Source organism: Kistimonas ophiarachnellae, from assembly GCF_057552235.1.
Genome location: NZ_BAAJPA010000004.1, coordinates 57,672 through 173,014 on the forward strand (window position 1 = coordinate 57,672; position 115,343 = coordinate 173,014).

The window sequence follows — 115,343 nt, forward strand, 5'->3', positions numbered from 1 at the left end:
AAGACCAGTTTCAGTATCGGACTAAATAAAGCGACAATTGACGCAATTAATAATACACGACGGTTTAGTCTAAATTCGTCATTAAACGTCAATAGGCATACAAGCCAGAAGACGCAGGGAAGTGCATTTCTTCCCAGGGCCACAAGCCAGTCAACGAAAAAGCCTGCATCCAGTTGCAGGGTTAAAGGCTGAAGAAGATAAGCGATCAGGCACAGTTGCAGCAGTGCAAAACAGTGGGTGACGGGTTCACGCCTGCCAGACGCTGTCACCAGAATCAGGTTCAGCAGGGTCAGTGACAAACAAAAGAAGAGGCTGGCTTGTTGTATAGGTAACATGTCACTAAGTCCGTTTCAGCATCGTTATTGTTGTAATGCATTGCGGCGTCTTTCTTGCATTATGCATGACTGTTCATGGGGATGTAAGGCCAATGATGTGTTGTAACACTATGCTGAAAAGTAGGCGATACAGTGACTTCAGGGGTGAACAATGGCGTCGTGTTTACTTTTCCGTCTTAAGCCGGGAGAGGATTTGTATCATGGTATGGAGCAGTTTATTGCGCGGAACAACATCCGTGCAGCAGCGATCATGACGTGTGTCGGTAGCCTGTCCAGGGCTATGATTCGTTTTGCCGATCAGCAGGATGTCACACCGCTGGAAGGATCTTTTGAAATTGTGTCCCTGGTTGGCGTGCTGACAGATGATGGCAGTCATATTCATGCCAGCCTTGCAGACCAGAAAGGGCGTGTCGTTGGGGGGCACCTGAAACCCGGCGCCATCGTCCATACAACGGCCGAAGTAGCACTGATGCCAATCACGGATGTCAGGGTGACAAGAGAGCACTGTCCGTTATCCGGTTATCGTGAACTTGTCGTTCATGCCAACCCTGACAGAACTATTCAGTAATCAGTATTGTTAATGCTGAGGTTTTGACCCGAATACAGCTTCAGGGATAACAAACACTTTCTGGGAGGAGGCTGTCATGAGAGAAAGGCAGGCACTGATCTTCGGTGTTAACGGCGGCCTTGGTCGTGCCCTCGCTGATACCCTTGCGAGTGACTATGTGGTGACCGGTGTTGTCAGGGATGCGCTTGCGTTTGAGAGTGATACTGTTCAGACACTGATTGAATCTGATTACAGTGAAGAGTCATTGGGTTTTGTCGCTAACACGATGAAAACCCAGGGTCACTCCTATGACCTGATAATCAATGCAATCGGCATTTTGCATGACGATAACCACCTGCAACCGGAAAAGCGCCTGCAGGATATTTCGGCAGATTCTCTTACGCGTTACTTTGCAATCAATACCATCATTCCGGGATTACTGCTGAAATATTTTTCCGGTCTTATGCCCAAAAACACCCCCACCGTATTTGCATCGCTCAGTGCCAAAGTGGGTAGCATTGGTGATAACCGACTGGGTGGCTGGTATGGCTACCGGGCCTCAAAAGCAGCACTGAATATGCTGGTCAAAACGGCAGCGATCGAAATTGGCAGAACGCACAAACAAGCCGCTGTCGTAGCGATACACCCGGGAACGACTGTCTCGAACCTCTCACGCCCCTTCACGTCGAATACCCCAGACGACAAACTGTACACACCTGAACTGTCCGCACAGCGCATTGTCAGCGTTTTGACGGGGCTGACGGCGGACGATACGGGTCAATTCCTTGACTGGTCAGGCGATGTTCTACCCTGGTAAAGGTTTCAACGTTTGAATAGCAGGTAGATAGCAGCCTCTTGTCATGTCCTCCGATTAAAATAGGGCAGTGATGCCTTCAACGGCTGCTCGTGAATATTCATTGTCGGAAAAGTGTCCTTCGCGCGAAGTGACCAGTTGCTGGGCTGCGCCATGTGCAAGCATGCTTCTGAATGGTGTAGCCGCTTTAGCCAATCTATCAGCCAGTGTTTTGGAAGGACCATTAAGCGCTGCTACATTTTCGGCTTGTACAATCCTTTCTACATTGGCAGGGGTAAGCGGCAGGTTGAGTAGTTTCGGATTGCCTTTATGCTTGTCGTAAACATTCAAAATATTTTCTGAGCACCCCGTTGTAGAACTGAAAACCTGGGTTGCAAGGTTGACGAGTGCACTGGTTTGAATTGGCATGAATGTACCCTCCTTGTACAAGTGATGAATCACAATGTTATGGCATTGAGTGGGATGAAAAAATGGGACATAAGTCGTGACCGGGGGCGGTTTATGTCTCCCATTCATGCTTAACATTCGACCAAAGTCTTATCCTGGTAGCTGGGAGGAGGCCAGTAGCACTTGTGTATAGGGGTGCTGCGGGCTGGTCATGATCTGTTCCGTTTTCCCCTGCTCCACAATCAAACCGTCTTTCATAACTGCTACCCGATGCGCCAGTTGGGGGATGATGGATAGATCGTGGGTGATAAACAGGTAGGAGACCCCCAGGTTATTTTGGAGCGTCTGCAGCAGTTCAAGGACTTCTGCACGAATAGACACATCCAGCGCGCTGGTGGGTTCATCGCAGATGATCAGGTCGGGCTCAACCGCGAGAGCACGGGCGATGGCAATGCGCTGGCGCTGACCGCCGGAGAATTCGTGGGGATAGCGCAGCCGATGCTCCGGTTCCAGCTGAACCTGCTCCAGCAGGGCTTCGATACGGGCCTGACGTTGCGGTTTGTCCAGCCCAGGCAGCAGGGACATCATGCCTTCCTCGATAATGGCGCCAACCGTCATCCTGGGATTCATTGATGCATAGGGACTCTGGAAGATCACCTGAATCCGTTTCCTGAGGGGCAGCATGGCCCGGCGCGAGAGATTGGTGATGTCCTGGCCGTCAAAATGGATAACGCCGGCCGTCACACGATCCATGTTCAGAATGGCCCGTCCGGTGGTGCTCTTGCCGCTACCGGATTCTCCCACGAGCGCCAGGGTCTCGCCGCGACGAATATCCAGACTGATGCCGTCAACAGCCCGGGTGTGGTCGTGCACCCGCTGCAGGATGCCTTTGCGGATCGGGAAATGGACTTTCAGATCCTGAACCGTGAGCAGTGGTGTTTCATGCTCTTCAGAGCGGTAGGCAGACATATCCGGCAGGCTGTCAATCAGTCGACGGCTATAGGCTTCCTTGGGATGATTGAAGAAGTCTTCACAGGCTGCTTCTTCGATGATTTTTCCCTGATACATGACCCCGACACGATCCGCCGTGGTTCTCACGACCCCCATATCATGGGTAATCAGCAGAACGGCCAGACGACGTTTCAGGGTGAGTTCAGCCACCAGGGCCAGGATTTGCTTCTGGATGGTGACATCGAGTGCTGTCGTGGGCTCATCGGCCAGCAGGATGTCCGGTTCACAGGCGAGCGCCATGGCAATCATTACGCGCTGTTGCTGGCCGCCCGAGAGCTGGTGGGGATACCAGTCAACCCGCCGTTCCGGGTCAGGAATCCCGGTTTCCGTCAAAAGTTCGACAACGCGATTCCGGATGTTTTGTTCATTATCCCTGGCATGAAGGCGCAGCGTTTCAGCAATCTGATCACCGACGCGTTGAACCGGATTGAGAGCGCTCATGGGATCCTGAAAGATCATGGCGATCCGGGCACCGCGCACGGAGGTCATGGCTTGTTCGGTGAGTGCAAACAGGTTGTCGCCTTCCAGTAAAACCTCGCCGGCGGTGATGGTCAGGGCATCCGGCAGCAGGCGCATGATGGCTGTGGCAGTCACCGATTTGCCACTGCCCGATTCACCCACCAGGGCATAAATTTCACCCGCATTAAGATCAAAACTGACATCGTCCAGAATGCCGGTTTGGCCATTTCCCGTGAGCCGTACACTCAGGTTGCGGACGGAAAGTCGGGGTGTCTGCGGGGTATTTTGATTATCCACAGGTTGTTCTGAATCCCTTGCCAGAGCGGGTTGCTTGTGGTTATCCACAGATTGTCCTGTGTTGCCGGTCATGCACTGCCCTCCAGCCGGGCCTTTGGATTAAAGGCGTCATTCACCAGGTCGGAGAACAGGTTGGTGGCCAGTACCAGCGTGAACATAAACAGCAGTGCGGCAATCAGGTTCCACCAAACGACCGGGTCCCGGGAGAGTTCGGTGCGGGCCATATTGATCATGTTGCCCCAGCTGGCCATGGCCGGATCAATGCCAACACCGATGTAAGACAGCACCGCTTCAGCCAGAACCAATCCGCTGAAATCGAGCACAAAAGTAATCAGGATGATCGGCATAACATTGGGCAAAATATGACGCATCAGAATACGCCAGTGACTGACCCCGAAGGCGTGCGCAGCCTGGACATATTCCAGCTGACTGATTTTCAGGGTTTCGGCACGCAGCATCCGGCAGAGGCCAGCCCAGCTGGTAACGCCAAGAATGAAACAGAGGCCGAGGAACTTGGCGTCTGCTTTCTCAAGTCCCACTTCAAAGAAGTCGGGGTTATTGTCAATGAAGACCTGGAAGAGCAACACGGAAGCGGCGATCAGGAGAATGCCGGGAATCGAGCTCAGCGTGGTGTAGAGATACTGTATGGCATCGTCCACCCAGCCCTTGAAGTACCCGGCTGAGATGCCAAACACAATGGCAATCGGCATCATGATCACGGTGGCCAGAGTCCCGATCAGGATACCGGTGCGGATGCTTTTCAGGGTTTTATAGAGGGTGTCATTGCCAGCCTGGTCAGTGCCCAATACATGGTAAAGGTTGCCGATGTCGATGAGCCAGGTGAGCAGGCATATCGTGATTGTTAGAGTTATATAGGCGCTTTTCCATGGCAGTTCGCTACCATTTATGGATTTCTTTTGCTGTCTCCATGCCAGATGCAAGCCGATAAGCAGCGCGCTGATAATCAGGCCTTTACCCAGGGCAATCACGCTGTTAATGGCGATATCGTTGATCTGGTCATCCGGTGAATCCAGGTGGTTGCCTGCGTGTTTGAGGCTTGGGTAATCCCTGACTGTTCCGCCATCGTCGGTGTGCCGGTTCTCCTTGACGAAGGATTTCAGGGCGAACGGCGCGGAATATGTCCTTTCATCGTTTTCCCCCATTTCTCCGAGCAGCAGGTCAAGCACACTGTAAACCTGGTTGCTGTAGAACACCTGCTGGTTGCCCTGTCCTTCCGTTGGTGGAAGCGCCTTACGGAAATGCAGGGAGTCCAGAAGGGCAACGCTGACATAGCCCATGATGATGACAAAGGTCACCATGCCGAGCCGTGTGGCAAACACTTCCCGCCAGCGTGCGCAGGTCTCCGGATTACGGCGGATGGAAAAGACAAAGCCGACCAGCGCCGCCACCATCAGGTAGACCAGGGTATCGCTCCAGAGTAGTACCGGTTTCATGGCGTCATCCTTGTCAGTTCAGGCGAACCCTGGGGTCGGCCCAGGTGTACGAGATGTCGGTCAGGATCAGGCCAATGATGTAAAGCACGGATCCGACAAAGACCATGGCGCGGACAATGGCGAAGTCCTGGGCCTGGATGGCGGTCAGCATGTAACTGCCGAGCCCGGGAATACCGAAAAAGGATTCCATGATCAGGCTGCCCATGAAGAGCAGCGGTATCACCACCACCACGCCGGTCAGGATGGGCAGCAGCGCGTTGGGCAGAATGTGGCGGAACAGTACCCTGATCTCGCTGGCGCCTTTGGCCCTGGCTGTTTTCACGTAATCCTGCCCTGAGGCTTCGATGAACAGGGTGCGGTACCATCGGGCGCCGGTGCCGAGCCCTGCCAGCACGCCGATAATCACCGGCAACACGAGGAAACGCCAGGCATCCACCCCAGGGTTGAAACCGGAAACAGGCACCAGTCGCCAGAGTCCGGCAAACAGGTACTGACCGGCAATGATGTAGAAGAGATAGGAGATCGACATCAGTGCTACAAAGACCATTACTGCAAAGCGATCGAGCACTGTGCCGCGGAACATCAGCACCAGCAACGCGATACAGATATTCACCCAGATGCCCACGATAAACGTTGGAACCGCCAGTGCAAGACTTGGCCACATACGATCGAGTACATCGGTACTGATATCACGCCCTTGGTCGGACTGACCAAAATCAAAAATAAAGAGTTTTAGTGATTTTTCAAAGAAGATCGTATCCGTTAGGGTTGATAATCCACTATTTTCACTGTTGATAAACAATGGTTTGTCATACCCTTTCTCGGCTACCCAGCGGTCAACGGCGTCCTGTGTGACATATTTTTCACCCAGATGGGCACGGGCCATATCCTGTGGCGTGTTGACGATGAAGAACAGCGCAAAGGTCAACAGGTTAACGCCGATCAAGATCGGGAGGGCATAAAGCACACGGCGGATCAGATAGGCAAACATGGTTCATTCACTCCGGGGGCTGCGTCCGGGCAACCGTGGGTACAGGTGACTCATTCCTGGCGACCTCCGATAACCGTGCTGCGCTGGCGGTTGCGGTAAGCGCGAATCGCGGGAATCAGCAGCGCAATAACAATGCCCAGTGTCACAACGAGCGGCGTCAGTACCGGGCGGTTCCAGGCCAGTTGTTTTTCTGCGCGCAGTGCGGGTTCAACCCGCACATATTTCAGGGTGCCCAGGCTGATGCCATGACGCTTGGTGTTATGTACCCAGGCATTGCTGAGGTAGTAATCCTTGATATGGAAACCCATGATCCAGGGATTGTCTCTGCGCATGATGTCGACCATTTTGCCGATAATGGCGGCGCGTTCGGGGCCGTTATCAATGGTTTTCATGCGATCGAAAAGACGGTCATATTCCGGGTTGTGGTAATTGGCGGTGTTGATCCCGTCGCATTTGCACTTCTGCGCGCCCTGGCGACTGTCGAGCATGAACAGGAAATTTTCCGGGTCCGGGTAGTCTGCCAGCCAGCCCCAGCGGAAGATCTGGGTGTTTCCCTGGCGCATCTTTTCCTTAAATCGGGTGTAATCGGTGGGGCGGAATTCAAGCTGGATACCGAGCTTATCCAGCTGCTTGCGCATCCAGTCGGCGCCGGGGCCGGAATCACTCCCGGCGGTATCCAGGTAAAGTACCAGCGGTTTGCCGGTTACCGCATCGCGGCCGCCGGGATAGCCGGCTTCAGTCAACAGCTGTTTTGCCTGTTTGATGGATTTCCGAACCGGGCGGTTGCCTGCCTCATCCCAGTCAAAGATCCAGGGGTTGATACCTTCCCTGCCTTCTTTGGCACCAAAAAGTCCCGGCGGAATGGGGCTCTGTGCCTGCTGGCCCAGCCCGTTGTAGAAAATATCGATGAACTCCTGGTCATCCCAGGCGATGGCAATGGCGCGGCGCAGCTTTCGTTGTTTTTCACTGTAACCACCGACAACCGGATCCAGCATATTGAAACCGGTGTAGTAGAGCGATGGGCGAATCTCTTCATCGACCCTGACGCCATGGGCTAACAGCTCATCAGAGAGCGACATGCCATCTGGTCCGGTGTTAAAGGCCTGGTCAAAGGTTGCAGAATTGATATTGCTGCTTTCGTCGCCGGAGCGGTCGTAATAACCCTGCAGGAATTTCTTCCACTGGGGGATGGAGGCTTTTTCATTGACGAAAATGGCCTGGTCAATCATGGGCAGTGATTGGCCGGCATCTGCCAGCAGACCTTTTTCCTGGTCCCCGGGGGCGCCTTCATCGGGATAAAGTTCTTCCCGGAAATTAGGGTTGCGCACCAGGGCAATCTTACGGTTGGGATCATTCTCCGCCATCATGAAAGGTCCGGTACCAATGGGATGCCAGTCCAGAGTCAGGTTGCGTTCCCTGAATCCCGGGTTGTGGTAGAAACGATCCGCTTCCCAGGGGATGGGCGAGAAGAATCGGGTCGCCAGCCAGTAGCGAAATTGTGGATACTTGCCGTTAATGGTGATGGCAAAGGTGTGATTATCAATTTTTTCCAGACCATTCATGCCGTATTGGCGAAGATCGAACCATAATGGCGTATTTTCTGCTTTTCTCGCTTCGGTGATGGTCTGCGTGAATGCCTTCAGGCCAACGATGTAATCCGCCATAAAACCGATCAAAGGCGATTTATTCGAAGGATCCCCCATCCGCTTGATGGCGTAGATGTAGTCATCGGCAACGAGTTCACGAGTGCCGGTTTCGGCAAAGTCATCCAGTGCACCATATTCCGACGCTTCGCTGGCGTACTCAAAGAAATACAGCGGATGACCGCCTGCGCGCGCCAGTGCCGGATGGGGCTGATAATGGATACCCGGCTTGATCTTGACCGTGAAGACACTGTAGGCAGGCGATTCGGCATCACTGCCAAGCGGTTGACGCTTGTCGTCCAGGTACGTCACTGTCGGCATGTTTGCGGCAGTGGCAGTGATCAGTTCATAAGGCCGTTTCAGGAAATGGTATTGCAGGGGCGGTTCGTATATCTGCTCCAGAAAGAGCCCTTCTTCGGCGCTGTAAGCCCGTACCGGGTCCAGATGGCGCGGCTGGTTGGAATAGCTGGCGTAATAGGTGACTTTGTCTTCAGACTCCGGTGCGTGGGGATCGTTCCAGGTATCAGAGCAGCCGCCCAGAAGGACAAGGGGCAGCACAAACAGACCCATCAGAGGCGACAACCGGGACCAAAAACGGTGGCGGTGTCTGTCAGCTGTCTCGTTATCGTGCATGAGGCAGGCTTTTTCCATCATTTACGGGCTCATTATTGTTTTGGTCAGGGTACCTGTTTAGGTGGTTTTGTGCGAGATCTGGCGTAAAACGGATGCTGTCAGAAACCCAGAAATCCCGCGAAAAGTCTATTTTGGCGTATTTTGGGGCGCCTGTCCGTCAATAAAAAGTCAGTTCCGGATTTTGGGAAAATCGCCCGACAAATTCAGTCACGAACTGTATAAGCTGTCGATGAATTTATCGAATGTGTGAAACATGTGAGTAAGGAGGATGTGGATAGATTTGCTGTGGTTAAGTTGGCATGTGAATAAATTTCCTGTGAATATCTGGCTTGTGAATAAAAAAACTGTTGATAAAAAATATAATTTTCAGCGCTGTGAATAAAAAAATAATCCGTCAATTTATTCCGGATTCAGCCATAAATTTCAGAGCAATTTAAAAATTAAATTTACATGTGAATAATTTGGAAAAAGCAATTTAAAAATAAATTCACATGTGAATAGTTTGGGAAAAGCAATTTAAGAATTAAATTCACATGTGAATAATTTTGGAAAAAAGTTATACATGTTTTTTTTGAATAAAAAAAATAACAAGAAGGCTATGAGTCACAATCTGGCATACGGTATAGCAGCGTCAGATTACTGATAGTTGTTTTGCCAGGCTAAAGACAGGGTCTGTGAAAGTAACAGTACTTTGTCGCAAATTTTTAAATAACTCTATGAATTTATTGGTAAAAAATCTTTTCGTGTGTCTGGATGGCTATTCTGAAAGGTATGAATACTGCCAGAACTGCGCTCGAAACAAAGCTTGTTTCCGAGTCAGGGACGAAACCGTGGGGTTTTGTCCTTGCAGTATTCATATTGCTCCTGATTTCAGCTCCCGCCCATGCCATTGAATTCTCTGCCGTTAAATTACTCTCCGGATTTAATGAGCCATTACGCGCCGAAATAGAAGTATCCGGCCTGGCTGATCCTGACAGTCCTTTTATTGTGGATGTTGCTACACCACTGGATCACCAGCGATACAACATTCCCCACCAGTTCTTTAATGCTGATATCAGAACCACCTGGCACCGTAAACCGGATGGCCGTGTCATTATCCGGTTAAGCAGTACACAACCGGTCACCCAGGAAAACCTGCGCTTCCTGATGCTGGTCATGCCGACCGAAACCGCCATGCTCAAGGAAGTGGATATCTGGATGCCGGATGCCGGAAAACCCGATCATCAGCAGATGGTCGCCAGTCAGATTGATTTCAGGAAATCCATCAAAGCGCAGTATGGCAAAAGTGTCGAGCTGCCTGCGTTATCGGATGATACGTTGGGCCTGCTGTTCAGGAAAAAGATCAAAACCGCTGGCAAACTTGATCAGACAGTGAAACTGGTCAGACATAATGAGCAGCGTCGGCAAGAAAATCGGGTACTGGCTTTTGCTTCCGTCACCGATGAGATCAGCTATGATCCACACTTCTCAGCGAAGGCAATTGCGGCGGTTATGCAAAGTGTCGAGCCTGTGCATAAGGCGACGGTTCAGGATCAGGCACAACCGGAGTTGGCTGCAGTAACACCTGTTAAGGAAAATCAGGAGAAGAACCGGGAAGAAACGCTCGATATCCCGATTGCTACTGGATCCGGCACGGAACCGGATGACCGTATGGCGATTTTGACAACTGTGGAAAAAGCCACAGCCGGCCAGACGGTGGCAACAGGGGGGCAGGAAGCCCCTTCAAGCTGGATGACATATACCGTAACGGCAACCGACTCGCTGGATCGGCTGGCAGCAGGACTGGCCAGGCGTCACGGTAATTATCCACAAACGTGGCGAGACCGGATTATCAAGGCCAACCCCCAGTTCAACATGGCGCAGGATTTTCCTGTGCCGGGTACGGATATCAGAATTCCCTTCATGACCCGGCACGTTACGTTGAGCACTATGGATATTTATATCCACACCGGTCAGGCCATTGCTATCCACAAAGGTCGTGCACCGCCTGATGATTGGGATGATGACAGTCGCCTGTGAATAATTCGTAGCTACCTTCAGGCTGTGAAACAGATGGCGTGTTTGTTGACAGGCAAAGGGTGTGGGTAAGTTTAATGAAGGTTTTCTACGATCAGGTTTCTCACAACCAAACGCTAAAGCGCATACTGCCTTGATGTCAGTTTTATAACCTCTGCCGTCAGCGGCTCCGTCCGCTACACGCTGTTGTTATGTGCTTAGTGTTTGGGGAGGGACTGGCGAATGAGAAGCTCTAGCTGGTCAAAACGATTTTCCAGATTGTCAAAGCGTTTGTCTTGCTGGTCAAAGCGTTCACGGGTTTCCTGTTGGTTTCGGTCAACTTTTTGGTCAAGCGACTCTACTTTTTGGTCAAGCGAATCTACTTTTTGGTCAAGCGAATCTACTTTTTGGTTAAGCGACTTAATTTGCTGCTCATGCCTTGCGCTATGTAGAAACAACTTTTTTATGCCGTCCTGGGTGTTTTTAACGCTGATTTCTATACGACCAAGCCGTTCGTTTGTTTCATATTCCAGCGTGGTCACACGTTGTTCGAGACTCATGGCTACCTCCGCACTAAGGGAGCAGATAGACTAGCAGATGAAACTGGATGCAGCACATAACAGAAGATTACTCGTAGTACTGTAGCTGCATATTCGTCCAGTACTTATCAGGATAAGAATTGTTTACACCCTCTGAATCATTAAACCGCGGGCTTTGGATCAGGCTATCATTGATCTCATCAATCGTACCATCCTCATTCTTTATGTAAGTCCAATAGTGGCCACCGTGGGCGTAGCAACTGGTCGCCCCGAGTACACGCCAGTCGCTTGAAACATGTGCTGTTACTTTAGCTACACGATTGGGTTGAACAAAATCCTTACGAATCAATTGATATTCTGGAGGTAGAAAATCATTGATAGATTGGCGAAATGGTAAAGGGTCATGATGGCCAAAAAGGGTTTTCTGCCTGATGTCACGCCAATACTTTTGTTTCGCTAGCATTTTTGTTAGCTGATCATGCCTGCTATTTTTTTCATCGATTTCTTTTTGTCTCTTTGTGTTTGCCTTAATTTGAGCTTCAAGTGTTTTAACACGTTGTTTATCTGACGTTATTTCGTCGGCTTTCGTTTTTAAAATGTTGTCGTAATCATCGTTGCTATAACGGTCTTTATTGCGTTTAAATGTTTCTACAAAACGTTTTTTTTCAGCAAGCGACTGATTACAGTCGGCCAATGCCTGTTTTAGCGGCTCAATATCGAGAGTCCTTTCTTTCTTGCCAGGGTCTTCCAGGGGTCTCAGGATAAAGTAGTCAGCAACCCCCGAGTGGAGAGTAGCAACTGTTGCTGAAATATGTCCGCACTGAGCGCCACGATTTCGGAACCCGGTCCTTCCCCAGTAAAAGGGCTTATGGGTTTCTTCGGGCGGAATAAGCCTTACCAGGTAATATCTTGCCTGCCTTAATTCCATTAGATATTTATGGCATGTTTGGTATTTCGTCAGAAATTTGTCGGAGCGGCATTTCTTCATTTCTTCCTTACACCATGAATCGCATAAGGCAAGATCCTGTTTAAACATCGTTCTTGTATCGGCGATAATCTGGTCAGATGTTGGAAGAGCAAGTCTTGTTTCACCTCCCCCCGTTGTCCATTTGGGTATGGGCATGAGATCTATTTCAGCCGTATGATCTTGAATCAACCGTTCAAGCGCTTGCTTGCAGCCTTCTAAGTCAGAGGGAGCCGCAGGCAAAGGAGCAATGCCGGAAGGTGCGGCGGCACTGGCGCCCGGCGGAACAGGTTGTGATGTTCCTGATGGTTTGCTTGCCACGCCTGCAGGTTGTGCTGGTGTCTGGGGTGATGGCGCTGTTGTTGTCGGGGCGGTTACGGCAGCTGTAGTAGCGGTAGTTCTGGCGCCTCTTCGTGAGGGTGTTATTGTTGCTGTCGGCTTGGTTATAGCCGTGCTGCGCTGGGGCATTCGAACACGCGTAGGCATGGCAGATGGGGCTAAATTACTGGCGTAATGTTGTGTGGGCCGGTAAGGCTGTACGCAAAAACAGCAGAACAAGACCCTGAGGCAATTCACGAAGCGTTGCCAACAGCTAAGCTGTGGAGGGTGTCTGGATGCTGGAGCTGTACTACTGGCCATACGCCTTAAAGACCTGATTACTGAAGAATGTTTATTGTTTTCCTGAATACATCGGACAAATGTAATAAAAGTCCGTCATTAATGTACTTGGACAGTGTGACAACATAATAGTTCTTGGCTAAGCCAGATAGGTTACTTAGCTAATAAACTAAAAATGTCGATCATTCCGTGTGATGCCAATAAATTTCATAAGCAATATACGGCTGAGTTTGCTGGCAATCTATAAAGGGGAGACGATGAACGTCCCCCTGCAAGACTGGCTGTGAGATCCGCGAAATTAAACTTGCAGTCAGCTCAGGTATCCATGCGTTTCTTTTTCGGTGGACGCTGTGGATAGTTGGGGCTGATATATTCCGGTTCAGTAATGCCGAGTCGACCATTAATCACAACCGTTACCCGGAATAACAGGTTGCACAGCATGTTGCCATAGCGATGCAGCACATCAGGCACTTCACGTCCTTCCGCATCAATCTTCACCAGGCAGCGAACCACCTTTTTGCACAGGCTCCGGCATGAGTGAATCAGCTGCACGGAACGGGGTCCGCGGGGCAGGACGAAGCTCTGGATCCGGCCGCCAATCTCCTCTTCGAACCGGTCAAACCAGGCATCCAGCCGCTGGATGTCTTCCTCGTGGATGCTGCCCTTGCCCCGGATGGAACCGTTAAGGTGGAACATCTTGGGCTGCAGTTCAGTGAGAAATTCAAGGATATCGGTAAAACGATTTTCAGAGTCAGACTCAAGTTCCGTGATGGCGCAGCCTACCAGGGTGCAGAGTTCATCGGTAAGGATCTCGTAGTCACACAGGGCGGATTCTTCATAAATGAAGGGATAGCAGAGTTCCCGAATATTGCCGGAGTACTTCAGGGTCATGGTGGAATCCTTACATATAGATGCAGGCTGTTTTTCAGCCAGAGCCGTGGATGCTGCATCTTACATCATCCACGGCTAATCACACGTCGTCATTCGGGAGTGATTTAAGCCTGATTCTGGCTAAATACATTCAAGCCAATCAGCAAACTGACGTCCTTGTCAGATGGCGGGCTTCCTGCAGGAATGACGGTTTCTTGACGTTACAGTTCAGGTGTCCAGGTCATGGAAACGAAGACGCCGCGCGGTTCGCCTTCATATCCCAGAGCAGACTGGTATTCCTTGTCCATCAGGTTGACCAGTTTCAGTTCGCCTTTGACGGCAGAGGTAAACTGGTAGGCGGTACGCAGATCAACGGTGGCAAAGCCGCTCAGGCGATCTTCATTTTCCGGATCATCGTAGCTCTTGCCCTGACCGCGCAAGGTACCACCCACTGAGAACCGGCCGAATGAGCGATCAGCATCCAGATTGAATAGCTGACGGGCACGACGTTGGAGAACTTTGTCTTTCGTCTTCTCGTCATCGGAAAGGTTCTTGGGATCAAGGTAGCTTGCAGATGCGGTGATGTCCCAGGCTGCCACTACGGTAGAGAAGCTGGCTTCAATACCACGGATACGGGCTTTCTCAATGTTGTTCACTTTGCTCACAGTGCCATCCCAAAGCAGCATGTCATCCATGTCATTCTGGAATACAGCGACACTCCACTGGCTCACTTCGCCCAGTTTTCCGCGAAGTTCAACTTCCGCATTCTTGGACTTCTCTGGTTTGAGGTCAGGACTCTCGCTGCCAGGATAGTAAAGATCCATCATGGTCGGTGCGCGGAAAGCGGTACCGTAGGAGGTGATCAAACGGTAATCGTCACTCAGGTTGACGCCCCAGCTAATATTGCCGGTAGTTTTGTATCCGAACGCCTCGTTTTTATCGCGGCGCAAGCCAATCTGCAGGTCACTGTTGTCAAATGATGACTGGTTTTGAACAAAGACAGCCTTGTTATAACGGGAGTCAACGGAGTAGTTGGTAGGCTTTCTTTCAATCCGGTCGTTGGTGTAGTCGATACCTGCAGTCAGCAGCTGGTTGTCAGCCCAGGCAATGTCATTCAGCCAGCTTGCGGTATTACGCATGGACTTGATGGAACCATTTTTCTTGTGAGTGCCATTAAGCATCCGCTGGAAATTTTCACCCAGCTCGTCGCTGTAACCGGTGTTGAAACGGGTCGTCCAGACGTCATTAACAGGCAGGCTGACGAAGGCATTGATTGTAGAAAGACGGAACTCGTCATAAGGGCGCGTATAGAAGCTGCTGTCGTATTCGTTTTTACCTTCTGAATGAAGAAGGTTTACACCGGCTTCGGCATCATTGCTGAAAGTATGAGAAATGCTGGCGGAGAATGATTTGTTCCGGTAAGCATCATCATCGTCAGAATAGTTGGTCTTGCTGGAGGTATTGTCGTAACCCTCAGTTTCAAAGAACTTTCCGCCAATGTTGAATCGGGTGTCATTTACCTTGCCACCATAATTGATGCCGTATTCGTTGGTGCCACGGCTACCGGCTCCTGCCTTAAGGGTGAGCTGGGGATCGCTATGTCCTTTACGGGTGAAGATCTGGATAACACCGCCGACCGCATCAGCGCCATAAAGGCTGGAACGTGGGCCACGAACCACTTCAATGCGCTCAATCATATCAGGGTCAAGTACCTGCAGAGATGCGCTGCCACTGGTAGCGGAATCAATGCGATGGCCATCCAGAAGTACCAGTGTCTGGGCGGTCTTGGTGCCACGCAGATAAATGCTGACGGTACTGCCCGCGCCACCACTGGTGGCAACCTGCATGCCCGGTACACGCTTCAGCAGCTCCGGCACGCTGGATGCCTGGCTCTGCTCAATGTCCTTACGGCTGATCACAGTAACAGGCGCCAGGGTTTCATCAATGGTCTGCGCCGTACGTGAGGCGGTAACCACCACATTATCCATTTCATACACATCGTCAGCGTGCACATTGGCAGCCATGATGGCAAGCGGCAACAGCGCCAGAGCAGAAGGCTTGGTCATTCTCTTATACCTTGTGAAGTCGGATTGTGTTCGTGTCAAAACGGTTTTATGTCGCCGATTATTCAATGTTTCCGGCGATCAGTTGCTTTGGGTTCTGGTAACTGTCCCGTACCGCCTGCAATTGCTCGCAGAGCATTTCGGCGCCGTCGAGCATGCGGGGGGTGGGCAGCGAGATCAGCTTGTCGGGCACGGTCACCAGGTGGTGGTTACGCACGGCGTCGAGCATGGTCAGCTTCTTCCAGCGTTGCTCAATACCATTGGTTCGGCCCACGCGATCGGTGCTGACGATTACCTGCGGATTACGCGCAAGCACCGCCTCAACACCAACTTTCGGCACATTGAGCGTCTGTTCAGCGAAGATGTTGACACCGCCGCACAGGGCGATGGCCTGACCGGCCAGGTGGTTTCCCGCCACCGTGAACAGGGGCGAATGCCAGATCTCGAAGAAAACACTGACCGGCGCCCGACCGGCATAGCGGTCACGCAGCGACGTGTATCGGGTCATAAACGCATCCGCGTTGTGGTCGGCGACCGTTTCCGTTCCGGCCAGTCGGCCCAGGGTACGGATCGATGCTGCCACATCGGGAATGGTTTCCTGGCCAAGGTGGAACACCTTCACGCCAAGGGACTCAATCTTCCCGATTAGCTGGGGCGAGGTGACATTGGCCCAGGCCACCACCAGGTCCGGCTGAAGCGCCAGCAGGGCTTCCACGCTGATGTTGGGAAAACCACCGATGGTTTTGATCTCGCGGGTAGCGGCCGGGTAGGTGCTGTAACTGTCGACACCGGCAATATGATTGCCAGCACCGGCGGCAAACAGCATTTCGGTGATATTGGGCGCAAGGCTGACAATACGGCGGGCCGGCTTGTCCAGGCAGACGGACTGACCGGTGGCGTCTTGCTCACAGACAGCCGCACCCCAGGCTGGGATGGCCAGTAGCATCAGAATGGACAGCAGGATTCGCTTCATGTCGCCAACTCCCGGTGTCACCGTTGGGTGCACCACAGCTTCTATAAGGCGGGAGTCGTTTGTTCAGGCGTGGGGCAGCTGCGACCTGTGGTCGCCTTACTGTCCCGCCTGCAAGGCAGGAAATCAGAGAATGATTTCAACAACCAGGTAAACCCGCCCGGTATGACACAGACATGAACAGATGTTCGGCCTGGTCCGTTGGTTTTGCAGGGCAGGTTTCCTGGCTCCAGGGTCGTTGCCTTCACTCGCCTTCCCGGATCGCTCCAGTGGCACAATATGAGTGGCGGCTCGCCTGTTACAGTTGCGGGTACAGCCGGGGTATTTCACCCCGTTCCCTCCGATGCGTTGAGTCTGCCGGAGCATGCTCACGCACCGGGCCGGATGTGGCGCATTGTCTGCGTCGTTTCACGGCACCATTGCAAAGTGGGGGCATCATAAGATAAATCGGGGGAAGAATCATGACTTATGTCATAAATGACCATTCTGTAAAGGAGACTATACAGCCTTGTTGTTGATACTGATCATGTCGTTAACAGATTACAGGATATTATCTGATTATCATGAGTCTATTGGTAGGCTGCATGGCTTTTCTCTGTAGATGGCGAATGGGCGTAGATTTATGAGGTGAGGAAATGTATTTAAGTTTTACCAGCAAAGCTGTTAGTACGTCATTAGTTATCAAATGTAAAACGCCTGGTTGGTTAAATGGAAAAATATTGGATGCTGGTTGTTTTGAGTCTGTTGGCGAAAGAGGAATAGCGGTTGAAAAAGGTAAGGCTTTTCTTGTTGACACATGTAACGGACAATATTGTATTCAGGAAATTGATGAAAAATACCGTTTCATACATTCTCGACAAACAACCATCTTAGATGGTATTGAGCCTTTTATTCGCGATCTTAAGAATAAAAAGAACACTGTAGTGTTAGATAATGTGGTCGCAAATCAGTCATTAATTGCCACTTATTACGATTTTGATTCAGGTGCATTCTGTCTGAATAAAAGAACACTTATCAATAAACAGTTTCGTGAAGATAATTTGATGCCAGAAGTATTGGCTCGTGACAACTGGAAGTTTGTAGGGAGTGTCGATGTTGCGATGGTTGAGTGTGGCTGTTGTGGCATAAGAACCATGGAAGTGGATAATTTATCAGAAACCGTACATAACGAAGGTTGCATGGAATATGAAAAGCGCTCAGAGACGAATGCAAAACTTTTTTATGATTATCCAAGACTTTCTGAGAATAATCAGCTGATTAATACAGTCGTTTATAAATTAAGAACGCCTAAACACTATATGGGTGGTGAATCGACTGGGTACTGTCAACATGCAGTTGTTGTGATGGAGCAGGCGGAATTTGAAAAAAAAGTCATGTTACCTGAACAGCTGAATTGCGTTCGTGAGGAAATCATTGAACAGTGTGATATAGAGTGTCAGAAGTTAATGGATCGACTGGTGAAGGATGGCTTTACATATCTCAAAGCGCTAGAGGTAAAGAACAGTCTCGATTTCTACTTAAGATGTTGTCTAGTGGATATGAACGTCAGGGACGCCTGTTTTCGGTTTGAAAAGGCCATATTGTCGAAGCAAATCGAAGAAGCTGGTGAAGCTTCATTGCAGTTATCTCTAGGCGCTGAAATAGAAGAGATTAATACGTGTAAGCAATGTACCTTGTTGGGTGAGGATGAACAATGCCTTTTGCAGAGTATGATTGGAGAATTAGAACTGGTGAGTGCTTCGCTAGCTGAGTTATCAGAGGAATATGTTGAGGTTATGTCTGCCCATGAGTCTATCCATCAGTCTGAGACTTTGAAAAGAAGTTTGGCGGTAGTGGTTCCTGCATTTTTGCATACACCTCTTATATCGACTGCGTCATCAGTGTTAGCTGAAAAAATTAAGCAGTTCAAATGGACTATAAGGAAAAGCTTGTTGGGCTGTTTTTTGGATAAAGGAGGGGTTTTAGGACTCTATATCGATGAAAATGATGACGATAACAACCAGGATGATATATCAGCATTAAGAAGAATGATTTCTAAAAAACGAATGGCGCTTTGCGAATCAACGCGTGAAATATCAGCATCAGTAAGTGGTTCTATCGCTGCTTTCTATCACTTTGTTACCATGGATGATTCTTAAATGGCATCAGGCAGTTGAAGTAGATTGAATACGGTGTTCGGAGATAAATTGTCTTTATGAACAGTTATATGGAGGGTTCATAGTTACATTTTATAAACGCAATATTTTTAGAGCTTTTTAACGGAGGTGTCAGTGATGTTATCAGGTTATGTTTCAATACAAAACAAATTGAGTGGTGGATATCGATGTGATCGTGCTGCCCAATTAAAAACTGAATATGATGATGAATCTTGTCTGTTTCAGATGTTGCCGCAAGATACTGACACTTATTCCATTATGAACACAATGAATGAGAAGTATTTTCAAAAAAGTATCGGCCGTATGACGCCATGGATAAACAGTGATCAGGTGTTATGGAAAATAAGGCCGGTAAATGGTGTGTCTGGCTATTACACCATTCAAAACAAGGAAGACAACGGGTATATGACCGTTGATCCTGCAAGACTCCATGAGGGTGAGCCGGGCGAAAGGGAATGTTGGTATATTAAATGTCGTGACGAGATTAGTCCTGTATTGAAAGATGCGCGTTATGGTTTTTTACGCAACAAGGCAAATGGCCAGTATCGTTGCAGTAATGCATGCTCATTGAAGTTATCAGCAGAGCAACCGAATTGTATGATTAAACTGGTGCCTTTCAGGGATGGTACCTATGGTATTCAAACACAGGGCAATGCTGAATATTTCCAAAGCCCGATCATGCGTATGACAAGGTCAGTTAAATGCGATATGCATAAGTGGCACTTCGTTGAAGTCGATGGGAGTAATAATGAGTATTATATTCGAAATGCACAGACTCATGGCTATATGACTCAAAAAGCATCACAACTCCATTCAGGTTTACCCGGTCAGGATGAAGTATGGGTTTTTGAACCCTACGAACCGGAAACAGCCAACTGGATGGGGCGCAATCGCCATCTGTTAGAAGATAAGGCATTATCCAGGATTTGTATTCCTGCGTCTCATGATAGTGGAACGTATATGCAGAGCTACTCGTCACACTTTGGTTTAATGAATGTTACCAAAGCGCAGTATTACGACATTCAATTACAGTTGATGGAGGGAATTCGGCAGGTTGATTTGCGGCCAGTAAAGTGGGCATCTGATTTGTTCTCGGCTCATATCGGCAATATTTCAGAAGCATCGCGTATTGGTACGACGCTACGAATGGGGTACCAAGGGGCAGCAGGTGTGCCAATGGCCAACAGCTTTCAACAAATCAAAGCTTTTTTTGAACATCCGGATCATCAACAAGAGTTAGTCATTTTAAGATTTTCAGATACAATGGATTGGAATCGCCGAGACGAAAAAGATAACGAACTTTCTATCACTAGCCGAACACTCCTGTTGGATACTTTGAAGGAAATGCTTGGAGATCGTTTAATTAAGGGAGATTTTTCTAATCTAACGGCTGTGCCCATTGCGGAGCTATTATCTAAAGGTAATATTATTGCAACGTTTAAGCGAGTATTCCTTAAAGACTTGTCGGTCTCAGGACGAGATGGTTTTTGGCTTCAGGAGGAAGCATTTCCAGCGAAAGGAGGCTGGTCAAAAGTAAGTGACGTAGACAGCATGAACAGGATTCAAGCGGACAAACTTCGAAAATATAGTCATGAAAACAAGGATTTCTTTATGGGACTATCCATGCAATTGTCACTAATTGACGTGCAGAGCTGTATTAGAGGGGCTAGTATTTTAAACCTTGCCAATACATCTAATCCCAGGTTGAAAGAAACCATTCAGCAATGGATTGATGAAGGTATTATCAATCAGAAACACTACCCTAATACCTTACAGACGGATGCATGTATAAATGATGTTACGCAAGCTGTGGAAATGTCTATTCGAGTGACTGAAGTGATCAACGGTATTGGGATAGAACAACCTATTGGATAGGACCGAAACAATGCATTTTAAGATGCCCTGAGTTCTTATGTGTTTACCGGTTAGTATTTGATTCTACAATGCTGTTGCTCAAAACTCTGTTAAGTCACATAAATAATCTAAAGCGGATGTAAATATAGCGTTTTAACTTACGCTGATTTCATTTTTGCTAAGCGTTTTAAGCGCCTTTTTAAGGATTGAACGCGGTATTCAGTAATCCAGTGGCAAGCCGTATAGGGTGCAGTATCTTTAGTGGGATATTGACGCTCGTTCTCTGATGTAACCTCGGGTATAGATCCAAAAGGGATCCCCATGCTTTTGTAGAATCCCTTCAGTGAAGTCTCAATTCGTGAACAGGCTCTCAGGCATTTTTTGACAGTAGTTGTTGTAGTTGTAGTCGGTTCAGTGAGTTTTTTTTCTAGAAAATGTTGTATGGTTTTAAGTGACTCGGTGGCAATATGGGCATCTTCAAGAATGGATTTGACCGAATCTGCGTCATAACTAAACTTATAATTCTCCTCCGTTCTTTCATATATTTTGGATGTTTTTTTTTCGAGTTTTTTGCAGGCGGATAGGGCTAATCCTTCCCTTTTTGACATGTTGCGCCATTTTAAGTTTTTGTCGTCAGTTGTTAAACTGACTGAGTCAAGCCATGCAATGAAAAAATGTCTCTGAGTAGGTGTTAAATTGGGTAATACGGTTTGAAGGTTTTCGTTTACATCATCTGCTAAGATGCTGAGACAATTATGGCAGTCATGCTTGGTTTGTTTTAATAAGTCAATAGACTTTTTTCTATCGCTATTCATGAAGTTGTAATAAGTATTATATATTGATGTTAGTTTTATATTGTTTACGGTTGTAGATGTCATGAATTTTATTGGTTCATAGGTGGTTTTTCTTTTTGTTGTCGTTGTTTTTGGTATGTATTGCCATAATTCTCTCCATTCAATACCTGGCAACATTTCAAATAATATGTCCAGGAACGATGAGACCGAATCCATTGATCGTGAGCTTCTTTGAGATGTTGATGGTTCAACCGATTGTTGATGACATATTTTTTTGGCAAGCTCGATAAAAGAAGGACAGATTTCTTCGACTTCTCCTGTCAGAAATAAATACTTCTTTTCTGGGTTTTTCATTGTTTCAGCTAATGTTTGGAGAGTCTGAAAAGTCGTACTGTCGAGCGTTGTTGTTAGTGATGCTAAAACGGTATCTATGTCTGAGGGAGAGGGGCGCGCTTTTTTGAGTGGGGGCTCTGAAGATTCCGTGATTTTTTGTTCAGCTATTGGTTTGCGTTTTCCAGACCGGTCATGATCGACCTTGCCAGCGATTTTGGTTTCCGTTTCAACTGGCTGCTCATGCCCGCTAGGTACTGGCGTTGTTCTTGAAGGGGAGGACGGTACAGTAGAAGCAGGTACGTGATGACTTTCCATGATATTCCTTCTCATTGACGATTTTGATGCAATACATCGCTATGGATGTTGATATTCAAAAAAGGCTCTTGGAAAGTCAGACACTAATACTTCACATTCTGAGGTAACAATGTTGACAGTTTTACTGATTAAAAGGCATGCAAGAGTGCAACCTGTAAAATCGCTATTTGATACATATCAATGATTCTATCCTTGGTTTAATGATCGTAGACAAGCGCCAAGATCCACATTTTGCCGTGAGCAAAACCATTGACCTAGCTCAATCGCCAAGCCGGGGTCGCTGCTGATGCACATCAACAATCCGGTTGACGCATTTGAGTACTCTTCGCAGCGTTAAATTTCCTTTACCCCAGGCAAAGGCTCACAAATGCTTCTCAAGACCAAGCTGTTTGGAAAGGTTTATGCCTTTTCCAGCATCAAGGAAGTGCTCGCCAAGGCCAACGAGAAACGCTCTGGCGACATTCTGGCAGGCTTAGCTGCCGAATCCATTACCGAGATGGTAGCGGCCAAGGACGTACTGTCCCGCATGCTGCTGTCCGATCTGCGCAACAACCCGGTTGTGCCTTACGAGTGTGACGAAGTCACTCGTATCATTCAGGATGACGTTAACGAACGCATCTATGACGAGATCAAGAACTGGACTGTGGCCGAACTGCGCGAGTGGTTGCTACAGTACACCACCCGTAGTGACGACATCCGTCGTGTCAGCCGCGGTCTGACCTCCGAGATGATCGCTGCGGTCGCCAAGCTGATGACCAACGCGGACCTGATCTACGTGGCCAGCAAGATTGAAGTTCTGGCGACCTGTAACACTACGATCGGACGTCAGGGCACCCTGGCTGCACGTCTGCAGCCTAACCACACGACTGACGACGTTGAAGGTATCCGTATCTCCACGTTGGAAGGTCTGTCCTACGGTATCGGTGACGCGGTTATCGGTCTGAACCCGGTAGACGACAGTACAGACAGCATCTACCGCTGCCTGCACCAGTTCGAGGAAATCAAGCAGCGCTTTGAAATCCCGACCCAGAACTGCGTACTGGCACACGTTCTGTCCCAGATGGAAGCGGTTGAGCGCGGCGCACCGGCCGACATGATCTTCCAATCCATCGCGGGTTCCCAGAAGGGTAACGAAGCGTTCGGTTTCAACGCCGGTCACCTGGCGGAAGCCCGTGACATGATGCTCAAGCAGGGCACCTGTACTGGTCCGAACGTGCTGTATTTCGAAACTGGCCAGGGTTCCGAGCTGTCTTCTGATGCGCACCACGGTGCTGACCAGGTGACCATGGAAGCTCGTTGCTACGGTTTTGCCCGTCACTATAAGCCGTTCCTGGTGAACACTGTTGTTGGTTTCATCGGTCCTGAGTACCTGTACGACGGTAAGCAGGTAATCCGTGCGGGTCTGGAAGATCACTTCATGGGCAAGCTGCACGGCCTGCCGATGGGTGTTGACGTGTGTTACACCAACCACATGAAGACCGACCAGAACGACAACGAAGCGCTGATGACCCTGCTGACCGCAGCGGGCTGTACCTACTTCATGGGTATCCCGGCGGGCGACGACATCATGCTGATGTACCAGACCAGCGGTTATCACGACGTGGCCACCATGCGCGACATCTTCAACAAGCGTCCGATTCCGGAATTTGAAGCCTGGTGTGAACGCATGGGCATCATGGAAGACGGCCGTCTGACCGAGCGTGCCGGCGACGCTTCTATTTTCCTGAAGTAACGGGTGGCTATCGATGATCTCTGAAAACGAATTGAAAGACCTGATCGGCAAGGTCCTCAAGGAAATCAACATTGACGACGGTCAGAAGTCTGAAGTCGTACAACAGGTATCCTTGGCCAGCCAGGTGGATGATGTCGCCGACAGCGAACTGAAAGACATCACTGCCATTGAAATGTCCGACTTCTTCGACATCGAGAATGCCGAGAACGAAGCGGAATACATGAAGCTGAAGGCTAAGACTCCGGCTCGCCTGGGTATCGGTCGTGCGGGTCCCCGTTACAAGACCGAAACCATGCTGCGCTTCCGTGCTGACCACGCTGTCGCCATCGACTCCGTGTTCAACGAAGTACCGGAAGAGTTTGTGGCCGAAATGGGTCTGGTTGCCGTGCAGTCCTGCTGTGAAGACAAGGACATGTACGTTACCCGTCCTGACCTGGGCCGCAAGCTGAACGAAGAAGGTGTTGCAAAGGTTAACGCCGAATGCCGTAAGGGCGTCGACGTACAGATCGTCATCGCTGACGGCCTGTCCTCCACCGCGATCACCGCCAACCTGAAGAACATCCTGCCCGCACTGAAGCAGGGTCTGGAAGGTTACGGCATGAGCGTTGGCAACCCCGTATTCGTGAAGTTTGGTCGTGTCGGTGCCATGGACCACATCACCGAGATCGTCGGCAGCAAGGTGACTGTCGAGCTGGTCGGTGAGCGTCCCGGACTGGCCACTGGCGAATCCATGGGTGCCTACATCACCTATGAAGGCAAGGTAGGTATGCCGGAAGCCGGCCGTACCGTGATCTCCAACATCCACCGCCGCGGCACCCCTGCTGCTGAAGCGGGCGCGCACATCGCCAACATCGTCAAGAAGATGATGGAACAGAAGTGCAGTGGTGTTGGTTTCCGAGTCTAACGACTAATGACGCACGGCTGCTGTCGTAATAGTGCAGCAGCCTGCACGACCGAACATACCGGAGAGAGTCATGAAAGGTGATCGCTTAGGCGCCGGCGTACTGGCGGTAAAAATGATCCCCAACGTCGATGCCAAGATGGCAGAGAAGCTGGGCATGCCCAAGGGCTGGAAGAGTGTCGGCATCCTGACCTCTGACTGCGACGACGTAACCTACTGCGCGCTGGACGAAGCGACCAAGAACGCAGAAGTGACCGTGTGTCTGGGCAAGAGCTTCTACGGCGGTGCGGCTAACGCCAACACCAAGCTGGCCGGTGAAGTTATCGGCATGCTGGCCGGTCCTAACCCGGCGGAAGTCCGCAGCGGCCTGAACGTTGCCATCGACTTCATTGAAAACGAATTCTCTTTCTACAGTGCGAACGAAGACGACACCATCGCGTACTACGCGCAGTGCATCTCCCGCACCGGTTCCTTCCTGTCCGGCATGGCTGGCATCAAGGAAGGTGAGCCCCTGGCGTACCTGATCGCTCCTCCGCTGGAAGCCATGTACGGCCTGGACGCTGCCCTGAAAGCGGCTGACGTCACCCTGTGTGAACTGTTCGAGCCTCCTTCAGAAACCAACTTCGGCGGCGGTCTGCTGACCGGTAGCCAGTCTGCCTGTAAGGCAGCCTGCGATGCCTTCGCTGACGCTGTGAAGTTCGTGGCTGAAAACCCGAAGCATTTCTAAGACGGGAGCGGTAGGCCATGAGAGGACAAGAAGCAGCCGGATTTATTGAAACTGTCGGTTACCTGGCCGCAGTGGAAGCCGCTGACGTCTGTCTGAAAGCCGCTAACGTCACCCTGTCCGGTATCGAGCGGGTCGGTGGTGGTCTGGTGACCATTATCATCCGTGGCGACGTGGGCGCGACCAAGGCGGCCATTGAAGCTGGCACGGTTGCGGCCGACCGGGTAGGGCGTGTGGTGTCCACCCACGTGATAGCCCGGCCTGCCGCGGACCTGGCGCCGCTGCTGGACAAGCCTGACCCGAATGGCGATGGCGGCCCGGACGGCGGTCAGCCGGAACCGGATGCACCGGTCACACCGGATGAGCCGAAGCCGGCGGTAGAGGCCAAGCCTGAGACGCCGGCCAGTGCGGAATCCAAGAGTGACACCACGGTGACCGTTGCCAGAACGTTTGTGGTGACTGCCCCGGCTGAAAAGCCGAAGAAAGCGGAACCCAAACCAAAGCCGGCACCGAAAGCAGCGGCCAAACAGGAACAACCCGTTACCGCTCAGGAACCACAGCCCGAGACAGCAGAAGCCCTGCGACTGCACCGGACCGTGGAATTGAGAAACATGGCGCGACAACTGCCCGATATCGGGATGAGCAAGAACCAGATCAAGTTCGCCAAGAAGGAAGAACTGATCCGCGTCATCGTTGCTCACCATGAGCGCGCAAATACCGAGAGGATGAAGTAAGTTGGAACTCCTCGACAGAGACCTCGTATCCGTACAGGAAGTCCGGACCCTGATCCGCAAGGCGACAGCCGCCCAGCAGGTGCTGGCCGACTACAGCCAGGCCCAGGTCGATGCCCTGGTTGACGCCATGGCGCGCGCCGGCCAGACCCACGCCCGTCGTCTGGCGGAAATGGCCGTGGAAGAAACCGGCTTCGGCAAGGTTCAGGACAAGATCACCAAGAACATGCTCGCCAGCAAGATTCTGCTGGATTCCATCAAGGGCATGAAGACCATCGGCATGATCTCTGATGATCAGAGCCGCAAGGTCATGGAAGTGGCGGTGCCTTTCGGTATCGTTGCCGGTCTGGTGCCGTCTACTAACCCGACGTCCACCACGATCTACAAGGCCATCATTTCCATCAAGGCCGGTAATGCCGTGATCTTCAGCCCCCATCCGTCGGCGCTGAAGTGTATTACCGAGACCGTTCGCATTCTGCGTGAAGCCCTGGTCAGCCTGGGTGCGCCGGAAGAACTGATCAGCGTGATGAGCGTTCCCAGCCTGGAAGGCACCAGCGAGCTGATGAAGAATTCCGGCACCGGCATCATCCTGGCCACCGGTGGTTCCGCCATGGTCAAGGCCGCTTACAGTTCCGGTAACCCGGCGCTGGGTGTTGGCCCGGGTAACGTGCCTGCGTTCATTGAGCGCACTGCGGACATCAAGAAAGCCGTACACCACGTTATCACCAGCAAGACGTTTGATAACGGCACCATCTGTGCTTCTGAGCAGCACGTGGTGACTGAACACGCCATTGCTGACCAGGTGAAGGCCGAGATGATCGCCCAGGGTTGCTACTTCCTCAGCGAAGCGGAAATTGCGAAAGTTGAGAAAGTCATCGTCAACCAGCGTGGCGGCCTGAACGCCGGTATCGTCGGCAAGCCTGCGGTGGAAATCGCCCGTATGGCCGGTCTGGACGTACCTGCAACCACCCGCGTATTGGTGGGTGAGCAAGGTCGTAACAACGTAGGCAAGAAGTATCCCTTCTCCTGGGAAAAACTGTCTCCGCTGCTGGGCTTCTACCGTGTCAGCGACGCACACGACGCCTGCGAGCTGTGCATGGAACTGCTGCACTTTGAAGGTGCGGGCCATACCCTGGCGATCCATACCCAGAACGATGCCCTGGTGCGCGAATTTGCCCTGAAGAAGCCGGTGTCCCGCCTGGTGGTTAACACGCCTTCCACCCACGGTGGTGTGGGTGCGACCACTAACCTGGCGCCTGCGTTCACCCTGGGCTGCGGTAGTGTCGGTGGTTCTGCAACCTCCGACAACGTGACCCCGCTGAACCTGTTTACCAAGCGGTATGTGGCTTACGGTGTGATTGAGCCGGAAGCACTGGCACAGCCTGAAGGTCAGCCTGTTGCCTGCACGACTGCGAATGTTGATATCGAAGCAATCACCCGTCTGGTGATTGAACGACTGAAGTCTCTTTAACGAACCCTCAACAAACTATCTCTGATTACAAAGTGGAGAATTGAAAATGGCTATCTCTAACGCTCTGGGCATGATCGAAACCAAGGGTCTGGTTGGCGCAATCGAAGCTGCTGACGCCATGGTCAAAGCCGCCAACGTGACTCTGGTTGGCAAAGAGCAGGTTGGTGGCGGTCTGGTAACCGTACTGGTACGTGGTGACGTTGGCGCTGTTAAAGCCGCTACCGACGCTGGCGCTGCTGCTGCTGAGCGTGTTGGCGAGCTGATCTCCGTACACGTTATCCCACGTCCTCACGGTGAAGTTGAAGTGATCCTGCCCCAGGCAAAAGCTGAGTAATTCGGCACACGTCAACTGACGCAGGAAAGGCCGGCATGATTCGGCCTTTCTGCCAGAGTCTGCTGTTCAGGCTAAGGAAGTTCCATGGGTGTTGTTACAGAAGCGCGGATTCGCAGCGAATACCGCAAGGCGGCCTTCACCACGTTTGAGGTGGAGCCGAAAGACATCATCACCCCGTCTGCCCGTCAGTTCATCCAGGACAAGGGCATAGCGCTGGTTATCCGGGGACAGGACGATGTAACGCCTGTCGAAGAATCCCTGATACCGGCCAATGTCGATGAAGGCGACAATAGCGCCGCACCATCGGCACCCCGATTTATCTGCGATTACACCGGTGGTGAGTTCACCGAAAAACCGGACTGCATGGCGGTTCTGGGCGACAACCGTCTTGTGTTGCTGACCGACCCCCGCATTGCACTCCAGGAACAGTTTGACCGTCTGCAGGCTGACATTCTCTGCCTCCAGGTGGATTGCGCTGAGTCAGGCCGGAAACCCTTGTGCGACGAACTGCAGAAGGTATTGGACTATGTCCGCCAGCTGACCATCGCCATCGTGCCGGGTGAAGCGTTTGACCCGGACGTTTTCAAGGCGCAGAGCATTGAGCCTGCACCATTAAATGGCAGCGAGGATGGTTTGCCCCATTACAGCATGGGCAGAACCCTCGTCAGCCTGAACCGGCTGCGCGCCGGTATCCGTGAAGCGGAATTGACGGCTGTGCACGCTTATCAGCGGGGCCAGCGGTGTGAACGTCCGGACATGCTCCGGGCGCTGCACTACCTGTCAGGCCACTGTTACCAGCTGATGGTACGGGAACAGGCCGGTGAGTTTGCCCCTGCGCAACCACTGTCCCATTAAGCCGGCAGGTGATTGATTAACGGCTTGCAGCAGACACGATTCAACGACGAATCACGTCTGCTCAGGTGAAAAGTGAGTGAAACGATGAATACCAGCGGTGCCCTGAATCTGAGCGAAGACCAACTGCAACAGATCATCAATCAGGTGATTGGCGAGTACTGTACTGATGCCAGCGCCGGCAAGAAGATGATCCCGATCGAGGCTTCCGCCCGTCACGTTCACCTGTGCCAGAAGGATGTGGAAGCCCTGTTCGGTGAAGGGCACCTGTTGACCCCGAAGCGTGAACTGTCCCAGCCGGGTCAGTACCTGTGCGAAGAGCGGGTCACCATTATTGGTCCACAGGGTTCGTTCAAGAATGTTGCGGTTTTGGGCCCGGCCCGTCCGGAAAGCCAGGTAGAAGTGTCCCGCACTGACGCACGTCAGCTGGGCGTGGACGCACCGCTGCGCGAATCCGGTGACACCGCGGCGACTCCCGGTCTGTTCCTGTTGTCCGATAACGGCATGGTACAGCTGAAGCAGGGCGTGATCGTTGCCCGTAACCATATCCACATGACCAGCAGCGATGCCGCCCGCCTGGGTGTGCAGGACAAACAGGAAGTGGATGTGAAGATTGAGACGGATCGTCCGGTGACGTTCCACAAAGTTCTGGTACGGGTAAAAGACAGCTTCAATCTGGCCATGCATATCGACTTTGATGAAGCCAATGCCGTTGGCCTGCCGAGCGGCGCTAAGGGCGAGCTGGTCGCTTAAACGGAGGTAAACGACCATGTCTGAATGTAATACCGAACACGCTGATGTGCTGATCGAGGCGGTCGAAGAAAGCCTGACCCGTACAGGCAAGGTGACCAATCCGGAAGAACTGGTGGTCGGTGTCGACCTGGGTACCGCGTATATCGTACTGGTGGTGCTGGATCGTGACCGGCAGCCACTGGCGACAGAAATGCAGTTCGCCCAGGTGCTGAAAGACGGACTGGTCGTGGACTATGTCGGCGCGCTGCACATTGTCCGCAAGCTGAAGGAACGGTTGGAAGAACGCTTGGGCGTCACGCTGGATAAAGCGGCAATCGCCATGCCTTCCAACTCCGATGAATCCAGCTGCAAGACCCACCAACATGTGGTGGAAGGGGCCGGCATGGAAGTCGTCAATATGCTGGATGAGCCGACCGCCGCGAACCGTGTGCTGGGTATCCAGAATGGCGCTGTCGTGGATATCGGTGGTGGTACTACCGGCTTGTCCATCTTCCGTGACGGTGAAGTGATCTACACCGCGGATGAAGCGACAGGCGGCACGCATCTGTCCCTGGTGCTGGCGGGCAACTACAAGACCAGTTTCGAGGAGGCGGAAGAGTTCAAGAAGAACCCGGCCAACCACCGTGATGTGGTGACCATTGTCCGCCCCGTGATTGAAAAAATGGGTTCCATTGTCCGTGACCATATTCAGGGTTATGACGTGGAAGACATCTACCTGGTCGGTGGTACCACCTGCCTGCCTGACTTTGAGGCGGTGGTGGAAAAGCAGACCGGCGTACGTACCCATAAGCCGAAGAATCCTTTCCTGGTGACGCCACTGGGTATTGCCATCAGTGCGCTGGAAGCGCTTGAGACGTCTGAGGAAAATGCAGCATGAACATGGATGCACTGGTTGAACTGATCGCCCGGCGCGTACTGGAAGAACTGCTGGCACGCTCCGGCAACCTGACGACGGAAGCCGTTAAAAAGGAAACGGTTCTGGTGGTTGGTGACTGCGATGACCGTGATGGGCTGGCTGCAGCGTTGGGGCAGGGTTTCTGCCTGAGTTTTGCCGCAGATATGGAAACCCTGGAACCTGCGGCATTTGATCATATTGTACTGGCCAGTCTGTCTAACAGTCTGTTATCAGCGCTGACCATTGGCCTTGAGCGTGGCAGTGAAGGTTGTGTGCTGGTTGAGTCCCTCTTGTTGGGCAAAACCGTGCATATCCTGGAAGAAGGTATTGCCTACCGTCGTTTCCGTGAAACGGCCAAGCCGGCGTTTTACAAGGTATTCCAGGACAAGGAAGCACAAATTCTGTCGTTTGGTATGCAGGTGTCCTGCCTGAATAACCTGGCAGCAGCATTACGTGGCCAGGATGCTCCAGCGGCTCCGGCACAGCAGGCGACCAGCATCAATGAGATTGCCTACCAGGTGGCGCCGCCCGCTGAGGTCAGCATGACTGACACGGTAGTTACCGGGCAGAGCTGTGAACTGACTCAGCGTGTTGTCGGTGAGAAGGATTTGCGTCGTTGCCTCGAGCAGGGCTTCACGCACATCACGCTGGGCCCTGACAGCCTGCTGACACCACTGGCAAAAGACTACATCCGCATGACATCTGAGCTGGATGTTGTGACGGTCTGACCCATCTTTTGAGGGGATGCGCAAGATTGCGCATTTTTTGGCGGCCATTTTATGGCCGCCTTTTTTATATCTCCTATTTGCCGTGTATCGGCTAGTTGCTGAATCAGGCAGTTAGTGTAGTGACTCCATATGCTGAATAATCGAAAGATATTCTGCATCAATGGAAAGTTAAGTGTTGCCCGTTATTTTTTCTGTTCTTGTATGTTAATGATGATTTCTGATCTGGATGGATCTACTGCAAGTAACTGATGGGTTTATCATGTTGAAAACAATCTATATAGAAATATACTTTTCCTGGTTTTGATCATCATCTCATAATGTTAATGCTTCTAGGTACATATGTTGCTTTTCTTATTGTCTGGCAGCGCCGGTATGCATGTTAGAAATAATTTTTGCTGTTTTAAAATCAAGTTGTTGATTGTTGGATGAGCAAACAGGCTTGGTCAGTATCGCTATCTATTGTTGTTTGTTGCATTGTTTTTTACCTATCCAGTGGTTATCAGAAGATATCTTTAAAGTCTGTGTTCTATGCTGTAGCTCTTGATGTTTATGGGTATTTAATGAACTTTTTAATTTTTGCTCTGTCGCATAGTTAAATCAGGATATTGAAAATTGAGGTTGGAGTTAGTATGGAAACACCAAAAGTATCTCGTACTCTGCGTGCTACGAATAAACAGGTAGATAGGACAGATAATGATGTTAATCGTTCTCGATTTAATATCTATTGTTGCCCCGGATTTGGCTCTAAAAATAAAAGTCATATATCTAAATGTTCAGTATCTCAGGATGTGAAGCAGCGTGGCGGAATTCAAGGGCACTGCCTGAATGGTAAAAGTATAAGAGATTTTCCTTGCGCAGCTTATCCACCAGAAGGGCCGGAGGGACAGACAGAAACTTCAGCAGAACATGATGAAGAAGATGCTTATCCACCAGGTAGATTGCTGAATGGTTTTAAACAGGGAGCCGCCACTGGGCGCGTCGTCGATGCAGAAACAGGAGCATTAGCTGGAGGCGAGAAAACAGCGAGTTTTGATAGATCAAATCTATCATTGTTGCGGAAAAACATGAGTTATAGAATAAATCCCAGACCTGCTTCTTTAGCCTTGCATCAATCTAAAGTCCCAGCACCAGCACCAGCACCAGCACTAGCAATAGGAGCATCTGGATATTCCCATTTTGACGATAGTTCACAAGTTCTCGATTGCTGGATAAGACAATGTGATAAGGTTTCAGAGGTACTGATTCGCAATGCTAATGCTGGCATTGGTGAGGTGTGGTCACAATTGCACTCTACATGTGAAAGTAGAATCGATACGTTCAATGAAAAGACGTTAGAAGATATAAGGTTGGTGTTCAGAGGCTTTTATAAACCTGTCGGGACGCTTTCAGCAGTCCGTTGTTTTGCTTGTGATAACGCAATATCTCTCAACGAGGACGGTAGAGTTATTGATAAAGCATCAATGTCTAAAGCCAGGTTTGGACATGAGAAATGTCGATATTACGAGATGATGCGTCAATTTATTACCCGTCTGGAACGAGAGCTGACAGCTTGCTATGCCAGTGCTGATTCCTCAGTTTCTCCAGCGGAGTATCAGGAAATAGATTCTTCCTCAAGCTCTGATAGTCAGATATCGAGTGACGATCAGTCGGTATTATCTGCTGATATAGCGAGTATCGACATAGCTGCCGCCTCTGGAAAGGTCCAGGTCGGTGAAAGAGGAGCAGATCAAAAATCACTTGAAGGTGTATTGGAATTGGCTAGTAAGCTTGACAGCAGTCCTAAATGTGCTGTCTGCAAAGAAAACGATAAAGTGAATGTACCACTGTTGCCATGTAAACATCGGGTGTTTTGTAAAGCCTGTTTGTTGATTTTTAATGAAAAGCAAAATTCTATCTGTCCAGTATGTCGTGTACCTATACAGGCATATGTTATTGCCTATTATGATCCATGATTGAGATGCTTGTGTTGCTTTTCTAAACAAAGCGATGGTTAGTGTTGTTTTTGATATTTTTAATATTGGTTTGTTTTAAATAAGGATGTGTGTAGGTAAACGGGGCTATCGGATTTATAAATATACTATGGAATCTATAATGAGTATCAGCCGCAGCCCTTCACAGCGTAGTTTTTCGTTTGTTTATCCCTTAACGTTGGCATGCCATTGCCTGACCCAGGTACTCCCAATCATCATTGCCTGTCTGATCCAAAGGAAACGAACCATACACCGGTGTCAGTAACTTGAAATAGTGTGTTTCAGTGGGATTATTCATTGGGTTGTTGAAATAATAGATATCACCGGCCTGCCCGATATTGTTGGGTGCTTCCTGCCATTCATGGCAATGGGGTGTGTTATAGATGCTGGTGAAGGATGTCATGGTCCTCTGGCTGGTCATGCTGGATTCATACCCTGTAGGTGTCATGCGTAATGCGGCTGAACCGGTATTGTGCGACAGAATATCACTTGAAAGCGTGTTCTGGAGATGGTCTGAATCATCCAGCCATTGCCAGCGCTGGCTCAGACGGGCATCACAGCGTTTCAGCCGGGACAGGTCGTCACCATCGAGGCACATGCCGGTATCCAGTGTGCTCAAATACCGTCCCATGGCATCGTAAATAAAGGCCTGGTGTTTGCTGATCAGGCTGCATTCCTGCGCAGACAGGTTGAAATCATCATCATAACCCAGGCAGCGGTTATTGAAGCTGCCCAGTTGCAGGTTGACCGGGTAACCGCCGGTGAATACCGGGTGATTCCAGTCCACCGTGAAGCCGGCGTGGGCCGTGACCAGCTGATCCAGGTCGTCGGTTTCAAAGGCTTCATAGGCGATGTGGGCGCCAATAAAGTAGAAGTAAAGGAATCCTCCTGTATACAAGGGTCTCATCAGGACTGACGCATCCAGCGAAAACGTGGTGGTGCCTGTTTCATTGCTTTTGGCCTTATAAATTACATCGAATCTTGGGGTGAAATTCGAGTAGGCAATCGGGCTGATCCTGCTGGTGTCCACAGGATACGTCACATGGGAATCGAACACCGCGCTGGTTGATTGGGATAACAGTGAATCACGGCTGGCATATTGGCTGCGTTCCCAGGTGAACATGACTTCCCGGTCACTCGGGTTGGCTTTCTGGATGCTGTATTCCTCGGTATTGAAGGTCAGTGAATGGCTTTGCTCATACACGGCGGAAGGAATCAGAAGTCCTTTCGCGCCCTGGGAGTCCTCGGTACCCAGCTCAGCCGAAACGCCGAGGCTGAATCCTGAAGCTTCTGTTTTTTCATATTGCGGGTTGATATTGCTCGACGGCGTGGTTTTCAGTATGGCGGCCTTGTTATTGGAGGCTTTTACCGAGAAACGGTACCGCTGGGCGTAAGCATCGGTGCTCCAGTCCCGGTAATAGCTGTTGACACCGGTATAGCCTGGTTTGGTTGCACGAAAGTCCAGTGAGTCGTTGAGGTGGATACCTGCCCCGGAAACGTCATCGTCCAGGGTAATGCGGACAATCTTGGCATCCGGCGTGGCCGAGCCTGTTGTTCCGTACTGAAGGGAGCGCTCCCAGTTTACCCGGTAGACCAGGGAAATATTGGCTCGTTCACAGAAGTTGGCCGTGCCCGTCTCCGGCCAGACGTGCGAGACAGGGAAGGTGCATTCCTGCACGGACATGGGATGAAACAGGTTGATGTAGAAGGCCAGGTGAGGCAGGGACGTCTGTTCACCGGCACCGTTGCGGGCACGGTATTCCCGTAGCGTTGAAGGTGTTGCATCCCTGTCCATCGCATCCAGGTTTGCAATCAATTCTGGCAGTTCGATGTCATCCTGGCTGTTGTATGGGGTATAAAGCATCTGCCCCTTGTAACGGCTGACCAGAAGCCGGTCCTGGTCAAAGACTATCCCGAGCAGATTCTGGACCGCCTTTCGCATTTCGACAGTATTGCGCAAGGCTTGCCGGTCATCGGCATCAATCAGGTATTTCTCGCCCTCATCGATAACATGATGACGCAGCGTGTTGAATACGACTTCGTTATCTGCAGAAACATTCAGCAAATCAGTCATGTGAATAAGATTGATGGGCTCGCCTGTTGGCACAATATAAGGCGCACCGTCGGCCTGGCAGGTGTTCACGTTATCCTGTGCATTACCCGTATGACTGAGCAGGGCAAGCAGGCAACAAAGCGTCTTTCGAGATAATCCGGACATAATGAATAAACCTTTTTGTGGTAACTACCGGTTCTGATTGCAAAAACGGCACAAAGTTTCCGGAGGCATCCGGCTTTGTCTCTTGGAGTGGCGGCTTGGTTCATCGGAAAACCGTAATGAAATGAGGGGGATAGGCACACGCAGCGCCCATTGATTCATGTCACGGTTTGGTGATATTTCAGTCAGGTTTGCCCCTGGCAAACCGTCCTCTTTTGACTTGGTTCAATCTGAGGGTCTGGCACTGCGGTTACCATGCGCCACCATCGAAAATTTTCTGTATGGCTGTCCCGGTGATTCTCTGTCCGCCACAGCTGTACCGGATAGCCACGAGAGAGCCATGGACTTAGTTGAACTCGTCCGCAAGGCCGGTGTCGTCGGTGCCGGCGGTGCCGGTTTCCCTACCCACGTCAAACTGAATGCCGAAGCGGAATACCTGATTATCAATGCAGCGGAATGTGAACCGTTGCTGCAGACCGACCAGTTCCTGATGCGCGAGCGTCCGGCAGAGTTGATTGGCGGTGTCCTGCTGGCCCGGGCGCAGATCAAGGCCGAGAAAGCCGTGATTGCCGTCAAGGGTAAGTACGGCCGCGAGATTGCCGCGCTGCGTGACACCATCGCACGGCTGGATGCCCCGGTAGAGATTTTCGAACTGCAGAATTTCTACCCGGCCGGTGACGAGCAGATGACCGTGTACGAAGTGACCGGACGTTCTGTACCCCCCGGCGGTATTCCGCTGAACGTGGGCTGTGTCGTTTCCAACGTCGCGACCATGATCAACGTATTCGAAGCGACCCAGGATATCCCGGTTACTGAGAAATACGTTTCCGTGCTGGGTGATGTCAATGAGCCGCGCGTGATCAAGGTACCGGTGGGCACCTCTTTTGAAGAGTGTCTGGCGGCGGCTGGTGGCGTCAGTATTCCGAAGTTCTGCATTATCCGTGGCGGCCCGATGATGGGCGGCATGGTGCACGAGCACGAACTGGCGGACATGTACATCACCAAGACTGATGGCGCTTTGATTGTTATCCCGGCTGACCATTACCTGGTTGAGCGTGCGGATGAAACCGAAATCCAGATGCTCAACCGCGCCCGTGCCTGCATCAGTTGCGGTTACTGCACAGACCAGTGCCCCCGTTACCTGATCGGCCACCCGCTGCATCCGCACAAGATGATGCAGGCCGTTAAGTACGCGAAGGAGATCGATGAATCCCTGAGCGAAGCGCTGCTGTGCTGCGCCTGTGGTGTCTGCGAAATGTATGCCTGCCCGATGGGTATCTCTCCGCGCCAAGTGAACCTGTATATCGCCGGCAAACTGCGCGAGAAAGGCATTCGCTACCAGCACGATGGCAGCGAAGTGATCGCCCGTGAAAACCGTGAAATGCGCAAGGTGCCGCCGCACCGTCTGATTTCACGTCTGGATCTCGGCAGCTATGACTATCAGCCGCTGAAGGAATTCCGCGATGTGGCCATCGACAAGGTCACCGTGTCCCTGTGGCAGCACATTGGCGCGCCGAGTGAATCGACGGTCAAGGTGGGTGACGCCGTGGTCAGAGGCCAGGTGATCGGTAACATTCCGGAAGGCAAGCTGGGCTCCACGATCCACGCCAGTATCGACGGCCAGGTGGTCGCAGTGAATGAAAGTCAGGTTGTTATTGCCCGAGGTCATGCGTAATGAGTAATGCACTGGGATTGCTGGAATTCACCAGCATTGCAAAGGGAATCCAGGCGGCGGACGCCATGACCAAGGCGGCTGACGTGCGTCTGCAGGAAGCCAAGACCATCTGCCCGGGTAAGTACCTGGTCATCGTTTCCGGTGATGTGGCGGCGGTACGCGCCTCCGTGGAAGCCGGTGAAGAGATTGGTCGCCAGACCATCGTTGATCGCCTGCTGATCCCGAACATTCACGAAGAACTGATTGCCGGCCTGAGCGGCATGACCGATATCCAGCATACCGGCGCCGTCGGCGTACTGGAATTCTTCAACGTGGCGTCTGCAGTTATCGCTGCGGATGCGGCGGCCAAGGCGGCTGACGTGAAGATGATGGAAGTGCGCCTGGGCATGGCGATTGGCGGTAAGTCGTTCGTGACCATGACCGGTGAACTGTCTGCAGTGAACGCGGCCGTGGATTCCGGTGTGATGGCGGCCAATGAATCCGGCATGCTGATTCACAAGACCGTTATTGCGTCTCCCACAGAAGAACTGTTCCGCAAGCTACTGTAAGAGACCTTGCCTGGTCTGGCTGAAAGGGGGGCGACGTTCTGTGGCTCTTGCTTTCAGTCAGTTAAGGGGCCTGTAAGGCTTTAAGGATCTAACTTATTGAACGACTCAAGACATGCCTTGACCCTCGGAGAAAGTTCATAGACTTTTTCAACCTGAAGATGTTCAGGTTGATATCCCTTAAACGCTAGCCAGCCTGGGGAACGATTCTCCGGTGAACACCAGTCTATAGCTGAATCGGCAGTGAGCTCAACGATATAGGATGGTTTATCACTCCGCTTTGCTGCAAACCAGACAGGGGCATTCAAGGGATCAATATCGGTATAAAAGCCAATGGGCATGCCACTGCCCCGAGCATCGAATTTTGCTGGATTTGATCCATGGATTCTGACCTCTGGCTCGCAGATGATGTAGTTCTGTGTTCCATGGTAAATTTTTCCATCCCAGGCGCCGGGGCGGAACCCGGAAAGGTGATGAGGGGTGACGGCTTCTCTCAAGGTGAGCCCCGGCTTTTCTGTGATTCGGAGTTGCTGGAAACCATAACGGTGCAACATGTTCCGGTTTAGGATAAAGGGTTGCTGATCCAGACGATCAACGGTAACCAGTCGTTTTTCTGTCGTGGGCGTATGGGTAGGTATGCTTAGGTGATAGCTCCGGTAACGTATCTTGTCTTCACGGTAGGAGTGATAGGCAAATGGTTTCAGGTCATTGCCAGTCATCGATTGTTTGGCGTGGTGTGCAATCTTAGCTAACTGCAATAGCTTCGTGGACAGGGGAGCATAAAAGTCATAAGCAGGACGAAACCCATTATTTTCGCGAGACATCATCCATCGACTGTCGTTGAGGCTGAGCCAGGTTTCCGCGATATCCATGAAAATAAGTATTTTGTCGATTGGCTTTTGTGATGAATCGAAGACGCTTTCGAGTTCTTCAATCAGGTCATCGATGTGTTCAGACCATTGCAATTGTCTAATAAGTTCTCGGTAGCAGGCTGTCGGTGATGTTTCAGTTAATCGTTCTATGAAGGCTGGCCACTTTTTAGAAAAGGCTTTCAGGTCTTTAAATATCTTATCCAGTGAGAGTTCAACCATATCATTCAATTTCGTGTTTTCGGGATAGATTCTGGCAGGTAACTGTTCGGGTGAATCAAGGCGGAACGTGGGTAATACAGGTATAACGTTCGTTTTTTTCTGGCTGGATAACGGTTCATCTTGCGTCCATGCCATGTTGTCATGAATAGCCAGAAAGCCTGCTGTGCGAATAATCTTCTGGTAAAGACCGTTTGAATGGGCTGCCATCCATGTCAGCTGTTGTTGCATGGCATTTTCGGCAAATTCAAAGTCGCTTTTCAGTGGCAGTGAATAGTTTGCAGACAGTACATTCCGTTGGAATGATGAACTCTGCGGACAGTTACTGAAATCAATACGGCATGGATACTGCTGGTCTCCTTGTTGATGTATCACGTCAAGGATCGCGCCTATCAGTGTTGCCATATCAGGACAAACTTCGTTTATCTGGGTTATGGGTTTTTTCATGGCGTACTGATACAGGTTTAGTCGGGAGACATCAAATGATGACCTGACACGCATAACCTCCAGGCAGTCACAATCGTGAAGGATATGGGTAAAAAAAGATTTGCCGGTTTCCTTGTTAAGAATGGCGTCTTTACAGGCTGAGACAACTTCCGGACTGTACCCCAGCTCCCTCAGGGTTGACTCACACTGCAGGGCACTTTGTTGCTCCCATTCCGGTTTGTCGTGATAATCTCCCATCCTGCCGGAATCGTGAAGCAGGGCCGTAATCATCAGGGCGCGTAACGTATCCTCATTGATGAGACTGGCCTCGGGATGCTGCAAATCTCGATAACAGGAGAGAAGGGCAGGAACCCAGAGGGCTGCTCGGACACTGTGCATGACGCCATGAATCGGGCTAGGTATGTCACCAGGCGCCAATCTCTGGCCTTTGAAAGATCTAAGCAGGTATTTGTTGATCAGAGCCTGAAATGTGTTGGCAAATTCACTCGCTGTCTGTGACGGTAGGGCAGTTGCAGTGAAAACCGGGGTATTGGTTAGGCGTTGACCTGAACGTAGCCCAGCCGTAGGTGCGATATCCACGGGATTGTCTGAAGGCGTAAGTAATGGTGTTGACGGTTTTCCTGTCGTTGATGCTGTAATTAGCTTCATTTTGCGTGGCCTTTGTTCCATGATACTCATTAGACAGCTGTGACCGACCGGAGGTTCCGTAACATAGGGGTAGACTGTCGTTGAACAGACAGAAGACTGACAGGTTTATGGCCTATCGGACTAAGTACCCGGCCATAAATAATCTGCTATTTATGCAAATGGTAATATGCACCAAAGTACTTCCCTTATTTGTATATGCTGTGACCTGACAGCTATCAGGAAGTTCCAGCGAGATGAAATTCATTCAGTCTGTTTCTGACGTTGAAAGAGCCAGCCTTAATGAACTGTACAGAAACCATCCAAAGCACCACATCAGATCAAAGTCGCCAGCGGGTTATCTGGATTAATATCCTGACGGTAAACAGTCAATAACGGCGCATGACTGAATGCGCCGTTATCGTTTGTGTTTAAGTCGCATTTCAAGAGGAAGATTCAGAGTCCTTGAATTTCGCTTTCTTGGAGGTGGTAGGCTCTTCGATAGCGGATGTCTCAGCAGGCCTTTTTCCTTCGGACGTGCTGGAGGAACATTCTAAACGGTCTGAGAATGTATGAAGAAACCGTAATTCACTTTCAAGTTTTACCCTTGTTGCTTCATGATCCATAAATTCCCGGTTTCTCTCTGGCTCTTTGCTTAGAAGGTCTTTAAGAGTGGAAAATTGCTCTTCTAATGTTTTTAGTTCAGAACAGGTAGAGCTTATTAATTCCTGCTGATCGGTTGAAGAGGTTGGCTGGCCTTTAGGAAGTGTGTCAAAACGTTCTCGCAATCTAATCAGTGATTGATGGAAAGACTCGGACTGTTGGGTTATCTCCTCATATTGTTTTTCTCTTCCTGTTCTTATTTCTGTAAAACCGATTTTTATTATCTTTTCCACAGTGTTTTCTTCTTTTTTATCAAGCTTCTCTTTGAGGTTTTCATCGGATGAAATATCCTGAAACAGTACATCTCTAAATGCTCTATGTTCAGAGAATAATGATGTTAATGATTCAGGTATCGTATCGATTTTAGCTTTTGGAAGTGCACGCTGGCATTGCAATATTATTGCCCGTTCGGCCTTGTTTAGTTTTCTTTTTTTCATTCGTTTGGTTTGCTCTTCACTGCGTTCTTGTCTACGTGAAATGCTGCTCAATGAAGATGAAGACAAGAGGGAGGTTTGTTCTTCACTGGAAGAGTCTGTTTCAGTATGCGCAGTCGACTGTTTTTTTTTGACATCAGGGTTGGCGGCCACGTCTCTATGACCCACTCGCGCTCCCGCTAATTCAGTGATATCTGGCGATACTGAACGGCTGGAACTGTTTGATACATTACCTGTTTCACCTGCTTTCATAAATTGACCTCACAATCTGATAAAAACCCATTTTTTAAATGGGTTAGTTTTGTGTATGAATAATCAGCAACGATATCACTGGCTAATCTTTGCTTAAGTGACAAAGGTGAAAGATTTGATAACACTTTTTAAAGTTAGAGAATGTTTTCTATCGTTATGCAATCCTGTTTCTATATAGGGAAAATCTTGATTTTTTATTATCTATAAGAAATTTTGTTATTACGATTCAATGAACCTTGACTGAATTTTTTTATCTACTGGTAAGCGACTTATTTATTTGTCAGCAGGAAAGTTATGGATAATAAAGCCTTCCCCATAGGTGTATCTCGCGCTGGTGTTTTGCCTGATGTCAGGACGTCTGATCAACAAGAATCCGAATTTGCTTTGAAAAAAGTGTCTGTTGAAGAGGTGCCAGGCTCAACAACTAAAATGGATACTGTAGAAGAACCGTCTATTGGCCATAAGCCTCTTGGCGCTGTAGAAAGACATAAGCCTGATATTCGCAGTTTGGGTGAAGTGACTCCCCCTGAAGATCAGGTTGGGTTTGATTATTTAACACTCAGAGATTGGCTTTTAAAAAGATTGACCGATGAACAAATTAATGATTTAAGTACTGCTAAGTTATGTGGGTTTGCTAAAAAGGCGAATCAATATTTAACATACATTTCTGATAAAATTGCTTATGTGATAAAGAACGAAAGTAAGGTTTACCCTGAGATGTATAAAGAAACAATAATAAAAAAAATGAAGAATGTTCATAGTGAGAGCTATCCGGTTCTAAAAGAACGTTTTGAAAGCTGCAGGGAAGTATTCAATGTATCTGAAAAAATAAAGATGGAACGATTTGCCACATTAACAGCTCATGACAAGACGTTTCGAATATGTACGACAAGTAAAAATATGGTTGAAGAATTAATCCTCAGCTGGAGGGTTTTGATTCAATATATGGATCAATGTCGTACCTTCATGCCATCGCCATCAACGTTGGTCTCTGGTCTGCCAGCGCCGATATTGCCTGCAGAGGTAGTGTTTGACGGTGGGGTAACAGTCAAGGATGTACATAAGAAAATGTGGGAATGTGCACAGGGTTTAAAGCGTTGCTGGGAGGGGTTGAAGTCTGATAGGGATAGCGGGAAAATCCCGGGAGTTATCAGGACGAATAGGGAGCACATTGTCAAACTTCCCCTTGATACCACCATATTGCCTTCAAGCATTAACATCATAAAGGAGGGTTTTATAGGGTTATCAGAGAGAGAAGCGCTTGAGGGAATCAGCTATGTCACTGTAGAAAAGCTAGACTCCGAGAAAACAACGGTTGGTCAGGCTGTTTATGGGAAAGAGACTTTCAAACAACTGTCAGAAGCCGTGGCATATATTAAAAAAATGGAAAAAGAGAAAGGCATAAAAACGTTGAGAGGCCGTCAGACTCGGCTTGCAGCAGCTTTGAGTCCCAAAAAACAAGTTCATGAAAGCGAAGAGCCGCAGTCGAAAAGGTATTTGGAATATCAGCCTGTTTCAAAGGAATTACTGAAGAATGTTAATGAGCAGGGACTGAAGGAGGTTGAAGAAGTCATTAATGTTCTCAGCAAAATGGCAAAGCAAAAAGGTAATCTGGATAAAAACACAGAAGATCAACAAGAGACGCTTAAATTCCGATTTACAGAGTTAAAGACATCCGTCGACAGGTGGTATACAGAGATACCTTCCTTCCAGACTCTTTTTGATACGATTCACAAGAAGAGCTTTTTAACACTCAGTTCGATCGCTCAAGCGTTGTCACCACGTAGTGCCCGGCGGCGGATTAAAACGGAAAGTGAGCTACCTTCTCAAAGTCCGCGGACACCATCACCCTCTTCCCGGCGATACAGCTCTTTACCGGCAGGTATGAAACTATCGTACAAATCATTATTAGTTCAAGCGTTGACACCGCGTAGTGTCCGGCGGCGGATTAAAACGGAAAGTGACCTGCCGCCTCAAAATCCGCGGCCACCCTCTCCCCTGCAATGCCGCTCTCTACCTGCAGGTGATCTCTCTGAATTTAGGCGGTCCATGGGCTTTCCGGAAGAAGAAACACAGCAACCAGCATCATCATCCAGTGAGCACAGTATTTCACATTCACCGACAGAGCTTTCTGCAGATGTGTCCAGCGACACAGTGGTCAGGCCGAGAGTGGTATAACCTGCTTTAACCTGCCGTCAGGATTCATGCTGTTTCCATTAAATTCAGTCATGGTCTGTATTGTGTGAAAGCCCTGGCGGTTCATAGCCGTACGCTGGACAACCCGTCATTCCGGAGTAGACTCCCTCCCGTCAAAGGTTCTGTCACAATGTCTAACCGGGTAAGGGGAAAAACCATGAGTATCAAAAAGACGGTTTCGATCGCATTGGTTGCGATAGTGGCGCTAATGGTTCTGGTGGTTATGATCACCCTCCGGAACCTGGATGGTATTGTCAAAGACGTGATTGAGACGACGGGCTCAAAGATTACCGGAACACCCGTCACGCTGGACAGCGTCAAGATCACCCTCCGTGATGGTCGTGGGGAACTCCATAAACTGGCTATTGCCAATCCGAAAGACTTTGAAAGCCCCTACATTTTCAGCATGAATGAGATTGCCCTGCAGGTGAGCCCCAAGTCCCTGTCGGGTCCGGTGGTGGTTATCAATGAGATCCTGGTGGATGGCATGGATATCACCGCAGAACAGAAAGGCGCAACCACGAATATTCAGAGCCTGCTGAAGGATATTAAGGAACGCAGCGCCAGGAAGCCTGCCGGTGAAGAAGAAAAGCCCGCTGAGCCTGCCAAGAAAGAAGAAGGTGCTGACATTCGCCTGATGGTGGAAAACCTCAGCTTTACCAATGCCAGGCTGAACCTGATGACAGAAGACAAGGGTGACCATACCCTGAAGATGCCCAATATCGTCATGACCAACCTGGGTGACAAGCAGACGGGTTTGACGCCGGATGAACTGAGCGAAGTGATTCTTAACCGCTTGCTGGCAAAAACCGAGAGAGTGGTCGCAGATCACCTGAAGGACATTGCGCGGAAAAAACTGGAAGAAGAGTTATCCAAAAAACTGTCTGATAAAGACAAGGAAAACCTGAACAAACTGAAGTCTTTATTCCAGTAAGCAGAATATTCCCCCTCAGACAGGCTGGGGGGGATTATTTCATGTAAAGAGCAAACCTCTCGCCTGTTTTTCTCAAGGCGCCCTGCCTCCCGTCATTCCGCTTGATAAGTATCAATAGATTGCCCTGCTTCCGGTGGTGCTCACTTGATAACTATCAACACCGCATCATTCGCTTTATATACCATCGTCCTAATTAACTTCTTGTCGTTTATTGCGGTTCTGGACAGGTGTCGTCGATGAAGCGTGATTGTGGCTCTGCAAAGCGTCCGGTGGATACGTCCCGGGACGATGTCCTGATGATTGGCCTGGATTTTGGTACCACGACCTCCAGCGCCATGGTGGCCAGGGCCAGAATCGGTCTGCACTGTGCGACCGGGCGGATGGGATTTGGCAACCCGGAAGTGGTCTATCGCTCGGAGCCGGTTTTCACACCTTACGACAATGAACGTATCTGCGAAGCCGCCATCGATAAGCTGCTGGACGGTTGGCTAAGCACCAGCGGCATTTCCCCCGAACAGTTGTTTTCTGGTGGTGTCATGATCACCGGACTGGCCGCCCAGCATCATAACGCGACAGTAATTGCTGCCCGGGTACGGGCACGCTTTGGCGATATTATCGTGGCAACGGCGGATGATCCGGCACTGGAATCCTGGCTGGCATTCATGGGCGGTGCGTCAGTGCTGTCCCGCTACCATCATGGTACCCCGATCATTAACCTGGACATTGGCGGTGGAACCACCAATCCGGCACTGGGTCGTGATGGTCAGGTGTTGTCGACCGGTTGCAGTTTTATTGGCGCCCGTCACTTCCGGTTTGAGCCGGGTACCTGGCGGGTGACCGGTATATCCTGTTTTGGTGAGCAACTGCTTGATGCCCTTGGATTAACGCTGGCGACAGGCGATATATTGTCTGTGCCTGCCCGTGAGCAGATTCTGGATTTCTATATTGCCGGGCTGGTGGCGACAGTCACCGGGGATCGTCGTTTGTTTGAGACCACGGCAGGACGGCAGCATGAGCAGGTGCGGTTTGATCCGCAAGGTCATACCGACGCCGTCATCACCTATTCCGGTGGTATTGGCGAATTGCTTTATCGCCATGTGGCGGGAGAACCCTGGCCTGAAACCACCTGTTTCGGAGACCTTGGCGTTGATCTCGCGCGCCGGATTGCCGACCATCCGTTGCTTGCCCGATCTCTCCACACCCATATTCCGGAAAACAGGGGCAGGGCAACTGTCTATGGCCTGACCCTGCACAGCACGGAAATCTCCGGCACCACCCTGTTCCTGTCCAATCAAGCTGAGCTGCCTTTGCAGGATTTACCCATCGTTGCCCGATTGTCACTGCAGGACAGTGTTGAACGTCTTGGAAAGGCGCTGGAGCTGGCCCGTAAATGCAGCCACGGCGCCTGCCTGCAGGTGTTACCGACAGACACCGGGGCAACACCCTCACTGGATATGATCAAGACCTTCGGTGGCCGAATGGCGACGGCTCTTGAATCCGGCGGTTTTCCTGGCGACCTGCCCCTGGTGCTGCTGGTGCCAAACGACTGCGGTAAGGCAATGGGCAACTACGCCAGCCGTTGGCGGACGCTGGCGGTACGACTGACCGTGATCGACGAAGTGCCGGATCGTACGGCATCGTTTGTGAACGTCGGTGCGCCGCAACATCACATTATCCCGGTTTCTTTTTACGGTATGCAGTGAGTGTCGCCGGTGTCGGCACCGCTTCCATACCTTCAGTACCCACTCTGTTCCGAGGAATGATTTCATGGGTCCGAAACTGACGCCCCTGAACCAGATTGTTGTGCCTGATCCCAAGCCTGACGAAAGCTACCGCATTCAGATGCTGGACCGTGAGTACACCTTTGTTGGCCTGAAAGTCCTGCTGGGCGCTGCCGACCTGGAAAAATCCGGTGACCGTAATGCCGGGCTGGCAGCGAAGACCGAAGTTGAGCGGGAGGCCGCCCGGGCCATTTTGTCAGACCTGACCCTGCAACACATTTACGATCGTCCGCTGACCGACAGCAAAGGCGCTGTGGATTCTGTGATGCGGGTTAACTACGACATCGACCAGGCGATTTTCCGTGATATCGCCACGATGACCGTGGGAGAGTTGAAAGATCACCTGCTGGCGTCGGATGCCGCTGAAGTCTGCCGGCTCGGTTTCGGGATGACCGGTGTGATGGTAGCCGCAGTAACCAAGATCATGGACGTCCATGACCTGGTGTTTGCGACGCGCAAAATCCGTCGTCCAACCAGGGCCCGTACCCGCATCGGTATGCCCAATACCCTGAGTTCCCGGATTCAGCCCAACCATCCGACCGATGACCTGACTGCGATTACAGCACAGCTTTATATTGGTCTGTCCATGGGCAACGGTGACCTGATGTTTGGTCTCAACCCGGCCCAGGATACGGTGGAAAATATCAGTGCCTGTCTGCATCAGTTTGATAAGGTGCGTCGGGAGACCGGGGCGCCGACCCAGATCTGTGTACTGTCCCACATCAAGACCCAGCTGCAATGCCTGGAGCAGGGCGCACCGGTTGAAATACTGTTCCAGTCACTGGCGGGTACTGATGCCACATTGACGGAAGAGTTCGAAGTCACCGTGGATCTTTTGGACAACGCCTGTCGCACCATGCTGGAGAAGGGTCCGCTTCTGAAGGACGGCGCCACGCACCAGCTCTATTTTGAAACCGGCCAGGGCTCAGAGTTCAGTTATAACAAGCATAACGGCATCGACATGGCCACTACCGAGGCGCTGACCTACGGACTTTGCCGACGCTACAACCCCTGTATGGTCAACAACGTGACCGGGTTTATCGGGCCGGAAACGCATGCTACTAACCATGAGTGCATTTACTCCAGCCTGCAGGATCACTTCATGGGCAAGCTGATCGGCCTGCCCATGGGTATGGCGCCGTGCTACACCCTGCATGCGGATATCACCATGGAAGGTCAGCAGATAGCGACCTCCCTGCTGGCCGCGGCCGGTGCGAACTATTACATGGACGTTTACCTGGGTGCAGACCGCATGCTGGCTTATTTTGATACCAGCGGTCACGATGACCAGACCCTGAAGGAACTGTACAACTACCGTCCGACACCGGAATTCTACGAGTGGTGTCTGGCGAAAGGTATCTACCGTGAAGATGAAAGCGGTTGGATAACCCGGGGTGAGAACTGGGGTAACCCACGCATGTTCTGCCGTTCGGATGAGGAATTCCAGGCTCTGATGGAATCCGTTCCGCAGAACTATGGTCAGGAAAAGTCCAGTGCGACCATGCCGACAGCCGGGCCGCGTATGAAGAATGCCGTTGCGCGTCAGCTGCGCGGCAATATGGCCGTAGCGCGGGAAGCCGCACGCTCTCTGTTGCGGTTGGATGAATTTGATCCGGCCACGTTCCGTCGTATGGATTCCCTGGCGACCTCCCTTGAACAGCACCACAATGATCCGGAAAGCGGCGCCCGGCTGACCCCGGAATCCCTGCAGCAACTGGCCGGGGAAAGTAACGATATTCAGATCGTGGTTACCGATGGTTTGTCCGCCGAGGCGGTGCATCACAGTGTGCCTGAGATGCTGCCGGTACTGGAAGATGGTTTGCGGGCGCATGGGTATCGTCTGGGTAAAACAATTGTCGTACCCCATGGTCGGGTGAAACTCGGGGAAACCGTCGCAGACGCGGTGGGTGCCAAACTGGTTATCCTGCTGCTCGGTGAACGCCCCGGGGGCGATGCCCGGTCTTCACGGTCCATGTCTGCCTATATGGTGTACCGCCTCCATGATGAAAGCATTCGTGCCGAGGCCATCCGTTATTCCGGTGACAGCGCCATTGCGTTTGAAAATACGGTGGTGACCAATATCTATCATGGCGGTATCCCACCGGTTGAGGCGGGTGCGCTGGTGGCTGAGCGGTCGCATCAAATCCTGAGCCACAAGGCTGCGGGTAACCGTCTGAACAGCCTGCTGGGGACGGGGGTTGCAAAAGAAAACCGGGCTCCGGTTGATAGGCCGGTAACTGCTGAAACGCCGGTTGTCGTTGAAACGTCTGGGTACACGAAAGACTTTGGTCGTCAGCGGCTTATCTGTGAAACTGACATGAAACGGGTTCTGGCGGATGCGGTGAAGGAAATCCGGGTATCACGGCGTGCGATCCTGACGCCCATGACGCGGGACCTGTTGAAGCAGCACAATATTGCTGTCGTGTTCAACGATCCGGTCTATTGATTGGTGATCCATGGTTTAACCTTAAGCAAGCCCCTCGTTTGAGGGGCTTGTTGTATCTAAACAGGATTAACCGGCACTCAGGACAATCTTTCCAACCGCTTTACGGTCTTCAAGATGGCGATGGGCATCCGCCACATCCCAGAGGGTGAAGGGTGTCGGGTCAACCAGTGGCTTGATGATACCGTCGTCTACCAACCGTGCGATCTCTTCCATGATTCGGCCATGGGCCGGACGGTTGATGCCGTGGAACAGCGGAATCAGCATCAGGATGCCGTGGAGGCTCAGGCTTTTCAGTACCACGGGTAACGTGTCGTCTACAGGCAGGGTGGTGGCGACTTCACCTTTGAAGCGCACTGCTTCAAAGCTGCGCTGGATATTGGCGCCAGCGACGGTATCAAACACCTTGTCGAAGCCCTGGCCATCGGTGTACTGCCGGACATAATCAGCAACCGGTGTATCCACACTGTTCACAACATGATCTGCATTCAACTGCCTGGCTTTCTCGAGGTTGCGAGGCGTCGTAGTGGTCGTCACGGTTGCGCCAAAATGTTTGGCCAGCTGGATGGCAATATGGCCGACACCACCGGTAGCGCCGTGTATCAACAGGTTGTCGCCTTTCTGGATTTTCAGCTTGTCGTGCAGGGCTTCCCAGGCGGTCAAGGCTACCAGGGGCAGTGCGGCGGATTCTTCCATGGTCAGGCTTTGGGGCTTGTGCGCCATGAGATCCGCATCGACCAGCATGTATTCCGCCAGCGCACCTTCCTGACCGGCAATGCCGCCGGCGCAACCATAGACTTCATCGCCGACCTTGAACCGTGTAACGCCTTCACCGACTTCCCTGACAATACCGGCGACATCGCCATGAAGAATTTCGGGCCGGTTGGCAGACCACGGGGTCTCGACAGAGCGAAGCAGGGTGTCGATCGGGTTGACGCTGGTGGCTCTGACCTCAATGACCATATGCCCCGCCTTGACGACAGGCATGGGTTTTTCGGCTTGTTCGAAGACATCAGCAGCGCCTAACTGGCGGACGATCATGGCTTTCATCAGGTGATTCTCATCCTGGTCAGAAACGATAAACGCAGTCTAGAGGGCGTGTTATCTGCCAACAAGACGGCTCACGACAAAGGATTTTTGCGTTATGCGCAAAGGTGGCATAAGTTGCCGTCCACAGGCTTTGGGTAAATCGGAAACTGACAGAAACGACTCATGATGACACGTCTTATGTACTTTAATGCGGTCGTGGAAACCGGCAGTTTCTCGGAAGCCGGACGGATGCTTGATGTGCAGCCGTCATCCGTTTCACGACAGGTGACTGTGCTTGAGAAAGAGCTGGGTATTGCTCTCCTTAACCGCACGACACGGAGTATTGGTCTGACTGAGGCGGGGCGTCAGTATTACGGATATTCCCGTCGTATATTGCAGGAGTTGGAGGAAGCACGTCAGGCGGTGCATGCCCTGTCGGATACGCCCAGCGGCAGGCTGCGGCTCAGCATGACGGTGGGTTTCGGGGAAAGTGTGGTGCTGCCGCTGATCCCTGCTTTCATGGCGCGTTACCCGGATATCACCGTGGATATTGAGTTAACCGAACGGGTGGTCGACCTGGTGGACGAGAATATTGATGTTGCCTTACGCAGTGGGCAGCTGCCGGATTCCAGCCTGGTAGCGACAAAGGTGGCTGACAATGACTTCCTGCTTTGCGCCACGCCTGCCTACCTGGCGAAACAGGGTCAGCTGTTGTCACCTGCGGATCTGGCCGCATTCAACTGTATTCGGTACGGCTATGCCGGTTGGCGGGAATGGTTTTTGCTGGATACGCTGCCTGCCCGGCTGACCATTCATGGTGCGCTCACCGTCAACACGGTACAGGGACAGAAGCAGCTGGTGTTGAACCATGCGGGTATCGCGCTGATACCACGCTGGGCCGTCGCCGGTGAGCTGTCTCGTGGCGAGTTACAGGCGGTTTTGCCGGAACACCGGTTCAGTCCCCAGGCGTCTTTGAGTGCTACCTATGCGATCTATCTGAACCGGAAACTGGTGCCAGCCAAAGTGCGGGCGTTTCTGGATTTTCTCCGGGAGTCACTCACCTGACGATAAGCCAGCTTTGGCTTTACGCCGTTCTGCTCATACTATGTTCAGTAGAACAAGGCAGTATGGCCAATGCTGTTTCCTGCAGACTCACAACGAAAGGGAATGAATACGGGCTGATGAATAATGCGCATTCTCGCCAGGGACACCTGCTCGCCTTTGCCGGTGCCCTCTGTCTGACACCTGATGGTGTATTGGTGCGTCTGGCCGGTGTGGACGACTGGAGCCTGGTTTTCTGGCGCGGAGTGATGATTGCCCTGGCCTTGTTCCTGATCATGGCGGTCCGTTACCGTTCCCGGGTGATTCAGCACTGCGTGCCGGCCAGTTCCCGTGCATGGTTGGGGTCTGTTTTGTTTGCCGCCAGCAGCATGACCTTTGTCATGGGGGTGATTCATACGACCATTGCCAATGCGCTGGTCATTCTGAGCACCACGCCGCTGTTTGCGGCGCTGTATGGTCGCCTGTTCCTGGGGGAAACAACGGCCCGGCGCACCTGGGTTGCCATGGCGCTGGCGGTGGTCGGGATTGCCGTGGTGTTTGCCGGTGACCTGCAGGGCGGCGGATGGCTGGGAAACCTGTTCGCCCTTGCCTGCGCCTGCCTGACCGCTGCACATATCACCGTGATTCGCAGTGCCAGTGGCGAGCTGAATGTGATGTCAGTCTATGGTTGGGGAGGTGTTCTGGTGGCTATCGCCTGCCTGTTGATTGTCCCTTCCCTGACGTTGAGCCTTAAGTCATTGCTGGTTCTGGCCGTGATGGGGCTGTTATCCGGCCTGGCGTTTTTGATGCTGGGGGAGGGGGCAAGGCGTGTGCCCGCACCGGAAGTCACCCTGATGATGCTGCTTGAACCTGTGATCGGCCCTGTGTGGGCGTTTTGGGTGTTGGGAGAGATACCTTCAGACATCACCGTCATGGGTGGCGTGATCGTAGTGACGACGCTGGTCGCTCATTCGCTTTACAGTCTTTACCGGCCGAAAACCGGGTAATGGACGGGTATTGCCTGTGGAATACCCGTCCATTACCGTTACAGGGCGTTGCGGAAAATCTGTTCGATATCCGCCTGTGTGCCCTGGCGCGGGTTGGTCAGCGCGCAGGCATCCTTGAGGGCATTGGCTGCCATCAGCGGAATATCGGCTTCACTGACGTTCAATGCCGTCAGGCTGGTGGGAATATTGACCTTCAGCAACAGGCGGCAAACTTCCTCAATACCCATCACACTCGCTTCACGGGCCTTCTTGCCATGTACCCGGCAACCCAGGAAGTAGGCGACGTCAGACAGGCGGTTGGCCGCTGTTTCCATGTTATAGGCCATGACATACGGCAACAGCACTGCATTGCAGATACCGTGAGGCAGGCCGTATTTGCCGCCCAGCTGGTGGGCCATGGCGTGCACGTAGCCGAGGCCTGCATTGTTGAACGCCATGCCAGCCATGAACTGGGCATAGGCCATCTGTTCCCGGGCCTCTTCATCCTGGCCGTTTTCCACCGCGCGCGGCAGGTATTTCACGATCAGTTCCATCGCCTTGCTGGCGACGGCATCGGTCAGCGGTGTGGCCTGGGTCGAGACGTAGGCTTCAATGGCGTGGGTCAGCGCGTCCATGCCGGTGGCGGCGGTGAGGCTGGCTGGCATACCCAGCATCAGCTTCGGATCGTTGATGGAAATGGCAGGCGTGACGTTCTGGTCAACAATCGCCATTTTCACGTGGGTCTGTTCATTGGTGATGATGCAGAACCGGGTCATCTCGGAAGCGGTGCCGGCCGTGGTGTTGATGGCTACCAGTGGCAGTGACGGACTGTGGGAACGGTCAATCCCCACGTAATCGCTGATATCGCCGCCGTTGGTGGCCAGCAACGCGATGGCCTTGGCGCAGTCATGGGGTGAACCGCCGCCCAGGGAAATAACGAAGTCGCAGCGATTCTTGCGCAGCAGGCCCAGGCCGGACTGCACGTTGGCGACCGACGGGTTCGGGCAGGTGCCGTCGTAGATCACCGCATCAATACCGTGCTGGAACAGCATATCGGTCACGATGGTGGCCACGCCGACCTTGCACAGCATCGCGTCGGTGACGACCAGCGCCTTGCTGCAATCCATGGCCTTGATCTTGCCGATGGCGCGTTCCAGGCAGCCGCTACCCAGCAGGTTGATGGTCGGCATGATGAAATCGTGACCCGCGTGCTGGTCGCTGGGGCTCGGACCCGCCTCGGACAGTGCCGGCGGCTCCTTCGGCTGGGGTTTGCCGTGGTGGATGGTGATGTCGGCGAGGCGGGCCTTGTCGATGGCGCCGGGCGTCAGGATGTAGCCGGGCTCCACGTAGAGGGTGCCTTCGGTACAGAATTTCTCCAGGTTATCCGGGGTGATCAGTTTTTTGGTCAAAACACGTGTCCATCGTAATGGATGATATTGCCCGTAAAATTATCAACGGATGTGGAAGGGGCAATTGACCATTGTCAAAAGTGTGGAAGGCAATCGCCTGTCAGGTGGGCAGGTGTTGTTACCGGTCAAGTTATTGAAAAAATCACAAGGGCAGATTCACGGCTATTCTTCTCCGGTGCCCGTGTTCTGTTCCTGATCTGCTGGAGTCCCTGGTGTCTGATACTGCTTATATGGCTGAGGCGATTGATTTTGCCTGAACGAACCCTGTCTGGCGCTATTTGAACAGGCGCATCAGTACCAGGAAATGTTGGCAATGAAACGGCCCGGCAAGACGCTTTCCATGAATCCTGCCGACTTCCGGGAGATTGTGACACTCCAGGGCACCTGTGACTGACAGGCGTTCAGGTTCATGCCGTCACGGATACTGACAGCGGTGTTCTATCTGCAGACTATCAGGCAACCTTATAATGGAGCGATCCATTCAAAAATTCGCCTTTGATGTCCCTGCAGTTATGCCACTATACAACGATGATAATGTACAGGATCCCGATACGCTGGATTGCCCGTTAATGGGGATTGCAGTGGATGCTGGGCCCCATGAATCTGCTGCTCACCAGCATCGTAAAGCCCAGTTGCTTTATGCAGTGGAAGGCAGCATGACGATTACCATGGACGATACGTTATGCATCCTGTCACCGAATCGTGCTGCCTGGTTACCACCGGGGATTGTGCACAGCACCCGGACACAGGGATTTCATTATCGCAGCCTCTATTTCGATACCCGCTATTTTAGAGCGTTGCCGCAGAGCCAATGCCTGTTGAATGTGACGCCCCTGCTACGGGAATTGATCTTGCGTGCCTGTGAATGGCAGCCGGGCTATCCTGTGAATGGCGCGGAGATGAGGCTCGCAGAGGTGCTTCTCGACGAGTTGTTCAGCGCGGTACGATCTGACCTGATGCTGCCGTTGCCGACCGATCGGCGACTTCGTGCCATTACGGATTATTTGTTATTTCACCCAGCCGATCCCAGGACGTTAACAGCACTTGCTGCAGAAGCCGGTGCCAGTGGGAGAACGGTGAGCCGATTGTTTCGACAGGAAACGGGCATGAGTTTCAGCCATTGGAGGCAACAGCTAAAGTTGCTCCAGGCAATGGAACATTTGGTGAGAGGGCTTCCGGTATCAGACGTCAGCACATTGCTGGGGTTTGCCAGTGACAGTGCGTTTATTGCCATGTTCAGGGGGCTGACGGGTATTTCGCCCGGACAATATGTGAAAAGAATGGGTAACCCGTAGTGACAGCATATGGATATTTAGTCGGTTAAAAGCAATACCGGCATTTGAATCTGATGATTCAGTGATTGGGTGAATGGTTAATCCGCAAGACGCTGAGCATACTGAGTTTGTTCGTAAATTCAGAGGGTTGGTAAGCGGGTGATAATGCCTCCATTGTGCACATGTAGGTAAACGCTGCTGTCGGAATGATCTCAAAGCTTGAGAACAGTAAGCCCAGTCCCCCACCGAGTGCTGCGCTACCCGCTATTAATAGAAGCAACGCATCTCCAGCAATAAAAACCGGTTGCCCATCAAGAGAGCATAAAACCAATGAAACTATGACCAGAAGGGGAAGTAATATGGCGCCACTTAAAGCCACAACAGGCGTGGCTATTACGGAAACCGGGAGTGAGCCTGTGGCAGCTAAAGCTGCAACGATATGATGCCACCATAGTGGCGTGTCGGGCGTGGTTGGTTGTATTACCTGCTGAGTATTAAGAGGTTTGTTTACCTCGACAGATTTAATCGTGGACAGCTTTTCTTGATTGTTAATGAAATCCGTTATTGGCCTTTGATGTGAGAGGGAATTCTGTGTGGCGGGTGACATTTTATCCTCTGATTATCCTTTGAATAACGGTGTATCCATACTGACAGTATGTCATCCCGAAAATTGCACCGATGCAGTGTATAAATCATGACAACGTTGTTCGTATTTATAACTTCACATCCTGTGCTCATCAGGTGTTCACGGTGAATGTTAGCCACTTAAGCAGTGGAAAATGACCCGCTTTGGTTGAGAGAAAGCCGGTCATTTTACTGGATGACCGGCAACATTCGCTTAGTGGGTTGACGATAAGCGGTATGAAATAGCTAACAACCGTGCAATATTTTTGGCGCTGCGCCGAATATTATTGGCGCCATCATTGAGTATGTTACTCAATGAATCCAGGTGTGGGATGACCGGGAAGAGCGCATCGATACCTTCTGAATGAATGCGCTCGTGTCCATCACCCAGGCAGCCAGCGATGGCAATGACGGGCAACCCTGCGGCCTTTGCCAGGCGTGAAACACCGACCGGTGTTTTGCCGCAAACCGTCTGGCCATCAATACGCCCTTCCCCGGTAATGACCAGGTCTGCCCCCTGCAACTGGCCGACAAGATCGACAGCCTCCATCACAATCTCAATGCCGGGCTGGAGGCTGGTATTGAGAAACGCCAGCAGGGCGGCGCCCATACCGCCTGCTGCGCCTGCGCCGGGTACCAAACCTACGGACTTGCCCAGCTGGCATTGCAGTAACTGGTCATAATGCATCAATGCGCGATCCAGCAGTGCAACCTGTTCTTGGGTGGCGCCCTTCTGTGGGCCAAAGATATGGGATGCCCCGTTAGGGCCGGTCAGTGGATTATTAACGTCACAGGCCACACGACAATTAACGTCAGCCAGCCGTGGATCCAGGTTGCTGGTATCAATCTGATCCAGCGACAGCAGTCCGGCACCGCCGGGTGGAACGGGCTGACCCGCCTTGTCCAGAAACCGGACGCCTAATGCCTGCATCATGCCGACGCCGCCATCGTTGGTGGCACTGCCGCCAATGCCGATAATCAGTTGCCTGGCGCCCAGGTCCAGGGCCTTGCTGATCAACTCACCGGTGCCATAGGTGGTGGTGTGCAGGGGATTGCGTTTGTCCGGTGGCACCAGCGCCAGCCCCGAGGCTTCGGCCATTTCGATCACGACCGTTTCGCCATCGCCCAGCAGTCCCAGTGAGGCAGCGACAGGCTCACCTGACGGGCCGGTCACGGTGTATTGCAATAACTGACCGCCGGTGGCGTCCACCAGTGAGCGGGCCGTGCCTTCACCGCCGTCGGCAACCGGCACCTTGACGCATTCGGCATCCGGCATCACCGAGAGAATGCCTTCTTCAATGGCTTGGGCCACTTCCAGTGCGGACAGGCATTCCTTGAAAGAGTCAGGCGCGATAACAATTTTCATGGTGTCAGGATATGTTCAGCGTGTTCATGAGCAGCCCGCAAGGTTAAGCCTGCGGGCTGACAGGACGGGTAACGTTGCGGCAGAGTTTACAGCAGTACCAGGCTCATCAGGTAAACCACGATGATGCCAGATACGCCCTGTACCAGTGTTGCCATGGTCTGGGCACGGTAAGCCGTGGTGACAGACATGTTACTGAACTGGGACACCACCCAGAAGAAACTGTCGTTGGCGTGGGAAACCGTCATGGCGCCAGCGCCGATAGCCAGTACAGTCAGCGCGCGACCCATTTCAGAGGCAAGGCCGATGTCACCCAGCATGGGGGCGACCAGTGCGGAGGTTGTTACCAGGGCTACAGTGGAAGAACCCTGCGCAGTCTTCAGTGCTGCCGCAACGATAAAGGGCATGAAAATACCAATACCCAGGCTGGACAGGGTTTCCCCCAGATAGCTGCCGATCTCCGTGGTAGCCAGCACTTTGCCGAAAGCACCACCGGCGCCGGTAATCAGCAGAATCGGTGCGCAGGCCAGGATGCCTTTGCCAATCAGGTCGGTGAACTGCTCCATTCGCTTGTCACCGCGGATCAGGGTGATAGCCAGACCCAGGCCGATCATCAATGCATTGAGCGGTGTGCCTAAAAAGACAAACAGTTTCAGCGCCAGGCCTTCACCAAAAGGATGGCTGGGGTAATTGGCGATAGAACCCAGGCAGATCAGCAGAATGGGTACGAGAATCGGTGCAAATGCCTTGGTGGGGGAGGGTAATTCACCGTACTGCGCGCGAAGCGTTTCGTAGTCCTGATCTGCATCGTCATCTTCACCGCAGGTCAGCTTGTCAGAGACGTGGTTGGCCCAGAACAAACCCGCTACAGCGGTAAACGCGGCGACAATCAGGCCGAGGCCGATGACCAGGCCAAGGTTGTCGGCCAGTCCCAGGTTACCGGCAGCGGCAATGGGGCCGGGCGTCGGTGGAACAAAAGTGTGTGTCGCGTAGAGGCCGGTCGCGAGTGCGACACTCATGGCAACGGCGGAAGCGCCAAGCCGCTTGCACAGTGAACGCTTGAGTGAGCTCAGGATGACATAGCCGGAATCACAGAACACCGGAATCGACACCAGGTAGCCGATGATGGACATGGTGAGATTCGGAAACCGCTGTCCCAGCAACCGGATGATGGTGTCCGCCATGGTGATGGCCGCACCGGTCTTTTCGAGGATGGTGCCGATCAGGGTACCCAGGATAATCACGATACCGATGGAGCCGAGAATGCCGCCAAAGCCGGCACTGATAGTGGATGCCACCTGGTCAAGCGGCAGTCCGGCCAGGAATGCGGTGGCGAAAGCGGCCAGCAACAGGGTGATGAACGGATGCAGTTTAAAGCGTGATGTGGCCAGCACAACAAAGGTGACCACGGCCAACAGGACCAGTACCAGGTACATGTTTCAATCGCTCACGGTTCGTAAAGGAGGTTGTGGGAATGTGTTTCACTCTGTGCGAAATGTGATTGCAAGCGTTTGAACGAACAATGATATGAATCAGGTTTTTGTTAAGGTTGTGTGCTTTTGCAGGAAAAAATTCCGTCAGGGGTTGCCTGAAAGCAAGCCTTCAGGCGATGTAGGCTTTGGTCAGTAAATGCTTGCAGGTACCGGTTTCGGCGAACTCGTGGATATTGGCGAGCGTGGTTTCGGCAATAGCGGTGAGGGCTTCCCGGGTGAAAAAGCCCTGGTGACCGGTGATCAACACATTGGGAAACGACTGAAGTCGTTGGATGGTATCGTCCTGGATGATCTGTTCGGACAGGTCTTCGAAAAACAGGTCGCCTTCCTGTTCATAAACATCAATGCCCAGGTAACCCAGGTGTTCCGCTTTCAGTGAACGGATGGCGGCCTGGGTATCAATCAAAGCGCCACGGCTGGTATTGATCAGCATGGCGCCGGGTTTCATGGACTCCAGCGCTTCGGCATCAATCAGGTGGAAGGTGCTGTCTGTGAGGGGGCAGTGCAGGCTGATGATGTCTGAATAGTTATAGAGTTCGTGCAGCGGTACGGTCTTGATACCTGCCGCTTTAACGAGGGCTTCGTCAGGAAAGGGATCATAGGCGATGACGTTCATGCCGAATCCCTGCAGCAGTTTGGCCGTTGCCAGCCCGATGCGACCCAGCCCGACGACACCGGCAGTCTTTCCGGCCATATTGAAACCCAGCAGACCATTCAGGGAGAAATTGCTTTCCCGGATCCGGTTCCAGGCTTTATGGGTTTTCCGGTTCAACGTCAGGATCAACGCCAGGGTGTATTCCGCCACGGCTTCCGGCGAGTAGGCCGGTACCCGCGCGACTTTGATACCCAGTTTATCTGCGAGACTCAGGTCAACATTGTTGAAGCCGGCGCAGCGCAGGGCAATAAGGCGAATGCCGGCATCGGCCATGGTTTCCAGCACGGGCTGGTCGAGAATGTCGTTGACGAATACGCATACGGCATCGTGCCCGCGTACCAGTTCACGGGTTTCCTCATTCAGGCGGATCTTGAAATAGTCGAGCTGGAACGCGTACGGCTGATTGGCGCGGTTCAGGTATTCACGGTCATAGGGCTTGGTGCCAAAGACTGCGATATGCATGGGAAGAACCCTCTGCCTGATCAGGGATATTCGACTAATAGTAGCTCACTGTCGTTGAGCAGGTTACATAAACGCCAGGGGGGAGTTGTCGTCGAACCGATCTTCGCTTTGTAGTTTTCCATCCCCAGTGAAATAAGGGTATTCCATATATCGGGCGGTTTTTTGTGCGACGTCGTGACCGTACAGCTTGGCCACCATATAAAGGCTCATATCAATACCGGCGCTGATACCGGCCGAGGTCACGATCCTGCCATTGTCGACGAAACGCTGGTCGTGTATCAGGCGGGTGGAAGGGGAGAGTTCGGCCAGTGTATCAAACACTTCATGATGGGTGGTCGCTGGCATGTCATTGAGTAGCCCGGCACCTGCCAGCAGCAATGCGCCTGAACAGACTGACAATACATGTTCAGCATTAGCGCTGACTTGCTGTATCCAGTTTATCGTTTCCGGTTGTTGTAATACCGCACGGGTTCCATCTCCACCGGGAATAATGACGATATCGGCCTGAGGCATTGCACCCAGCGGAACATCCGGATTAACGGACAGACCATTTCTGGCAGTGACCGGATCGGTTGTCAGAGCGATAGTACGGAGGGTGAACAGGCAATCCTGATTCAACTCGTTGGTGACGGAAAACACTTCGAAGGGACCGGCGAAATCCATGACTTCGACATCATCAAACAGCAGTAGGGCAATCGTCTTTTTATTCATCATTATGAATGCCGTCTTAATCATGCGGTAAACCGGAGTTCAGTATGGGGATCGGTGAGCTGTATGGCAATGCTTCATCTATCATGGCAGGGTTAGTTGAAACCCTGTTTGAAATCCAACGATGGTTAAGCGCTGATGAAACTGTGGATGACTGTAGCTGGTGTGCTTCTGCTGGTAATTCTCTACTTGGTGGTCTGGCCCGTGCCGGTGGCTCCCGTAGCCTGGCAGGCGCCGGATAATCACGGCTATACCGGTGATTTCGCCGCGAACAGCGAACTGGCTTCATTGGAGACACTCGCCGTTGATGGACGCGATGGCCCGGAAGACCTGGCCATGGATCAGCAGGGGCGGATTTATGCCGGGGTAAAGGATGGGACAATTCTTCGGATTACCCCCGGCGATAAGGTTGAACGTTGGGCTGAAACCGGCGGGCGTCCCCTGGGTCTGGGTTTTGATTCACTGGGCAATTTGCTGGTGGCTGACGCCTACCGGGGGCTTTTATCCTTTGATCCGTCGGGACGGAAAAACGTGCTGGTAGACCAGGTGGATGGCCAGCCGCTGGTCTACGCCAATGCCGTCGATGAAGGGCCGGATGGCACGCTCTATTTTTCAGAGTCCTCCACTAAATTCGGGGCAGAAGCCTCAGGTGGCACTTATGAAGCAAGTCTGCTGGATCTCATGGAGCATGGCGGCCATGGACGCCTGCTGGCGTTTGATCCTGGAACCGGCAAGACGCGCGAACTCATGAATGGGCTGAACTTTGCCAATGGCGTGGCGGTCAGTCATGACGGGCGCTCGGTACTGGTCAATGAAACCGGTGGTTATCGGGTACTTCGTTACTGGCTGGAAGGGGAGAAGGCTGGCACGGTTGATGTCGTTATCGATAACCTGCCCGGATTCCCCGATAACCTGTCCAAAGGGCAGGATGGACGCTACTGGATCGGGCTGGCGTCACCCAGAAGCGCTGCACTGGACAAACTGTCAGACAAGCCGTTTCTGCGTACTGTGGCACAGCGTCTTCCACCGGCAATGAGGCCTAAGGCACAACGTTATGGGCATATCGTCGCCTTTGATGACAACGGCCATATTGTTAAAAACCTCCAGGATGACCAGGGACAGTTTGCTTTTACCACCGGCGTGCTGGAAACGGATGAATACCTCTATCTCTCCAGTTTGATGGAGCAGCAGATAGGCCGTGTCAGGAAAGTGCAGCCTGATTGATGGTTATTGTCAGCCTTGATGACAAGACTGCCCAGTATTAGTGGAAAAATAGGGATGCAATGAATAGAAAGTAGCGGCCCGGCGGTCTATCCCTATTATCAGGTATGGATGATTAGATGATGTACAGAACGCGCTCTGCTCTAATACGGCCGCTTCGCACAAGAAATCAGCATGTTCGGGCGCAGGAACAACGTAAAACGTCAGGTTTGCGTTCGATCAGAAAAAAGACGACAGACTCTCGCCGTTTGCAAAAAAACGGCACTGGTGCAAAGAAAGCGCTTGTTCGGGTACTGAAGCATCGATGTGTCTTAACGGAGAATGTGTCCAATCATTCTCCACTCATGCCTTTACGAAAAACCAGGCATTCAGATGTATCACGTGTGGACTACAACCTGCTGGGAAAAGTGGGCATCAAGGAGCAGGAAATGCAGCATTCATTGGTTATTAACAAGATGCATCCATTGATTAGTCTTTCTGAAGCTGCCAGAAAACAGTACGAAAATTCGACCCGAAAAAGTGGTTATTCTGCTCTCAGATTTAAGCCCGATACAGTCTTTGTAAGACAAAAAAAACCTGCGCCTTATTTGGGCACACAATTTCTCAGTCCGGATTTGCAGGGTAATGGGAATAAAATGAAAAAGGAGGACAAGAATCGGCAGGCCGCGGAAATCAATGCTGTTTGGCAGCAGATTGATGATTATCTTGAGTTTGCAACAAGACCGGATGGAAATCCGATATATCAGCGAGTAACGGTAAAACCCGTCAAACAAACAAGATCAATACCCAAAAATCATCCACTGCGCAATAAATTACATTTGGGCGGTTATGCAACGCAAATGACGCCAAGAGGAACACTTGTGAGTCATTACGGTGGCACATTGGACTTTTATGATAACAATGAAAGAAACGCCAGGCTGAGAAACAGTTATTGCATTGGGCAGGCTGATTGTGATCTCTATACATCAGGAAAAAGACAACACGTTAAGACCGGTGGCCGTACGAATGGGCATAACATACTGGTGTCTTCTTGCGATGAAAATCGGAAATGGGTTGGGAATGCCGGCGGGCGTATTAATGATCCGCAAGGTACGAAAGATTGTGCCAATGTTGCAGTTCAATGGGTAAAGGTTTTTGCGAAGGATAAGCCGGAACTTCCCGTGGATATGCCCTTTTTGATTACGACAGAAGATGTCTGGGCGGGACAACAGTTTTATCTTAAGTATGGGAACAATTTTTTCACAAAATCCTTTGCCTGTGCCGAATGTAAACAACAATCGTTTCGAACCATAGAGCCAGCCCCTGGTCTCGGGGCTGATCTCGAAACGCCCCTTCAGGTTTGTAGCAAATGCGGAGAGTTCATACACATTGCGGTTGGTATTGAAACCTGATTCCCGGAGTCGCAGTGGGTGAGAGGCATTATGGTTTCCTTTTCACCTGCAGTGGTCGTACGACAGCATCCAGCCCTTCAATCTTGAGTTCCAGCGCATAGCCCATCAGCTGACCCAGTTCCCCTTTCGGGAATCCCTTTTTGGCAAACCAGAGCAGGTACTCCTCCGGCAGATCAATCAGCACCCGTCCCTGGTATTTGCCGAAGGGCATGGGCATGTTGGCCAGTTTGACCAGTTGTTCTTTCTCAAGCATGTCGTGATGGCACCGCGAATGTCTGTCTTACCGAAAAATTGATCCCGGTTCGTGTAAAAAAGGCGCACGATCGTACGCTTTCTTGATCCATATCATCTACCTTCCGGCATTTTATTTTTTACATTCGGGCTACTCAAACAAGCACCAACACACGCCTATTACAAGAGTATACGAGGGTCAAATGAGTAGTAACCTGTCGTCTGCAGCCATACCACCGGCGCCACCAGGCAAGCCGGCCCTGATGGATCGTTTCCTGAACGGCATCGAAAAGGCGGGTAATAAATTACCTGATCCTGCCATGTTGTTCGTATACGGTCTGGTCCTGATCTTTGCACTCTCCACCTTCCTTTCCATGTTCAGCTATGACCTGGTCCACCCCGTGACCAAGGAAGCACTGACCGTCAAGAACCTGATGACCGGTGAATACCTGGCCGGGTTCCTGAGCTCCATGGTAACGACCTTCATGACCTTTGCCCCGCTGGGCATGGTACTGGTCGCCATGCTGGGTATCGGTGTCGCGGAGCAGTCCGGCTACATCAATACCAGCATCAAGAAGATCCTGCGCATCACGCCGGCGAAGATTCTTACGCCGGTACTGATCGCCATCGGTATCTTCAGCCATGTGGCGTCAGATGCCGGTTATGTGCTGGTTATTCCGATTGGCGGCATTATCTTCTATGCGGCCGGTCGTCATCCGCTGGCAGGTATTGCGGCAGCGTTTGCCGGTGTTTCCGGTGGATTCTCCGCGGCGTTTGTACCGTCCAGTATTGATCCGCTGCTGGCGGGCTTCACCCAGTCTGCCGCCCAGATCTATGATCCGAACTACGTGGTTAACCCGCTGAGCAACTACTTCTTCACCCTGTGCTCCGCCGTGCTGATTATTGGTCTTGGCTGGTATGTGACCGAGAAGATCATTGAGCCTCGCCTGGGTAACCTCAAGCTGGACGATGATGTCGAAGAAGCGCCTGACATGGGCTCCATGACTGACAAGGAAAACAAGGCATTCAACCTGGCCACGTTGTCCATGGTGGTCGGTCTTGTCCTGCTGGCGGCAGCCAGTCTGCCGGCTGGTTCCAGCCTGCGTGATGCGTCCGGTTCACTGAGCAGCTACAGTGCACCGCTGATGCAATCCATCGTACCGCTGATCTTCCTGCTGTTCCTGGTACCCGGTATTGTTTATGGCAAGGTGGCCGGTACCTTCAAGAGCTCCAAGGACGTCATGGGTTCTCTGAGCAAGACCCTGGCGGGCATGAGCAGCTACATGGTGCTGGCGTTCTTCTGTGCCCTGTTCCTGAAAGCGTTTGCGGATTCCAACCTGGGTATCCTGCTGGCGCTGAGCGGCGCTGAAGTCCTGCAGGCGATGAACCTGCCGGGTCAGGCGACCATCGTCGGTATTATCATCCTGACAGCCATGGTGAACCTGCTGGTCGGTTCCGCCTCCGCCAAGTGGGCATTGATCGGATCTATCTTCGTTCCCATGCTGATGAGCCTGGGTATCTCCCCCGAGCTGAGCCAGGCGGCTTACCGTATCGGTGATTCCTCGTCCAACATCATCACCCCGATGCTGCCTTACTTCCCGCTGGTTGTCGTCTATTGCCAGCGTTATATCAAGGACACCGGTATCGGTACCGTCGCTTCCATGATGATGCCGTTCACCCTGTTCTTCCTGGTGACCTGGACCCTGTTCCTGCTGGGTTACTGGGCGCTGGGCCTGCCCCTGGGTATCCAGGCGCCGTACACGTATCCTGCCATGTAAGTGTGTCTGACAGAGAGGTCGAAAGACCTCTCTGCTTTTAATGGATAGCAGAGAATCACAAAAATATTCATTAGGTCATAGGTTACGTCAAGCACTGTCTAAAAAGCCGGAACATTAGCCTTGCCGGGTTTTTGCAGGACTGGGGCAGCGTGGAGCTCTGGGGAAACGAAAATCTGATCAAATAAACCCATTTGGGAAGCCGGGAGCGTAACGATTGTTTCAACCGGAAGTACGCCAAGATAGCAATCTGTAATATCAGAAAATAATGGTCTTTCCGCTGAATTAGTACTTGTTAACTTAATATAGCGTTTACCATCTGATTCATACATATCCACAAAGGTGTAACAGTGGCTTGGAGTCAGGCCAGTTATATTGACATTAATATCAGGTCGTGTTCCAAGGCAAGCTACTCTTCCAGTACGTTGCGCTTTTTTCAGGATTTTCCACGTGTCATTTGCAATTTTTTCGTTGGCGTTTGTCGTTGGCTGGTTATCTGTTTTGTAAGTTTCGGAATGACGAAACGTCTGCTGTCGATACTTATAGAGGTAATCAAGAAAGCAGGAGACTAAGTGGGCGGGACAATTCTTCTCTTTTAAACATTGGAGATAGTGCTCGGGCTTATGATCATAAGCATGAGGTATCTGTGATGTTATTGATCTAAGACAGGCAAGTATGTCGTTGCTTTCGCCCCATGCGATCCACATATCTAGCAGTTCCATTTTTTTATCAAAGACTAATTTAGCAATAATGATTTTTTTCTTCTGGTTATTTAGGGCTGCGAGTGACCTGACTGTAGTAGATGCTGGGAACGTATCATCCCAAAAATTGGGTAAATGGTACTCATCATCCTTAAACAGATGAAATAGTTCATGCATGACCCAGTTATCTGATTTGTTGATACACTTAATCCATTCTTCAGTTGGCAGTAACTCTTTTGGGAAATAATAAGGAGTGGATTCTTTGCCTATCAACAGGCTATAAATGAGATTGGTATAATGGGTTCTAAGTAATTTGTAATCAGTAGTTTCTCTGTTTTTCTCTGCTGAAAAAATAGTAATTGCTTTCTTGATTAATAATGACCAGTCTGAGTCGCTTGATGCTTTTGTACTATACGTGAAGCTCCCATGATCACAACATGTAAGAGGACAGTCAATTATAGTCGGTTGTTTATCATCCCATAGCAATATCCGTGCACGGTCATCAAGAACAGAGACTGAGCGGGCTAATATCATTTTTCCTTTTTCATGTCTGGTCATACTGGATAGTGCTTCGTCAATTGCGCAGCTGCTAAAGAAGCCTGCATCAACGTCTTCGGGCTTGGGCAGGGTTTCAGTATCAATTTTCGCCACTTTATATTTCATGGCATGGTTGTCAAAAGTTGGCTCGCTGTCAGACTTTATAGTTTTGGCGCTAGGATAGTGTTTTGGGTTAAATCCCCATTGTTTGATGTGTCCGGATTGCATAGCGTACCTCCCTGAAAATCAATTTGTCTTGCCTGCCAAGTGAATAGTGATGTGTTTGTACATTGATACGCATTCTAAGACCGTTGTAATGATGGTTGGTTCATGACTTTTTTATTTGAAATCGAATGATTGTTGCTCATATGAGCAAATGCGTACGGGGGCCGGGTCTGCCCTTGGTTATTCATATCCATCTTGTCATGTAAGTGTGTCTGACAGAGAGGTCGAAAGACCTCTCTGTGTCTTATTTGATAATCCCTTTCTCTTGAAGCGCCTTTCTCAGTGTTTCAGTGCGTTTGGCGTTTACGCCCAGGTCAGAAATGCCCAGCATCGACGATGAGCGTACCGCCAGCCGGTTTTCACCCGGCATGTTGAGGACTTCCAGGTAATCTACAAAGTGAAATACCTTGCTGTAGCTTTTGGCATACAGGTAACCGGGACGTTCTACGTTAATAACAGTGCGTGGCATCCCTGAAATGGTATTGATGATTTGCGGCCATGCCTGGTCCGCAGGCATAAGCAATGGAAAAGGTTGAATACGGTGAGTGTCAGAATTGGTCTCAGTTGATACGCAATTGGGGGTCGCTGGACAGTCAGTCAGCTTTTGAGGGGAATGATCCGGTGCAAGGGGTACGGTCAGGGAGCAGGCTGTCAGTGTGATGGCTGATAGTGTCATCGCTACTGACATGAGTTTTTTTCGCATGACTGAGATGTGCCTTGATTGGATTGCTGTTATATGTCGCGACATCTTAGCAGACAACACCAGACGTTCATCAAATAGCAATTTTGCTTCTTGATTTCAGTAATGAAAATAGCGAAGCCAAAGAAAAAGGTAACAAATTTTCGAATCTATGATTTTAACGATGCCTAAATGATCGTGAAAATGAACTTGTGCCCTCCCCAATGGTCTACTCGATGTAGAAATACAGTTGTTCGCAGGTAAAGCAGCATGACTGTTTTTATCGATATTGTCAGAGGGGGTGAGTAACAAGTTAATGATGCAGCCAACCAGATTGTCTCAGCCTTCTGCTCCGGAAGTGACAACACAACCGCCGTTGACGCTTGCCCAGGGTGTTGCCGGTATCCGGCAGGTAAGACCTGTGGTAGTGCCTCCAGAGCAACAGCTCCGCTATATTGCTCCCGTTGTTGCAGCTGATGCTTATCCTTATCAAACGAGCCAGTTCGCAGCGGGTTATCCAGCAGATGCCGGAAATGTAGCTTTCGCTGACGCTGCAGTCAGCGCCTACCCGGATGAGACTGGAAGGCAACATCTATTTAGATATGCTGTTGAGAACTGCACATCATTCGATCAGATGGAGAATGAGGTTAGAGCTTACGGCGAAGCAATCAATCAGGATTGGATTCACCAAATAGATATAGGAGACCTGTGGGAAGTTATTACGAAGGCAATCAACCTCATCACTTATAGCGGCAGGCAGGTTCATTCTTTTGTACAATACTCTGCTATTTCTAACGTTATTGTCGCTGTGTTAAGCCAACCGGAATTGATCAATCTGAGTAGCCTGGCCAAAGGAATATACGAACTTTCCTATGCGTTTAAATTTGAAAGAGAGGCTGGTTTATCTCAGGCATTCGATCAGGAATGGCCCGCTCTTGCCGCGGTGCGTGATCACATTCAATCAATTCCTGATAGTTTTGAAGCCTTGCTGCAGGGCTATGATGGACACCCTGCAGCACTTCCAGTAATCATGAGACGAATATATCTGGCCACTGTTGTTGCAAGAAATACTTATATTCTCGATGAAACTGTATGTATTGAGTTGCTCAGAAAGACCCTGCCACACATGAGAGAAATGGTTGGAGGTTTTGATACGATAACCATTAGAGATATGCTTTGGTGTATAGCGGAAATAACCACCCAGGAGGTGAGAGAGGAAGATTATAACTTAATTAAATGTTTTATTGATGAGCTTTTACCCCATGCCATGTTGGTCGACTATGAGTTTTTATCAGATATTAACGGAATTTTAATATCTGTATCGCGTATTATAGAGAAAAAAGGAAATGCAAATTTTGATGTGAATTTATTTGGGCAATATGTTGATCAGATGGTTTCATCCGTTTCTGTTCGTGATCTGAAAAAAGAGGAGGGTTTAGTCATAATAATGACATTGAGTGTTCTTCTTCGGCTTGTTTCCAATAACTTTGTTTTTGAAAATAGCATTGTCACTGGAGTGTTTAAATTTATCATGAAATATACTTTGCCGAAGTATTATAGTGATGGTCATTATGATAAAGGCTGGATTGCGCTGCTTAAAGTATTTTATCGTATTGTCACTTCGGGAAAGTTTACGTTTCTTGGGGGCGTGATAAATTATATTGAATACATTTTGCCTGCGATTTCCATACTGAATATACCTGAAAGTAGTAGTGAGGATGCGTGGAGCCTGCTCACAAAGCTGGTCTCGATAAAGCAGTCCAAGCCAGAAATAAGGAATCATTTGCTTTTTTCTGCTTATAATCATTTGCTGGCCCACTCACGGAATTATCTGTCAGATGTTTTAGCACTTCGTAATCAGGATAAGACAGCGGGTCAAAGAGATAAGCTGGCTTACACGCTTAAAAATATAGAGTCTCAGGGTATTGCTGGTATAGGATATCAATGTTTTTTTTCCGTTTTCCGCCAGTGTCTGGAAAAAGACAGGCAAACAATGCCCGTACAGAGCTTTGGATGGTATCTGGACTCTTTTAATGATTTTTTCACTTTGTTCTTTTTAAGAAATATCCCGGATTTTCACGGTGATACAACGAGAGAGTCAGAATGGAAAAATCTGGTTTTGTATCATTGGCTGGAACTTTTTGTTGAAGTGATGGTAAGCACTCATTGGCAGATGGATCGGGAATTGTTCAATATCGATAGAGGGGGGGCTTGTCCAACTGTAATGACAGCCTGTCAACTTTTTAAGGGGCTTTTTGGGGAAGGTAAAATTGGAAGTAAACTGAAAATACTGGAGGCTGTCTCGCAAGGACGGAATGCTGTTGATTCATTACGGCAAGATCTGATCACCTGTCAATTGAGTAATGTGTATTCGGATTATGATCCTTTTCTCTGTGATCATCTGACAAGACATATTTCAACAGCGTTGAGAAATTGTGGAGCTTCTCAAAATGAAATGGTTTTATACGGTTCGAATTTGCTGTTTGAGTATTGTGTAAGAGAGCTTGTCGGCTTTAATGCCGGTGCATTACTATCATCCCCGCTTTGTATCAAGGCAAGTGATTTCGATTTCTGGTTTGCAACTCCGGATTTTCAGACGGCAGCAGTCAATAACCTGATGAGTTTGCCTGAATGGCTGAAAGAATCCATAACCTGTTCGGCCAATCAGTATCTCGTGGGAGTTGGTCCTGAGCAGCTGGATTGTCAGGCGGTAACTTTTTCACATGATAACAAGCCCTTGGCGATTGTTTCGTGCAATACCGGGGCTCCTGGATTGTTTGAAAATAATTTTGAAATAATTGACTGGCAGCCATATTTGATGTTTGAAAAGTTTTATTATGTCAATCATGGTTCTGATACAGCAGTACGATTATCTGTGCCTGATGAAACATTCACTAAACATTTATTTGAGAGAAGTCTTCTATCCGGTAACTATGAAAGAAGAGTGATTACCCTTCTTAATTACATGACGGCCTGCTTTTGTGAGGCCAGGATGTCGGCAGGACGTACAGTATGTCAGGACTCCATTCGAGAATTCTTTGAGAAACACGGTTATTTAAAATGAAGAATCGCCCAGGGGGGGCGAGCACAGAAAGTGTGTTAACAGACCCTGTCTTTGGGTACAAGGAGCGGAACCTCAAACCTGACCACGCCATGATGTCATTATTCCTGCCACGCCTTTGATCTGTGTTAACCCATTGTTTTCGAGCAACTTGATACGTGTCAACAAGGCCGATCCGTTCCCGTATTACTGTTTCCACCATTTCGATTTTCCGGTTTTCCCCATCGCCTTACGGCAGGTATCCGGACGATCCGGAGCATTGATGCAGGAGAATCGCAGGTGCTGATAGGCAAGGTAACAGGCAATCTCTGGGCGACCCGCAAGCTGGACAGCTTGAATGGTTTCAAGATGATGATCGTCAGCTTGATCGACTCAGATGGAGAAGCCTCCAAGAGCGCTATGGTGGCGGTGGATACCGTCGGGGCCGGGGTCGGTGACATGGTGCTGATTGCCCGTGGTGGCGCAGCACGCAAGGCGGCCATGATCCATGAAGGTCCGGTGGATGCCGCCATTGTCGGTATTGTGGACAACATGGAGATCAGTGGATGAGTAAACGACTGGTGACCCGGAACAACATCACCGGGTTCCTGACCGGAGACACACTGCTGCTGGAGCGGGATATGTTAATGACCCCCGGCGCGGTCGACTACGCGCGGATTCATGGCATTCACGTGGTGCACGGTGCACAGGCGCCGGCACAGGCGGAATCACCTGACACGCTGCGCCAGCGTATCGTCGACATGCTTGCAAAAGAGTTCGGCATCACTGACACCCGTACGGTTCAGATCGTGCAGGAAACCGTGATCAAGCTGTTGGCAACCTCCTGAGCTGCTTTCTGTTTCTTTCTTTTTAACCGTTCTGAGAGTGTGACATGACCCAGATCAACGCTGAAATGCTTGAGCAAATCATCCGCAAGGTTGTCGCTGAGCAGATGGCACAACAGATCACCAAACCCGAATTCGACAAGCACGTGGATGCGTCCGGTGTTGCCGTCGTCAAGGCCGCTACCGTCAAGTGCAAGCCGTTCGATACCGGCAAGCCGGGCGACAAGGTCTTCATTACCGACCTGCTGGAACTGTCCGAAAGCCCGCGCCTGGGTTGCGGCATGATGGAAATGGACAAGACCACCTTCGACTGGACCCTGGAGTACGACGAAGTCGACTACATCATCGAAGGTACCCTGAAAGTGATCATCGATGGCCGCGAAGTCGTGGGCAATGCCGGTGACGTTGTCTTCATTCCCAAGGGTTCCAAAATCCAGTTCAGCGCTCCGGATTTTGCTCGCTTCCTGTTCGTCGTTTATCCCGCTAACTGGGAAGAGATCGCTCGCCAGAAGAACGGCTGATCGCTTTTTCCCTGATTCCTGTTGTTAAGGATCGGGGAAGCCGATGGCGTCGGTACCCGTTTTCCGCCCGCGCCGAAGGGCTATCCATAGCCCTCCGCGCTACCGCGGCATCCATGCCGCTGCTGCAAACGGGCACCGACGCCATCGACACCGGCAACCCGAGCGCCTGTTGGTTCCTGGTTGCACGTATTTTGTTTTTGTTCGCCGTATATGCGGCAGGTGTCTTTTGATTATGTCGCAAGAGAAAGAACGCATCATTCAGGAGTATGTACCTGGTAAACAGGTCACCCTGGCCCACCTGATTGCACATCCCCAGCCTGATCTGGTGACCAAGCTTGGCCTGAATGCCGAGACGGTCAGCGCCATCGGCATCATGACGATCACACCGAGTGAAGGTTCCATTATCGCTGCCGATGTTGCGACGAAAGCGGCTGGTGTTGAAATCGGTTTCCTGGATCGTTTTTCCGGATGTCTCGTCATCAGTGGTGATGTCGGCAGTGTGGAAGCGGCGCTCACCGCGGTGCTGGATCTGCTGGGCGGTGTTCTGAAGTTTTCGCCTGCACAGATTACCCGCTCCTGATGGTACGCCGATGAAAAAGATGATGCTGATCGGCTCGACCACATCGGGCAAGACGACGCTGACCCAGGCGCTTTATGGCCAGGCGCTGATCTATCGCAAAACCCAGGCGATGGAATACAGCCAGTACATGCTCGATACCCCCGGCGAATTCATTGAGAACCGCCACTTCTATTCCGCATTGATGACATCCTCTGTGGATTACGATGTCATCGGTCTGGTACACGACTGTACGCGTAAGAACAACCATTACCCTCCCTGTTTTACCGGTATGTTCAATCGTCCCGCGATTGGCATCATCACAAAGATTGACAGTGATCAGGCGGATGTCGCGTTCTCCCGGGAGATACTGAAAGCGGCTGGCGCCCACACCCTTTTTGAGATCAGCTCTGTGACCGGTGAAGGACTGGCAGAGTTAAAAGCCTACCTTGGCGTTGAAGACTGATACGTACACTGCCATGGCTGTTTGTCTCGATATTTTCATCAGTGATTTCTGTGTTTTTTGAAACCTTCGTACAGCTTGATGCAGGTCATGTTTCAAATGGGCTGCAGAAGTATTCGTTGCAAAATATCAATGTAAAACAGCCTGAAATTGCAAGAATGTGTCGCGTTCTATGCACGCCTGACGATTGTCATCGTGGTGACGGAATTGCATGGGATAAGGTCGGGCGAACTCTCTGTACGTTCATTTTTGGGGGAAGTTCTGATGTATTTCAGAAAGAAACTACTGGCAGGTCTTGTCATTGCCGGATGTACGGCAATGGCCGGCTGTGCGCTGGATGGTCAGCAGAATACAGAAACGGTGGCAGAATCCGGCAAGGTCAAGAATGTCATCATGATGATCGGTGATGGCATGGGGCCTCAGCAGGTGGGTTTGCTCCGTACCTATGCGCATCGTGCACCCAACTCTATTTATGATGGCCGCCCGACCGGTATTGATCGTTTGATTGGAGCTGGTGTGCTGGGTGTTTCCATGACAGGCCCACACGACAAGATTGTGGTGGATTCCGCCTGCTCCGCGACCCAGCTCGCCACCGGTGAACCGGCATTGAGTGAAGTGATCGGTGTTGGTATCGAGGGTGAATACCTGGAAACCATCCTTGAGCGTGCCCAGAAGATGGGTAAGGCGACAGGCCTGGTATCCGATACCCGCCTGACTCATGCGACACCTGCCGCTTTTGCCGCGCATCAGCCTCACCGTAACCTGGAAAATGAAATCGCGGCGGATATGGTCCGTATCGGCCCTGATGTGATGTTCTCAGGTGGTCTGCGTCACTTTGTACCCAAGTCGGTGAATGACAAGGGTGCGACCTATGAAGCAATCCGTGAACTGAATGACGGTGCCTTCTCCTTCAGTTCCAAGCGCAAGGATGAAGTGAACCTGCTCACCGAGGCACAGTCTGCCGGTTACCAGCTGGCCTTCACCCGTGAACAGATGGACAAGGTTCAGGATGGCAAGGTGCTGGGTCTGTTCGCCAATTCCGGCATGATGGACGGTATTGATTACGCGGCAACCAAAGATGCCAGTGATCGCTCTGAGCCTACCCTGAAAGAAATGACCATGAAGGCGCTGGATATCCTGAGTCAGGATGAAGACGGCTTCTTCCTGATGGTTGAAGGGGGTCAGATCGACTGGGCAGGCCATGAGAACGATGTCGGCGCCATGCTGCACGATATGGTCAAGTTCGATGAAGCCATTGAAGCGGTTTACGAATGGGTAGCCCAGCGTAATGACACTCTGATGATTGTGACTGCTGACCATGAAACCGGCTCTTTTGGTTTTAGCTACAGCATGAAGGATGTGCCTGAGCCGCAGAAACTGCCGGCGCCTGGCTTTGGTGACGAGCACGACTATCAGCCCATGTTCAACTTTGCTGACCTGAGCCTCCTGGATCGCATCTATGCGCAGACTCGCAGCAACAAGAACATCTGGGGTGATTTCGAATCGCTGCCCGCCGATCAGCAGACTGCAAAGAAACTGGCAGAGCTGATGAGCAGGCACCATGCTTTCGAGGTCACAGAAGCCATGGCTGCCACTGTGCTGAAAACCAACCCCAACCGTTTCCAGAAAGCAGGTCATTCCTACCTGGCCTCCAGGACCTGGCCGGCAGTGGATACCCCTTTCGAGTCCTTCTATGTTTACGGTGAAGAGACCCGCTGGAACCTGATGGGGCACGCCCTGGCAGAAGACCAGTATGTGGTCTGGGGAACCGGTACCCATACCGATACACCCGTACTGGTCATGGTATACGGTCCTGAGGGTGCGACTGCACCGTTCTCGAAATTCCTGACGCATCCGGAAGTCGGTCAGCTGGCCAAGGATGCACTTAAGTAAATTCGCTATATGTTAAAACTGGAACACAGGATGTGTTCCAGTGGGGCTTGTCTTGGCTGTGACTGCCAAAAGCAGTATTTCAGTCTTTGCTAGAGGATTAAAAGTTAGCTTCATCCTCATGTAAGATCTGTAGATCTTCTTCACTCTTTAATGCTTTTATGATCGTTCTGCATCTATAAAACTTCTTTGATAATTCATAAGATTCCTTGAAAGTCATTCCATAACATTCTATTGCATACAGTTGTTCATTTTCTTCAAAGGGTTGATCAGAATAGATATCGTCCTCGATATGCGCCAATGTTCCATGTTGTGCAGCATGTTGTATAAGGAAACGTTGTGGTAAGCCAGTTAACATTGTTTGGAATGTTGAGTTTTCTACCATTAGAAGAGGGTTCTTCTTCCAGTTTTCAGCAAATGGAAGTTTTAGCAGTTTTCCGACATCTTCTATTTCATTAAAGAGCAGGTTCATGGCTTCTAATCTTATTGCTATTTTTAGTCTTGTAATGGATGTTCTCTGCTTTGCAGCATTATAAGCTAGTGCGTAGGGGTCATAAGAATAGGTTCGTAATGTCCATGCTTTGTTTTGCATAAACATCATATGTATAACAGGGTTTTTATGCTGTTGAAGTAATTTGTCATGTTTTTTCAGTATTTCATCATAGTCGATCGTGGCGGGATTCAATAAACTGTCATACAGCGGATATCGATCAGGTTTGGTTGACTCCATGAGGTCATCAATTTCTTGTTTCCGTAGTGACGCTGGGAAGGCAGGTTTATCGCTGTCCTCCTGAAGATCCTGTTGCCTTTGCGCTGCAACCAAGGAGGATGATGTGCTTGAAACTGGTTCTAAAGCTAACTCATCTCTTTTTGGTTTATCTTTCGTAGGGAGGAGGGACTCTGCAGTATCTATCTGTGAGGTTGTTGCTGAATGCCTTTGTTGAGGTTTTTGTTTTGATACCTGTTTCCCGGATGTTCTAGCCTTTGATTTTTTTTGTTTTGCTCTGGCTGGACGCGATGCTTCCTCAATCGTTTTTTTTAACTCCGGTGATTCTTTCATAACATCTAATTTCATTCTTACAGATAAAAGCTGTTGTTCTGAATCAGCAAGTCTCATTGTTTCTGATAGATGAATTTCAAGTTTTTTTAGGGATTTATACGCTTCGTGATGTAAACCAAACTTTTCCTGGATTCTGGAAAGATGCCTCAGGAGTTCAGGGTGGGCTTTAACCGACTTTTCTAATTGATCGATTGCCTCCTTGAGTAGTATGTTTTTTTCTGGCGTCTCTGTTTTGTTTTCCGCCACTTTTTCTTTAAGGATGCACAAGAGAGGTTGAAGGTGCCGTGATAAAGCAGTATCAGACTTTATTAAATTTAGAGCAAAACCGTAGCCTTTTTTTGAGATAAATGATAAGGCTAGGAATAAATTTTTATTTTTTATTAACCCGGATAACTTCAGCAGAGCATCACCCTTTGGGCCCATTCCTCGAAGGTTGTCATACAGTGCAACCCGCAAAGTCCACTCGCGCATAGTTGTGCTGGATTGTCGGCCTTCATGAAAATCAACCCATTCGCGTGCGCGTTCTATCGTGGGTTCCATCTCGATTAATGCTTCTTGACTGTCGCGCAGCTTTACTAGGCAGGCAATGGCTTTTTCTGGGTCCATACCAAATTTTTGCCGCCATGGGAGATCCTTTTCTGTAAAACCAATATCACTCCAGATCATAATAAAAAGAGGAAATAGTGTATAATTTGATGCGTCATTCATAGCTTGTTGAAGAAGATCATAATTTTCCATCATTTCACAATATAAAATATTATTTGTGTGAGTGATCTGCTTTTCTTGATCTGTGGTTGCTTTAAAGTTTGCCCTTTTTGCCAAAGTCGATATTAATATTTCGTCTTTTATAGATAATCGTGTAATAGAGAGGGTGAGATCATTTAATATATGAATGTCAACTAATAAATGCACGTTGTTTTTAACGAGCCATTTAATTCGTCTTATACAGTTTTTTGAATGATATTTTGCTGCATTAGTAAGGCCTGATTCTGTTTGGGGCTCAAATTTCTTCCTTCCGAAGATAATTTTCTCGCACCATTTTAAAAAAAAGGTCAGGCTTTGCATTAGAGTGAAAGCAAGATGCTGCACTTCTGTTTGTGAAAAGGGTGATGCTTCAGTTAAGAATGCTTCTAATTTATCGAAATAGATGTAGAGGTATTCAAGACATCTAAGATTAACATTGAAATTATACTCTCTATAAATTTGATGTGCAGCCAGGTTCTTTAGTTCAAATTCTGTTGGACTGCTTGCAACTATCGAGGGTGTGACACCAGTAATGGTTGTTTGCCCTCTGCTTTTTTCCATTGGTTCCGTAGCTTTCTCAAGCCATTGACTTAGCGTATCGATAAGTTCTTGGGGCTTTGTATCGCGTTCCTGCTCTTGTAAAGCTACTTGATAAGCTTTGCTTTTTTTAGACGTAACCAAGGCAAGAGAGCTAATATCTGCCTCAACGTCCCATAAGGCGGAAGGGTTAGCCATTGTACTACGATGCATACCCAGTGAATCATCGCACAATTGATTGGGATCTATCTGATTAAACAAATCATTTATTAACCGATTAGCCTCATCGATTTCTTCTTGGCAGGCTTGACCTAGCATTCTCCTTGTATTGATATCTTTTAACAGCAACGCTGCAAGTTTTTGCTTGTCAGTATCTTTTCTCGGCGAAATGCCATATTGCCTGATGAAGTCTTCTTTTTGAGCATTGATGGTATCCAACTGGTCTTGTGTGATTTCAACAATGGCGAAGGCATTGAACATCTTTTGTGCCGATGTCCCCACGGAAGATTCTGCTTGAGGCTGTGTGCTAGTGGTAGGGACTATACCAACAGACCGTTTTGTTTTAGGTCTAACAACGGGTTGTTGCTGTTGTGGCATACTGGGAGTAAGCTCTGCAGCGGAAGGCGATTGTTCAGCCGGAGATTGCTGCGTTTTAGACTGTCCGGATGAAGAAATGGGTGGAATATTCATGGGGCTCGAATTGTTTCATTGGTTTAACAGTGTGTAATAGGGCAATTTAATATAGTAAAAGTTCCTTTTTTATGTGATGTAGGATGTGCTTGTTGGCAAAAAGTCAACTTATTCAACAATGATAGTTTGCTGATGTCACGTACGGTGCTTATAGCGTTGTAATGAAAGCGGTTTTTATTGTCAGGGCAGAAAAACAAGATGCGATAGATTGTCCTAATAAGACTTGTTGCTTTAACAGTTGATCAGCAAGACTAACTGTAATTGTTAGTTTTGTTGGGCAATAATGAGGCTATTGAGTCTCTTTCTTTGAGTGTATACCTCTAACAGGTATATCGTTTTACTAATGAAGGTTAAATTCAATCCACCTCATAGCTGTGGCTGTTATCTATCGCTAATGGCAATGTTTCATGACACATGTTTGACAGTAGGTGTGTGAAAGTCATGTCATGATAATGTCGCCACTTCGCAGTTGAGCCCGGTATCGCTGGAATATATACGGCTGTTTAGTTGTTTTGTGAATACTGTTGATACAGATCAGTTTTTTCTGTCTGCATAATAAAAGCCTTGCAGAATATCAATGTAAATATCCTCGGCTCTGCAAAAATACGTTCCAGGAATGATAGTGTTTTCGGCGGTGCTGTGAGCAGGGTTGGATGTTCAACTGTTAGCTATCCTCCAGAGATTTTCATAGATCTACCGGATAGATATCTTCTTGTGTTTTCTATCTGGTAGCGGTGAATGATGTACGAGAACCCTTCTTTTTATTAATTCCATGACGCCTTTTCCCCCAAGAACAACGCCTTCCGGGCTAAACGATTTCACGCAATATGCGGGAGATCGCGACACAGCGCTGATGATTGGTCTGGACTTCGGTTCGACCACCAGTCGCGCCCTGGTGGCCCGTGCGCGTATGGAACGCAGCATGACGACGGGGCGAATGGAGTTTGGCAGCCCTGACCTGCTCTATCGCTCCGAACCGGTCTTCACACCCTTTGATGGTGAAGAACTGTCGCGTACCCAAATCATTGAATGCATTGATCGCTGGCTGGAAGAAAGCGGTATCGACTGCCAGAAAATATTTTCAGGCGGCGTTATTATCACCGGGTTGGCAGCAGAGCAGGCCAATGCCCACGTTATTGCCCAGGCGGTACGTGAACGGATCGGTCATGTCATCGTCGCGACAGCAGACGACCCCTGTCTTGAATCCTGGCTGGCCTTTATGGGCAATAGCCTGGAGCTTTCCCGTCAGGAACCGCAGCGACCGGTGATCAATCTGGACATAGGTGGCGGTACCACCAATCCTGCCTTGGGGCTCGATGGCAATGTTCTGGCTACCGGCAGCTATTTCCTTGGCGCACGTCATTTCCGTTTTCAGCCAGGCAGCTATCATCTTCTCGGGTTGTCCCGTTACGGACGTCTTATTTTTGAGCGTCTGGGGATTGAAACCGCCACCGGAGAAACGCTGTCAGAGGCCGACGTCAGGGCAGTGGTGGATTTCATCGTAGGCGGGTTGGAGGCCATTGTTGCCGGTGATGCTACATGGTTTGCCGATGATGGTCTCGGCGCCGGATTATGTCAGGCACCCTATAACGAAGATGTCAGCCCACTGACTGACGACACCATTATTACGTTTTCCGGCGGTGTTGGAGAGCTGCTTTACCGGTTGGTCATGGGGGAAGAGTTGCCCGGAACCACTTGGTATGGCGATCTGGGTATTGATATCTGCCGCGGCATTGTGGATTCTCCGCTGCTATCACGCAGTCTGTATTCGCATGTGCCGGAGTTTGGCGGCCGTGCGACCGTCTATGGCCTGACCCTGCACAGTGCGGAGCTGTCGGGCAATACCCTGTATCTGCCTTGTCCCGGACAGTTGCCCCTGCATGACCTCCCGATTGTCGCCCGCCTGACACTGGACGCTGATGAATCAGCACTTTCAAGTGCGGTGGAACTGGCCTGCCGCAGCCCCAACGGGGCCTGCATCCAGGCGATGGTGCCGGCGGGTGAATATCCCCGTTTTCCCCAGGTCAAACAGTTTGGTGAGCGACTGGCCGGGCTGCTGGAAGCAACACGGTTTCCACAAGGGCATCCCCTGCTACTGCTGGCGCCGCAGGATTTTGGCAAGGTGATTGGCAACTACGCGACCCGCTGGGGACAGCTGCCGGTCAACCTGATGGCCGTTGACGAGGTGCCGGATCGGCCGGCGGAGTTCGTCAGCCTTGGGGCGGTACGGAATTATGTGATTCCGGTTTATTTTTACGGCATGCACTGATTTGAGCCCAGCGTATGTCAGCGCATGATGATGACAAAATTCTGGAGAGACAACTGTTATGGCGAATGCCCGCCTGACCCCACTGCAAGACATTTCGGTACCGGAACCCCGGCCGGATGAAGTGTACCGCCTGAATGTCATGGGGCGGGAATACAGTTTTACCGGGCTGAAGGCATTGCTGGGTGCGGCTGACCTGCGCAAGGCTGGCGATATCAACGCCGGGCTGGCGGCTGCTGATGAAGTCGAGCGGGAAGCGGCGCGTACCCTGTTGTCAGACCTGACTCTCCAGCACCTGTATGATCGTCCACTGGTCAACCGTCATGGACGAGTAGACGACATCATGCGAGTAGGTTATGACCTGAACCTTGAGGTGTTCGACGAACTCGCATTAATGACCGTGGGCGAATTGAAGGACTGGATGCAGGCGGCCACCGGAGCAGAACTGGTAAAAGCCGGAACCGGTCTGACGCCAGTGATGGTGGCGGCAGTCACCAAACTGATGGGTGTGCATGACCTGATCTACAACGCGCGCAAAATCACCTGCCCGACCCGTGCACGCACGCATCTTGGCTTACAGGGTTCACTCTCCACCCGGATTCAGCCAAACCACCCGACCGATGATCTGAGCGCAATTACGGCACTGACCTGGCTGGGACTTTCCATGGGCAATGGCGACCTGATGATAGGACTGAATCCGTCTGAGGATTCGGTCGACAACATCAGCGCCTGCCTGTTCCACCTGGATAAAATCCGTAAGCAGACCGGGGCGCCGACGCAGATCTGTGTACTGTCCCATGTCCGTACCCAGATGGCCTGTCTGGCAGAAGGGGCGCCGGTGGAAATCCTGTTCCAGTCACTGGCCGGAACGGATGCTACGTTACGTGAAGCCTTTGATGTCACCGTCACCTATATGGACGACGCCTACCGTATGATGGCGAAGAAAGGCACGCTGGCCGGCAAGGCGGAGCAGTTCATGTATTTCGAGACGGGGCAGGGCAGTGAGGTCAGTTACAGCAAGCATGACGGTATCGACATGGCGACGGCTGAAGCACTGACTTACGGCTTGTGTCGTCGTTATGACCCCTGCATGGTGAACAGTGTGACCGGCTTCATTGGACCGGAAACGCACGAGAACAGCCGACAGATTGTTTACTCCAATCTGCAGGATCTGTTCATGGCCAAGGTGATGGGACTGCCGATGGGGGTTTCCCCATGCTTTACCCTGCATGCGGATGCGGCAGAAGAAGGCCAGGAAATGGCGGTAGAACTGCTGACCGTTGCCGGCGCCAACTACTTCATGGATATCTACCTCGGGGTAGACCGGATGCTGGCCTATGCCGACACCAGTGGTCATGATGACCAGACCATGCGGGAGATTCATAACCTGAAGCCGGCACCGGAGTTTTATCACTGGTGTATTGAACGCGGCATCTTCACAGAAGATAAGCGTGGCCAGATTCAGCGTGGACCCAACTGGGGGAATCCCGCCATCTTTGCAGATTCAGAACATGAGTTCCGTCACCTGATGTCGCGGGTGCCGATGGCGTATGGCCTGGAAAACGCTGGCCCCCGAATGGCCAACCAGGTCATGCGTAATCTTCGCCTGAATATGGCGATTGCCCGGGCTGCGGCAGTCAGTGAACTGCGGTTTGAGGCGTTTGATGACCTGGATTATCGCCGAATTGATTCGAAGGCATCGACCCTGGCGCTACACCATGCCCGTCCGGATACCGGCGCAACATTAAGCGATGAGTGTCGTGCAAATCTGACGCAGGAAAATAATGATATCCAGATCATCGTCACTGATGGACTGAGTGCCGAGGCGGTGCATCATAATATCGAAGAGCTGCTGCCGGTACTGGAAGATGGTTTGCGCAGCCGGGGCTATAGCCTTGGGCAAACCATGATTGCACCGCATGGCCGGGTTCGGTTGGCGGAGGATATTGCCCGGGTGGTGAATGCCCAAATGGTTATCGTGCTGCTGGGTGAGCGTCCCGGGTCCGATGCCGAGTCTTCCCGAAGCCTGTCGGCTTACCTGGTTTACCGGTTGGAAGATGAAGAAACACGTCAATTGGCGGCAGAGTATTCCGGGGTAGAAGCCATTGCCTTCGAAGATACCGTGGTGCCGAATATTTACCACGGTGGTATTCCGCCATTGGAAGCCGGTTCCCTGGTCGCGGAACGGGCGATGCAGATTTTTGATAACAAGGCTGCTGGTAACCGGTTGAATGCCATCCTGGGTAGCCGGATGGGTCTCGTGCATAAGGAAGTTGTACCTGAAGCCCCGAAGGAAGAAGAAACGAAAACCGTACAGTCGATTCGCGTGCATGATTTCAGTAACCAGAAAACCATTTCAGAAGCGGATGTGTTGATGCTGCTGGAGTGGGGGGTTAAGGAGATTCTTCTCAGCCGTCGTACCTTGCTTTCTCCACTGGCGGGTGATTTATTGCGCCAGGCAGGTGTTAAGCTTCGCTATAATGATCGCTATCCTTTCTGAGCAGCGTTTTGAGATCCGGGCAGAGTTACAGGCTCTGCCCGGATCTCATGATGTCGATATTTTATGTTGGTTTTAAATCAATAAAATAATAAAAACACTATTAGCTATATATAGTAATCATATTTTCATATCGAATTATAAAGGTATCACTTTGCAGCATTTTAAATGCTGCTGTTTATTTAAATGTGACTTTGTTTGGTGATGAAATATTTTAAATGATTCAAGAGTGTCAGGGTTTTCTTCATGGTTGATCTGTGTGGTTTGGATTCCTGATTGTGGTATGAGCGTTTTATTTGTTAATGGCGGTGTTGGGACGATATCGTTGTGAATAATATAGCTGCCAGTTAACGCAATGTCTTGTGTTCTGCTGCGTTGGTGTGTTTGAACTGTGTGGGATTGTCAGTGTGTCAAGTATCTTTATGTAAACATATGCAGATTCGTTAATAAGTAATAATAAGCGAATGCCTGATGTTTTTAAGTCGTAATAAAAAAACAGAATGTTGTATGTTGTGTTATTTTTTATTCTGACTTGGCGTCTTATCTGTTGGGGTGAAAGAGTGTATCAACAGTGCGCACTTGTCAGGGATTTCTATTTAAGCATTTGCAAAGATGCCTACCAGGCAGCAGTAGCAGTAAGAGGGGTTAGAAAATGAAGGCGGTTTCTTCTACACCATTGATTTTGTCATTAGTTTTGTCTGGTGGCATGGCGCATGCTGGAACAGTGAAAATTAACCAGCAAATTTTCCCATTGTTTGAGGTTTCTGCTCCTGGTATTGAGGGGCTTGAACATCCCACGATCGCAACAGGCTCTTATAAGCTGCAATCTCACGTCAGCTTCCCGGTGAGTACTGAAGTTACGCTCAAACCGATTCAGGATGGCATGCACAGCTACCCTATTGGCCGTGTGGGTTGGAAGCATGAGCAGAAAAAAGATAACTATACGTTTTTTATCTCTGCAGGTGGCCATACGGACAGGTCGACAGATATGAACAGTTATTGTGTATTTGTTGAGGTTAATTTTAAGCCTATTGGCAGTAAATGCACATCAGGGGGTGGGTTTTGGGATCCACTTGTCATTAATAACGTGATTTTCCCTGCAAACTCCAATATTACGATTACGATAAAACCCCGGTGGTAAATCCCGCGCTAATCCACCGGCGTTGGAATAGTGCCGGTGGATTATTTTTTCCGGTTTTATTAATAAACGTCACAGTCAAATGAAAAAACATTCCCGCCGCAGCGTATTGTCGTTGAGTTGGTGATTTTATAAAACTTGACATAGGATTCATAACAAGGGGTGGGGCAGATTTTCACTATGCACTGAAACCCATCTGAACTCGATGAATAGATGGGAAAAGATGTGGAGCGCCCCATGAGTAGTGAGCCCGTAATTTTTTCATCATTCCCGATTTCATTATGTGTGCATATATAACGGTTAAACTCGAAATTCAGGACATACCAGCCTTCGTTTTGTATCTTGAGAGTGAGTGGTGCATCACCTTTATAGGAATCTGTATTCTCATCAATAGTTTCACTATCTGCCATACATTCCATATTGAAACCGGAGAGTAATATGGCAAGTGTCAGTAGAGGTAACTTCATTTTCTTCATGCCCGACAGCCTGAAATTAAAAGTGAGCTTCCTGTCTCCATTAATGGGAGTGCATGCGAATAAATATCAAGCGTTGCTTGTGTTATAAGCATACCTGTTATCGTATTTCCCCTTTCTCTATTCTGCTGGAATAAAGTGAGTTCACACAAAAGACATTGATTAAAATAGCGGCAAAAGTATAGGACAAGGTAATCCTTTTTGCTCATGCATAAAAAAGCTAAAGATGAGAAATAATAGACAACTCGCTGTTACGTTGATTGCTTGTCATGTGTCGTTGATTTATGGACAAAGATGCCTGAGGATGTGCCTGATATAAACTATTGTCTCATCAATGTCTTTTCATCAGTGTGATTTTAACTGATCACAACAAGCGACAGTACGGAGTGTTTCCGTGGAATACAGACGTCTTGGCCGGACCGACATCAAGGTCAGTACCCTCTGCCTGGGTACCATGACCTGGGGTGAACAGAACACAGAGCAGGAAGCCTTTGCGCAGTTGGACAGGGCAACAGCTTATGGCGTCAATTTCATTGATACCGCTGAGCTGTATCCGGTACCACCCGGCAAGGAAACCTGGACACGGACGGAGCAGATCATTGGAAACTGGCTGCGCCAGCGAGGTCAGCATAATGACCTGGTGGTTGCCACCAAGGTTTGCGGGCCGGGTCACGCCTATATGGATGGTGGTCGTCGTTTGAATCGTGAGCATATCGAACGCGCCGTGGAGGGGAGTCTTCAGCGGCTGGGCGTCGATTGCATCGACCTGTTTCAGCTGCACTGGCCTGAACGTAACACCAACTTCTTTGGACGATTGAATTATTCCCACCAGGACAATGATGACAGCACGCCCATTGAAGAAACACTGGATGTCATGGATAGCCTGGTGAAAGCCGGCAAGATAAAGCACTACGGGTTGTCCAATGAAACCCCGTGGGGAGCCATGCGTTATCTGACCGAAAGCCAGGTGACCCGGAAGGCACGTCCGGTCAGTATTCAGAATCCCTATAATCTGTTGAATCGTTCTTTTGAGGTTGGCCTGGCAGAAATTGCTCACCGTGAGCAGATGGGGCTATTGGCTTATTCACCATTGGCTTTCGGGGTGCTCAGCGGAAAATATCTTGATGGTGCAAGACCTGCCGATGGACGCCTGACGCTCTTTTCCCGATTCCAGCGCTATAACAATCCCCAGGCTGAAAAGGCTACAGAGGCTTATGTCAAACTGGCCCGTGAGTCAGGCCTGGATCCCAGCCAGATGGCACTGGCTTTCGTGACATCCCGACCGTTTGTCACCAGTAATATCATCGGCGCTACAACGTTGGCACAGTTGGAATGCAATCTGACATCCAGTGAACTACGGTTGTCCGATGATGTGCTGGAAGCTATCGAGGCCATCCATGTCGGGCAACCCAACCCTGCGCCTTGAGCCCGCAAGGTTGAGGTTCAGCGGTTGCCCAGGGCATCCGGTGCGGATGATGGTGCCGACAGGATCAACAATCCTCTCGGCGCATTGCTGCCGGGATCAATGGTGTTGATCGCTGAGTGTAACGTTACCAAATCCACCCAGGCGGGAGGATAGGCATAGCGGGCGACATCCAGAATCAGAACCCGGTCAGCAGCAGGATCATAAGCGCCGAGGACCGACCAGTGACCACCGCCCCTTTGGTTCAGTGAAGGGCGGTGGTAATTGGCCAGAAGATAATGATCCCTGTCGACCAGATCCCGGCTGAGACGTTCCCGAAGCTGATCAGTATTGAGACTGTCGCCCGCGATGGGTTCTACGGTGATACCGTGTGCCTGCAAGGCTGCTTCCAGTTCTTTCATGCTGATCCCGCGGGTTGATACCGCCAGGGGCGTAATATGTTGCAGCACTGATGGTGTAAAAAAGCTGTCCTGTGTGACATAGGGATAAGGGAAATAAACGGGGTCACCCGCACGCTCAATGCCCATGGTATTCAAAACGGTAACGGCACTGGCGATACCGCAGTAAGTCCGGGTTTTCTGGGTAGTCAGTTGGGGAATCAGTTGCCAGACATCGGCGGTGGCCGGAATTCTCTGCTGGAGGGTCACGGCCTCCGGGGTATTCCAGTAAATCACGTCAGAGGTTTCAGCGCCTGTTACTGCAAAGGCGACAAGGGCACAGAGTAATCCCAGTAGGGGTAGTGGTTTATTCATGAAGGTCTCCTGCGGGTATTATCGAATCAGGACAATGCCTGGCAGGTTAGACCGTATAATGCCCCCGGGGTTCCGTCAGGTGCAGGCTTCCCCCGCTTCGATCGATGCCTTCAGTGTTTTCAGGGTAATGTCATGCGAGCCTTTCGGGTAGGTGGCGATACACTGTGCCACGGTTGTGTAAGGTACCGCTGTGAATCCACGGGGCAACCCCTGGAATCGTCTGAGGTGTTGTTTGTCGGGATCGTCGCCCCATACATGGCGATAGGCGCTCAGAGGGGCAAAAAAGTGCTGGTAATCGTTGTCATCGGCTGAAACATACCAGCTTTTGCCCATGTCGAAGGTCTGCAGGAAGTGCAGGATGGAGATTTCATAATAGTCACCCTTTTCGGTATGACGACCCACCACACTGAACATGTCTGCTGATATCTTGTTGTGGTTACCCGAGGCAAAGCCGCCAGATAACCGGTTGTGTTTCATCTGGGTCACATTAGGGGCAAGTTTCCTGAATTGCCTGATGTTGTGGGCTTTAAGGGCGCTTTGCTGGTCAATGGTAGTAATCGTGCTGATGCCAAGCTCCCAGCGGCCCACGGACATACCCTTGTCGTCTTTCACCAGTTTCCCGTAGAAAGCCGTGTTGGGCAGCCAATAGAGTTTGAAGCTTTGTCCGAAATCGTCGGAACGCAGGGCCAGCAATCCATTCTGGCTGGCCAGGAAACCTTCACTCCAGAAAATGCCGATATACTTGCCATCTTTGGAAACCCTGACGCTGCCACGTTCACAGGGATTACCCTGAAAACGGTCGGGCAGGTTGAACTGGTAACCGGTTTTCCTGATGGTAAAAACAAGCCGGTCTTCAACATCAATACCCGGAATGGTGCGTCCGCCCAGTCGCAGTTTCCAGTCTTTTGACACTTGAACTTTGATGCGAGGCGTACCTTTGGTGCAGAGTGTCTCCGCTGCCTGAAGTGGCAGGCCCAGGGAAAGGAGTAAGCCTGCGAGAAGAGTGACCGTCCTGGTGACATTACGCATGGATGCAATCAGGTTGTTGATTATTGTCACTTCAGTGTAGCAGGACGATTCTGTCGACTCCGGTCAGGCGATGTTTGCCAGTGGGCGAGGTAATGGGTACTTATCCAGATACTCGATTAATGGCGCCAGACTATCAGGGGTTTGCGCCAGTTCACGATCAACAAACGCCAGAATAGCATCCTCATGGTCAGCCACCATGGTGCTGGCAGTTTGATGGGTTGTATCGGTATTCGCCTGCTGTCGATAGCGGTCGGCATAGGTTTTAATCCATGGCGCCAGTGTGGCCATCAGGGTGTCCCAGGGGAGGTGTAACCACAGGCTGGCCTGCCGTTGTCCTGCCTGAACCATGTCGGCATCATCTTCCGGGCAGTGAATGCCCAATGGTTCCAGGTAGGCCTTCAGACATTGTGCAGTGCGTTGCTCGACTTCAACCAGGTATTGCCATTTCCGGCGTTCAATGTGGGATGTGGCGGTTTCAAGAAACGCCTCGAAAAAAGCGATACCGTAGAGTTCCCCCCGGTAGGCCTGTAACAGTTGCTCAAGCAAGGTGAACTCCCTGGCAATGGTGATAGTCAGATGGCTGCATTGTGTACCGCCCGGGAGTGTCTGCCTATCCGGTGTTATGCGAAGTGAATCTGTTTATTTGCCGAGTTCTTTTTTCAGTTGTTCATCCCGTTGTCTGGCAGCTTCTTCCAATGTGCCCGACAGGGTTTTGGCCTGATCAATGGCTTTTTGTTGCCCGGACAGGAAGTGTGAATCCGCTTCGTTCTGCTGAGGTTCCTGTTCACTACTGCAGGCGCCCAGAAACATCACTGCGAGTAAGGTGGTAAGTGATAGCCGTTTCATCATGACATCCCTGTAGTTGTTTTCCCAAGCGAGAGAATAGCGGTATACCGGTTCTTAAGCCGACATCGGCCAGGGCACGGTCATGGGTGAGCCGGCCAATGTCATGGGAAGTCTCAGACTATTTAAACACGCAGTGCTTGGCGTAGTCGGTGGCTTCATTGGCCGTCCAGTCACCCTTGGGTTTTTCCTGAAGCGCATTGCACCAGGCTTCTGAGCCGACTTCCGGGGAGCAGGCGGTGATCAGGGTGGTAAATAGCAGGGCAGCTGTACAGGCAAGTAGCCGCTTCATCGTTGTTCTCCCGTTGTCTGGCGAAAAGCCGGGGTATTCAGGCACGAATCTGGCGCTGTTCTCTACAAAAACCAGGCCGTGTGGATGCGGACAGCGTCGAAGAGGCGCACTGCTGCGCCTCGGCAAAGTATAGGGGATCGCCACCAGGGCAAACTGACCTCATCTTCTCCTGTTACCCTTGACGCAAATCAACTCCCCGGATGATCGTGATTTCGGCATTGAGCAGCGTCATAAATCCTTACGTCCGTTCCTGATAGCCTGCCGCGCAACAGTCCGTACACTCAGCACGAGCCGACCCGCATGACCCTGGCAAGGTCCGGGCTATGCACAGCATGATTCGTTGACGTGTGACGGACCATAACTCAGAACTTTACCAACACACAGTCCACGAGGAATTTATGAGTATCAACGATATCATCCTCTACGTCATGGTCGGCTTCATGGTGCTTGGCGCCGTCGACAAGATCCTGGGGAACAAGTGGGGCTACGGCGCCCAGTTTGAAGAAGGCTTCATGGCCATGGGCGCCCTGGCGCTGGCCATGGTCGGTGTGGTGTCACTGGCCCCCGTGCTGAACACCATCCTGAGCCCCGTTGTTGTGCCTGTTTACGAAGCCCTGGGCGCTGACCCGGCCATGTTCGCCACCACCCTGCTGGCTAACGACATGGGCGGCTACCCGCTGGCGCTGGAAATGGCCAAGACCCCTGAAGCCGGTAACTTCGCCGGTCTGATCCTGGGCGCCATGATGGGCCCGACCATCGTATTCACCATCCCGGTTGCACTGGGCATCATCTCCAAGGAAGACACCCAGTACCTGGCGCGTGGTGTTCTGATCGGTCTGACCACTGTTCCCGTGGGCTGCCTGGTCGGCGGTGTGGTTGCCGGTTTTGAAATTGGCATGATCATGGTCAACCTGGTGCCGATCATCATCGTTGCTGCTCTGATCGCTTCTGGCCTGTACTTCATGCCTAACAAGATGATCAGCGGTTTCGAAATCTTCGGTAAGGGCGTTGTTGCCATTATCACCCTGGCGCTGGCGGCTATCGTTGTTGAAACCCTGACCGGTATTGTTGTCATTCCTGGCATGGCGCCGATCTCTGAAGGTATTGGCATCATCGGTGCGATCGCCATGGTTCTGGCCGGTGCGTTCCCGATGGTTCACTTCATCACCACTCACCTGAACAAGCCGCTGATGAAGCTGGGCCGCATGATGGGCATGGGCGAAACCGCCGCTGCCGGTCTGGTTGCTACCCTGGCCAACAACATCGCCATGTTCAACATCATGAAGGACATGGACAACCGCGGTAAGATCATCAACGTGGCGTTCGCCGTGAGCGCTTCCTTCGCGTTCGGTGACCACCTGGGCTTCACCGCCGCTGTTAACAGCGACATGATCGCGCCGGTTGTTGCCGGTAAGCTGGTCGGTGGTGTGACTGCCGTTGCCCTGGCGATCTGGGTGACCCGTAACATGGCGTCCAATGCGCCTGCGTCTGCTGAAGCGCAGACTGCCTGATTGTAGCGGTTACCGCTGATGTCCCTGATGCTGCCGGCCTGTGGCTGGCAGCGTTTTCCCCGATACCCGCGACCGCTCCGGTTTGTCATCATCGTCCCCCATACGGTTGCCAAACCCGAGCCGTTGCCCGATACGGCGCCGGGATTTTCCCCCACTGAAGGGCCATCCCGGCCGACACTTACTCGAATCAGGTCATCCCATGCGTGAAGAAATCCTGAGCGCCGGTATTGATATCGGCACCTCTACCACCCAGCTGGTTTTTACCCGTCTGTTCCTGGAAAACGTGTCGCCGGGTGCGATGATCCCCAAGGTGGAGATTGTGGGCCGTGAGGTGGTCTATCGCAGCCAGGTGCATTTCACGCCACTGTTGTCGCCAACCATGATTGACGCCACCCAGGTGCGGGCGCTGGTGGAAAGCGAATTCCGCAAGGCGGATATCCGTCCGGAACAGATTGATACCGGCGCCGTGATCATCACCGGCGAAACTGCGCGTAAGGAAAATGCCCGACAGGTGGCGGATGCCCTGAGCCAGCTGGCCGGGGATTTTGTGGTTGCGACCGCGGGTCCTGATCTGGAAAGCATTATTGCCGGTAAAGGCGCTGGCGCTTCGAAGCAGTCCTACGATAAAAACTCCATTGTCGTGAACCTGGATATTGGCGGTGGTACAACCAACATTGCGGCGTACCAGGTGGGTGAACCCATTGATACCAGCTGCCTGGATATCGGCGGTCGCCTGATCAAGTTCGAGAAAGGCGGGACGGAAGTCACCTATATCTCCGAGAAATGGTACGAGATGACCCGCCGTATGGGCATGCCTGTGAGCATTGGCGATGTCCTGACCCGTAGTCAGATCGACCGTATTGTTCAGCGCATGGTGGAAATCCTTGAGGAAGTCTGCGGTATTCGTCCCGCGACGGATGATCTGGCCTTCCTGGTAGGCCGTGGCACCCAGGATATGCGCCGCGACTACACCATTGACCAGATCTGCTTCTCCGGCGGTGTGGCCGTTTATGCCTATGATGAAATGCCGTCCGTGGGTGAGTTTGAATACGGTGATTTGGGCGTATTGCTGGGGCGTGCGATCCGGAAATCGCCGCTGTTCAGCCACTTCTCGGTGTTTGATGCGGTAGAAACCATTCGTGCCACGGTCATCGGTGCGGGTTCCCATGCCACGGATATCAGTGGCAGCACCATCAATTTCTCCCGTGATGTATTTCCCATCAAGAACGTCCCGGTCTTGCGCCTGACGGCACACGATGAAACCCTGTCTGCTGAAGAAATGATCCGGGTCATTAAGGAAAAACTGTCCTGGTTTGACCTGGAAACCGGTGTCCAGCATGTGGCGCTGGGCCTGCAGGGACGACGCCAGCCCGATTTCAGCTATGTCCAGGAACTGGCGGAGATTATCATTGCGGGCATGGACACCATGATCAAGCTGCCTCAGCCGCTGATCGTGATTGTGGAAGAAGATTTTGCCAAGGTGCTCGGACAGAGCATCGAGGCCAAGCTGAAGTACAGCAAAGATGTCGTCTGTATCGATTCCATTTCGGTGAAAGACGGCGATTATATCGATATCGGCAAGCCCCTGGCGCAGGACAAGGTACTGCCGGTGATCGTGAAAACGTTGGTCTTCGGCTACTGACTGAACAAGGAATCCCGGATGACTGAATCTGTCACCCGCCGTCCCGGCACCCTGATGGTGCAGGGGACCACCAGTGATGCCGGCAAGAGTGTGCTGGTGGCTGGACTGTGCCGTGTATTCCAACAGCGCGGCATTTCCGTTGCCCCGTTCAAACCGCAGAACATGGCGCTGAACAGCGCCGTGACGGTGGACGGTGGCGAGATTGGCCGGGCGCAGGCCCTGCAGGCCTTTGCCTGTGGCCTGGAACCCCATAGCGATATGAACCCGGTGCTGCTCAAGCCCAATACCGATACCGGCGCACAGGTGATCGTCAACGGTAAAGCGCTGGCGGAGATGGATGCCCGGGCTTATCACGAGTACAAACCCAAAGTACTGGAAAGTATTCTGGCGGCCTGGCGTCGTCTGGAAGACCAGTATCAGCACGTGCTGGTGGAAGGTGCCGGCAGTCCTGCCGAGATCAACCTGCGCGAGAATGATGTCGCCAACATGGGCTTTGCCGAAGCGGCCGACTGCCCGGTGATTATTGTTTCAGATATCGATCGTGGCGGAGTCTTCGCACATCTTTACGGCACGTTGGCACTGCTTTCGCCGTCCGAACAGGAACGGGTGAAAGGTTTTGTGATTAACCGGTTCCGTGGCGATGTCAGCCTGCTGGAACCCGGCCTACGCTGGCTGGAGGAAAAAACCGGTAAGCCGGTGCTGGGCGTTCTGCCATATCTGCACGGCCTGCATCTGGATGCGGAAGATGCCATCACTGTTTCTGATGCTGACAAACATGACGGCCAGAGACTGAAGATTGCTGTGCCGGTATTGACCCGCACCAGCAACCATACGGATTTTGACCCGCTGCAATTGCACCCGAATGTTGATTTCACCTGGGTGCGCAAGGGACAGCGTATTCCGCCCTGTGATCTGATCATTATCCCCGGCACCAAGAGCACCCGCTCTGACCTGGAATTCCTGCAGGACAACGGTTGGGAAGAGGATATTCTTCGCCATCTTCGTCTGGGCGGTAAATTGATGGGCATCTGTGGCGGCTACCAGATGCTGGGCCGGTTTGTGCATGACCCTGAAGGCATTGAAGGCAATCCCGGTATCAGTGAAGGATTCGGTCTGCTTGATCTCGATACCACGCTGGAGCGTGAAAAGCAGCTCCGTCGGGTGTCCGGTACACTGAGCCTGCCGGGTCAGGAAGCGGTCACCGTGACCGGCTACGAGATCCATGCCGGTGTGACGCAGGGCGATGACCTGGATTACCCGGTGATTGACCTGGGCAGCCATAAAGACGGTGTGCTGTCAGCGGACGGCCAGGTGTTCGGCACCTACCTCCACGGTGTGTTTGAACATGCCGATGCCTGCCATGCCATCCTGCGCTGGGCAGGGCTGGCGGTGAGCGAGGCGGCCACCTTCAATTTCGACCAGGTGCGGGAAGACAACCTGAACCGCCTGGCGGATGCTATCGAAACCTATTTGGATATGGACCAGATTCTGGCGCTGGTCACAGAATAACTGAACCGGTGGCTGCCAGGGCAGCGCGACGGAACCGAGGCTTTGAGATGTCTGAGAACGAACGTAACCGACTGACAAAAATCTACACCCGTACCGGCGACAAGGGCACGACCAGCCTGGGCGGCGGTGCCCGTGTCCCCAAGACCCACGCGCGGATCGAAGCCATCGGCTCTGTTGATGAGCTGAACGCGTGGATGGGGATGCTGATCTGTGAGTTGAAAGACTGCCAGATCCTGCGTCACAAGCTGCAGAAGCCGCTGGAATTTATCCAGCACCGTCTTTTTGATGTCGGCGGTGAGCTGGCCATGCCCGGTTACCAGCTGATTCGGCAGGAATTTGTGACCTACCTGGAAGAAGTGCTGGATGAGTTCAACGAAGGTCTGCCACCGCTGAAGAACTTTATCCTGCCCGGTGGTTCACGGCTGGCCTGTCATTGCCATATGGTGCGCACGGTATCTCGTCGTGCAGAGCGCCGTGTGATTGCCGCGAAAGAAGCCGGTGAGGAAATCAACGCACCCCTGCTGCAGTTCCTCAACCGTCTGTCTGACCTGATGTTTGTGCTCGGTCGCGTCACTGCGCGTCAGTCTGGCGGGGAAGTCCTCTGGCAACAGTCTGAAAAAACAAAGGTGGAATAAGCTGTTTCCGGTGGCACTGGGATTCCGTGGATTCCCAGTGCCATGACCGGGGTTTTAGACAGAATCCCAAACAGCAAATATCCTGGTCGGAGCGTTCAAGAGTAAACGGGCGCATTCGCTCACGTTAATTGACTCTCAGGTCAGGTAAGCATTTATCCCTGAACCGTCAGGCCCCGGGCGACCATTCCAGAGCATGAGTAGAATCTTCTGGCCTTTGCCCAGGTATGCCTGAAAAGGTTGACTGATATTTTCCGGCGCCTCGTTGACGGATTGCACCACAAACCCGGATGCTTCGTAAAACGCACGCAGGTGATCATAGGGATAGCACCAGCAGGGATGGTTTCCGGGCATTGCCATGACATGGCGCAAAAGCGTTGTGCCGAGCCCTTCTCCACGCCGTTCTTTGGCAACCCACATGCTGCGCAATAACCAGCCATCGTGTCTCGGGCAGAGACGCAGTGCCGCGATGATTCCTTGTTGATCACGTAAGATATAGACGGTTTCTCCCCCCCTGGCTTTTCCTTTATGGCCATTGGCTTTGTAAAAACGATTAACGAGAGGGTACTGTTCTTGAGGCAGTTTAACCAATGATGTGGGCATATAGCATTAGAGAGTGCATTGGAACGTATGGCATAGATTGTATCAGCCTGTAACCGCCAGAACAGTTTCTTTATGCGCAGTTATAGCCGATATGGTTTTTGACAGTCAGTATCTATAGCCGCCAATGTCAGCTGATTTTGGGGTGATACTACCACCCATACCATAAGATTGTGACTAGATGCTTTTTCTGGTTGGAGAGTAACGATCAGGTGCTGGTTAAATGTCAGCAATTCACGAAAAAATGACATCTGACCTATTGAAAAATAGAGAAAAAGTAAAAAGTGTTTTGGAGGTTGCTACATTTTTATCTTTGTAAATCAGAGGGTTGTAATAGGTTGTGGAATTGCTGATTAGCAGTTTACCAATGTACAGCAAAAAATGGTTTGAACTTGTTTTCTTGATCAATGTCATATTCGCAGTATGTAAATCATTAATTCGTATCCGCTTAAGGAATAGGTTTTTATTATCGTATGGAGGTTTGATATGGCATCGGCATCGGCATCGGCATCGGCATCTCAGTCAGCGAGTGATTTAATCAATGCATTTGTTCAGGATTGTCAGGAAAATGCTTATGTAGGTCTTGAAAAAACAAAACGCACTCTTGGACCTTACAAGGTAGTGGCGTTACCATTGGATACAGATAAATCAATATTGCACGGCAAAGAAAACGCGGAGCGTGTTAGCCTGTTGCATGATGAGATTAAGAATTTTCATACAAGCAGAGGAATGGAGTTCGATAAGGAAAGCTGGTATACACGATGGGTTAATAAAAAGATTGAGCGAAAAGATGTTCTGGCTGTGTTAAATACGTCGAAAGAATTTCGTGAATTGCTTATTCATGAAAAAATGAAAAATACGTGTTGTGATGTTGAGCCTGGTGGAGTAAGGAATGCTTATAGAGAAGTTATGGGTAATATATATAATGATGGATTTGATGTAGTTTTTGATTTATTTACGGCGCTCTTAAAACTACAGGCAAAAATAATGAGGCCGACAGGTAAAGAAAAGGATGCTGTAGATTATAGTTCTGCTTACTCGGCATTTTGTGATCTTTATGAATTTGTTGTAGAAGAAAATCTTTTGTCTGACGATCCTATTACTGTAATTGCAAAATACCATTTTTTGAGCATGCTGAAACTACCCCTTTCTGCCAAGGTAGATGTCGCGAATGATTTACTAAAAAAACAGATTAAATTGACGCATCAAGACAAAATTGAAGAATTTAAAAGTGAATTGATTAATGATTTCGGTGTGCATATCCTTGGGCATTATAAGGATTTTTTCGATTATATGAAACAAGAGGAAATATGGGATTGCGTGGATTTTGATTGGAGTCCTGCTGGGGAGTCTGCTTCTAAAGGTCAGGCAGCAGAAGCCGTATCATACCCAACAACTAAATTAGATGGTGCTGGTTTGCCTACCTATCTTTCTGATTGTGACATGCACTCTGAATCTGCGAAAAAATTAATGGAGAAAATTGAAAAGATGGAAAAATTCTTTATCGATGAACTCTATGAAATATGTTGCGAACACCTACGCGACAAGGAGTGGCTTGATACATATGATGAGAAAATACGCGAATATATTTTATATCATGCTGGTGATTTTACAAAATTAATTGCCGAAGCAAGAAATGCTCCGGCTGTTGATAGAGATGTTCTTGTGATGCGCGCAACTAAACTCTGGAATTGGGGCGGTAAAGGTGAAGAGAGTGATGGTTATAAAGCATTTAAATTAATGGTTAAGATGGATGAAGCCTTAGAAAATTTTGAATTTAAAGGGGATTTCGAACCAGAATTTAAACGCAATACTATTTTTCCTATACAGAATAGTTTATTCGATGAAGCTATGAAAATTTCCCACTGGCATGCACGATATATTGAGCATGCCTTTAACCAGAGGGCTGTGAAAACGATTAAAAAAATTAAAGAAGCTGTTGGGCTAAGTCACCGCTGATGGTTGGTAGCTCAATAACTGAATAATTCATATATAACCAGATTGTTACTTATGTTTTTTATTCTTTGCCTTATCTTATGCTGGTTCAATAAGCGCATTTGTCCCATAAAATGTAGGTTCTAGGATTTTCTAAAGCGCACGGATTACGCCATATGTTGGTATTGTTTACAAGCTTCATCTGATTTCATAACTGAATGTTATTACCATCAATTAATGACCAACCATAAGCGGTAACTTAGCCAAGCTGTTGTCTGAGTATTATTTTTATATTATTTCAATAATATTGTCAGAATCAAAACAAGATTTGTCCGTTAAAGTTGGTGAATCAATCTTGTGTTCACCTGGCGTGTTAGTTGATCTTCGCTATTCGTTCAACACTGTTTGTCCATCTTTTAGAATACTGTGTTGATTGGGCTACCTTGTAGATATTGAATCCAGCCTGGGGTTCTATTCCTTTGTCTGGCGTCATCCAGGACGAATGGAAGGAGGCTGTTGTCTCGCGTGACCGGAGAAAGATATTGTATTTCATCATGTTGTTTTCGCCGTAATTTTCAGCTGTCCGGTTTTCCTGGTACGTGGTAATCCCGGGGCGAAATCATAGAACGGTATCTATGCAGTGATTATGGTTGCTAATCAGTTTGTCGCATTCTGATATATGGATGCCCACAACTGACCGGCGGGGTGATGGCAGGAATATCTTTATTTTTATCTACTAAACTGCTTGGTTCACGGTCTCTCCTCTACATGCTGGGTGTGGCAGGAGAGAGTCTTTAATCCACCGATCAGGTATCTTACGCATGCATCATCACCTGATGAAAAAAATGGTTGTTGCCCTGACATTTTCGGCGTCTTCAGTGATGGCAACGGAAATGGCGAATGTCGCTGTATTGGCTCAGTCGTTGGGAAAAACAACCGCATTGGAAAATGTTGAAGTCTATGATGCCATTCGCCAGTCTCCCATGCCGGAACTTGCCTTTGATGATGGTCGCTATTATTTCCAATACCCGGTCGGGGAGGCTATTTCGCTATTGTTCAAACATGAAGGTTATGCGCCGTCACAGTCCGGTGTGTTTTTTATACCGCCTGCAGGACTCACGGGGGAGCAGGATAATATTTCCTGGCAGGCGATACCTGACTGGCTATGGGATACGGCCCAATATGTGATTGAGCGGCACACTTCCGAAGTAATGAAGCCGGGCTATTGCCAGCTCATTACAACCGTCACGGCAAAGAACAAGACATTGAATGATAAACACCAGGGGGAGCCCGGGGCGCGGGTGTCTCTGGTCAGTGACAGCTGGACAGAACGACGCAAACCCCATGGCGCGATATTCTACTTTGGTGCGCTGGCCGGTAAGCCTCTGCCAATCCCGGGGCTGGATGAAACCAGTACCGACGGCGGTGTTGTTATCATGAATATTGAGCCCGGCCATATCTACCAGATTTCGGCCAGTAAACCGGGTATAGAATTCACAACCCCTTATTTTTCCTGCAATCCGGAAGCCTGGTCAGATGCTGCACAGGGTGAAACCATACTGATTAACCTGAGCCCACCTAACGGACCTACCGTGATATCAAACCAGCTTGAATCATGAAGAATAAAACCTGTACTTTGATTGCTACGTTTTCTGCCTGATTTTAAAGCGATACCAGAATTAGAATGCCCCGCCAACACTCTGTTGGCGGGGCATTGTTGTTATTAACGACAGGTAGAATAACGGTTGGGGGTAATGTAAACCTGGCTGCTGAAAATAAACGGTTTATTGTGTAGCTGCTCCTCAGGGCTGAAATGCATTTCAATGAAAAAGGCATTCCAGCCTTTGGTTTCTTCGGGCTTCCACTCGTAGGTAAAGGTTCCGTTAATCTCCATGAGGGGTTGGATCTCATGCCGGGTGAATTCGGCAGACTCCAGGCGGAAGTCGCGCGCACTGGGGTTGTTTGCACTCCAGACATAAACCTGTTGAGGTTGCTTGTCGGTATGAATGTTCAGAGTTCCGTGGTAGCTGTCATAGTCCTCATGGTAAGTGGGTATGGGCGTTCCATGAACCAGCGCCATAATGTGTGCCAGTGTGCCATACAGGTAATTCATGGCGGGCAGGCTGCCGCCATGACCGGTGTTGGGAATGACCAGCAGGTGCTTGTTCCCTTTCAGCTGAGGGTAGTAATACCGGGTTGCATCCGGAATAAAGTAGCTGTCGCTGCTGGGTTGGATAACCAGTGTGTGTATGTTGTCGAACCGCTCCTCTTTGAGAAAGGTGTAAGGGTCTATCTCATTGAAAATCATGTTGTAGCGGTTATCGAAAGGAGAGAGGAGATCCTGAAAAATATGCTTGTCCGTGTATGGGGCGAGTGGTTTGGGATAGTGGCAGTAGCTTTTGCGGATCGCGAGTAATGTGTCAGGGAAGTTCTGGATCATGGCGACGGGGATGACTGCCGAGATCAGTTGCCGGGCTTTTGTATCACTCCCCTGATCAAACGCGGTGGCCAGCCAGATTGCCCAGGCACGTTTCGATGCGCCGCCGGCAACCACATGCTTGAGTGGCTTGCTGAGGGTTTGGTTCACGAAATCAATAGCGCGGTAAATGCCTGCCACATTGGCGTGAGCCATAGGAAACAACAGTGTATTGGCAGGATCCAGGTCTTTGATTTCCTTTACACTCGCTGCGCGAACCAGGCTTTCTGCCAATAATTTATCTTCGGTCAGTGAATGGCGTGCATCATCAATAAAGGTGTAGGGCTGGTTAGGGATCTGCTGTTGATAAATAATCACCGTACGCGTGAATTGCACCAGCAGATCCATAATGGCATTGGGAGTGAACGTTCTTTCCTGGTTTACAGTGCTTTTGCTGGTTCTTGCCAGCATGAGGAATTGCTTGAGGTAATCGCCAGGGCGTTCATTATCACCGCCATCACTGAAATAAAGGGCTGTTTCGGGAATGTTCTGCAGATCTTTCGGTATGGCAATGGTGATATTATGCGTCCACTCCTTGCCTTCATAGGTTACTGAACCAGCCGGCCATAGCTGTGAGGTGAATGAACAGGAGTGAATAAATGAAGACGTGTGTACGGTCGGTTCCCTGCAGGTCAGAGAGCTTGCTTCAGGCAGATGCTCTGAAATATAGGCATCGAGCAGGGTATCATTTGCGGTAGCGGAGCCCGACAACACGATGCTTGATAAAAGCAGGGCATAATGTCCCGGGTTTAAAGCGTATTGCCTTTTATTCCCTGTGCACCTTTTTGTCTTGTGCATACAACAGATAGCACTCAAAGCCGATTTAATAAAAGACATGATGAATAAAAACCTTCACTGAAGTTTTAAGAAAATGTCATGGGTTCAGGCGGGAAGTAATTATAGTGGTGTAATTAAAGGGTGCTGGATATTCATGAAAAAAGTATGAGGCGGGGTAAATAGAGAGGGCATTTTTTTCTTGTTATTAGGGTTTTTTAAGCAGGATAAATTGATATTCCCTTATCAATTTATCCTGCAATGGTTTTAGAGTAACAGGCTGAAACTGTAACCGCCGATGATGGCCATGGAGAAAATCACCAGCAGGAATGCTGCGACCATCGGTCCCCTGAACAGGGATTTCAACAGGAAAACCTCGGTAATACTGGCGCCTGCGCTACCAATGATCAGTGCCATCAGGGCGCCAAGGCTCATCCCTTTGGCGGCGAGAGTGGCTGCCAGGGGAATCATGGTTTCGGCGCGGATATACAGCGGTATACCGATAAATGCTGCAACCGGAACTGCCAGGGGGTTATCAGGGCCGGCAAAACGGGTAATCAGTTCATTCGGAACGAAGCCGTAGGTAAAGGAGCCGATCACCACGCCCACCATCAGCCAGGGCAGTACCTTGCGGAACTGTGCCCAGGTATCGCGCCAGACGCGCATCCAGCGGCTTTCCGGCTGTTCGGTTGTACAGCAGCTGGTGGCTGCGGGTTTGCTGTCACAGCACTGTGATGCTGCAGTACTTTTGCTATCGCAACAGCTACTGGCCGCCTGCGTGGCGTTTCCGCTTTGTGAGGTTGCGGTATCTTTACTGTCGCAGCAGGTGCTGCTGGCAGGTGCGCTGCCACAGCTTTGGGATGCTGTTGCATTTTTACTGCCGCAACCGGTGCTGCTGCCAGCCTCCAGGACATCGCGACGAATAAACCGGGCGAAATTCAGTTTCTCAAGAATAACGCTGGCAACAACGGCGACCACCAGTGCGACCACCGCATAGATAACCGTGACTTTCAGTCCAAACGTCACCAGGAACAGACCGATGATCACCGGGTTCAACAGGGGCGACGTGAACAGGAACGTCATGGTTGGGCCGAATCCTGCCCGGGCTTTCAGCAGGCCTGTCAGCATCGGAATGGTCGAGCAGCTGCAAAACGGTGTCACGCTGCCCAGTATGGCGCCGGTCAGGTAGCCGCGGCCATTGCGGGAGCTCAGAATGGCCTGGACTTTACCCGCAGGCAGCAATTCATTGATCACACCGACAATAAAGCTGATCACAAGGAACAGCAGGGTCAGTTCTGTGGCCAGGAAGAGGAACATATGAAATGTCTCTCCCAGCATGGTCATCAGGTTATCACTCATGTCATCACCATATTTCTAAAAATATCGAAATAATTGGGTAAAAAAACGGGCAGACACGGCTGCCGTCCTTGAACTCAGGGGCTAAGGCTGCAGCACTCCGCCAGCAGAAACTCAACCAGTTCCTGCAATTCATCCAGCCGGGCCGTGCAGTGCAGAACCCTGCCGTCACGGCGCTGTTGCACCAGGTCGGCAGACACCAGCCGGCTGATATGGTGCGACAGCGTGGAAGCAGGGACTTCCAGGGTTCGCTGAATATCACCGACGGGCAAGCCCTCATGGCCTGCCTTGACCAGTAACCGGAAAATCGCCAGCCGGGTCACATTCCCCAGCTCGGCCAGACGTTTAGCTGCGAGTTCATCGTTCATGGCGAGGGAGTGTATGCCTGGTTATTGTTTGAGTCAAATTTCTAGAAATATGGAAATATTCCTATAACACCTGTGCAATACCGGTGTTACGTTGAGTGAATGTATTAACATCTTTCTTCCGTGATCCCGTGCCAACCATGAAGCTGCCTGGTTCCCTTACCGGCCTTTGATCAATCCATGCATCTGTCCAATGTTTAATCTCAGCGTTTGTTCATCAGAGACAACTACGGTTTGAATCGCTTCCCGCAAGGACTTTATCCTGGGCTTTTTGACAAGGCAGACAACGGTAAGCGCTGGCGGCTTGTGTCCCGGGCGGGCGTATAATGCGGGATGTCAGCAGATGTGGTCACACAGCAGCTTCAGGCTGAGAAAAACCTGAACGTCGAGGCATACATTAGTCGAAGCCCTCTCTCACCCTCTGATACCTTTTGCTATTTATGATTACAAATCAGGAACTTAAGGGGGCCTCTGCGCTCAAATGTATTGATTAACCATTTTTTTACGTGTCGGGCAAATCATCGGAGGATTTGCTGGCGCAGCAATAAAACTGATTCAAAGGAGCATGAACCATGGCATCGACATACCCTGCGCCTCAATCCCCCTATCCAACCATGCCGGCTAATCCCCCAATTCACGACGATATGCCATCAGGTCCTCCACCTTCTTATGAAACCGCCATGGGGTTATCGCAACGGGTATCAACCTGTCCGCCTCAGACAACCACCAGGCCTCGCTGTACGGATTATTTTTATGACTATGATCCGATCAAGGGCACCACGCTTAACAAACGGAAAATCGCCATTGCAGCCGTCATCGGTGTCCTGGTTGGATTAGCTGCCATAAGTATTGTTGGCGGAACGCTCGCCGCAACCGGTGGTGCGCCGCTGGTCATCGGGCTTGGCATACTGGGCGCCACCGTCTTTTCTACCGCTGCCCTTAGTACATTCTTTGGTACTGTTGTCAGTCAGGGCAGTAAGCAACATGCAAGGCAGGTTCTACGCCCTGTTACTGACGAGGCTATTCGTGCATTACGTGATCGCGCCTTGCAACAGTGCCAGGAGAACTGCCTGAAGATTCAGCAATGCAGAACCGCCAATCGGGCGATCGACGAAAGACGCACACAGCTGCAACAGCAGGCAACAGACGAGGAAATCAGAAACCGTCCTGTGCGGGAACAAAACCGGCAGCTTCGAACAGGGCTGCACCTTGCCAATGGCATGATGAACACAGCTGTCCATACCCATGTCCACTATTCCCGCCATTGCGGGCCGCATTACCATGGACATTGCAGACCACATTATCATGCCCATTGCAGCCCACACTATCCTGCCATGACAAACCATCTGCTGATTGATGCCGCACTGCCTGATCCGGCCACACCTTGTGCTGACCAGTTGAGAGCGGATGTTTATGCACACGAGCACAACAGGCGTATTGCGTTGCAGCGCCTCAATGAAGCAAAACGATTGTGCCAGTTGTACAAGCTGAATCTTGAAGACGAGGACGGGCTGAATCCCCACGTATCATTACGCACCGATGAAACGGTGAATGCTAATGAGTTGCCGGAGTAAGTCGGTCTCTCAGATCATGAGTAAAGCACCGGGGCAATGGCTGATATCGCCCGACATTGTCCCGGCTGCATGCGAATCCCAACAACCCGTTCTGGCAATGAACCTTCATTGGTCTTCCGGGGAACAGCTTGTGCAGGTTATTTAATTGAACATTATTTTAACCTGAACTTCCTGAAAGTTATCAGGTCATAGTATGTGCAAACAAGAGAAGTATTTTGCTATGAAAATGCCGCTGATTAGTCATGCTACAGCCATTTTAATGGCGCGGGGCAATTACTTTTCATGGCTATCAGCTACCTATTGTCGTTGCAATAATGATTGATATTTTATGGCTTGGTATTCAGGAGCTGTCATTAAATAACTTTCCATTCTTGACAATGTTGCCGCACGGAGACGATAGGGAATCATTCGAATGCTGTAATGATTTCAGTGCAAACCCTTGATCGCTGAAATTCTTGTCTCTGACTATCTGCTGGCTGTAATTTTCATTCATGAATTAAAGGAAGTGATATGGATAACAAATCCCCTATAACATTTACATTTAATCAGGCTTGCAATTATAAGAATGTTAAAAGTAAATCTGATGGAGACTGTTGTTTTGTCAGGGCTGTAAAAGTACTGGGGACATGTATGTATGCGATGTTTCGTACTTATACGGTAACCGGAGTCGATGTTCAGAAAGTGATTAATTTGGGAAGCAAACATCGGGATGAGCGATTTGCAAAGGCTATTGCTGATCGTTTGCCATCGCTTGCACCTGCCGTAAATAGTCAACCTTTGGCAGGAGCTGATCGTTTACATCCAGATCAGCAGGAGCAAGAATCACAGGGTTTGAATGTACCGCAAGCTAATGATGCCAATCGTCAGAGCGAAACTCTACCCCCGGTATCTGATGCTTACCGTGTTGACATCAATGATGCCCAGTCCTGGAGAAACGCAGTGAGCACTGTGTTTCTTGATATAGAGCGTATATTGGGTGTCCTGAGTATAACAATCGATGACTTGGAAACAGAGAACGAAACATTTAAAGGGATTTCTGAAGAATTAAATGAGCTTAATGAAATAAAATTGCTCATTGATGAGCTTGTTGTTCTTTTAAATAATAAATACAAAAATAAACTTGGTAATGGTAAAGATGTAACTGTCGATGAATATCGAAGGATGTCCAGGGAGCAAGCTAATCAATTAATGGGTGAATTGGAAAGTGTAATGCGTCATGATGCTGCTAGCTCTGAAGAGTTTAAGTTTCTGAGTGATTATGTTAAGGATTTTGAAAATGATGCATATGGATTAATGCAAGTAATTTTGGGGAAAACTCAACTTACTGAAGAGGACTTTGCTCCCGGAATGAGTAGGGCAGAAACTATTGACGCATTAGAAAAAGCAAAGAATAAGAAATTTAACAGGGCTCATGCTCAGCTCACTGATGGTACTCAGGAGATTGGGGGGATTAAGGATCGCTTTGCAGGAATAAATAAAAAATATGAGCAGTACCAAAGTAAAATTAGACGCTGTACTGAGTCTAAGGAGGATCTGGAATATGTAGAGTTGTCTGAACAGGGAAAAACTGATTTGCTTGAAATTTCAGGTTATGTCGAAGGGTTGGGTGAACAAAGTGTGCTCTATCAGCATATGGATAGTGAAGAAGAGAAACAAGAGTTTATACAACACATAAATCAAGCCAGGTCATGGTGTACGGTACTATCAAGTCAGTTACAGAACTCTGTGGTAGATAATCTGCTTTCAGATCCCATTATGCATTTGCTACAGAACCCTGGATTGACAGCCCATGATTACGCGAAATTCAAACGTGCAAGGTAACTGTGTTTTACAGGGCAAGTACCTGAGCCTGAATCATTTGAGCAAGATTTCCGTAGCCAGGGTGGGAATGCAGGAACTGTTTTTGCCCTGTTTCTGATGGATGACTTTATGGCAAAAACAGTTCTGAGTGACTATCCCATGTATTTTTAATCCGTTTGTTTGCCATGTTTTGTCAGCAGCTTGTCCAGATTATCGGCAAAGGCCTTTCTGTCACTTTGGCTAAGTGCGGCCGGCCCTCCTGTCTGGATGCCGCTGGCGCGCAGGGTATCCATGAAGTCCCGCATGTTCAGGCGTGCACGGATGGTGGCGGAAGAATACAGTTCGCCCCGCGGGTTAAGGGCATAGCCGCCTTTTTCCAGCACTTCTGCCGCCAGTGGGATATCACCGGTGATGACCAGGTCGCCAGCACTGAGTCGCCTGACAATCTCGTTGTCGGCCACATCAAACCCACCGGCAACCTGCATGGCGCGGATATAGCGTGATGGTGGAACCCGTATCGGCTGGTTCGCCACGAGTGTCAGTTCGATCCGGGTGCGTTCGGCGGCACGGAACAGGATTTCCTTGATGACGACGGGACAGGCGTCAGCGTCTACCCATATTTTCATGGCATACCACGTGGTTGGAAGAAAATGTCAGACGGTCATGGGCGACGGTCTGTCGTGTCGTGCTGCCGGCATATCCGGAGGCAGAAAGGCGCAGTTTATCATCAGTGAGGCCCTTCAGCGCATTCATCACGCTTATTTGCCAAACAGTTTCTGTTTCACCCGGGAAGCGGCCACCTCAAGGGGTTTGCGGACCCGGGATGGCCGACGCAGGAGTTCGCCGGAACAGTTGGGGCAGGAGCCAGCCATCGTCTCAGTGCAGGTTTCACAAAAGGTGCATTCGAATGAGCAAATGTAAGCGGTTCCATCCGGCGCCAGAGATACACCACATTGTTCGCAGGCAGTTTTCATTTTGAGCATGGGAATTCTGTGCTCCTTTCCTTAAGCATGAGTCCATTGGTTTTTTTGAGTGTTCTGCTGCTGTGATAGTTCCTGTAAAAATCGCTTTTGGCAACTATTGCTACCATGCTGCTCCATTGTTCCGGTAATGGAGCCGCAGTGATGAAAATGAGAGGAAACGATGAAAAGGATTTCAGGCTGTCAGTGCCTTGAGGAAATGAATTTTGTTCAGTGTGAGATCATCCAGGTCTTCATAACCGGCAATCTGGTAGCCGCTTCCAATCAGCATATGCAACATGGCAGGGTAGCGATTGCATGACTTGACCCGGATACAGGAATAACCCTGTTCACGTGCCCATTGTTCCTGCATATCCCTTAGACTGGCCGCAACACCCTGACCTCGATGCGTTGGCAGAACACTGCCCAGCCAGCTGTAAAACTCATGCTGTGAGTTTTCATAGCCCACTTTGAAGCCAACGCACTGGTCACCTTCCTTCGCGATTAAAATCAGGTATGGTTTTCCGGAGAGTTTTTCCAGGAAGGCTTCTTCTGTCATGGTGCGGTCAAACTCCGGCGTCAGGGAGTAAACCGCCAGTGCGTCTTCAATGGTGCCTGTGGAAAACGTTAAATGCATAAATGATCCGTGTTGTCTGACACCGCTAACAGTGCCAGACAGTGTGCGAGTGAAGTATCAGAGACTTTTTCGGTAGGTGATTTCGTATTCGCTGAAACCGTAGGAGTCATAAAACCCCCGGGCGGGCGCATTCCCGTAAAGCGCTGCAACGTGAAGCTGTTTCAATCCACGGGAAAGGCAGTACTGTTCGGCCGCTTTCATCAACATCCGGGCAATGCCGTGCCCCCGGTACTCCTCGTCTACAACGAGATCGGTGACCAGGCCATATTGCCGGTAATCCGGATACAGGTGCTGATCGCCTTCATCTTCCTGTTCGGTAATCACCACAATAAAACCGGCGACGACCGTGTCCTCCAGGGCGACCAGCAGGGTTCCCTGTTTATCCCGGCAGAGTGCCAGCAGGTAATCCGTGTGGTCTGATGCGATATCGGCGCCGGGTGGGCGGTCACGGCTGAGTTTGCGTTCAGTATCCTGCAATTGCTGCATCAACTTAACGACACCGGTTTTGTAATGGTCCTGGTAGGTAATGATGTTCATCGGATATCACAACTGGCTTCGGGCGTATCAGGCAACCATTGACGACAGCGCCCGGGGGGTGAGTGGACGATGCGCAGTGTATAGGGAATCGGACGCCCGTGTATTGTTTCCCGTCACAATCGAGGGTTTATCCCGTTCTGACGCGTTCACGTGCTAAGGCGCGCGTTTGCCTGGCCCGGAAACGTCGTTAAGCCGGAAGGTTCCTGGCCCCCGGTCGGCAAATTCGCGGAACCTTTTCCCTGTATCTGGCTCTAATCCTCAGAAATCAGCAAGAAAATCATTAACCCATGAATGCAGATAAACCTGGCGACAGGTTCCCGTGGAATAAGTTGTGCAGCAATATTTACAGTGAGAGGGATTACTCCGCAGACTTTCCCGTCACAACAGCCAGGATATTTAACCGGGAAGCTAAAAAAGTTCACTCTGCCAATGTTGTCACCTGCCTTCAGCAATGCAGACGCCACGGACAGTTCTCAAAAAAGGCGTTGCCATTTCTGTATGCTGGGCGATACATGACGGGTAAATCACTTCTGAAACCTGGCCTGGATTGTAAGCACACGGCAACGGTTCAATGCGTGCTGGCGTTTGGCGAAGACAGATTCCTGGCATTTCAGGCGGATGGCATTATGCAGGACTGGCAAAAGCACAACAAAATGTGGGACAGCACGGCTGTAGCTACCGGGCATAGGTACCAAATCAAGAACGCCATGCCAATGGATGAAAGGCGGCTGGTATCCTGGGCGGAAGCACCAGAGATACGCATTCTGACGGAGTCTTTCGGCCAATGGCACTCCGTCCCTCTGGAAAACGGGCATTACGACAGGGTTGATGATAGGCGCAATACCATGAAGGGCGTTCAGCCCCTCGGAAGCACAGAACTGCTGTCATGGGCGCTTGAGGATACCCTGTTTCTATGGGCTGAGAACAGCGACAGACAGTGGATAGCAACCATTGTGCATACCGTAAGCGATGAATCGGTTTGCGGGCTTACTGTCTTTAACCGGAATAAGATCCTGTTTTGGGATCATTCCTACCTTTATCTCGCCACCCGAAACAACAGTGAATGGCAATCCATAGAGCTATTGAAAGAAAAAAGAAAAGAGATAATCAGCATTGAAGGCGCCCTGGTTTTGACCGAAAACCGGTTCCTGGCATGGTACCGAAGTACAATTTACGAATGGCTCAAACAGGATGACCTATGGTGCTGCGTCAGGAAAATCTGCTCCCTGACGAATAGAAGAAGATTGGACGCTGATCACTTCATTGATGATGATTTTCCAATTACTCACAGCCTGACGCTTCAAAACGGCGTCAACCGGTTCCATGGATCGTCTTTGCAAAAGGCATGGGCCATTGATATCAATCAAGCCATGGAAATGACCGTTACAGAGCTTGGGGGTCTGCAAAGCTACAACTGTCGTACAGGAATGCTGGAAAATGGCAACATATGGATACACCAACCGAATCATGGGAGCATCGAGTTATGGAGAATATTCGACGTTCCGGGAGACCATGGTAAGGGGGGCAAATGGGGAGGGCGCACCCTGGAGCCTGAGAATCCTCCGGAAGGAATATATCGAAAAGGTTGTGTGTTTTATGGCAATGAACGCCTGCTGTCATGGTTGAATGAACACCTGTATGTCTGGAATCTGACGGACGCTTACAGTATTGATGCCCAGACTGACACAGATAGCGGAAAAGTCGCGAAATGCATCAGGACAATTTGTAAGAACGGTAAGTGATCCATGTTGTTTTCCCCTGCGTGAAGCAAGGGTATCCAGCGGTATTGTTCAATAAAAGGTATCAGGCGTTATTTGGGCTGGCGGAGTCTTTAGCGATGTCGCGTGGGTTTCGTCAGCTGTCACATTTTTGAGACATACGGGTGCTTAGGATAAAAGTATCCACCGGCCAATGATGATGACAGCCTGATGAATGCCCGCAAGCTCTCCCTCTGCATGATGCCTGTTCTGCTGCTGTTGTTTGGTACTCTCTATGCCTATCAGCGTGACGGGATTCCCGCTCCGGAAGCCTTACCGAATTACCAGCCTGTTAAGTCCGATGTTGTGGCGGAAGCCGTGCCGGATTATGGCCCCGGTTCCCAACCTGACCGGATCAACCTGACAATCGTTGGAGACCCTGCCACACAGATCGGCATCCAGTGGCGTACGGATACCCGGAGTGGGCCGGCGATGGCCCAGGTGGCCATGCTGTCTGCCGGCCCCGTCGTATCTAACAACGTTAAAAAGTGGTCTGCGGTGAGCAAGGTGTATGAGCACCCGGATTACGTCTCCGTCCACCACCATGTTGCGATTGATGAGCTGAAGCCGTCTACGGACTACCTTTACCGTGTCGGTGACGGGCAGCAGTGGTCGGAATGGTTCCAGTTCCGCACCGCCAGCAAACAACAGCAGCCGTTTGATTTCCTGTTCTTCGGGGATTTGCAGGCTGGCATTCACACCGGCTGGTCCCGCGTGGTGCGCAGCGCCTGGCGGTCGCATCCCGATGCCAGTTTCATGCTGTTTGCCGGTGATATCGTCGATGAGCCTGAGAGTGACCGGGAATGGCATGAATTCTTCTCCGCGACTGGCTGGATCAGCGGCATGCTGCCCATGGTGGCGACACCGGGTAACCATGAATACGAAGGCTCACGGATTACACCGGCCTGGAATGCCCATTTCCAGTTCCCGGACAATGGCCCGGCCAACCGGGAACCACTGGTGAATAACAGTTACTACTTTGATTACCAGGGTGTCCGGTTTATCTCGATCAATACCAACACCATGCGGGGCCTGCATATGAAAGACATGATGGCCCAGCGGGAATGGCTGACGGGCTTGCTGAAAGGACGCGAAGACGAATGGACTGTGGTCTTCCATCACCATCCCGTCCATGCCGCGAACACCGAGGATACGGCCAAGGTGCAACTGCAGTGGTTGTTTGGGCCTTTGTACGAAGAGTATGGTGTTGACCTTGTGCTTCAGGGCGATGCCCACACTTATGCACGAGGTATTGATGAACAGTCGTCTACACAGGGCGAGGGCCCGGTCTATATCGTGTCCAACAGCGGCGTGAAAATGGATGAAGCCCAGGCGCCATGGGCAACGGTCAGCGGATCTCACAAACAGTTGTACCAGCATATCCGGGTTGAGCAGGATCGTTTGATCTATCAGTCCATTGCGGCGGATGGTTCGGTTTATGATCAGTTTGTGTTGCAGAAACAGGCTGGTGGAAGTGTGCAGCATGCCAGCCTGGAGAGCAAAGGCGCTTAATTCGACCGGTCAGGGCGCTCGCCGGAATCCCGGGTGAATATATTGTCTGGCGCTGCATCGAGAAATTGCCAGGTATAGCTGAACCTTGTCTATCCCCTTTCTCAACTCTGCCGTACCATAATCCTCATAAACGACAGAGTACAGTCCACAGCGGGAGACCATATTGGACAGGGCAGAAAAGCGGCAGCTCAGCGAACGGGATATTTGCACCAAGTTCATCACCCCTGCCATTGAAAAGGCGGGTTGGGACATTCAGTTCCAAGTGCGGGAAGAGGTGACCTTTACCGCTGGTCGTATTATGGTTCGTGGCAAGCTCCATTCACGGGGGAAACAGCGACGGGCGGACTATGTCCTGTACCACCAGAAAAACCAGCCTATCGCCGTTATAGAGGCCAAGGATAACAATCACAGTATCGGTGCCGGCATGCAGCAGGCACTGGCTTATGCCGACGCACTGGATGTACCGTTTGTCTTCTCCAGCAACGGCGATGGTTTCCTGTTCCATGACGGTACCGGCAATGCCGTTCAGACTGAAACCGAACTGTCTCTTGACCAGTTCCCGTCCCCGGTCGAACTGTGGCAACGCTACTGCGACTGGAAGAACTTTGACGACACAGCCAAAGCAACGGTTGAGTCACCCTATTTCGACGACGGCTCTGGCCGTTCCCCCCGCTATTACCAGACCAACGCCGTTAACCGTGCGATAGAAGCCGTTGCCAAGGGGCAGGATCGTATTCTGCTGGTCATGGCCACCGGTACCGGCAAAACCTACACCGCTTTCCAGATTATCTGGCGACTGTGGAAGGCCAAAAAGAAAAAACGCATCCTGTTTCTGGCTGACCGCAATATCCTTGTTGACCAGACCAAAAATAATGATTTCAAGCCGTTCGGGGCGGCGATGACCAAGATCAGTAAAAGGCAGGTACACAAGTCTTTCGAGATTTATCTGTCGTTGTATCAGGCCGTCACTGGCAACGAAGAAGATAAGAATATCTACAAAGAGTTCTCCCCGGACTTCTTTGATCTGGTCGTGATTGATGAGTGCCACCGGGGCAGTGCTAAAGCTGATTCCGCCTGGCGAGACATTCTGGAGTATTTTTCTTCAGCCACTCATCTCGGTCTGACAGCGACACCGAAAGAGACCAAAGATGTTTCCAATATCGACTACTTTGGTGAACCGATCTACAGCTACTCGCTCAAACAAGGCATAGAGGACGGTTTCCTTGCGCCCTATAAAGTGATCCGGGTGGACTTCGACCTTGACCTGAAAGGCTGGCGACCCAAAGCCGGGCAGACAGACAAATACGGTAACGTCATCGAGGACCGCATTTATAACCAACGAGACATGGACAAGAATATTGTCTTTGACGAACGTACTCACCTCGTCGCCATGAAGGTGACCGAATTTTTGCAGAAAACCGGTGAATTCCAGAAAACCATCGTCTTCTGTAACGACATCGATCACGCTGAACGCATGCGGCAGGCACTGGTTAATCTGAACCCGGAACGGATCAGGGAAAATCCTAAATATGTGATGCGGATTACCGGCGATAACAAAGAAGGAAAAGCGGAGCTGGATAATTTCATCGACCCGGAATCCCGTTATCCGGTTATTGCGACCACCAGTAAATTGATGTCCACTGGCGTTGACGCCAAAACCTGCAAACTAATCGTGCTGGACCAGCGTATCCAGTCCATGACCGAGTTCAAACAGATCATCGGTCGTGGTACCCGTATTGATGAAGACTATGACAAACACTGGTTCACCATCATGGACTTCAAAAAGGCGACAGAGTTGTTTGCTGATAAAAACTTTGATGGCGACCCGGTACAGGTATACGACCCTGACGTGGACGATCCTATCGACCCGCCAGACGAAACGGACAATGACAGCGAAGGCGGTGGTGATAACGATGGGTCTGACAACACCGATGTAAATCAGGACACTGACACTTCAGGAGATTCCGGCGATTCTGGCGATGGTGACGATACAGACGAGAATCGCAAACCCCGCATCAAATACCATGTCAAAGGTGAACCAGTCACGATTATCGGCGAACGGGTGCAGCATCTCGGCGCAGACGGCAAACTCATTACCGAGTCGATGCACGACTACACCAAAAGCTGTGTCACCAAAGAGTACGCCAGCATGGATGACTTTCTCCGGCGCTGGTCAGCCGCAGACCAGAAAAAGGTCATTATCGAGGAACTGGCCGAACAGGGTGTGTTCTGGGAAGAGCTACAGGCAGAAGTCACCCAAAAGTATGGCAATGCGCTTGATCCCTTTGATTTGATCTGTCATATCGTCTTCGATCAACCGCCTCTCACACGCCGTGAGCGGGCTGAGAATGTCCGTAAACGCAACTACTTCACCAAGTACGAGGACGAGGCCCAAAAGGTGCTGGACGTGCTTCTGGATAAGTATGCGGACACCGGTATTGAACACATTGAGAATGTACTGATCCTGCAACAGGAACCGTTCTCCAAGATGGGATCATTGATGGAACTTGTGGGCACGTTTGGTGGGGTTCAGCAGTACCAAAAGGCTGTTCAGGAGCTTGAGGAGGCATTGTACGCCTGATGTTGAATTCTATTGAAATTGAAAGCGGGCTATTGGATAGCGGTTTTCGGCTTACCAAGAATAATGAGCGTATCCATGAATTTTCGCTTGGCGACGTCATTATTTATGTGAAGACACCGAGCGAGAAGAGTAAAAGCGACTTCGTTGCCAGAAACCCTCTGATCATTCACCCAAAACATGCCCAAACCAGAGAGCGTTTTGACACTCTGTCTGGCATCGAGGTGAACTGGTCTGAGAGACGCAGAAACTCCAACATGGAAGAGTTTCCTCTCGATCCTACGGCCAAAAGTGACCGAATTTTTTATGGCCATGACGTTCGGGTGGACGGGCAGCCAGCCCTTCGGCGGTTAATCGGTGTTTTAACCGGCACGCCAACGCCAGACAGCTCTGAAACTGACTCCCCCAAACACGAAGCGGCGTTTGACCCGGACGCAATCAAAAAGGCCATTGTTGATGCCAGAATCGGTCAGGGTCTATTCCGGCAGTACCAGCTTGAGTACTGGAAAACCTGTGCGGTAACCGGTATAAGCACGCCTGCCCTGCTCGATGCCTCCCATATAAAACCCTGGGCTGATTCCAACAACCCGGAAAAGCTCGACCTGTACAACGGCATTTTGTTGTCCAAAACACTCCATGCGGCATTCGACGTGGGCCTTATCAGCTTCTCTGACTCCGGCACTATCCTTATCAGCCCGGAACTGGCCGACCATGATGCCAGGGCGATGGGTATTCACCCTGAAGTGACGCTGCACGCAATAGACCTGCGTCATCAACCCTACTTGCAGCACCACCGCAACCATATTTTCAGGAAATAAATTTTCACTATGTCTATCTCCTCCAGTATTAAATCCATTCAGGACATCATGCGTAAGGACGTGGGTGTCGACGGTGATGCCCAGCGTATCGGTCAGCTTGTCTGGATGCTGTTCCTGAAAATTTTCGATGACCGTGAAAAAGAGTGGGAAACTGTTGCGCTGATCGAGGGTAAAATCTACGAGTCCCCGATCCCTGAAGAGCTGCGCTGGCGCAACTGGGCGGCTAATCCCGAGGGTATGACCGGCGACGAACTCAAGAAGTTCATTGATGATGAGCTGTTCCCGGAGCTTCAGGAGTTACAGGACCGCAATGGTGATCAGCGGGCATTCGTCGTACGGAACGTTTTTAAAGACGCCTACAACTACATGAAGTCCGGCCAGCTTCTGCGACAAGTGTTGAACAAGATCGAAGCGACGGTGGACTTTAACAAGGTCAAGGAGCGTCATGCCTTCGGGGATATGTATGAACAGATCCTGCGGGATTTGCAGAATGCCGGTAATGCCGGTGAGTTCTACACCCCACGCCCGGTGACAGAATTTATGGTCAACCGGGTTGATCCGAAACTGGCTGACAAAGTAATGGACCCTGCCTGCGGTACTGGCGGTTTCCTGACCTGCGCTATCGAGCACAAGCGTAAAAACTACGTTCGCAACCCGGATGACGATCAGGTGTTACAGAACACCATTTTCGGCTTCGAGAAGAAACCGTTGCCACACCTGTTGGCGACCACCAATATGATTCTGCACGGCATCGATGTACCGTCCAATATCACACATGACAACACTCTTCGGCGCCCGTTACGAGACTGGGGGCCGAAAGATCGTGTTGATGTAATAGTTGCCAACCCACCCTTCGGTGGACAGGAAGAGGACGGCATTGAAGCCAACTTCCCCACGGCCTTCCAGACCCGTGAAACAGCCGACCTGTTTATGACGTTGTTCATCCACCTGCTAAAAGACGGTGGACGTGCGGCTGTGGTTCTGCCTGATGGCTTTCTGTTTGGCGAAGGTATGAAAAGTCGCCTGAAAGAGAAGCTGCTGACCGAGTGTAATCTGCATACTGTCGTACGACTGCCAAACGGCGTATTTAACCCGTATACCGGCATCAAAACCAATCTGCTGTTTTTCACCAAAGGCCAGCCAACGGAAACCATTTGGTATTACGAGCACCCGTACCCCGAAGGCGTAAAAAACTACAGCAAAACACGCCCGATGAAGTCTGCTGAGTTTGAACAGGAAATCGCCTGGTGGGGCAACGAAGCCGACGGTTTTGCCAGCCGGGTCGAGAACCAGTACGCCTGGAAGGTGGATTTTAAACATATTCGGGAACAGGCTCTTGGCCGTGCCCAACCCCATTGGGACAAAGCGGATCAGTACAACAATGAGGCAAACCAGCTACGCACTCGAATAAAACAGCTCAAGGATGATCAGAAGAAAGTTGAAGACGCCAAACTCAAAGACAAGCTGACCACTGAAATAGACAAACACATCGCCAAGGCTGACAAGCTGAAGAGCCAGGCAGATACCGAGAAAAAGGCGGGCGATGCCCTCTATTGGCCGATCTTCAACCTGGATATAAAGAACCCCCATGTGGGCGAACAGGACAGTCACGATCCTGAGGAGTTGCTGAAAGCCTACGCCAAACAGCAAAAGGCTATGGCGGACATTCGTAAGCAGTTGAAGAGTATTCTGTCGGCGGCCTTGGCCCCACAAAGTGAAGAACCCTCGCAGGTGTCTCAGCAAGAGCAAGAGCCACAGCAAGAGCAAGAGCCACAGCAAGAGCAAGAGCCACAGCAAGAGCTGGAGGGCGTCTGATAATGCACCATCTTATTACAGACAATATTGACGTTTGGACGGGTGCTCACGCAACGAAGTCCAGTGCTGGGCGTGGGAGTTCCGGCAAGCTCAATCTACACGGCATTAAGAAGCTGCGGGAGTTGATTCTGGAGCTGGCGGTGCGTGGCAAGTTGGTTCCGCAGGATTCTGATGATGAACCGGCTTCGGTGTTGCTGGAACGAATTGCCGCAGAAAAAGCTAGACTGGTTGCGGAAGGCAAGATTAAAAAACAGAAACCATTGCCATCTGTTGGCGTCGATAAAAGGCCTTTTTCTCTGCCACAAGGATGGGAGTGGGTGAGGCTGGGAGATATTTCAGCAGATATCCATTATGGCTATACCGCATCAGCCAATGAATTGTTGAGTGACGTTCGACTTTTACGTATCACAGATATTCAAAATGACAGGGTGAACTGGGATTCGGTTCCAGGGTGTGACATTGCAGATGATAAAGTTGGCCAGTATTTGTTGAGTGACAACGATATTCTTATTGCCCGCACCGGTGGAACAATTGGTAAATCGTACCTCGTAAAAAACGTCACTGTACGATCCGTATTCGCTTCCTATTTGATCAGGGTTAGGCATTTGGAAGCAGTGTATGCCGACTTTGTAAAAACTTACCTCGGTAGTCAATTGTATTGGAAGCAACTTTATGCAAACTCAATGGGCACTGGGCAGCCTAATGTAAATGGAAATGCATTGAAGGCGCTGGTTTTTGCATTGCCACCACTGGCCGAACAACACCGCATAGTCACAAAAGTCAACGAACTCATGGCCCTCTGCGATCAACTGGAACAGCAGCAGACCAACGCCATCGCCGCCCACGCCACCCTGGTGGAAACCCTGTTGAGTACGCTGACCAACAGCACCACCGCCGTCGAGACCACCGCGACCGCCAGGGATGGCGGAAGTGTCGAAAATGCAGGAGCAATTTTCGAACAAAACTGGAACCGCATCGCCGAGCACTTCGACACCCTGTTCACCACCGAGCACAGCATCGACCAGCTTAAACAGACCATCCTGCAACTGGCGGTGATGGGCAAGCTGGTGCCGCAAAATCCCGCCGATGAACCGGCCTCGGTGCTGTTGGGCCGGATTGAGGATGAAAAGGCCAGGTTGGTGAAGGAGGGCAAGATCAAAAAGCAGAAGCCGCTGCCGCCAATAAACGACGATGAGAAGCCGTTTGGGTTGCCGAGTGGGTGGGAGTGGTGTCAGTTTGGCAATGCAACACACTCACGTTTGG

At 50.7% G+C, this 115,343-nt stretch carries 94 protein-coding genes and 1 riboswitch (2 of these 95 cut by a window edge); of the genes, 54 read left to right on the forward strand and 40 right to left on the reverse strand.

Features of this window, described 5'->3' with window-relative positions; translation table 11 throughout:
- Positions 1 to 335 carry the beginning of a helix-turn-helix transcriptional regulator gene (locus AC27K1_RS05895; protein WP_487149043.1) on the reverse strand. 811 nt of this gene lie to the left of the window's left edge, so only the first 335 of its 1,146 coding nucleotides appear in the window; the start codon lies at positions 333 to 335; its stop codon lies beyond the left edge, outside the window.
- Between the two features lie 151 nt (positions 336 to 486).
- On the opposite strand from AC27K1_RS05895, the gene AC27K1_RS05900 reads away from it, so the two are divergent.
- Together AC27K1_RS05900 and AC27K1_RS05905 are read left to right on the forward strand one after the other, a co-directional pair.
- Positions 487 to 903 (forward strand): PPC domain-containing DNA-binding protein, encoded by a 417-nt coding sequence (locus tag AC27K1_RS05900; RefSeq protein ID WP_487149045.1) that lies wholly within the window; start codon positions 487 to 489, stop codon positions 901 to 903.
- 76 nt (positions 904 to 979) lie between these two features.
- Entirely contained in the window at positions 980 to 1,699 is a 720-nt protein-coding gene (locus AC27K1_RS05905) for an SDR family NAD(P)-dependent oxidoreductase (protein ID WP_487149047.1), read from the forward strand.
- Between the two features lie 54 nt (positions 1,700 to 1,753).
- Here the strand turns inward: AC27K1_RS05905 and AC27K1_RS05910 are convergent, their stop codons facing one another.
- The 5 genes from AC27K1_RS05910 to AC27K1_RS05930 all read right to left on the reverse strand — a co-directional run bounded on the left by AC27K1_RS05910 (position 1,754) and on the right by AC27K1_RS05930 (position 8,592).
- On the reverse strand, positions 1,754 to 2,104 hold the full coding sequence (locus AC27K1_RS05910) for a hypothetical protein (RefSeq protein WP_487149048.1): 351 nt from the start codon (positions 2,102 to 2,104) through the stop codon (positions 1,754 to 1,756).
- A 129-nt stretch (positions 2,105 to 2,233) separates the two neighbouring features.
- Positions 2,234 to 3,922, reverse strand: coding sequence for an ABC transporter ATP-binding protein (locus AC27K1_RS05915; RefSeq protein WP_487149049.1), 1,689 nt, complete (start codon positions 3,920 to 3,922; stop codon positions 2,234 to 2,236).
- Positions 3,919 to 5,304 carry an ABC transporter permease gene (locus AC27K1_RS05920; protein WP_487149050.1) on the reverse strand — a complete coding sequence of 462 codons (1,386 nt, stop codon included), beginning with the start codon at positions 5,302 to 5,304 and terminating at the stop codon, positions 3,919 to 3,921. Before AC27K1_RS05920 ends, AC27K1_RS05915 begins: the two co-directional genes overlap by 4 nt.
- Positions 5,305 to 5,317: 13 nt before the next feature.
- The gene (locus tag AC27K1_RS05925; RefSeq protein ID WP_487149051.1) at positions 5,318 to 6,295 is read right to left on the reverse strand and encodes an ABC transporter permease; all 978 of its coding nucleotides are present in this window, start codon (positions 6,293 to 6,295) and stop codon (positions 5,318 to 5,320) included.
- Positions 6,296 to 6,345: 50 nt separating this feature from the next.
- On the reverse strand, positions 6,346 to 8,592 hold the full coding sequence (locus tag AC27K1_RS05930) for an ABC transporter substrate-binding protein (protein WP_487149052.1): 2,247 nt from the start codon (positions 8,590 to 8,592) through the stop codon (positions 6,346 to 6,348).
- 837 nt (positions 8,593 to 9,429) lie between these two features.
- Here AC27K1_RS05930 and AC27K1_RS05935 point away from each other — a divergent pair.
- A complete protein-coding gene (locus AC27K1_RS05935; RefSeq protein WP_487149053.1) occupies positions 9,430 to 10,590 on the forward strand; it encodes a FimV/HubP-related protein in 1,161 nt (386 codons plus the stop codon).
- A 194-nt stretch (positions 10,591 to 10,784) separates the two neighbouring features.
- Here AC27K1_RS05935 and AC27K1_RS05940 read toward each other — a convergent pair whose 3' ends face one another.
- On the reverse strand, positions 10,785 to 11,126 hold the full coding sequence (locus AC27K1_RS05940; RefSeq protein WP_487149054.1) for a hypothetical protein: 342 nt from the start codon (positions 11,124 to 11,126) through the stop codon (positions 10,785 to 10,787).
- A gap of 67 nt (positions 11,127 to 11,193) precedes the next feature.
- The gene (locus tag AC27K1_RS05945; RefSeq protein ID WP_487149055.1) at positions 11,194 to 12,312 is read right to left on the reverse strand and encodes a zinc ribbon domain-containing protein; all 1,119 of its coding nucleotides are present in this window, start codon (positions 12,310 to 12,312) and stop codon (positions 11,194 to 11,196) included.
- 7 nt (positions 12,313 to 12,319) lie between these two features.
- Here AC27K1_RS05945 and AC27K1_RS05950 point away from each other — a divergent pair, with 7 nt between their 5' ends.
- Positions 12,320 to 12,583 (forward strand): hypothetical protein, encoded by a 264-nt coding sequence (locus AC27K1_RS05950; protein WP_487149056.1) that lies wholly within the window; start codon positions 12,320 to 12,322, stop codon positions 12,581 to 12,583.
- A gap of 419 nt (positions 12,584 to 13,002) precedes the next feature.
- Here the strand turns inward: AC27K1_RS05950 and AC27K1_RS05955 are convergent, their stop codons facing one another.
- The 3 genes from AC27K1_RS05955 to AC27K1_RS05965 form a co-directional block, all read right to left on the reverse strand.
- Positions 13,003 to 13,578, reverse strand: a complete 576-nt coding sequence (locus tag AC27K1_RS05955; RefSeq protein ID WP_487149057.1) for an ATP:cob(I)alamin adenosyltransferase — start codon at positions 13,576 to 13,578, stop codon at positions 13,003 to 13,005.
- A 200-nt stretch (positions 13,579 to 13,778) separates the two neighbouring features.
- The gene (locus AC27K1_RS05960) at positions 13,779 to 15,623 is read right to left on the reverse strand and encodes a TonB-dependent receptor domain-containing protein (RefSeq protein WP_487149058.1); all 1,845 of its coding nucleotides are present in this window, start codon (positions 15,621 to 15,623) and stop codon (positions 13,779 to 13,781) included.
- Positions 15,624 to 15,681: 58 nt separating this feature from the next.
- Positions 15,682 to 16,593 carry a cobalamin-binding protein gene (locus AC27K1_RS05965; RefSeq protein WP_487149059.1) on the reverse strand — a complete coding sequence of 304 codons (912 nt, stop codon included), beginning with the start codon at positions 16,591 to 16,593 and terminating at the stop codon, positions 15,682 to 15,684.
- A gap of 193 nt (positions 16,594 to 16,786) precedes the next feature.
- Positions 16,787 to 16,985: riboswitch (cobalamin riboswitch) on the reverse strand.
- A gap of 240 nt (positions 16,986 to 17,225) precedes the next feature.
- Between AC27K1_RS05965 and AC27K1_RS05970 the strand changes: the two genes are divergently transcribed.
- Together AC27K1_RS05970 and AC27K1_RS05975 are read left to right on the forward strand one after the other, a co-directional pair.
- Positions 17,226 to 18,728, forward strand: a complete 1,503-nt coding sequence (locus tag AC27K1_RS05970) for a hypothetical protein (RefSeq protein ID WP_487149060.1) — start codon at positions 17,226 to 17,228, stop codon at positions 18,726 to 18,728.
- A gap of 135 nt (positions 18,729 to 18,863) precedes the next feature.
- On the forward strand, positions 18,864 to 20,621 hold the full coding sequence (locus AC27K1_RS05975) for a hypothetical protein (protein WP_487149061.1): 1,758 nt from the start codon (positions 18,864 to 18,866) through the stop codon (positions 20,619 to 20,621).
- 137 nt (positions 20,622 to 20,758) lie between these two features.
- On the opposite strand, the gene AC27K1_RS05980 is transcribed toward AC27K1_RS05975, so the two are convergent.
- Positions 20,759 to 22,042, reverse strand: a complete 1,284-nt coding sequence (locus AC27K1_RS05980; RefSeq protein WP_487149062.1) for a hypothetical protein — start codon at positions 22,040 to 22,042, stop codon at positions 20,759 to 20,761.
- Positions 22,043 to 22,409: 367 nt separating this feature from the next.
- Here AC27K1_RS05980 and AC27K1_RS05985 point away from each other — a divergent pair, with 367 nt between their 5' ends.
- From AC27K1_RS05985 to AC27K1_RS06035, 11 genes are all read left to right on the forward strand, one after another.
- Positions 22,410 to 23,774, forward strand: a complete 1,365-nt coding sequence (locus AC27K1_RS05985; protein WP_395180260.1) for an ethanolamine ammonia-lyase subunit EutB — start codon at positions 22,410 to 22,412, stop codon at positions 23,772 to 23,774.
- 13 nt (positions 23,775 to 23,787) lie between these two features.
- A complete protein-coding gene (gene eutC / locus AC27K1_RS05990; protein ID WP_487149063.1) occupies positions 23,788 to 24,678 on the forward strand; it encodes an ethanolamine ammonia-lyase subunit EutC in 891 nt (296 codons plus the stop codon).
- 70 nt (positions 24,679 to 24,748) lie between these two features.
- A complete protein-coding gene (eutL, locus tag AC27K1_RS05995) occupies positions 24,749 to 25,402 on the forward strand; it encodes an ethanolamine utilization microcompartment protein EutL (RefSeq protein WP_345195363.1) in 654 nt (217 codons plus the stop codon).
- Between the two features lie 17 nt (positions 25,403 to 25,419).
- Complete coding sequence (locus AC27K1_RS06000) at positions 25,420 to 26,133, forward strand: BMC domain-containing protein (RefSeq protein ID WP_487149064.1); 714 nt, start codon at positions 25,420 to 25,422, stop codon at positions 26,131 to 26,133.
- A gap of 1 nt (position 26,134) precedes the next feature.
- On the forward strand, positions 26,135 to 27,601 hold the full coding sequence (locus AC27K1_RS06005) for an acetaldehyde dehydrogenase (acetylating) (RefSeq protein WP_487149065.1): 1,467 nt from the start codon (positions 26,135 to 26,137) through the stop codon (positions 27,599 to 27,601).
- Positions 27,602 to 27,647: 46 nt separating this feature from the next.
- Positions 27,648 to 27,935 (forward strand): ethanolamine utilization microcompartment protein EutM, encoded by a 288-nt coding sequence (gene eutM / locus AC27K1_RS06010; protein ID WP_211824991.1) that lies wholly within the window; start codon positions 27,648 to 27,650, stop codon positions 27,933 to 27,935.
- 84 nt (positions 27,936 to 28,019) lie between these two features.
- On the forward strand, positions 28,020 to 28,790 hold the full coding sequence (locus AC27K1_RS06015; protein ID WP_487149068.1) for a hypothetical protein: 771 nt from the start codon (positions 28,020 to 28,022) through the stop codon (positions 28,788 to 28,790).
- 72 nt (positions 28,791 to 28,862) lie between these two features.
- Entirely contained in the window at positions 28,863 to 29,540 is a 678-nt protein-coding gene (gene pduL, locus AC27K1_RS06020; RefSeq protein ID WP_487149069.1) for a phosphate propanoyltransferase, read from the forward strand.
- A gap of 16 nt (positions 29,541 to 29,556) precedes the next feature.
- Entirely contained in the window at positions 29,557 to 30,417 is an 861-nt protein-coding gene (eutJ, locus tag AC27K1_RS06025) for an ethanolamine utilization protein EutJ (RefSeq protein ID WP_487149071.1), read from the forward strand.
- Positions 30,414 to 31,163 carry a hypothetical protein gene (locus AC27K1_RS06030; protein WP_487149073.1) on the forward strand — a complete coding sequence of 250 codons (750 nt, stop codon included), beginning with the start codon at positions 30,414 to 30,416 and terminating at the stop codon, positions 31,161 to 31,163. Before eutJ ends, AC27K1_RS06030 begins: the two co-directional genes overlap by 4 nt.
- 629 nt (positions 31,164 to 31,792) lie before the next feature.
- Positions 31,793 to 33,115, forward strand: coding sequence for an RING finger protein (locus AC27K1_RS06035; RefSeq protein ID WP_487149074.1), 1,323 nt, complete (start codon positions 31,793 to 31,795; stop codon positions 33,113 to 33,115).
- Positions 33,116 to 33,305: 190 nt separating this feature from the next.
- On the opposite strand, the gene AC27K1_RS06040 is transcribed toward AC27K1_RS06035, so the two are convergent.
- A complete protein-coding gene (locus AC27K1_RS06040; RefSeq protein ID WP_487149076.1) occupies positions 33,306 to 35,351 on the reverse strand; it encodes a leukocidin family pore-forming toxin in 2,046 nt (681 codons plus the stop codon).
- A gap of 337 nt (positions 35,352 to 35,688) precedes the next feature.
- Here AC27K1_RS06040 and AC27K1_RS06045 point away from each other — a divergent pair, with 337 nt between their 5' ends.
- On the forward strand, positions 35,689 to 37,023 hold the full coding sequence (locus tag AC27K1_RS06045; protein ID WP_487149077.1) for a 4Fe-4S dicluster domain-containing protein: 1,335 nt from the start codon (positions 35,689 to 35,691) through the stop codon (positions 37,021 to 37,023).
- Positions 37,023 to 37,571, forward strand: coding sequence for a BMC domain-containing protein (locus AC27K1_RS06050; RefSeq protein ID WP_345195350.1), 549 nt, complete (start codon positions 37,023 to 37,025; stop codon positions 37,569 to 37,571). Before AC27K1_RS06045 ends, AC27K1_RS06050 begins: the two co-directional genes overlap by 1 nt.
- Before the next feature lie 80 nt (positions 37,572 to 37,651).
- On the opposite strand, the gene AC27K1_RS06055 is transcribed toward AC27K1_RS06050, so the two are convergent.
- Positions 37,652 to 39,781: a SidE phosphodiesterase domain-containing protein gene (locus AC27K1_RS06055; RefSeq protein WP_487149079.1), complete on the reverse strand. Its 2,130-nt coding sequence runs from the start codon at positions 39,779 to 39,781 to the stop codon at positions 37,652 to 37,654.
- Between the two features lie 389 nt (positions 39,782 to 40,170).
- Positions 40,171 to 41,076 carry a hypothetical protein gene (locus tag AC27K1_RS06060; RefSeq protein WP_487149080.1) on the reverse strand — a complete coding sequence of 302 codons (906 nt, stop codon included), beginning with the start codon at positions 41,074 to 41,076 and terminating at the stop codon, positions 40,171 to 40,173.
- 294 nt (positions 41,077 to 41,370) lie between these two features.
- Here AC27K1_RS06060 and AC27K1_RS06065 point away from each other — a divergent pair, with 294 nt between their 5' ends.
- From AC27K1_RS06065 to eutB (AC27K1_RS06080), 4 genes are all read left to right on the forward strand, one after another.
- On the forward strand, positions 41,371 to 43,254 hold the full coding sequence (locus tag AC27K1_RS06065) for a hypothetical protein (protein ID WP_487149082.1): 1,884 nt from the start codon (positions 41,371 to 41,373) through the stop codon (positions 43,252 to 43,254).
- Between the two features lie 175 nt (positions 43,255 to 43,429).
- Positions 43,430 to 44,206: a DUF748 domain-containing protein gene (locus AC27K1_RS06070; protein ID WP_487149084.1), complete on the forward strand. Its 777-nt coding sequence runs from the start codon at positions 43,430 to 43,432 to the stop codon at positions 44,204 to 44,206.
- 236 nt (positions 44,207 to 44,442) lie between these two features.
- Positions 44,443 to 45,909: an ethanolamine ammonia-lyase reactivating factor EutA gene (locus tag AC27K1_RS06075; protein ID WP_487149085.1), complete on the forward strand. Its 1,467-nt coding sequence runs from the start codon at positions 44,443 to 44,445 to the stop codon at positions 45,907 to 45,909.
- Between the two features lie 64 nt (positions 45,910 to 45,973).
- Positions 45,974 to 48,433: an ethanolamine ammonia-lyase subunit EutB gene (gene eutB / locus AC27K1_RS06080; protein WP_487149087.1), complete on the forward strand. Its 2,460-nt coding sequence runs from the start codon at positions 45,974 to 45,976 to the stop codon at positions 48,431 to 48,433.
- 66 nt (positions 48,434 to 48,499) lie between these two features.
- Here eutB (AC27K1_RS06080) and AC27K1_RS06085 read toward each other — a convergent pair whose 3' ends face one another.
- Entirely contained in the window at positions 48,500 to 49,480 is a 981-nt protein-coding gene (locus AC27K1_RS06085; RefSeq protein WP_487149088.1) for a zinc-dependent alcohol dehydrogenase family protein, read from the reverse strand.
- A gap of 162 nt (positions 49,481 to 49,642) precedes the next feature.
- Between AC27K1_RS06085 and AC27K1_RS06090 the strand changes: the two genes are divergently transcribed.
- Both AC27K1_RS06090 and AC27K1_RS06095 read left to right on the forward strand, forming a co-directional pair.
- Complete coding sequence (locus tag AC27K1_RS06090) at positions 49,643 to 50,524, forward strand: LysR family transcriptional regulator (RefSeq protein ID WP_487149090.1); 882 nt, start codon at positions 49,643 to 49,645, stop codon at positions 50,522 to 50,524.
- 116 nt (positions 50,525 to 50,640) lie between these two features.
- A complete protein-coding gene (locus AC27K1_RS06095) occupies positions 50,641 to 51,507 on the forward strand; it encodes a DMT family transporter (RefSeq protein ID WP_487149091.1) in 867 nt (288 codons plus the stop codon).
- Between the two features lie 38 nt (positions 51,508 to 51,545).
- Here the strand turns inward: AC27K1_RS06095 and AC27K1_RS06100 are convergent, their stop codons facing one another.
- On the reverse strand, positions 51,546 to 52,895 hold the full coding sequence (locus AC27K1_RS06100; protein WP_487149092.1) for an iron-containing alcohol dehydrogenase: 1,350 nt from the start codon (positions 52,893 to 52,895) through the stop codon (positions 51,546 to 51,548).
- A 467-nt stretch (positions 52,896 to 53,362) separates the two neighbouring features.
- On the opposite strand from AC27K1_RS06100, the gene AC27K1_RS06105 reads away from it, so the two are divergent.
- Complete coding sequence (locus AC27K1_RS06105) at positions 53,363 to 54,190, forward strand: AraC family transcriptional regulator (RefSeq protein ID WP_487149094.1); 828 nt, start codon at positions 53,363 to 53,365, stop codon at positions 54,188 to 54,190.
- A gap of 58 nt (positions 54,191 to 54,248) precedes the next feature.
- Here the strand turns inward: AC27K1_RS06105 and AC27K1_RS06110 are convergent, their stop codons facing one another.
- The 5 genes from AC27K1_RS06110 to AC27K1_RS06130 all read right to left on the reverse strand — a co-directional run bounded on the left by AC27K1_RS06110 (position 54,249) and on the right by AC27K1_RS06130 (position 59,480).
- A complete protein-coding gene (locus AC27K1_RS06110; protein WP_487149096.1) occupies positions 54,249 to 54,776 on the reverse strand; it encodes a hypothetical protein in 528 nt (175 codons plus the stop codon).
- 231 nt (positions 54,777 to 55,007) lie between these two features.
- A complete protein-coding gene (locus AC27K1_RS06115) occupies positions 55,008 to 56,159 on the reverse strand; it encodes a glycerate kinase family protein (protein WP_487149098.1) in 1,152 nt (383 codons plus the stop codon).
- 86 nt (positions 56,160 to 56,245) lie between these two features.
- Positions 56,246 to 57,592, reverse strand: a complete 1,347-nt coding sequence (locus AC27K1_RS06120; RefSeq protein ID WP_487149099.1) for a GntP family permease — start codon at positions 57,590 to 57,592, stop codon at positions 56,246 to 56,248.
- 166 nt (positions 57,593 to 57,758) lie between these two features.
- Positions 57,759 to 58,766, reverse strand: a complete 1,008-nt coding sequence (locus AC27K1_RS06125; RefSeq protein WP_487149100.1) for a 2-hydroxyacid dehydrogenase — start codon at positions 58,764 to 58,766, stop codon at positions 57,759 to 57,761.
- 63 nt (positions 58,767 to 58,829) lie between these two features.
- On the reverse strand, positions 58,830 to 59,480 hold the full coding sequence (locus tag AC27K1_RS06130; RefSeq protein WP_487149102.1) for a DJ-1/PfpI family protein: 651 nt from the start codon (positions 59,478 to 59,480) through the stop codon (positions 58,830 to 58,832).
- Positions 59,481 to 59,612: 132 nt separating this feature from the next.
- Here AC27K1_RS06130 and AC27K1_RS06135 point away from each other — a divergent pair, with 132 nt between their 5' ends.
- Positions 59,613 to 60,698 carry an SMP-30/gluconolactonase/LRE family protein gene (locus AC27K1_RS06135; RefSeq protein ID WP_487149104.1) on the forward strand — a complete coding sequence of 362 codons (1,086 nt, stop codon included), beginning with the start codon at positions 59,613 to 59,615 and terminating at the stop codon, positions 60,696 to 60,698.
- 116 nt (positions 60,699 to 60,814) lie between these two features.
- Positions 60,815 to 62,086: a hypothetical protein gene (locus AC27K1_RS06140; protein ID WP_487149106.1), complete on the forward strand. Its 1,272-nt coding sequence runs from the start codon at positions 60,815 to 60,817 to the stop codon at positions 62,084 to 62,086.
- Between the two features lie 28 nt (positions 62,087 to 62,114).
- Here AC27K1_RS06140 and AC27K1_RS06145 read toward each other — a convergent pair whose 3' ends face one another.
- On the reverse strand, positions 62,115 to 62,339 hold the full coding sequence (locus AC27K1_RS06145; protein WP_487149107.1) for a DUF3820 family protein: 225 nt from the start codon (positions 62,337 to 62,339) through the stop codon (positions 62,115 to 62,117).
- Positions 62,340 to 62,520: 181 nt separating this feature from the next.
- On the opposite strand from AC27K1_RS06145, the gene AC27K1_RS06150 reads away from it, so the two are divergent.
- A complete protein-coding gene (locus tag AC27K1_RS06150) occupies positions 62,521 to 64,095 on the forward strand; it encodes an AbgT family transporter (RefSeq protein ID WP_487149109.1) in 1,575 nt (524 codons plus the stop codon).
- 98 nt (positions 64,096 to 64,193) lie between these two features.
- Here the strand turns inward: AC27K1_RS06150 and AC27K1_RS06155 are convergent, their stop codons facing one another.
- Together AC27K1_RS06155 and AC27K1_RS06160 are read right to left on the reverse strand one after the other, a co-directional pair.
- Positions 64,194 to 65,558: a hypothetical protein gene (locus tag AC27K1_RS06155; RefSeq protein ID WP_487149111.1), complete on the reverse strand. Its 1,365-nt coding sequence runs from the start codon at positions 65,556 to 65,558 to the stop codon at positions 64,194 to 64,196.
- Positions 65,559 to 65,799: 241 nt separating this feature from the next.
- A complete protein-coding gene (locus AC27K1_RS06160; protein WP_487149113.1) occupies positions 65,800 to 66,258 on the reverse strand; it encodes a DUF1499 domain-containing protein in 459 nt (152 codons plus the stop codon).
- A 292-nt stretch (positions 66,259 to 66,550) separates the two neighbouring features.
- Between AC27K1_RS06160 and AC27K1_RS06165 the strand changes: the two genes are divergently transcribed.
- The 7 genes from AC27K1_RS06165 to AC27K1_RS06195 all read left to right on the forward strand — a co-directional run bounded on the left by AC27K1_RS06165 (position 66,551) and on the right by AC27K1_RS06195 (position 73,552).
- On the forward strand, positions 66,551 to 69,298 hold the full coding sequence (locus tag AC27K1_RS06165; protein ID WP_487149114.1) for a hypothetical protein: 2,748 nt from the start codon (positions 66,551 to 66,553) through the stop codon (positions 69,296 to 69,298).
- A gap of 276 nt (positions 69,299 to 69,574) precedes the next feature.
- The gene (locus AC27K1_RS06170) at positions 69,575 to 69,844 is read left to right on the forward strand and encodes a EutN/CcmL family microcompartment protein (RefSeq protein ID WP_487149116.1); all 270 of its coding nucleotides are present in this window, start codon (positions 69,575 to 69,577) and stop codon (positions 69,842 to 69,844) included.
- Positions 69,841 to 70,122 carry a hypothetical protein gene (locus tag AC27K1_RS06175; RefSeq protein ID WP_487149117.1) on the forward strand — a complete coding sequence of 94 codons (282 nt, stop codon included), beginning with the start codon at positions 69,841 to 69,843 and terminating at the stop codon, positions 70,120 to 70,122. The genes AC27K1_RS06170 and AC27K1_RS06175 overlap by 4 nt, the downstream gene beginning before the upstream one ends.
- Before the next feature lie 44 nt (positions 70,123 to 70,166).
- On the forward strand, positions 70,167 to 70,640 hold the full coding sequence (locus tag AC27K1_RS06180) for a cupin domain-containing protein (RefSeq protein WP_487149119.1): 474 nt from the start codon (positions 70,167 to 70,169) through the stop codon (positions 70,638 to 70,640).
- Positions 70,641 to 70,872: 232 nt separating this feature from the next.
- Positions 70,873 to 71,220 (forward strand): ethanolamine utilization microcompartment protein EutS, encoded by a 348-nt coding sequence (gene eutS / locus AC27K1_RS06185; RefSeq protein WP_487149120.1) that lies wholly within the window; start codon positions 70,873 to 70,875, stop codon positions 71,218 to 71,220.
- A gap of 10 nt (positions 71,221 to 71,230) precedes the next feature.
- The gene (locus AC27K1_RS06190) at positions 71,231 to 71,662 is read left to right on the forward strand and encodes a EutP/PduV family microcompartment system protein (protein ID WP_487149122.1); all 432 of its coding nucleotides are present in this window, start codon (positions 71,231 to 71,233) and stop codon (positions 71,660 to 71,662) included.
- Positions 71,663 to 71,923: 261 nt separating this feature from the next.
- Entirely contained in the window at positions 71,924 to 73,552 is a 1,629-nt protein-coding gene (locus AC27K1_RS06195; protein WP_487149124.1) for an alkaline phosphatase, read from the forward strand.
- 97 nt (positions 73,553 to 73,649) lie between these two features.
- Here the strand turns inward: AC27K1_RS06195 and AC27K1_RS06200 are convergent, their stop codons facing one another.
- A complete protein-coding gene (locus AC27K1_RS06200) occupies positions 73,650 to 76,580 on the reverse strand; it encodes a hypothetical protein (protein ID WP_487149126.1) in 2,931 nt (976 codons plus the stop codon).
- A gap of 772 nt (positions 76,581 to 77,352) precedes the next feature.
- Here AC27K1_RS06200 and AC27K1_RS06205 point away from each other — a divergent pair.
- The 3 genes from AC27K1_RS06205 (at position 77,353) to AC27K1_RS06215 (ending at position 82,484) form a co-directional block, all read left to right on the forward strand.
- Positions 77,353 to 78,849 carry an ethanolamine ammonia-lyase reactivating factor EutA gene (locus AC27K1_RS06205; protein WP_487149127.1) on the forward strand — a complete coding sequence of 499 codons (1,497 nt, stop codon included), beginning with the start codon at positions 77,353 to 77,355 and terminating at the stop codon, positions 78,847 to 78,849.
- Between the two features lie 58 nt (positions 78,850 to 78,907).
- A complete protein-coding gene (gene eutB / locus AC27K1_RS06210; protein WP_487149129.1) occupies positions 78,908 to 81,346 on the forward strand; it encodes an ethanolamine ammonia-lyase subunit EutB in 2,439 nt (812 codons plus the stop codon).
- 649 nt (positions 81,347 to 81,995) lie between these two features.
- Positions 81,996 to 82,484, forward strand: a complete 489-nt coding sequence (locus AC27K1_RS06215) for a hypothetical protein (RefSeq protein WP_487149130.1) — start codon at positions 81,996 to 81,998, stop codon at positions 82,482 to 82,484.
- A gap of 59 nt (positions 82,485 to 82,543) precedes the next feature.
- Here the strand turns inward: AC27K1_RS06215 and AC27K1_RS06220 are convergent, their stop codons facing one another.
- On the reverse strand, positions 82,544 to 82,957 hold the full coding sequence (locus tag AC27K1_RS06220; protein WP_487149132.1) for a hypothetical protein: 414 nt from the start codon (positions 82,955 to 82,957) through the stop codon (positions 82,544 to 82,546).
- A gap of 391 nt (positions 82,958 to 83,348) precedes the next feature.
- On the opposite strand from AC27K1_RS06220, the gene AC27K1_RS06225 reads away from it, so the two are divergent.
- Positions 83,349 to 84,380, forward strand: coding sequence for an NADP(H)-dependent aldo-keto reductase (locus AC27K1_RS06225; protein WP_487149133.1), 1,032 nt, complete (start codon positions 83,349 to 83,351; stop codon positions 84,378 to 84,380).
- Between the two features lie 17 nt (positions 84,381 to 84,397).
- Here the strand turns inward: AC27K1_RS06225 and AC27K1_RS06230 are convergent, their stop codons facing one another.
- From AC27K1_RS06230 to AC27K1_RS06250, 5 genes are all read right to left on the reverse strand, one after another.
- Positions 84,398 to 85,129 (reverse strand): phytochelatin synthase family protein, encoded by a 732-nt coding sequence (locus tag AC27K1_RS06230; protein WP_487149134.1) that lies wholly within the window; start codon positions 85,127 to 85,129, stop codon positions 84,398 to 84,400.
- Between the two features lie 75 nt (positions 85,130 to 85,204).
- Positions 85,205 to 86,158 carry a hypothetical protein gene (locus tag AC27K1_RS06235; RefSeq protein ID WP_487149136.1) on the reverse strand — a complete coding sequence of 318 codons (954 nt, stop codon included), beginning with the start codon at positions 86,156 to 86,158 and terminating at the stop codon, positions 85,205 to 85,207.
- Between the two features lie 63 nt (positions 86,159 to 86,221).
- Complete coding sequence (locus tag AC27K1_RS06240) at positions 86,222 to 86,704, reverse strand: hypothetical protein (RefSeq protein ID WP_487149138.1); 483 nt, start codon at positions 86,702 to 86,704, stop codon at positions 86,222 to 86,224.
- A gap of 93 nt (positions 86,705 to 86,797) precedes the next feature.
- Positions 86,798 to 87,007 (reverse strand): hypothetical protein, encoded by a 210-nt coding sequence (locus tag AC27K1_RS06245; RefSeq protein WP_487149139.1) that lies wholly within the window; start codon positions 87,005 to 87,007, stop codon positions 86,798 to 86,800.
- Positions 87,008 to 87,122: 115 nt separating this feature from the next.
- Entirely contained in the window at positions 87,123 to 87,293 is a 171-nt protein-coding gene (locus AC27K1_RS06250; protein WP_395180204.1) for a DUF3012 domain-containing protein, read from the reverse strand.
- A 398-nt stretch (positions 87,294 to 87,691) separates the two neighbouring features.
- Between AC27K1_RS06250 and eutH the strand changes: the two genes are divergently transcribed.
- The 4 genes from eutH (at position 87,692) to AC27K1_RS06270 (ending at position 92,590) form a co-directional block, all read left to right on the forward strand.
- Entirely contained in the window at positions 87,692 to 88,804 is a 1,113-nt protein-coding gene (eutH, locus tag AC27K1_RS06255; RefSeq protein ID WP_487149141.1) for an ethanolamine utilization protein EutH, read from the forward strand.
- 199 nt (positions 88,805 to 89,003) lie between these two features.
- Positions 89,004 to 90,446 carry an ethanolamine ammonia-lyase reactivating factor EutA gene (gene eutA, locus AC27K1_RS06260; RefSeq protein ID WP_487149143.1) on the forward strand — a complete coding sequence of 481 codons (1,443 nt, stop codon included), beginning with the start codon at positions 89,004 to 89,006 and terminating at the stop codon, positions 90,444 to 90,446.
- 18 nt (positions 90,447 to 90,464) lie between these two features.
- Positions 90,465 to 91,955 carry a cobyric acid synthase gene (locus tag AC27K1_RS06265; protein ID WP_487149145.1) on the forward strand — a complete coding sequence of 497 codons (1,491 nt, stop codon included), beginning with the start codon at positions 90,465 to 90,467 and terminating at the stop codon, positions 91,953 to 91,955.
- A gap of 47 nt (positions 91,956 to 92,002) precedes the next feature.
- Positions 92,003 to 92,590, forward strand: a complete 588-nt coding sequence (locus AC27K1_RS06270; protein ID WP_487149146.1) for a cob(I)yrinic acid a,c-diamide adenosyltransferase — start codon at positions 92,003 to 92,005, stop codon at positions 92,588 to 92,590.
- Positions 92,591 to 92,725: 135 nt separating this feature from the next.
- On the opposite strand, the gene AC27K1_RS06275 is transcribed toward AC27K1_RS06270, so the two are convergent.
- Complete coding sequence (locus AC27K1_RS06275; RefSeq protein ID WP_487149147.1) at positions 92,726 to 93,190, reverse strand: GNAT family N-acetyltransferase; 465 nt, start codon at positions 93,188 to 93,190, stop codon at positions 92,726 to 92,728.
- Positions 93,191 to 93,673: 483 nt separating this feature from the next.
- On the opposite strand from AC27K1_RS06275, the gene AC27K1_RS06280 reads away from it, so the two are divergent.
- Positions 93,674 to 95,146, forward strand: coding sequence for a hypothetical protein (locus AC27K1_RS06280; RefSeq protein ID WP_487149149.1), 1,473 nt, complete (start codon positions 93,674 to 93,676; stop codon positions 95,144 to 95,146).
- Positions 95,147 to 95,943: 797 nt separating this feature from the next.
- Complete coding sequence (locus AC27K1_RS06285) at positions 95,944 to 96,741, forward strand: hypothetical protein (protein WP_487149151.1); 798 nt, start codon at positions 95,944 to 95,946, stop codon at positions 96,739 to 96,741.
- Positions 96,742 to 96,845: 104 nt separating this feature from the next.
- Here the strand turns inward: AC27K1_RS06285 and AC27K1_RS06290 are convergent, their stop codons facing one another.
- The 3 genes from AC27K1_RS06290 to AC27K1_RS06300 all read right to left on the reverse strand — a co-directional run bounded on the left by AC27K1_RS06290 (position 96,846) and on the right by AC27K1_RS06300 (position 100,096).
- Positions 96,846 to 98,309, reverse strand: coding sequence for a PhoPQ-activated protein PqaA family protein (locus AC27K1_RS06290; protein WP_487149152.1), 1,464 nt, complete (start codon positions 98,307 to 98,309; stop codon positions 96,846 to 96,848).
- Between the two features lie 330 nt (positions 98,310 to 98,639).
- A complete protein-coding gene (locus AC27K1_RS06295; protein ID WP_487149154.1) occupies positions 98,640 to 99,731 on the reverse strand; it encodes a permease in 1,092 nt (363 codons plus the stop codon).
- A gap of 74 nt (positions 99,732 to 99,805) precedes the next feature.
- The gene (locus AC27K1_RS06300) at positions 99,806 to 100,096 is read right to left on the reverse strand and encodes an ArsR/SmtB family transcription factor (RefSeq protein WP_487149156.1); all 291 of its coding nucleotides are present in this window, start codon (positions 100,094 to 100,096) and stop codon (positions 99,806 to 99,808) included.
- Positions 100,097 to 100,665: 569 nt separating this feature from the next.
- On the opposite strand from AC27K1_RS06300, the gene AC27K1_RS06305 reads away from it, so the two are divergent.
- Both AC27K1_RS06305 and AC27K1_RS06310 read left to right on the forward strand, forming a co-directional pair.
- Positions 100,666 to 101,667, forward strand: a complete 1,002-nt coding sequence (locus AC27K1_RS06305; RefSeq protein WP_487149158.1) for a hypothetical protein — start codon at positions 100,666 to 100,668, stop codon at positions 101,665 to 101,667.
- A 510-nt stretch (positions 101,668 to 102,177) separates the two neighbouring features.
- Positions 102,178 to 103,488 carry a hypothetical protein gene (locus AC27K1_RS06310; RefSeq protein WP_487149159.1) on the forward strand — a complete coding sequence of 437 codons (1,311 nt, stop codon included), beginning with the start codon at positions 102,178 to 102,180 and terminating at the stop codon, positions 103,486 to 103,488.
- 146 nt (positions 103,489 to 103,634) lie between these two features.
- Here the strand turns inward: AC27K1_RS06310 and AC27K1_RS06315 are convergent, their stop codons facing one another.
- The 4 genes from AC27K1_RS06315 to AC27K1_RS06330 form a co-directional block, all read right to left on the reverse strand.
- On the reverse strand, positions 103,635 to 104,093 hold the full coding sequence (locus tag AC27K1_RS06315; RefSeq protein WP_487149161.1) for a YaiI/YqxD family protein: 459 nt from the start codon (positions 104,091 to 104,093) through the stop codon (positions 103,635 to 103,637).
- A gap of 132 nt (positions 104,094 to 104,225) precedes the next feature.
- Positions 104,226 to 104,450 (reverse strand): DUF1272 domain-containing protein, encoded by a 225-nt coding sequence (locus tag AC27K1_RS06320; RefSeq protein WP_487149163.1) that lies wholly within the window; start codon positions 104,448 to 104,450, stop codon positions 104,226 to 104,228.
- Positions 104,451 to 104,622: 172 nt separating this feature from the next.
- Positions 104,623 to 105,063, reverse strand: a complete 441-nt coding sequence (locus tag AC27K1_RS06325) for a GNAT family N-acetyltransferase (RefSeq protein WP_487149164.1) — start codon at positions 105,061 to 105,063, stop codon at positions 104,623 to 104,625.
- A gap of 57 nt (positions 105,064 to 105,120) precedes the next feature.
- Complete coding sequence (locus AC27K1_RS06330) at positions 105,121 to 105,600, reverse strand: GNAT family N-acetyltransferase (RefSeq protein ID WP_487149166.1); 480 nt, start codon at positions 105,598 to 105,600, stop codon at positions 105,121 to 105,123.
- Positions 105,601 to 106,112: 512 nt separating this feature from the next.
- Between AC27K1_RS06330 and AC27K1_RS06335 the strand changes: the two genes are divergently transcribed.
- The 6 genes from AC27K1_RS06335 to AC27K1_RS06360 all read left to right on the forward strand — a co-directional run.
- Positions 106,113 to 107,342, forward strand: coding sequence for a hypothetical protein (locus AC27K1_RS06335; RefSeq protein ID WP_487149167.1), 1,230 nt, complete (start codon positions 106,113 to 106,115; stop codon positions 107,340 to 107,342).
- Between the two features lie 186 nt (positions 107,343 to 107,528).
- Positions 107,529 to 108,869 carry a purple acid phosphatase family protein gene (locus tag AC27K1_RS06340; protein WP_487149169.1) on the forward strand — a complete coding sequence of 447 codons (1,341 nt, stop codon included), beginning with the start codon at positions 107,529 to 107,531 and terminating at the stop codon, positions 108,867 to 108,869.
- A gap of 163 nt (positions 108,870 to 109,032) precedes the next feature.
- Positions 109,033 to 111,450, forward strand: a complete 2,418-nt coding sequence (gene hsdR, locus AC27K1_RS06345) for an EcoAI/FtnUII family type I restriction enzme subunit R (RefSeq protein WP_487149171.1) — start codon at positions 109,033 to 109,035, stop codon at positions 111,448 to 111,450.
- Positions 111,450 to 112,265 (forward strand): HNH endonuclease, encoded by an 816-nt coding sequence (locus AC27K1_RS06350; protein WP_487149172.1) that lies wholly within the window; start codon positions 111,450 to 111,452, stop codon positions 112,263 to 112,265. The genes hsdR and AC27K1_RS06350 overlap by 1 nt, the downstream gene beginning before the upstream one ends.
- A gap of 9 nt (positions 112,266 to 112,274) precedes the next feature.
- Positions 112,275 to 114,080 carry a type I restriction-modification system subunit M gene (locus AC27K1_RS06355; protein WP_487149174.1) on the forward strand — a complete coding sequence of 602 codons (1,806 nt, stop codon included), beginning with the start codon at positions 112,275 to 112,277 and terminating at the stop codon, positions 114,078 to 114,080.
- Positions 114,081 to 114,082: 2 nt separating this feature from the next.
- Positions 114,083 to 115,343, forward strand: partial view of a restriction endonuclease subunit S gene (locus AC27K1_RS06360; RefSeq protein WP_487149175.1) — the 5' portion only. It continues 533 nt past the right edge of the window; only the first 1,261 of its 1,794 coding nucleotides appear in the window; its start codon is at positions 114,083 to 114,085; its stop codon lies beyond the right edge, outside the window.

Bases quoted from the DNA above. Each gene is read 5' to 3' on its own strand.
- AC27K1_RS06245 (WP_487149139.1), bottom strand. From the start codon at position 87,007: ATGATGAAACGGCTATCACTTACCACCTTACTCGCAGTGATGTTTCTG.
- AC27K1_RS06355 (WP_487149174.1), top strand. From the start codon at position 112,275: ATGTCTATCTCCTCCAGTATTAAATCCATTCAGGACATCATGCGTAAG.
- AC27K1_RS06220 (WP_487149132.1), bottom strand. From the start codon at position 82,957: ATGAAGAAAATGAAGTTACCTCTACTGACACTTGCCATATTACTCTCC.
- AC27K1_RS05950 (WP_487149056.1), top strand. From the start codon at position 12,320: ATGCCGGAAGGTGCGGCGGCACTGGCGCCCGGCGGAACAGGTTGTGAT.
- AC27K1_RS06320 (WP_487149163.1), bottom strand. From the start codon at position 104,450: ATGCTCAAAATGAAAACTGCCTGCGAACAATGTGGTGTATCTCTGGCG.
- AC27K1_RS06280 (WP_487149149.1), top strand. From the start codon at position 93,674: ATGGCATCGGCATCGGCATCGGCATCGGCATCTCAGTCAGCGAGTGAT.
- AC27K1_RS05970 (WP_487149060.1), top strand. From the start codon at position 17,226: ATGTATTTAAGTTTTACCAGCAAAGCTGTTAGTACGTCATTAGTTATC.
- AC27K1_RS05960 (WP_487149058.1), bottom strand. From the start codon at position 15,623: ATGACCAAGCCTTCTGCTCTGGCGCTGTTGCCGCTTGCCATCATGGCT.
- AC27K1_RS06175 (WP_487149117.1), top strand. From the start codon at position 69,841: ATGAGTAAACGACTGGTGACCCGGAACAACATCACCGGGTTCCTGACC.
- AC27K1_RS06200 (WP_487149126.1), bottom strand. From the start codon at position 76,580: ATGAATATTCCACCCATTTCTTCATCCGGACAGTCTAAAACGCAGCAA.
- AC27K1_RS06310 (WP_487149159.1), top strand. From the start codon at position 102,178: ATGGATAACAAATCCCCTATAACATTTACATTTAATCAGGCTTGCAAT.
- AC27K1_RS06235 (WP_487149136.1), bottom strand. From the start codon at position 86,158: ATGCGTAATGTCACCAGGACGGTCACTCTTCTCGCAGGCTTACTCCTT.
- AC27K1_RS05920 (WP_487149050.1), bottom strand. From the start codon at position 5,304: ATGAAACCGGTACTACTCTGGAGCGATACCCTGGTCTACCTGATGGTG.
- AC27K1_RS06180 (WP_487149119.1), top strand. From the start codon at position 70,167: ATGACCCAGATCAACGCTGAAATGCTTGAGCAAATCATCCGCAAGGTT.
- AC27K1_RS06160 (WP_487149113.1), bottom strand. From the start codon at position 66,258: ATGCGAAAAAAACTCATGTCAGTAGCGATGACACTATCAGCCATCACA.
- AC27K1_RS06085 (WP_487149088.1), bottom strand. From the start codon at position 49,480: ATGAAAGCCATGATCGTCCGCCAGTTAGGCGCTGCTGATGTCTTCGAA.
- AC27K1_RS06315 (WP_487149161.1), bottom strand. From the start codon at position 104,093: ATGAAAATATGGGTAGACGCTGACGCCTGTCCCGTCGTCATCAAGGAA.
- AC27K1_RS06140 (WP_487149106.1), top strand. From the start codon at position 60,815: ATGATGTACAGAACGCGCTCTGCTCTAATACGGCCGCTTCGCACAAGA.
- AC27K1_RS06015 (WP_487149068.1), top strand. From the start codon at position 28,020: ATGGGTGTTGTTACAGAAGCGCGGATTCGCAGCGAATACCGCAAGGCG.
- AC27K1_RS06300 (WP_487149156.1), bottom strand. From the start codon at position 100,096: ATGAACGATGAACTCGCAGCTAAACGTCTGGCCGAGCTGGGGAATGTG.
- AC27K1_RS06215 (WP_487149130.1), top strand. From the start codon at position 81,996: ATGAAGGCGGTTTCTTCTACACCATTGATTTTGTCATTAGTTTTGTCT.
- AC27K1_RS06115 (WP_487149098.1), bottom strand. From the start codon at position 56,159: ATGAAAATTGTTATCGCGCCTGACTCTTTCAAGGAATGCCTGTCCGCA.
- AC27K1_RS05915 (WP_487149049.1), bottom strand. From the start codon at position 3,922: ATGACCGGCAACACAGGACAATCTGTGGATAACCACAAGCAACCCGCT.
- AC27K1_RS06120 (WP_487149099.1), bottom strand. From the start codon at position 57,592: ATGTACCTGGTACTGGTCCTGTTGGCCGTGGTCACCTTTGTTGTGCTG.
- AC27K1_RS05940 (WP_487149054.1), bottom strand. From the start codon at position 11,126: ATGAGTCTCGAACAACGTGTGACCACGCTGGAATATGAAACAAACGAA.
- AC27K1_RS06205 (WP_487149127.1), top strand. From the start codon at position 77,353: ATGACGCCTTTTCCCCCAAGAACAACGCCTTCCGGGCTAAACGATTTC.
- AC27K1_RS05980 (WP_487149062.1), bottom strand. From the start codon at position 22,042: ATGGAAAGTCATCACGTACCTGCTTCTACTGTACCGTCCTCCCCTTCA.
- eutS (WP_487149120.1), top strand. From the start codon at position 70,873: ATGTCGCAAGAGAAAGAACGCATCATTCAGGAGTATGTACCTGGTAAA.
- AC27K1_RS06155 (WP_487149111.1), bottom strand. From the start codon at position 65,558: ATGCAATCCGGACACATCAAACAATGGGGATTTAACCCAAAACACTAT.
- AC27K1_RS06125 (WP_487149100.1), bottom strand. From the start codon at position 58,766: ATGCATATCGCAGTCTTTGGCACCAAGCCCTATGACCGTGAATACCTG.
- AC27K1_RS06295 (WP_487149154.1), bottom strand. From the start codon at position 99,731: ATGAGTGATAACCTGATGACCATGCTGGGAGAGACATTTCATATGTTC.
- AC27K1_RS06250 (WP_395180204.1), bottom strand. From the start codon at position 87,293: ATGAAGCGGCTACTTGCCTGTACAGCTGCCCTGCTATTTACCACCCTG.
- AC27K1_RS06055 (WP_487149079.1), bottom strand. From the start codon at position 39,781: ATGAGTATCATGGAACAAAGGCCACGCAAAATGAAGCTAATTACAGCA.
- AC27K1_RS06095 (WP_487149091.1), top strand. From the start codon at position 50,641: ATGAATAATGCGCATTCTCGCCAGGGACACCTGCTCGCCTTTGCCGGT.
- AC27K1_RS06040 (WP_487149076.1), bottom strand. From the start codon at position 35,351: ATGTCCGGATTATCTCGAAAGACGCTTTGTTGCCTGCTTGCCCTGCTC.
- AC27K1_RS06030 (WP_487149073.1), top strand. From the start codon at position 30,414: ATGAACATGGATGCACTGGTTGAACTGATCGCCCGGCGCGTACTGGAA.
- AC27K1_RS06090 (WP_487149090.1), top strand. From the start codon at position 49,643: ATGATGACACGTCTTATGTACTTTAATGCGGTCGTGGAAACCGGCAGT.
- AC27K1_RS05975 (WP_487149061.1), top strand. From the start codon at position 18,864: ATGTTATCAGGTTATGTTTCAATACAAAACAAATTGAGTGGTGGATAT.
- eutC (WP_487149063.1), top strand. From the start codon at position 23,788: ATGATCTCTGAAAACGAATTGAAAGACCTGATCGGCAAGGTCCTCAAG.
- eutJ (WP_487149071.1), top strand. From the start codon at position 29,557: ATGTCTGAATGTAATACCGAACACGCTGATGTGCTGATCGAGGCGGTC.
- AC27K1_RS05905 (WP_487149047.1), top strand. From the start codon at position 980: ATGAGAGAAAGGCAGGCACTGATCTTCGGTGTTAACGGCGGCCTTGGT.
- eutM (WP_211824991.1), top strand. From the start codon at position 27,648: ATGGCTATCTCTAACGCTCTGGGCATGATCGAAACCAAGGGTCTGGTT.
- AC27K1_RS06340 (WP_487149169.1), top strand. From the start codon at position 107,529: ATGAATGCCCGCAAGCTCTCCCTCTGCATGATGCCTGTTCTGCTGCTG.
- AC27K1_RS06035 (WP_487149074.1), top strand. From the start codon at position 31,793: ATGGAAACACCAAAAGTATCTCGTACTCTGCGTGCTACGAATAAACAG.
- eutB (WP_487149087.1), top strand. From the start codon at position 45,974: ATGGGTCCGAAACTGACGCCCCTGAACCAGATTGTTGTGCCTGATCCC.
- AC27K1_RS06105 (WP_487149094.1), top strand. From the start codon at position 53,363: ATGGAGCGATCCATTCAAAAATTCGCCTTTGATGTCCCTGCAGTTATG.
- AC27K1_RS06070 (WP_487149084.1), top strand. From the start codon at position 43,430: ATGAGTATCAAAAAGACGGTTTCGATCGCATTGGTTGCGATAGTGGCG.
- AC27K1_RS06195 (WP_487149124.1), top strand. From the start codon at position 71,924: ATGTATTTCAGAAAGAAACTACTGGCAGGTCTTGTCATTGCCGGATGT.
- AC27K1_RS06150 (WP_487149109.1), top strand. From the start codon at position 62,521: ATGAGTAGTAACCTGTCGTCTGCAGCCATACCACCGGCGCCACCAGGC.
- eutA (WP_487149143.1), top strand. From the start codon at position 89,004: ATGCGTGAAGAAATCCTGAGCGCCGGTATTGATATCGGCACCTCTACC.
- AC27K1_RS06050 (WP_345195350.1), top strand. From the start codon at position 37,023: ATGAGTAATGCACTGGGATTGCTGGAATTCACCAGCATTGCAAAGGGA.
- AC27K1_RS06075 (WP_487149085.1), top strand. From the start codon at position 44,443: ATGAAGCGTGATTGTGGCTCTGCAAAGCGTCCGGTGGATACGTCCCGG.
- AC27K1_RS05910 (WP_487149048.1), bottom strand. From the start codon at position 2,104: ATGCCAATTCAAACCAGTGCACTCGTCAACCTTGCAACCCAGGTTTTC.
- AC27K1_RS05930 (WP_487149052.1), bottom strand. From the start codon at position 8,592: ATGATGGAAAAAGCCTGCCTCATGCACGATAACGAGACAGCTGACAGA.
- AC27K1_RS06270 (WP_487149146.1), top strand. From the start codon at position 92,003: ATGTCTGAGAACGAACGTAACCGACTGACAAAAATCTACACCCGTACC.
- AC27K1_RS06130 (WP_487149102.1), bottom strand. From the start codon at position 59,480: ATGATGAATAAAAAGACGATTGCCCTACTGCTGTTTGATGATGTCGAA.
- AC27K1_RS06230 (WP_487149134.1), bottom strand. From the start codon at position 85,129: ATGAATAAACCACTACCCCTACTGGGATTACTCTGTGCCCTTGTCGCC.
- AC27K1_RS06060 (WP_487149080.1), bottom strand. From the start codon at position 41,076: ATGAAAGCAGGTGAAACAGGTAATGTATCAAACAGTTCCAGCCGTTCA.
- AC27K1_RS06000 (WP_487149064.1), top strand. From the start codon at position 25,420: ATGAGAGGACAAGAAGCAGCCGGATTTATTGAAACTGTCGGTTACCTG.
- AC27K1_RS06145 (WP_487149107.1), bottom strand. From the start codon at position 62,339: ATGCTTGAGAAAGAACAACTGGTCAAACTGGCCAACATGCCCATGCCC.
- AC27K1_RS06305 (WP_487149158.1), top strand. From the start codon at position 100,666: ATGGCATCGACATACCCTGCGCCTCAATCCCCCTATCCAACCATGCCG.
- AC27K1_RS06265 (WP_487149145.1), top strand. From the start codon at position 90,465: ATGACTGAATCTGTCACCCGCCGTCCCGGCACCCTGATGGTGCAGGGG.
- AC27K1_RS05965 (WP_487149059.1), bottom strand. From the start codon at position 16,593: ATGAAGCGAATCCTGCTGTCCATTCTGATGCTACTGGCCATCCCAGCC.
- AC27K1_RS06190 (WP_487149122.1), top strand. From the start codon at position 71,231: ATGAAAAAGATGATGCTGATCGGCTCGACCACATCGGGCAAGACGACG.
- AC27K1_RS05985 (WP_395180260.1), top strand. From the start codon at position 22,410: ATGCTTCTCAAGACCAAGCTGTTTGGAAAGGTTTATGCCTTTTCCAGC.
- AC27K1_RS05900 (WP_487149045.1), top strand. From the start codon at position 487: ATGGCGTCGTGTTTACTTTTCCGTCTTAAGCCGGGAGAGGATTTGTAT.
- AC27K1_RS06275 (WP_487149147.1), bottom strand. From the start codon at position 93,190: ATGCCCACATCATTGGTTAAACTGCCTCAAGAACAGTACCCTCTCGTT.
- AC27K1_RS06110 (WP_487149096.1), bottom strand. From the start codon at position 54,776: ATGTCACCCGCCACACAGAATTCCCTCTCACATCAAAGGCCAATAACG.
- AC27K1_RS05955 (WP_487149057.1), bottom strand. From the start codon at position 13,578: ATGACCCTGAAGTACTCCGGCAATATTCGGGAACTCTGCTATCCCTTC.
- eutB (WP_487149129.1), top strand. From the start codon at position 78,908: ATGGCGAATGCCCGCCTGACCCCACTGCAAGACATTTCGGTACCGGAA.
- AC27K1_RS06165 (WP_487149114.1), top strand. From the start codon at position 66,551: ATGATGCAGCCAACCAGATTGTCTCAGCCTTCTGCTCCGGAAGTGACA.
- AC27K1_RS06285 (WP_487149151.1), top strand. From the start codon at position 95,944: ATGCATCATCACCTGATGAAAAAAATGGTTGTTGCCCTGACATTTTCG.
- AC27K1_RS06350 (WP_487149172.1), top strand. From the start codon at position 111,450: ATGTTGAATTCTATTGAAATTGAAAGCGGGCTATTGGATAGCGGTTTT.
- AC27K1_RS06065 (WP_487149082.1), top strand. From the start codon at position 41,371: ATGGATAATAAAGCCTTCCCCATAGGTGTATCTCGCGCTGGTGTTTTG.
- AC27K1_RS06325 (WP_487149164.1), bottom strand. From the start codon at position 105,063: ATGCATTTAACGTTTTCCACAGGCACCATTGAAGACGCACTGGCGGTT.
- eutH (WP_487149141.1), top strand. From the start codon at position 87,692: ATGAGTATCAACGATATCATCCTCTACGTCATGGTCGGCTTCATGGTG.
- AC27K1_RS06330 (WP_487149166.1), bottom strand. From the start codon at position 105,600: ATGAACATCATTACCTACCAGGACCATTACAAAACCGGTGTCGTTAAG.
- AC27K1_RS06135 (WP_487149104.1), top strand. From the start codon at position 59,613: ATGAAACTGTGGATGACTGTAGCTGGTGTGCTTCTGCTGGTAATTCTC.
- AC27K1_RS06335 (WP_487149167.1), top strand. From the start codon at position 106,113: ATGACGGGTAAATCACTTCTGAAACCTGGCCTGGATTGTAAGCACACG.
- AC27K1_RS05925 (WP_487149051.1), bottom strand. From the start codon at position 6,295: ATGTTTGCCTATCTGATCCGCCGTGTGCTTTATGCCCTCCCGATCTTG.
- eutL (WP_345195363.1), top strand. From the start codon at position 24,749: ATGAAAGGTGATCGCTTAGGCGCCGGCGTACTGGCGGTAAAAATGATC.
- AC27K1_RS06045 (WP_487149077.1), top strand. From the start codon at position 35,689: ATGGACTTAGTTGAACTCGTCCGCAAGGCCGGTGTCGTCGGTGCCGGC.